Genomic DNA, 114,702 nt, shown 5'->3' with positions numbered 1-114,702 from the left:
GCGCCGCAAAGACAAACTGCCAGCCCAGCGAGGCAGCCAGCCGTGCACTCTCTTCGCTGGCCCCCAGCAGAAAACGGTTAGCCGGACGTGCAGGCAGCGGTGTCGCCGCCAGCCCCTCTCCATCCGGTTTCGGCTGATCCGGTTTCAGCCAGCTATCCAGCAGCTGAAGCTGTTCGGCAAAGCTGCCTTTGCTGGCGGTATCAACACCCCGCTGCAGTGCCTGGGTGGAGAGCGGTAATCCGCCTGGCGCTTTCCCGACGCCGAGATCGATGCGCCCCGGCGCCAGCGAGGCGAGCAGGTTGAAGTTTTCGGCCACTTTATAGGGGCTGTAGTGCTGCAACATCACACCGCCCGATCCGACCCGGATATGGCGGGTCTGCGCAATGATCCAGGCGATCAGAAGCTCCGGTGAAGGGCTGGCAAGCTGTGCAGTGTTGTGATGTTCCGCCAGCCAGAAGCGGTGATAGCCCCACGCCTCTGCCCGCTGCGCCAGTTGCAGCGTGCGCTGAAGCGCCGCCGTGGGCGTCTCGCCCTGCAGGATGGGCGCTTTGTCTAAAAGACTTAATTGATATGCCATTCACCTGGTCCTTATTGATTCCGGTTGCTGACCAGTGTGCTGCGCAGGCGATTATTGGTAAAACATCATATTGTTTTATGCTTTATTGAATTCGTCATATTGGCGGGGCGCGGCGAAATAAAAGACAAATAAGCGACGAAAGCCCAGAGATCGGGCCTGCTATCGCCTTATCAGGGCGGGTTCAGAATGAATATAACGTGCAGAGTGGCAAAGGATTGCACAAAATCGTCTTATGTGAAGCGCTGAATTGCCCGCTTTATTCAGGGGCGCTGAGAGTTCTGCTTCAGTGGAAAAAAGCGGGTGTTGATAATCGCCACATTAACCTCGCACGGAACGCCATCATCGAGAAAAACCGTCTCATTAATCTGGATAACCGCATCCCCTGCCCCTAATTTCAGTAATGCCAGCGTCTCAGCCTGCGTCAGGTTAATGGCCGTTAAATGCTGGTCGCGCAGCTGCACTTTTTTTCCGGTCACTTCCTCAATATAGGCATATTTCGACACTTCCAGCTTGCTGAACTCCATGCTGTTAAACATATTCACCGGCAGATGGATATGTTCCAGCGCCACCGGCGTCTCATCGAAGCACATCAGTCGTAATATTTTGTAGATCGGATCGCTGGTTTTAATGCGCAGCGCCTGCGCCATCTCTGCCGATGGCACCCGGATAATGCTGGCAGAGATAATTTTACGGACGCCTTTGTGTCCGTTTCTCTGGGCCTGATAATCAAACGGGGAAAGCACGTGATATCGGTGAGCCTGGCTACTGATCTCCGTCGCACCCACAAATATCCCCGATCCCTTCACCCGATAAATACGCTGCTGCTCCACCAGAATTCGGGTCGCTTCACGCACCGTTGTGCGGGTAATACCGAGGCACTTTGCGATAGCTATTTCCGTATCCAGCTTTTCGCCGGGTTGAAGGCCGTCATCTTTAATCCGCGTGAGGATATAATCGACCACCTCTTTCTGCTTTTCAGTCATGCCATCAGCCATCGACGTTCTTCCCATTTGCGTGAAGGAGAGACTCCCTGTATCCGTGCCACTCCCTTTCTGCCTGACATTGCCGGAGAAGTACTACTCCGGTCAGGTGAATATGTGACCAACCTATCAAATTGGCACAGATGTTAAGCCTGTGTAGCCATATTTTAATTTTAGCGGTTGTGTCCCTACACGTCGAAGGACATCATCAGGATGACTAGACATCTTTAACCTGTACAGATGTGTTGCCGGGTCACTTATCCACCGGCTGGCCCCCTCACAGCGGGAAGTCATCAGGGCGAATCTCTGGAAAGTGTCTGTACAGGTTCACGGAGAGTTAACGAACGCAGCCATGCCGAAGAGCGCGGCGACGCGCAAACGGCATCTGCGTGGCGTTAACTTTGAACGCGCAACGAGAGACAGGATTACAGCGATGTCACATCTGGCGGATTGGTTGAAAAGCGAGCGAATTCAGTACGTGGAGCGCGTGGCTGACTGGCAGGAAGCGATTGTGCTGGCAGGGCGTCCTCTGCTCAGCGAAGGCGTGATCTCACAGGCTTACATTGATGCCATCATCCAGCAAAAGAAGGCGATCGGCCCCTTTTTTGTTATCGCTCCGCAGATTGCCATGCCTCACGCTCGTCCGGAACAGGGCGCGCTCGGACTGGGGCTGTCGGTGCTGCTGCTGGGAACGGCGGTGAAATTTGATTCTGAAGAGAACGATCCGGTGAAAGTCCTTTTTATGTTTGCCGCACCGGACAGTAACAGCCATATCGAAATGATTTCCCAGCTGGCGGAAGTCCTCTCCGATGAGAACATTATGGCGCAGGTTTTTAATGCAGACAGCCATGAAGCGCTGCTGGCAATTTTGTCAGGCGTCTGATGTACCCGTTAACACGTTAATTTTGATCACCAGAGAATGAGGTCGGATATGAAGATGATGGCAGTGTGTGGTTCAGGTCTGGGCAGCAGTTTCATGATGGAAATGAACATCAAAAAAGTGCTGAAGACATTAGGGGTGGAGGCTGAGGTTGAACATTCCGATCTCGGCTCGGTAACGCCCGACGTGGCGGATATTTTTGTGATGGCAAAAGATATTGCCTACAGCGCCAATCTTCCGGAAGAGAAAATCATCATCATCAATAACATTATTGACCTGAAAGAGATTGAGCAAAAAATACGAGACTATTTTGAGAAAAACGGACAGTTATAACCCGATAAACACTTACCCTCGAGGTTAATATGTTTACTCAAAATCTTTTGCAGTTCGTCGTCGACGTGCTGAAAGTGCCCTCTATATTAGTCGGACTGGTGGCATTTTTCGGCCTGGTTGCGCAGAAGAAACCCTTCCCGGATGTGATTAAGGGCACGGTAAAAACGATTCTGGGCTTCCTGGTGCTGGCCGGTGGCGCGACCGTTCTGGTCGGTTCCCTGACGCCGCTTGGCGATATTTTTAAACATGCGTTCAATGTTCAGGGCATTATCCCGAATAATGAGGCGATGGTCTCTATCGCACTGGCAAAATATGGTGCGCCGACCACGATGATTATGGCCTTTGGTATGGTCGCCAATATCCTCGTCGCCAGGTTCACCCGGCTTAAATATATTTACCTGTCAGGGCATGTGACCTTTTATATGGCCTGCATGATCGCGATCATATTATCGGTCGCGGGTTTTGAAGGCATTCAGCTCATCTATACCGGTTCGCTGGCACTGGGGATGCTGATGGCCACGTTTCCGGCCATCGCTCAGCCCTATATGCGGAAGATCATTGGCGGTGACCAGGTGGCGCTGGCGCACACCGGCACCATCGGTTATGTCCTGTCGGGCTGGATCGGCTCTCTGGTGGGCAAAGGCTCGCGCTCGACCGAAGAGATGAACATGCCAAAAAACCTGAGTTTTTTGCGCGACAGTACCATCTCCATCTCACTGACGATGATGATTATCTACTTAATCCTGTCGATCTCGGCCGGTAAAGCCTATGTGGAATCCACCTTCAGCAATAGTCAGAACTACCTCGTTTACTCGTTTATTCAGGCCATTACCTTTGCCGCAGGCGTCTTCATCATTCTGCAGGGGGTTCGCTTAATCCTGGCTGAAATTGTCCCGGCCTTTACCGGCTTTTCAGAAAAACTGGTGCCGGAAGCCCGCCCGGCGCTGGATTGCCCGATTGTCTTCCCCTATGCCCCGAACGCGGTTCTGGTTGGCTTCATCTCCAGCTTTGCCGGGGGTCTGGTGGGGCTGTTTGTCCTCGGCCAGCTGCACTGGGTTTTGATTCTGCCAGGTGTGGTTCCTCATTTCTTCTGCGGTGCCACCGCGGGGGTGTTTGGTAATGCGACCGGCGGCAAACGCGGGGCGATTTGCGGTGCCTTTGCACATGGGCTGTTAATTACCTTCCTGCCGGTGGCGCTGCTGCCCGTGCTTGGACAGATTGGGCTGACCAACACCACCTTCTCGGACACCGACTTCGGCGTCACAGGCATTCTGCTGGGCAACATGGCTCACTTTATGGATAAGGGCACCATTACCCTGATCGTTACCGGTATTTTCGCTCTGTTAGTGCTCTATAACTTCACCGCCAGAAAGAAAATGCCTGCCGAAACCGATGCAGGTTAGTTTCCATTTTTGATCCCAACCAGAAAGGGCAGGCGTGACTTTCTGGTTGTTCCTTTTCAGGTGAGTGCCGCCCTTCTCAGACCCGTTAAACGCCCCTTTATCATCCCCTCTCCGTTCTCTTCTGCTCCGCCTGCAGCCGCTATTTTGACTGTTTCACTGCCTTCTACTGGCCCTGAAAGCCGCAAAAAAAGGACTATTCCGATTCAGAAAAGTGATCTGAGTCACACTTTCAACATTAGATGCGCTAATAAATAAAATTTAACAACAAAACATTTGAATGATAATGATTAACATTTACACTCTCATCCGCATATAACAACGCGATAAACGCGGCCTAATCCACAAAAAATATGCGGTATTTACCTGTTTCAGGATGAAAACCCTGGTCCCCAGGATTGTCAGGGCTTTTATCTGGTTAGTCATTTTTATGTTTACTGGAGTTTTGAGCGGATATCCCACGCTGCTGATTCAGGTCGGCAGGGTTATGGTTTTAACGCACAGGAACTGAACATGCTTTTACGCTCATCTATTCAATCGGCACAGGACTTCGAACCGGCCTCCACTGCCTGCACGGCCGAAACGGCGATTTTCAACGATCGGCAACTGGCTGCCTGGTCGCAGCAGACGCAGGAGGTGCTGGCGCTGATGACCCGCACCGTCACCGGTGTTGAGAAGCCGTTCAGCGGCATCCTGCCTCATGAACTGGCGGCGGAATTCAGCGATGTCGATCTTGACCGTCCTCTGGGTAACAACGATGACGCTCTGGCGGAGCTGAGTCAGCTCTATCTGCGTGACGCCGTCTGGTTCCATCACCCGAAATATCTGGCACACCTCAACTGCCCTGTTGTACTGCCTTCGCTGATGGCTGAACAGATCATGGCGGCGGTGAACAGCTCGGTGGATACCTGGGATCAGAGCGCAGGCGGCACCCTCATTGAGCAGAAGGTGATCGACTGGACGCTGGGCCGCATCGGCCTGCCCGCCGGATCAGACGGGATCTTCACCAGTGGCGGCACCCAGTCGAATCTGATGGCGATGCTGCTGGCGCGTGACAGCTGGTGCGCGGCGCATCATCCCGGTCACCTGATCAAGCAGCGCGGCCTGCCAGAGACCGCTCCGAAGTGGCGCGTCTTTACGTCGAAGCTCAGCCACTTCAGCATCCAGAAATCGATGGCGATTCTGGGGCTGGGTTACGATGCGGTGATCGCTATCGATCACGACGAACAGTTCCGCATGGACCCGGCCTTGCTGGCGCAGGAGATTGAGCGATGCCGCAGCGAAGGGCTGATCCCGATTGCGGTTGTCGCCACCAGCGGCACCACCGATTTTGGCAGCATCGATCCGCTGCCGGAAATCGCCCGTCTCTGTGACGATTACGGTTTATGGATGCACGTTGACGCCGCCTATGGCTGCGGGCTGCTGGTCTCTAAGCAGCATCGCTCACGTCTGAACGGCATTGAACTGGCGGATTCCGTCACCGTCGATTATCACAAATCTTTCTTCCAGACCGTCAGCTGCGGGGCCTTCTTCGTCCGGGATAGTCAGAACCTGAAGCATGTCACCCACCATGCCGACTACCTGAATCCGCTCAGCGCCCAGCAGGAAGGGACGCCAAATCTGGTCAACAAGAGCATTCAGACCACCCGCCGTTTTGATGCCCTGAAAATGTGGCTGACGCTGCGCGTCATGGGGCCGGCGGCGCTGGGTGAGGCCTTTGATACCCTGATCGCGCTGACGCAGACGGCGCATCAGCTGCTGAGCGATCACCCGTCTATCGAAGTGCTGCACGCCCCGGAGCTGACCACCCAGATTTTCCGCTACGTGCCGGGCAAACACGCCAGTGATGCGCAGATCGACGAAATCAACGCGGCGATCCGCAAAGCGCTGTTCCGCTCCGGAAATGCCGTGATTGCCGGCACCAAAGTTGACGGCCGCCAGTATCTGAAATTTACCCTGCTAAATCCGACTACGACCCCTGCCGACCTCGAAGATGTGCTGAGCCTGATTGCGCACTATGGCCGCGAGCAGGTCCGGGCGTCTGCGCTGCGCGCGGCGAACCAGGGAGAGATGTGAAATGAAGAGTCCTGTTTACGATTTTATTGGCATCGGCATCGGCCCTTTCAACCTGAGTCTCGCCTGCCTGAGTGAGCCGGTTGAGGGTCTGAACGGTCTTTTCCTGGATGAGAATCCGGGATTTGACTGGCACACCGGCATGATGCTGGAAAGCGCCCATCTGCAGACCCCGTTTATGGCTGACCTGGTGACGCTGGCCGATCCGACCAGCCCGTACAGCCTGCTTAATTACATGAAGGAGAAGGGGAAACTCTACTCGTTCTACATCCGGGAAGACTTCTTCCTGATGCGCAAGGAGTACAACCAGTATTGCCAGTGGGCCAGCTCAAAGCTGTCGAATCTGCGCTGGAACAGCCACGTCGAGTATGTCAGCTACGATGAGGCCTCCGGCCTCTATCAGCTGGAGGTCAGGGAGACCCGCAGCGGCGAGAAACAGCGTTATCAGGCGCGTCATCTGATTCTCGGCACCGGCCCGGTGGCCTGGATGCCGGAATGCAGTCAGCCGCATCGTCAGCGCCTGACCCACTCCAGTCACTATCTGGCGAACAAAGCCGCGTTGCAGCAGAAGCGGTCGATAACCGTGCTGGGCAGCGGTCAGAGTGCAGCGGAAATCTACTATGACCTGCTGACCGATATCGATCGCTTTGGTTATCAGCTCAACTGGATCACCCGTGCGCCGCGCTTTTACCCGCTGGAGTACACCAAGCTGACGCTGGAGATGACCTCGCCGGAGTGGGTGGACTACTTCCACGCCCTGCCTGCCAGCACCCGCGACGAACTCAATGCCCGTCATAAGAACCTCTACAAGGGGATCAACAGCAGCCTGATTAATGACATTTACGATCTGATGTACGTTAAACAGCTCGATGGCGATCTGAACGTCAATCTCTTCACCCACTCGGCCCTGACCGCGATGCGCTGGCTGCCGGAGGGGGAATTTGAGCTGACGCTGCATCAGGAGGAGCAGGACTGTACCTTTACCCGCCGTACCGAAGGGCTGGTGATGGCAACCGGCTATCACTATCGGCCACCGATGTTTCTGGAGGGGATCACCACGCGTCTGCGCTGGGATGAGAAAGGCCGCTACGACGTGCAGCGCAACTACAGCATTGACCATCACAATCAGGTCTTTGTCCAAAACGCCGAGCTACACACCCACGGCTTTGTCACCCCGGATCTGGGGATGGCCTGCTACCGCAATTCGGTGCTGCTGCGCGAACTGACCGGACGCGAGGTTTACCCGATCGAGCGTCAGATCGCCTTCCAGACCTTCCCGGCTAAAACGGAGCGCTGAAATGAGTTCATCTGTCCTGTTCAGCGCCCGCCGTCCCGCGGGTCTGTTCACCCTCCGGCCGATGCAGGCCAGCGATGCGCCGCTCATCCACAGCTGGGTCACCCGCGACTATGCGCGCTTCTGGGGCATGCAGCAGCAGAGCCTGGAGCAGGTTGCGGCGTTCTATCAGACACTGACGGCACAGGATCCCAAAGCGGCACTGATTGGCTGCTGCAACGATCAGCCGATCTGTCTGATTGAGTGCTATCGCGCCTGTGATGATGAGATTGGAAAATTTTACCCGGCTGCGCCCGATGACTACGGCATGCACATCCTGATTGCCCCGGCCAGCAAGCCGATCCGCGCGTTCAGCTGGCAGGTCTTTTCGCTGGTGATGGACTATATGTTCAGCCGTCCCGAAGTGAACCGCGTGGTGGTCGAGCCGGACGTGCGCAACGAGAAGATCCACGTTCTGAACAGGCGTGCCGGTTTCCGCTATCAGCATACCCTCGACCTGGGCCATAAAACCGCCTGGCTGGCCTTCTGCCAGCGGGAAGATTATCAACACGCGTTACTGCAGGAGTCGCAGACTATGACCACCCCCTCTTCACTGATGAACGGCACGCATCTGACGGGCGACCACTGGGCGCAGGCAAACCGCATGCTGATCCGCAAAGCGATTGCCGAGTTTGCGCATGAAAAAATCATCGCGCCGCAGGAATCCGGCAACGGCAGTTATCAGCTGGCGGTGCCAGGTGGCGAGGCGAGCTACCATTTCCGCGCGGCGCGGCTGGCGCTGGATCACTGGGAGATTGACGCGGGTTCACTGCGTAAGCAGGAGAATGGCCATGATCTGCCGCTGGATGCGCTGAAGTTTATCGTGGAGTTCAACGGGGAGATCGGCATTCCCCAGGCGCTGCTGGCTACCTACATGGAAGAGATCAGCAGCACCCTCTGCAGCGCTGTCTATAAGCTGCAGAAGCACAATCCGGACAGTCAGGCGCTGGTCTCCGCGGATTTCCAGACCGTTGAAGCGGCCATGACCGAAGGTCATCCCTGCTTTGTCGCGAACAACGGCCGCATCGGCTTTGATGCGCAGGACTACCTGGCCTATGCACCCGAAGCCGCCGCGCCGGTTCACCTTATCTGGGTCGCGGTCCACCGCCGCAATGCACATTTCGCCAGCCTGAGCGAGCTGAGTTACGAGCAGCTGCTGCGTGATGAGCTGGGCCAGAACACCGTTGAGCAGTTTAATGCGCAGCTGGAGCAAAAAGGGCTGGCGGTTGAGGAGTATATCCTGATGCCGGTGCACCCGTGGCAGTGGCAGAACAAACTGCTGACGGTTTTCGCCGCGGACATCGCGAATCACGATATTGTCTGGCTCGGCACGGGCGACGACGCCTATCAGGCGCAGCAGTCCATCCGCACCTTCTTTAACCGCAGTCAGCCGGAAAAGCGCTACGTGAAAACCGCGCTTTCGGTACTGAACATGGGCTTTATGCGCGGTCTGTCGCCCTACTACATGGCGACCACACCGGCCATCAACGGCTGGCTGGAGCAGCTGGTGACAGGCGATGCCTGGCTGAAGAAGTGCGATTTCCGCATCCTGCGCGAAGTTGCTTCGGTCGGCTATCACAACCGCTATTACGAGCAGGCGATTAAAGGCGACTCCGCTTACAAGAAGATGTTTGCCGCCCTGTGGCGCGACAATCCGGCGGCCAGCCTGCAACCCGGTCAGCGTCTGATGACCATGGCCTCGTTCCTGCACGTCGATCACCATCAGCAGGCGTTGCTGCCCGCGCTGATTGCCGATTCCGGTTTACCCGCGAAGCAGTGGATTGATCGCTATCTGACCTGCTACCTCAGTCCGCTGCTGCACTGCTTCTATCAGCATGACCTGGTCTTTATGCCGCACGGCGAAAACCTGATTATGCTGCTGGAGAACAACGTACCGGTCAGCGCCTATATGAAGGATATCGGCGAGGAGATCGCGGTGATGAACCCGGATGCCGTGCTGCCGGAAGGTGTGCAGCGACTGGCGGTGGATGTGCCGGAGGATCTCAAACTGCTGTCGATCTTCACCGACGTCTTTGACTGCATTTTCCGCTTTATCAGCGCGATCCTCGACCAGTCAGGCACACTGCCTGAGGAGCAGTTCTGGCAGTCGGTAGCGGAATGCGTGAAGGATTATCAGCAGGCGCATCCGCAGATGGCGACGAAGTTTGCGCGCTATGACATGTTTGCGCCAGAGTTCACCCGCTCCTGCCTCAACCGCCTGCAGCTGGCCAACAACCAGCAGATGATTAACCTCACCGACCCGGCGGAAAACCTGAAATTTGCCGGTACCCTGGTCAATCCGATCGCGCGCTGGCGCTAAGCGTTACCCTGTCACGTAATGGTCAGGCGGTCACCTGGGTGGCCGCCTTTTTTTAATGAGTTATCGCAGGAATCTGTAATGTCCTCTTTTATTCCGGTCGCAAAGCTGACCCGGCGGCATCTGATCTTTCCCCTGTCGCTGGTGCTGTTTGAGTTTGCGACCTATATCGCTCATGACATGATCCAGCCCGGGATGCTGCTGGTGACTCAGGAGTTTAAGGTGGGGCCGGAGTGGGTTTCTACTTCCCTGACTGCTTACCTGGCCGGTGGCATCCTGCTGCAGTGGCTGCTTGGCCCGCTCTCGGACCGCATCGGACGGCGTCCGGTGCTGATCGGTGGCGTGACCTTTTTTATGCTCTCCTGCATCGCAACGCACTGGGTACAAAGCATTGAGCAGTTCGTTCTGCTGCGCTTCCTGCAGGGGATCAGCCTCTGTTTCATCGGTGCAGTGGGTTATGCAGCGATCCAGGAGGCGTTCACCGAGTCGCTCAGCATCAAAATGATGGCGCTGATGGCCAACGTCGCCCTGCTGGCTCCGCTGGCCGGGCCGCTGGCGGGCGCGGCGTTTCTGACTGTGGGAGAATGGCGCACGCTGTTCTGGCTGATTGGCGCTGTTGCGGCGCTGGCGCTGGCCGGGCTCTGGTATGCCATGCCTGAAACGGCGGGCGATCGTCAAAAAGCGCTGTCGCTGCGATCGATTATCAGCGGTTACGCGGGGTTGCTGAAGGATCGTCAGGTGATGCGCGGTTCACTGGCTATCGGTCTGGTCAGCGTCCCCTGCATTGCCTGGGTGGCGCTTTCACCCGTCATCCTGATCCACGGCGCGCAACTGAGCCGCATCGACTATGCCCTGCTTCAGCTGCCGGTCTTTGCCGCGATGATTGCGGGCAACCTGACGCTGGGCCGTTTATCCAGCCGTCTGCCGATTGAACAGCCGGTAAAGCTGGGTGCCTGGCCAGTAGTCTGCGGACTGACCGTTGCGGTGGTCGCCACCCTGCTGAATCCGCAAAGCTATCTGTGGCTCACTGCCGGAATGAGTCTCTACGGCTTCGGCACCGGGCTGATTAACGCCGGACTTTACCGTATGACGCTCTTTTCCAGCAGCGCCGGAAAAGGCAGCGTCGCGGCACTGCTGGGCATGGTGAGCATCCTGATTATTGCGCTGGGCATTGAAGCCGCGAAAACGGCTTATTTCAGCTTTGGCACCGGCGGCTTTAGCCTGGTGAATCTGACCTGCGGTCTGCTATGGCTCGTTCTGGTCAGCGCGTTTCTGCGCGAAAGTCAGTGTCGCCAGCAGGCACTCTGTACTGAGTAGCGTCTCGTCAGGGTAAGGGGCCGGACGCAGGCCTCTTGCTCTGACGGCATCACAACGCAATCACTCAATCCTTATAATCTTTTGATTTGTTGTGCAATTCTGTTCACCTGTTCGACCGCAACAAACAGCGCATTCACCACCGGGACGGACAGATGCGTTGATATGCCTGCCAGCCAGACAGATTCAGGCGACACGCTGTGGGCCAGGTGCAGCTGTAAATGGTTATTCAGCCGGGGCGGTGCGGCTGAAGTGTCACGGGCATCCGCGAGGATCAGCCCATTATGGGTCATCGAATGTGTGGGCGGTGCGTAGCCGGTGGCACAGACAAGGGCGTCAAAGTGTGTGATTTCGCCCTGCGGGTTGCTGAGGGTCCAGCCCGAATCTGATTTCTGCAGAGAGTCAGCCCTCAGCTTTTCAACGCTTAATAACCCGCTATCAACATAACCAAGCAATTTTTCGGCATTCTTTAAGGGCATCGCGCTGATATAGCGTCCCGTTGCCCGCAGAAAGGCGCTCAGGGAATGCTTAACCGCCTCGGGGAGTGTGTGCGAATGCTGATTGATCGCGTTAATCATTCCGACAATCCTGTACTGCCATTCCGTTTTGTCCTGACGCGCCAGTTCACTCTCTTCCCGCAGTCGCTGGATACTCTCCGCCTCTGCGACAAACTGCTCTCTGAGCGAGATCGCCGAGGCGTGAGCCAGCAGCCGGATCACCCATTTTCTGATGTCCGGCCTGACCTGTTCACTGATTACCGCGCTGTCTGTAAGCCAGGCGAGTCGTGAAGCCTGAATGGGTCTGAGCATGACGGCAGAGCGCACCGCCGGCAGGTCGCCGGAGGGAGAAACCAGGCTGACGCGGCACCCCTGTCGGCAAAGAACTAATGCCGCATCTATCGCGGAGAGCCGTGTTCCCACGATGAGGACATGACTATCCGGCCGGATCTTTTCCAGCATCAGTTTTTCCGGATAGGGTGAAGCGAAAAACAGAGGATCGCCCTGATAGGATGCCAGGGCCTCAGGAATAGCGGGATGCGTGTAACCGGTGCAGACGATTACCGCATCCGCAGCAATGGTGCCGCTCTGCCGGGTTTCGATCAGATAATCACCGCCCGGCTGACGAATAATCTGTTTCCCCGCATCCCTGATAAAGGAGACGCTTATGCCCTGCTGATAAGCCAGAGAGAGATAACGGGTATATCGATCCTGAATATAATCTCCGATGATTTTACGGGAAACAAAATCTGCCAGCGTAATCTCGTTATTTGTATGCTCATGCAGGTAATGAAGTAAATCGTGATAGTGCGGCGGTAACAGAGACATTAATTCGACAGAGGTATTACAGAGGAGTTCCGGATGCTGACTGGCATAAACCTGCCCGATGGCAGGCCCCGACGCATCCAGCAGCGTAATGCGTTTGCAGGCCCCCTGTCGGACAAGGGCAATAAACGCGGCCACGCCGGTTGCGCCAGCACCAATGATAGCAACATGCAGATTATTCATAGAAACTCCATTGGGATAGGGTTATCTGTTAGCTACGAACAAAATATGCACAATTATAACCGCTATCATAGAGAGTGGCGGATGATTCGACTGGTATGAGAAGCTGACAGCAATCCGCATTTATTTTTTTCAGATAAGCTTTGACCAATTCGTTTCTTTATCTGCGCCCTGCGTCATTCGATGATGATTCCGCCTGCTGAGGCAATTAATAACAAAGGAATTTATCATGAAGACGTTATTTCACCCTGCGCCATGCTCTCCCTGCCCGCTCTGATTTGTGCCCAACCTTTTTTGCCTGGGCCAGCCGCCTGACGCTGACGCCGGGCGAGCCTTTTCTGCCGGAAACACAGGGATAACCATGACATTGCCTTTAACCGAACAGCTGGTGCAGTGGCGGCGTGAACTGCACCAGCATCCTGAACTCTCGAATCATGAATTTGCCACCACGGAACGCCTGAGCCGCTGGCTCACCGAGGCCGGGATACGGCTGTTGCCGCTGGGGCTGAAAACGGGCGTGGTGGCAGAAATGGGTCACGGTGAAGCGCTCATCGCCCTGCGTGCTGACATAGATGCGTTACCGATTGAGGAGATCACCGACAGCCCGTGGCGATCCCGTCAGCCGGGTGTGATGCACGCCTGCGGTCATGACGTTCACAGCGCCGTCATGCTGGGCGTTGCCCTGCAGCTGAAGCAGCAGGAAAGCACGCTGCCAGGCCGGGTGCGGATTCTGTTTCAGCCTGCTGAGGAGACCTTCGATGGCGCGCAGCAGCTGATCGCAGCGGGTGCGCTGGAGGGCGTGAAGGCGATATTTGGCCTGCATAATGCCCCCGACCTGCCGCTGGGCACCCTGCGCAGCCGCCCGGGCGCGTTTTATGCCAATGTGGATCGCTTTGTGATCCGCGTTGCGGGCAAAGGCGCGCATGCTGCCCGCCCCCAGGAGGGCATCGATTCCATTGTGGTGGCCAGCCATATTGTGACGGCCCTGCAGACCCTGCCGAGTCGGGTGTTCAGCTCGCTGGAAACCGTCGTGCTGAGCGTCACGCGCTTTACCGCCGGGAATACCTGGAATGTGCTGCCCCAGACCGTCGAACTGGAGGGAACCGTGCGCACCCACAACAGCGCGATCCGCGAGCAGATCCCGCATCGCATCCGGGCGCTGATTCAGGGTATTGCTGGCGGATTTGGCGCGACCGCGGAACTGGTGTGGACGGCTGGCCCGCCTGCGCTGATCAATACCCCGGCGTGGGTGGAGGTGGCGCTGGATGTCGCCCGCGAGAGCGGCTATCTCGCTGAACAGGCGGAGACGCCACAGATGGGTGGCGAAGATTTTGCTTTCTACCTGCAACAGGTGCCGGGCGCCTTTGTCAGCATCGGCAGTGCCAGCGAGTATGGTTTGCATCACGCCGCTTTCGATCCGGATGAGGCGCTGATAGGCCCGGCCGTGGCGTATTTTACCCGGCTGGTGCCGCGCGCGCTGCAGAGAGTGGTAGCGCAATGACGAAAAAAAAGCGTATGACGATCGCTGTTCCGGTGCCGCAACCGGTTCTCGACCACGCGGTTATTAATGTGGCCGACCAGCTGGATAACGCCAGCGCCCGCTTCCGGCGGCTCGGCTTTCAGCTCACCGCGCGGGGCCACCACTCGCTGGGTTCAAGCAATCATCTGGCTATTTTTGGCGAAAATTATCTGGAGCTGCTCGGCTATGAGCCCGGCAAAGGCAGCCAGCGTGCCGACCTGTGGAATCCACCGCTGGGACTAAGCGGACTGGTGTGGAAAAGCAGCGATGCAGAGAGTGAGTTTCTGCACCTGGAAAGACAGGATCTGGATGGCGACCCGCCTGCTGCCTTCTGGCGGCCGGTGACCCTGCCGGATGGCTCGGTCAGTGAAGCGCACTTCCGGACCGTGCGGCTGCGTGCCTCACTGATCCCCAATGGCCGATCCTTTTTCTGCCAGCATCTGACGCCGGACACGGTGTGGCAGCCCGCCTGGCAGCGCCATCCCAATGGGGTGCAGAATATCAGTGAGTTTGTCATCGTCGCGCAGGACCCGGCGCACGCGGCGCAGGTTTACAGCCGCCTTTTTGGTGCCGCAAAGGTTCTCGCCTGTCCGGAAGGCGCTTTCGTGCTGCGCGCCGGGGCTGCCACGGTGCGCTTTGCCTCCGCTGACTATGCGCAACAGCGCTTCGGCCCATTGCCGGAGGATTATGATGGCAGCGCCCGGATGGTGGCGCTGGGGTTTGCCACAACGGATCTCGCCCTGGTGAAAAACGCGTTGCTGGCAGGGAATATTCTGTTTCACGAGCAGGCTGAGGCGATTGTCGTGGCGTCCGGAGAGGGCTTTAATCTGGCGCTGCGTTTTGCCTGAAGGCGGTGTGATCCGAAAAAAAACGCCCCGGCTGAGGCGTTTTCATGGAGTGCGATCAGAAGGTGTAGCTGGCGGTGACCGAGAAATTACGCGGCTCGCCGTAGACCACCGAACTGGCGACGCTGGTGTCATACGCCTTGTCGAACAGGTTATTCAGGTTACCCTGCAGCGACAGATTTTTATTTACCTGATAGCGGGCAAAGAGGTCAACCAGCGCGTAGCTGCCCTGACGCGCCCGCCAGGTGCCATTGCCTTCCGGCGCACCGACATCGTTCCAGATGTGCGTCTGCCAGTTGACGCCGCCGCCCAGCGTCAGTGCCTGCAGGGCAGGCAGACGGTAGCTGGTGAAGAGGTTGAAGCTGGTCTGTGGCAGTTGCGGATTAAACGTCGTGCCATCGCGGTTTTCTGCGATGTAGCGCGTGCCGCCAAAGGTCATCTGCCAGTCATCGGTTAATGCGCCGTTGACCTCAAACTCCACGCCGCGACTCACCACCCCTTTGCGGCCAATATAGGCCACATCGCCGGAACCCTGAACGATCTGCGTGGTGGCTTCTCCGACATTATCCAGTTCGGTGCGGAACACGGAAAGTGAGGTAGTGAAGCGGCTGTTCATCCAGTCTGATTTCAGACCGGCCTCATAGTTTTTTCCGATCACCGGCGACAGGTACGCCCCGCTGACATCGCGATAATCCTGCGGCTGGAATACCGAGGTGTAGCTGGCGTAGGCAGACCAGTTTTCGGCGAAGTCATAAATCAGACCGCCATACGGCGTGGTGTTGTTCTTCTCCATCTCACCGCCGGGTGTTTCGCGATTCCAGTTGGTGTAACGGGCGCCGAGGATCAGATGCAGCGGATCGGCCAGCGACAGACGGGTTGCCATATAGGTCGACTTCTGGTGCACCAGCTGGGTATCGCTGGCCGGCAGGCGCGGTGTCCAGGCTGATTCCGGATACTGGCCGTTGAAATCGTTGAAGTTGCCCAGCGATTCAGGCGAGATGTTCTCAAACGTACTGAAATATTTATTATCCTGACGGCTGTAACTGACCCCCACCATCAGCTCATGCTGACGTCCCAGCAGCTCATACGGTCCGCTGGCAAAGGCATCGACTGCATCCACCTTACGTTTTCCGGTGTTGTAGCCGGTCCCGCCCACCACCGGGTAGTTGGCATAGGAGGAGACACCCGCGCCGCTGTTGCGATCGAAGAAGCCATCGAGATAGATCTGCTTACTGTCCAGACGCATCTCATTGTGCGTGCCGTTCAGCGTCAGGTTCCAGCCGTTAGCGAAGTCCTGTTTCAGGTTGACGAAGAGCTTGCGGTTCTCTTTGTCGTTGTAGGCCCAGTCAGGCGCGGTGTTATAGCCGCGACGGGCGTGGATCTGCGTTCCGTCGGTATACCAGCGCGGCGCGCCCCCCCACATCGTGGAATCGGTGTTAACCTGGCTGAACTCATACCCGACCGAGAGCGTGGCAGAGTCGGTCAGGTCGGCATCAACCACGCCATAGATAAACTGTTTTTTAGCGCCGTAGCGCTCAATGAAACTGTTGTTATCCTGCCAGCCCGCGATCAGGCGGCCACGGACATTGCCGCTGTCACTGAGCGGTGCCGAGAGATCGGCCACATAACGCTGTTTGTTCCAGCTGCCGTAGCTGGCGGAGACGGTGCCGCCGAACGTTTTGCTGTCCGCATGTTTACGCACCATGTTAATGGCGGCCGAGGGATTGCCCGGACCGGTCAGCAGACCGGTTGCCCCGCGCACCACTTCAACACGCTCATAGAGCGCCATGTCAGTCTGCGCGTCACCCAGATTCCAGCGCTCGGCAAACGCGGTAGGAATACCATCGACCATATAGTTGTCGATCAAAAAGCCGCGGGAGTAGTAGCTGGTGCGATCCATATCGACACTGACGCCGCGGATGCCGGTGGTGTTAGCCAGAACGTCATTCAGCGACTGCAGTTGCTGGTCAGCCATCCGTTGCGAACTGACGATGCTGACAGACTGTGGCACATCCCGCACGGTACCGAGCATTTTTGTGCCTGCACGGGTAACCGGTACGCTGTAATCGGTAGCTGGTGACGTTGTCACGCCGTCATCGGCAGAGGCGCTGACGGTGAGGGTCTGCTCATCGCTGACGGCGGGCGCCGCGCTTTCTGCGGCGCGGGCCACGTTCTGTCCCAGTGAGGTGGCGACCAGGGCAGCCAGCAGGGAGAGGCGGAACAGGCGGTGCGAAGCCGTCGCGCCCGTTTCCCCGGCACGCTGAAATTCAAATGCGTTCATTTATTCCTCAATTATCTTTATGATTTTTATCTGCCACTGTCACGACCGTGCATCCTGCGGACATCGCTGCCCTGCTTTTGGTTTGAGGAACCAGAAACGTTTTCCCTGTGCGCCTGAGGCGGGTGTGATAAACCTTTAAAGCAAATGAGAAATATACGCATTGCGATTTTCATTGCAAGATTTTGTTAACAGATGATGCCGGTTTTTTCAGGAAATGATCGGTGCCGGAGAAGCCGGGAAGAGGGAGATGAGAAAAGCTGCCCGATTAATCCCGGCGGCTTTATCAGAAAAATTCGGGTGCCGTTTCGCTTACCGTCACTATAATATCCCGTAAGGGCCGTTCATTGACCTGAAGTTGTCACTCTTCATGCCACAATACCCGCCTTAACCCTTTTATTACCTTATTAAACACCAGAGATTGCAGGAATTCGCACATGCGCAAAACTTCCCTTTTCAATGCGCTGATGACGACGACCGTTTTGAGTCTGTTTTCAGCCCCTTCTGCCTGGTCTGCCACGCTGGTGCAGAATGTCAGTGCTGGCTGGAACACCTTCAGCAATAACGTTGCCACGACCTGGCAGCAGCCACAGGGTATCGATTTTTACCTGCCCGCTATCACGTGGCACAACCGTGCGACCTACGACCGGGAACATATTGATAAATATAATGAAAGACCCTGGGGCGCCGGTGGCGGTATCTCCCGCTACGATGAGAAAGGCAACTGGAACGGTATCTACTTAATGGCGTTCAAGGACTCCTTTAATAAGTGGGAGCCCTTTGGCGGCTACGGCTGGGTGGCGACGTGGCGTCCGCTGGCCGATCAGAATTTCCACTGGGGCGCGGGTTATACCGCCGGTGTGACGGCCCGTCACAACTGGGATTACATCCCGGTGCCGGCGATACTGCCGCTTGCCGCCATCGGCTATGGCGATCTCGATTTCCAGATGACCTACATTCCCGGCACGCATAATAACGGTAACGTCTACTTTGCCTGGCTGCGTTACCACTTCTGACGGTCCGGTCAGCGCGCCATCGCCATGATGGCGCGCTCGTCGAGTAACAGGGTTTCACCCTCATAGCGGTGTTGCAGCTGATGATAACTTTCGCAGGCGATGATCTGTTCAACGGCAGCAGAAAAACGGTTCATGGCGATGCGCATCTGGCTCAGGTAGTCATGCGTGTCATAAACCCGATCGATCCCTTCCAGCGCATGGTTCATGATTTTGCGGGCAACGTCGTTGGGCGTGTCGAGCGCAGAGAGTTTGGATCGCGCGGTGCGGCGCAGGTCGCGCGGCGTGAAGGCTTCCAGTCCCAGCCCGCGCGGGGCGCGGATCATCCGGCGCAGCGCCTGATTGAGCGCGCCTTTAGAGAGCGGCTGCTGCGGATCGCGGGGTGCGGGCACCAGCCAGGGGGAGTCCGGATCGGCGGCCTGTAGCAGAGCCTCGATGCACTGACGCATCAGCGGTGAGATTGGCAGCACATGTTCCCGCTGTGATTTATTACGCGTGCCCTGCTTCCAGAGTTCCAGCTGCAGATCAAACTCCGCTTTCTGCGCCTGCACAATCTCATCCGGTCGCCGGGCGCTGACCAGACACAACCGCAGCGCCCAGCGCGCCTGTTCCGACAGTGCCCAGTTATCCAGCCCGTGCCAGAAAACCCAGATCTCCGCATCGCTCAGCTGGCGACTGCGCGGCGGTGATGCCCGGCCCGCCACATCGCGCTTTTTCATTGAGGCAATCGGGGAGTGATCGAGATAGCCCTGCATCTCGGCCCAGGCCAGAAACTGTTTCGTCAGTGCAAAGACCCGCCGCGCCTCCTCCTTTTTCCCTTCCGCAATCAGGATGTTATAGAGACGGTTGAGACGCAGACGCGTCAGATTTTTCAGCGGCTGAGAACCAATACCGGGCAGAACATGTTTCAGCAGAGAAGAAACGGCGATCTCCGGGCGGCGGCGGCTGATCAGCAGCGACAGTTTGACCCAGACCTTCATGACCTGCTCTACGGTTCCTTCATCCCCGAAGTTATCCAGCTCACCTAACGAGGCGGCCTTAACCTGCTCCAGCCAGATCATGACGTGCTGGCCGACATGCGCGGAGCGCACCGGGCTGGATGTCCGATCGATCACATTACTCTCCCGTTCACTCTACAGGCGGGCCATTCTACTGACTCAGTCGTTGTGACTCCAGACCTATTAAGTCTGGAGTCACAGAAACGCATTCTGATGAAATCTGAGAATCAAAACGGGCCACGACACAGAACCCGACGCCTCCCACCTGTACGCTTTCTGCACGAATTTGTCGATCTCTGAGGCGACAGCACGATCGCGAATGCGGGAATGTAAAGATTCCCTGCTGCGATATACAATGCGAACTATTATCATTATCATACGCATTTGCTTACATACATTAACGATTCAGGGAGAACTTCTAAGTGAATGTAACCATGCGTGTCTATAAACGCCCTGCTGCGCTGCTGCTGGCTGGCGTATTAAGTACTTCTGCCAATGGGGCGAGTCAGGAAGAGACGGAGAAGCTGGCCGACGATCAGACCATGCTGGTCACCGCCGAAGAGGAGTTAAAGCAGCAGCCGGGGGTATCGGTGATCACCGCGCAGGACATCAGAAAGAATCCGCCGGTCAATGACCTCTCCGATATTATCCGCAAAATGCCGGGTGTTAATCTTACCGGCAACAGTGCTAATGGTGTGCGCGGCAATAATCGCCAGATCGACATTCGCGGCATGGGGCCGGAAAACACCCTGATTCTGATCGATGGCGTTCCCACCACCTCGCGCAATTCGGTTCGATACAGCTGGCGCGGCGAGCGTGACTCCCGCGGTGACTCTAACTGGGTGCCACCTGAAATGGTCGAGCGGATTGAAGTCATTCGCGGACCGGCGGCAGCCCGCTATGGTTCCGGCGCGGCCGGCGGTGTGGTGAACATCATTACCAAACGTCCCACCGATCACTGGAGCGGTTCGCTGTCGCTCTACACCAACCAGCCGGAAGATAATAAAGAAGGCGCAACGCGCCGCGCCAACTTCAATCTGAGCGGGCCGCTGGCAGGCGATGCGCTGACCATGCGTCTCTACGGCAACATCAACAAAACCGACAGTGATGCCTTCGATATTAACCAGTCGCAGAATGGCTCGGCTGCCGCCGGTCGTGAAGGTGTACGCAACAAAGACATTAACAGCGTGCTCTCCTGGAAGATCACGCCGCTTCAGGTGCTGGATTTCAGTTACGGCTATAGCCGCCAGGGCAATATCTATGCCGGTGATACGCAGTACAGCAACGGGGCCGGTAATGCGCTGATCGAATCGCTCGATGGCGCGGAGACCAACCGGCTCTATCGTCAGACCTGGGGTCTTGCCCACAATGGGATCTGGGACTGGGGGCAGTCGAAACTCACCTTCAACTATGAAAAAACCAACAATACCCGCCTGAACGAAGGCACAGCCGGTTCAGGTGAAGGCCGGATCAACAGCAGAACCTTTTCGACCAGCCGTTTCGACAGTTATCGTGCTGGCGGAGAGATCAGTTTCCCGCTGGAACTGCTGCGTGAGCAGACCGTGACGCTGGGCGCCGAGTGGAACCGGGATGAGCTGAACGATCCCAACTCCATGAACGGCACCCGTGCGCCAGGCGTGTCGATCAATGGAGTCAGTGGTGACCCCGGCAGTCGTAACAGTAAAAACAGCGCCACGCTCAGCTCCCTCTACGTTGAAGATAACATCGCCCTGACGGACAGCACTGAAGTGATCCCCGGATTGCGCTTTGATTATCACGATACGTTCGGCGCTAACTGGAGTCCGTCGCTGAATATCTCGCAGGGACTGGGCGACAGTTTTACGCTGAAGGCGGGTATTGCCCGTGCTTTTAAAGCCCCCAACCTCTATCAGTCCAGTGAAGGGTATTTACTGGCGACCCGGGGCAACGGCTGTCCGGTCAATGTTGCGCGAGGCAGCTGCTTTCTGCTGGGTAATGAAAATCTTGATCCGGAAGTCAGCGTTAATAAAGAGCTGGGTATTGAGTACAGCCAGCAGGGATATATTGCGGGGATCACCTGGTTCCGCAATGACTATAAAAACAAAATCGTCTCCGGTACCGAGGTGCTGGGCTATGCCTCCAATGGCAATAATATTCTGCAATGGAGTAACGGCGGCAAAGCGGTGGTTGAGGGGCTGGAGGGTAACGTCACGATCCCACTGGTCCAGGACACACTGGAGTGGCGCACTAATGCCACCTATATGATCGAGTCTAAGGATAAGGAGACCGGTAACCCGCTGTCGATCATCCCCAAATATACCATTAATACCCTGCTCGACTGGCAGGTTACGCAGGATTTCTCGACTGACCTGAACTGGACGATGTATGGGCGTCAGAAACCGCGCCGCCATGCCGAGTCGCGGACGGAAAATGGATCGATGTCTGATCGTGAAGTAGGTGCTTATTCCGTCTTTGGCATTAACTTTAATTATGATATTACAAAAAACCTGCGCGCCAATGCCGGGATTAATAATCTGCTGGATAAACAGCTGTATCGCGAAGCAGACGGTGCCTCAACCTATAATGAACCGGGTCGCGCCTATTATGCCGGTCTGACGTTCACCTTCTGAAAATAACGCGCTTCCCTCCGGAAGCGCTTTTTCATTTTCACATCAACTCCTGAGCTCAATACCCCAGCCATCCACGCCCGGAATCTGCTATTTAAAGTCCACCTGCATCAGTTCTGCAATCGTGGAATTGCGCGTCGTCACCACACAGCGATCCAGATAATCGGTGAAGCGTGAAGGCCTGCTCATTCCCAGCTGCAGTAATTTTGAATTATCAAAGACCACATTCAGATTGGAAAAATGACCATATAAATTCATGGCACGCAGCATGATGCGTTCGTTACAGGGCCCGAACAGATCTTTAAAGGTTCTTCTGCTCTCCGCCAGGTGTTTATAGGAGACCTTCTGATAATCCGGTCCCAGGGCTTTTTCACCGGATGCTCTGGCCATCGCTTCGTCAATTTCCGCGAAGGTGACACTGCTCTGCGCCCCGGCAGAAATGTGAATGACCTCGTTGATCACCGCTTCCGCATCAAGCAGCAGTACCAGTGCCTCTGCGCAGTAATCAACCGGCACCACATCAATCCGATCGCCAAGTTCGCAGGTGAATTTACCCAGCGCCAGCACCATCCGGAACACCCAGAAAATGCTGGCTGAGGGCAGACAACCCTGATCGGAATGGCCCACGACAATCGAAGGACGCGCGATAACCAGCGGCAGCCCGGGCAGCTTTTCCGTCATCAGTTTTTCAATTGAGGCCTTACTCCAGGTGTACTCGACAACGTGCTGATCGCGGCTGGAGTCCAGCTCGCTCTCGGTCACCAGCGATCCCGGTTCCGGGGCGCAGGACATGGCCGTACCCACGTGGATAAACTTCTTCAGCCCCGCAACCCGGCTCATGCGCTCGGCAAACTGAAACGTGCCCTCAACATTCACTTTCCAGATAAAGGGGTTGTTGCCAAAGGATGCGACGGCGGCGCAGTTAATCACGTGCGTCACGTCGTCAAGGCGCGTGTCGTGGATAAAGTTTTCCGTGAAGGCGAGGTCGCCCAGAATGATATTTTCACTCTCTATCGTGCTGATTAATGACTCATCTAACCCAAAGTTTTTCAGGTTTGTTTTAACGCGGTTTACCCCCTCCTCAACATTTTCGCCTCTGACAAGGAGCAGCAGTCTGTCCCTGGGACTGTTCTGCAATAAACGGGCGACGACAGCGCCGCCTAAAAAACCTGTTGACCCGGTAATGAGTATATTTTTCATGATAGTGTCATTCGTTCTGGTTAATCACAGGAAAGCATTAAAGAATGTTTTCCAGAACAGGAGTGAAATTCAGTTCAGTGAACTCCCCTGCATGGCGTTAAATAATTTCACCGTGCTCATCTATTTAGATTTTGTTTATCTTTCAGCTGAGAAAGCTAAACAATAATTAAATAGCCGCCGGCTGAACCTGCCGCCTGATTTCAACAATCTTTGCCATATGGGATCAACTCATTTTTTAATTTTTTTTCGCTGAACTAATAAAAATTTTCAGGAATGAAAATAAAAACGGACTATTTATTTTTTTTGCTTCATTACAGCCTTCAATATTCTCATCGCCGGTTAAACAGAGAGAAAAGAGATGAACGCATTCTGCTTTCGTTTATCTGTCGTTTAATTTCGATCCAGTATGACACCCGCTGAAATAAATCACGCATTGAGGTGAAGAACGACAAAAGCGTAACGACCGGTAACTAACTTCGCGATAACTCTGACCGGGCCAGCCTGAAGTGAAAAAAAGCGGCTATGCTCTGTCGGCATGAACATACAACCACGAACACCAGGACAGGAAGAGATGAAAAAATTATCAGTTATCGTTATGGCTACCGGTCTGTTTTTGTCCGTCAACCTGCAGGCTAACGCCGCCGGATGTCTGAAGGGTGCCGTAGCAGGCGGCGTGGCAGGTCATCTTGCCCATCATGGTGTGGCTGGCGCCGCAGCCGGATGCGCAGTCGGTCATCATATGGCGAAGAAAAAACAGAAAGAGGCTGAGCAAAACACGCAGGCACAAAAATAAACTGACCGCACGCCGCGTAATCAGGACGTCGCGCACAACAAAAGTTAATGCGTTGAGATAGCGATTATTCTTAATCTTATCCTGATATTTCTCCTGTACGATGGCGGAAGCAGACAAATATCAGATTGTGTGCATACATTCTGCTGGAACGATTAGCCTGCCTCGTGCAGGCTTTTTATTAACCCAAATCCGCCCCCGCCAGGCCTCCTCTTTTCGCGCTTCGCTTTCTGGTAGTGCCAGCCAGAACTGGAATAAAAATCACGGACGTTACAGTATCCTTAGATATCTATATTTCTCATTAAAAAACAGTAACTTCTCCTCTGGTTACAGTTCACCTATGCTGGGGGCTCACACCGTTCCGCGTCAGAGGGATCTGTTATGTTTGATATGCCATTATCCTACAGTGCAAAGACAGTTCAGGGCCTTTATGAGGTGCTTCATACTTTCAACCTTAACGGCGCACGCTGCCATGTCATCTATGACGGAAAAGCCACCCGCGCAGCCGTGATAGAGGCTAAATCGAGCGTTAAAGGGGGAGAGATGCGGCATCAGGTGCTTGCCGTGCTGGAGATGGAGCGCGTCGCCAGGATCAACACCACACTGCGTATTAAATCGTTCTGGGCTGATCCCGACGGCGAGCAGTCGGAATGTGGCGTGGTGGAACCTGACCGTCTGGCTAAAGCGCTGTATGAAACGCTGACCGCCCGGAAACGCATTACGCTGGTCGGCCTGTAGGCGTATTCAGCCCGCCCGGTGCGGGCTTTATGATGAAACGTCTATGGCTTCAGGCTATGCCGCCTTCGTTGTAAACCTCTCCCAGACTTTCAGCGCAGCCGTCACGGCTGCATCCAGTTCCTCTCCCGTTGCCCCATCCCGCGCTTCCGTCGAAAGTCCTGTCTCAAAACTGTGAAAGGTCTGTGCCAGCGCGCGCGCATCGGTGTCGGCAGCCAGCTCGCCCGCCTCTTTGGCTCTGACGACACAGCGCAAAAACCCCGACCGGGTGCGCTGGCGTTGGATTGCCAGTAAGGTGCGGATGTGCTCGTTTGAAGGGGAACAGGTATTTACGGACAAGGCGATCAAACAGCCGCTGGGATGCCCCGGATCGGTCTGCATCTTTGCGGAAGCGCGTAATGCCTGTTCTATGGCATCAAACGGCCTGAGCTCGTCGTCCCAGAGACAGTCGTTAACCTGACCATATGAGGAGAGATAACAGTCGACAACCTCTTCAAACAGCGCCTCTTTTGAGCCAAATGCAGCGTAGAAACTCGGTGCGGTAATGCCGTTGCCGAGACTGGCCTTGAGCAGAGCAAGCGAGGTGGACTCGAAGCCATGCTGCCAGAAAAGAAACATTGCCTGACGAATCGCCTCGTCCCGGTCAAACGAACGTGGACGTCCCATCTGAGCCATAGCCCCTCCTGTTCATGCCTGTGAGACTTAAATACTAATCGATACATATGTGCTTGACAAGTGACGACCCGATCTCTAGTTTCGATAAATATACCAATCGATACATATGTCACGAAGTCCGCTGTCAGCGGCTTCTTTCCTTCAGTGAGATTAAAAGAGGTTAACGTGTCCGCCCATATCGAACCCCGTGAAGTCACCGCTCAGGCGGGTCTGCCGCTCGCCTCCCTGCTGGCCTTTGCCATGACCGGCTTTATCGCCATTCTGACCGAAACCCTGCCGGCCGGTCTGCTGCCGGACATCAGTCAGGGACTCGGCGTCTCTCAGGTGATGGCAGGACAATTAGTGAGTCTCTATGCTCTGGGGTCACTGCTGGCGGCGATCCCGCTGACCGTGCTGACCAGCGGCTGGCGCCGCAAAAAAGTCCTGCTGCTCGCTATCGGGATCTTTGTGATTTTCAACACCATCACCACCTTTTCTGCCAGCTACTGGCTCACGCTGGCGGCCCGTTTTATGTCCGGTGTGGCGGCCGGGCTGGCCTGGGGAATGCTGGCGGGCTATGCGCGGCGTCTTGTTGCGCCAGATTTACAGGGTCGCGCCCTGGCCATTGCGATGGTCGGCATTCCGGTTGCGTTATCCCTGGGCACACCCGCAGGCTCCTGGCTGGGAAACATGCTGGGATGGCGGGTCGCCTTTGGCGTGATGGCTGCCCTGGCGATTGTGCTGTTTATCTGGGCATGGGTTGCCGTTCCTGATCTGCCGGGACAAAAGGCAGACCGCCGTCTGCCCGTCTGGCAGGTTTTCAGTATGCCGGGTGTTCGCCCGGTGCTGGCGGTCATCTTTCTCTGGATGACGGCCCATAACATTCTTTATACCTTTATCGGGCCCTTTCTGGCGCTGTCGGACATGAGCAACGCTGTCGGTCTTATCCTGCTGGTGTTCGGACTGGCCGCATTAACCGGGATCGGGACGACCGGCATCTGGGTCGATCGCCACCTGCGCAGGCTGGTGCTGCTCAGCCTGGCGGCACTGGCTGCGGTCTCTGTGGTGCTGGCTATGGGCATGCGGGAACAGGTTGTTATCTTCCTGGCGGTTATCGTCTGGGGATGGTCATTCGGTGGGGCATCAACCCAGATGCAGACGGCCGCCGCTGATTCGGCAGGCAACCATGTGGATGTGGTTCAGGCGATGGTGACGACCGCCTGGAATCTGGCGATCGCCAGTGGCGGCATTCTCGGCGGACTGTTGCTCAATCGTGCCGGTGCCGCTTCATTTCCGTGGGCGCTGATGGCGCTGATGGCAGTGGCGTTTATGATCGCCTTGCTGGCTAAACAGCAGGCTTTCCGCCCTGGTGCCAGACATCACTGACCGGTTGCAGCGTTCACGCAGGCATAATCATGGCGCAGAGAACAAAACAGATGCGGTCTGCGCAACACGCAGCGGTGAACCGAAAGACTAAAGCAGATAAACGAATGACGATGCGGGCCTGACTATTTCCGTCCTCTTCCCGCACTTATTAGCGCCCTCGCCTCAGCCCGCGACGATCGTTTACAGGATATTTCCCTTTTCTGTCGGGTCACTATTCAGGACGCCGTTTCGGGTTTTCTGATTATCCTGGCGGGCAATAAGAGGTGCTGACTTCTGTTATTTCACTCATCGCTGACCTGAATCCTGATGTCGTCACGGGATTGACTTAGTACAGCGTGTTCATTTTTCCAGATAAAAATATTTTTCTTGTACTTTCTCTTTTTTGGGTGAAACAGAAACTCCGTTTCTAAACGCATTCAGGTGATTGAATTTTAAGAATAAAATAACCAGTAAGCCTGACGGCAACCCGACAGCCGATCGGAAAACGAAACGCTAAGAAACAGAACGTAACATCACCGTTCTTTTTTAAATCAGATAACGAAGGCTTTTCACCCTCTTTATTTTAATCCGCAGGCGGAAATCGTCCTGACAATGAGCAGGCTGCTGAAATCGCCATATACTGAATGCATATTCTTTTCGGAATATAAACGCATTCAATTTATGGCAACGCAGCAGGCGGGATTTCCGCGCTACTGCTCAGGAGAGATTAACATGGATCAAACCGCATTTTTGATCGGGTTTTCGGTCATGGCAATTGCGTCACTGGTTATTTACGCCACCGGCGGCAAAACATTTCCTTCCCGTCATCATACCCTCATGCATGCATCCGTCCCTTTTATCGCCGCCACCGCCTATCTGGCCATGGCATTCGGGTTCGGTAATCTGACGCTGGACAGCGGCAGCACCGTCTATCTGGCGCGTTACGCTGACTGGTCGATTACGACGCCGATTTTACTGGCAGGACTGGTTATGCTCGCCTTCCATGAACACGGTAAACCCGGTGAAATGGGCGGTTTTCTCACTGCCATCATCGTGCTGGATGTCATGATGATTATCACCGGTCTGGTTTCGTCACTGGCTGAAACGGCGGCGGCGAAATGGGTCTGGTACCTCTGGTCCTGTGCCGCGTTTCTGGGTGTGGTTTACCTGCTGTGGGGACCGCTTCGCACCATGGCGGCCAATCGCGGCAGTGCACTGGCAGGTGCCTACAATAAAAATGTCGCGCTGCTGACCGTCGTCTGGTTCATCTATCCGATTGTGTTCCTCGTCGGTCCGGAAGGCCTGAAAATCATTACCGATCCCTCATCGGTCTGGGCATTTTTAGTACTGGATATCATCGCGAAGGTCTTCTATGCCTTTTACGCGGCGGCTAACCTGGAAAAAGCGCTCGACCATACCCGCCGCACGGGTACCGTGAAGTGATAACACGATCAGGGGCCGGATGGATGGCTCTGTGGGGGGCAGCCCTGGCGGCCTCCTTCTGCCCGCTGTCCGTACAGGTGCTGTTTGCGGTTATCGCTATCGGGATTATCGGCATGGCGCACGGCGCCAGCGATCTGGACGTGGTTCAGCGTCGCCGCCGGCTGCCGTTTCTTGCCCTGTATGGCGCAGTGATTGCGCTCTGTCTGCTCTGGTGGCACCGCGCGCCAGGGCTGGCGTTGCCCGGTTTTCTGGTCGCCTCAGCTGTCCATTTTGCCCTTGAGGATGCACCGCACGGCGGACTGACAGAACGTCTGGCGCGGGGGATCACGATGATAGCGGCCCCGGCCACCCTTCATCTGCCCGCGTTCAGATCTATCCTGCATCAGGCCGGGCTGGCATCCGTGATGCCGGGGTCTGTGACGGCGGCCCTTGCGATCCTCGGTGGCATTGGTGCGCTGGGGCTGACCCTCACCGGGCTTCTCCGGCGGGATGGACATCTTATCGCGGGCATACTGGCGCTGCTGCTGCTGCCGCCTTTCGTCGGCTTTTCGATGGGATTTTTGATTCTGCACGCGCTGCCACAAACCCGACTGCGCCGTGACCAGCTGGGCTTTACCACGTACGCGGGCTATCTCCATCTGACCTGGCCGATATTCACCGCGGCCATAGTGCTGGCCTCGCTGATCATTTATATGATGTTACCCGGTGACGCTGCGGGCATCCGGTCGCTGTTTGCCGCCCTTGCCGCGCTCGCACTGCCGCATATGCTGGTGACACCCTGGTTTGAACCGTCGCAGCAGGCGTGACGCGGTCTTAAAGGGCCAGTCCCGATTCAGCAATAAAATCGATAAAGCAGCGGACCCGGGCGGAGAGGTAGCGGCCGGAGGGCCACACGGCGGAGAAGTGCCCCTGCTGTGTACAGCAACCCTGCATTACTTCTTTTAGCTGTCCCTCAGCCAGCGCGTCGCGAACGGCGAAGTCGGGCAGATAGCTGATACCCATTCCCGATAAGCTCAGGCCAATCGCCGCTTCAATGTTATTTACCGTCAACACCGATGCCGCTCTGGGTTCAGCCCCGGGCCGCAGCCCCTGAAGCTCCCACGTCTGTAGCAAGCCGGTGGCGGGCAGGCGGAAAAAAATGCACCTGTGCTCAGCCAGATCATCCGCTGACGCCGGAACCCCGGAATTGTTCAGATAAGCGGGACTGGCGCAGAGGAGGAAGCGGAAATGACCCAGCCTCTTTGCCGTCAGCCTGGAATCAGCTAACTCGCCGCTGCGGATCGCCACGTCAAACCCTTCGTCGATGATATTCACCAGCCGATCGCTGAAATCCAGATCCAGTTCGATCTGAGGATAACGGCGGGTAAATGCGGGGAGCGCAGGAAGCAGTAATCTGTAGCCCGCGGCGGGCAGTGAGACCCGGAGTCTGCCTGCGGGTTCTGCGGCACTGCTCGCCAGTGCTGACTCGGCTTCCTGAAGCTGCTCCAGGATCGCTTTGCATCGGGTCAGGAGTGCCGCCCCTTCCGTCGTCAGGCTCACATTTCTTGTGCTGCGGTTAAAAAGCCGCACGCCCAGTTTTTGCTCAAGTCTGGCGACGTTTTTACCGACTGCTGACGCTGAAATCCCCAGCAGTCGCGCAGCCTGAACAAAGCTCAGCGTCTCGGCTGTCCGCACAAAAGAGGTAAGAGAAGTCAGGCTATCCATCGATTATCAACTTTATGTCCATTGAGACCGTCCATCCAGTCTATTTATCCACTCAGATGTCCGCAATAACATCGCAGCAGTTTTCACTCATTCGCTGTCAGGATAAAAGGTCTTGTTATGTCATACAGAGCCCGCGCGATTTTTCGCCACACCAGAACCCCAGCCGCCCTTACCGTTTTTATGGCGGCGCTGCTTTTGCCCTTGAGTTTCACCGGCGGTGTGGTTACCACGCCTGCCATCCAGCACATGCTGGGCGGTTCCCCTGGCGAGCTGTCATGGCTGACGAATGGATTTATGCTGACGTTTGGCAGTTTTCTGCTGACAGCAGGCATTGCTGCAGACGCCCTCGGCAGAAAACCTGTTTTTATCGCTGGCGCAGCGCTGTTCTGTCTCTGCAGTCTCATCATCGGCGTGATGAACAACCTGATAATGCAGGGCCTGCTCAGGTCCCTGCAGGGGCTGGCCGCGGCCATGCTCTTAGCCAGCGGCAGCGCGCTGCTGGCCGGGATCTATGAGGGCGCAGACCGGACGCGGATGTTCAGCCTGCTCGGCATCCTCTTCGGCGCTGGCTTAGCGTTTGGACCGCTGGCGGTGGGCTTTATTACCGATACCCTCGGCTGGCGCTGGGTCTATACCCTGTTTGCGCTGCTTTCAGGCGGCGTGCTGCTCGCTGGCAGAGCATACCTGCCGCTATCGGCGCTGAACGCCTCTCATCCGGCAGACAAGGCCGGGCTGACGCTGTTTACCGCGGCGCTGATTCTGTTTACCACTGCGATGATGCTGTTACCCACGGTCGGGTTTTTATCCCCTCTGCCGCTGGTGCTGTTCCTCTGCTCCATACTGTTTCTGGGTGCATTTATTGTGCGTTGCCAGCACATTGCCCATCCTGTGCTCGATATTTCTCTGCTGCGCAGCCCGCGCTTCGCCGGGATTCTGCTGCTGCCGGTGGCAACCTGCTACTGCTACGTTGTGCTATTAATCATCGTCCCGCTGCACTTTATGGGGGGAAATGGATTCAGCGAGTCGCGAAGTGCGCTTTTTCTTATGGCCCTGACTGCACCGATGCTGGTTCTTCCCGCCTGCGCCGCCGTGCTGACGCGCTGGTTTTCACCATCCGTGGTGTCAGCATCCGGGCTGATGATCGCGGCAACCGGGTTACTTTTCCTCGGGCAGGCGTTACAGGGTCACAGCACCCTGCTGCTTATCGTCGCATTGCTGATAACCGGTGCAGGCGCGGCGCTGCCGTGGGGGCTGACGGATGGACTTGCCCTCTCTGCGGTTCCGGTTGAAAAAGCCGGGATGGCGGCCGGCCTGTTCAACACCGTTCGTGTAGCGGGAGAAGGCATCGCGCTGGCGATGGTTTCCGCCTTTATTACCAGAATGAACGCTATGAACCTCAGCAAAAGCGTTCAGGGGCTGACATCAGCGGAGATTCACCAGGCGGCAGCCTGGCTGGGAGGCGGCAATCTTAAGCAGGCACTAACACTTTTACCCGGCGTTTCCCGCGCAGTGGTCCAGAATAGTTATGACAGCGCCTATCTGTGCCTTTTCCGGGTGCTGGCAGGCATCACACTGTGTTGCGCGCTGGCCGTCCTGGCCCTGTCGGGCCAGCCGCGCCGGGAAAACACCTTTTTTGAGGAGAGTGAATAACCTATGCGAATCCCTGACTATCCCTCGACAGATTCAGATAAGTGGGCACAGGTGGATGCCTGGTTTTCTGAAAAGCTTGCGCCCGAAGATGCTGAATTAAATTTCGCGCTCTCTAACAACGCAAAGCAGGGCTTACCTGCTCATGATGTGTCTGCTTTGCAGGGAAAAATGTTGTCACTGTTCATCCGGATGTCGCAGGCCGTCCGGGTTCTTGAAATCGGTACGCTTGGTGGTTACAGCACGATCTGGATGGCCAGAGCGCTTCCTCAGCATGGAAGCGTGACCACTATCGAATACAGTGCGCATCATGCAGAGGTCGCCCGCCAGAATATCCATCAAGCCGGGCTGACGCACTGCGTTACGCTGCACACTGGCGCAGCGCTTGATATCCTGCCTGACCTGGAGGCGCCCTTTGATCTGATTTTTATTGATGCCGACAAGGTGAACAATCCACGTTATCTGGAATGGGCCATCAGACTCTCTCGCCCGGGCACGGTTATCGTCGGTGATAACACGGTGCGTGGCGGACAGGTGCTTGATGCGGAGAGTCACGATCCTAATGTCCGGGGCCTGCGGGAGTTTGTCCGGATGATTGCTGAGGATGAGCGGCTTGACGCTACCGCCATTCAGACGGTGGGTGAGAAGGGATGGGATGGTTTTGTGCTGGCCCTGGTTAAGGCCGGGCGCGCTGTCAGTCCAGGCTGATAACAATCTTCCCGAATGCGCCCCGGTCAAGATGCGCCAGTGCCGCAGGCAGTTCATCGAACCGGTAGGCTTTATCGATGACCGGCTTCATGTTTATGACATCCACCGCCCGGACCAGATCTTCCAGCGCCCGCCGATGCCCCACGCCGATGCCCTGAACCGTCGGAGATTTGAGCAGCAGCAGTCCGCCAGAGGCTGACGTATCGTGCGTGTCCATCATCCCGATCAGAGAGATGCGGCCATGAGAGGCGACAGCGCGGACACAATCGGCGAAGTTACGCCCGCCGACGGTGTCTATCACATGGTCAATACCCCGATCGTGCGTCAGGCGGTAAACGGCTTCGACCCACTCTTCCTTTTGACGGTTAATGCCATGGGTTGCCCCCAGCGCGGTTGCTGCCGCCAGCTTCTCATCGCTGGAGGAGGTGATAAAGACCTCTGCACCCATCGCACGGGCGATCTGAAGTGCAAACAGAGCCACCCCGCCGGTTCCCTGCACCAGAACGCTGTCGCCCGCTTTAAGGCCGCCGCGTTCAATCAGTGCAAACCAGGCGGTCAGCCCCGCACAGACCAGGGTGCAGGCTTCCGCATCGCTCAGCGTTTGCGGGGCGTTGACCAGTCACGCTTCGTTCATCACCACATATTCTGCCAGCACGCCCTGCAAGGCGTAGCCGAGGGTGTTGTAGTGCGGATTTCTGGCGTTGTTAACCGCCTTTCCCTCGATCCACTCTGCGTTGAACGAGGAGATGACGCGATCACCCTGTTTAAAACGAGACGTGCCCGAACCGACAGCCTCAACCACGCCGGCCATATCGGAACCCGGCGTAAAAGGCATCGGCATTCCTTTTCCCATCCCACCTTCAATAATGACCTTATCCCGGAAGTTAAGGGCAACGGCACTTACCCGGACCAGCACTTCGCCCGGACCCGGCTGCGGGATGGCTGTCTCGGTGAGTGTCAGATGCTGACGGCCAATCTCATTCAGTGTCCAGCGTTTCATGGTGTGATTCATCGCGATTCCTGTAGGGGTTAAGAGCAGAGATCAGAATCGTAGCATTGCCTTTTAAGATACGACGGCGATACTATTTCTCTTCATTGATTCCGCTGAGGCGACAATATGAAAAGCGAAATGAACACCATTCCGGTATTTGTGGCCGTGGCTGAATCCATGAGTTTCTCTCAGGCAGCTGAGCGGCTGCACGTTACGCGCTCTGCCGTCGCAAAAACCATCGCCCGTCTCGAAGAGAGACTTGGCGTCACGCTATTTAACCGCACCACCCGCAAACAGAGTCTTACCGATGAAGGCGCGCTCTATTATGAATATTGTCGCCGGGCGATGAACGAACTCAAGGCTGCCGAAGATCTGCTGGAGAGCGGCAAACTGCAGGCCAGCGGTAAACTCCGCGTATCGGTGCCGGTGCTGCTGGGGCACCTCTGTGTCTCGCCTGTCTTCTCCGCGCTGGCGAAAGCGCACCCGAAGCTGGAACTGGAGATATCTTTCAGCGATCGTCAGGTCGATTTGTCCGGGGAGGGTTTCGATCTGGCAGTCAGGATTGGCGCGCTGGCTGACAGTAGCAGCCTGATAGCCCGACGGCTGGCTTATCACACGATGGTCTTTTGCGCGTCACCGGACTATCTCAGCCAGGCTGGCGAGCCGGCTTCCCCGGATGAACTCCGGCACCATGCGGCAGTGGCCTACATCCGTGGCGGACAGGTGCTGAAGTGGCAGGTCAAAAATGAACGGGGTGACGCGGTGGAGATTTCGCCGCCTGCCCGATTCACCCTGGATGATATGCAGGCGGTAAAAGATATGACGCTGACGGGGGCCGGTATCGCCTGGTTACCTTACTGGCTGGTGCGGGACGACCTCATCAGCGGCAGCATGAAACAGATACTGAAAGAACATACCTCCGGAAGCTGGCCGGTTTCTGTCGTCTGGCTGCGCACGCCGCATCAGTCGCTGAAAGTCAGGCTGGCTATTCAGGCGCTGTTCAGCGCCCTGCCAGCGATGATGGACGCCGCCGAAGCACAAGTCTGATGGCGTGCCATAAACATCAGACACAAACCTGATGCGTGATGACAGCGCCGGGGCTGTAGCGCTGTAGGTTAGGGGCTTTATGTCCTGGCGAGTCATTGAGATGAGCAGACCGAAGAGATCCAGCCCAAAAAAAAGCCCTGACAGGATTGCCAGGGCTGAATAAAAAATCTCTCGAGGGTCATCTACCCATCGTTAAAGCCAATCTACCACAAAAAATGCCAAAGTAAATAGCAAGCGATAAAATCGCTGATTTATTTATAGCTTGCTATTCACATAGCCGCATAACCGCTTTTATCAGATACGACGCTGACGTTTCTTCATGCTGTTTAAGCCGCCTTCCCATCCCCCCCTCCCCCGCCGTCAGGAGAAAAAAATCAAATTCCGCCAGGAACTGCCGATAACAGCAGATAGCGACATTGCCTACGCAGGAGAAAGCACCCATGTCATTACCCGATACCCATAGTGAGCAACAGGAAATCACCGAGATCACGGCGCGTGCGGGCGCTATCCTGCGGACGCTTCGGGACAGTCTGCAACAGCTGGGACTGGATAAAACCATTGCCGAGGTTGCGGGAAGCATCCCCAACGCGCGTGAAAGACTGGGCTACGTGGTCACACTGACCCGTGAAGCCGCAGATGAGGTTATTAACAGCGTTGAAATCACTCAACCGGTGCAGACTCAGCTGACAGAAAAGGCGGATCGATTACTGCAGCGCTGGAATGCCACGTCAGCAGAATCCATGACGAAAGAGCAAACACATCTGTTAGCGGCAGATACCGTTGCCCTGCTGGATGATGTCCCTCATGCCACGAATCTGACACGTCAGCATCTGCACGCCATTATGATGGCGCAGGGATTCCAGGATATTACCGGGCAGATCGTGCAGGCGATGATGGCGGTGCTGAATCAGGCAGAGCAGCAGTTAATCCAGGTGATCCGCGATAAATCAGCCTCACCATCCAGCGCCGCGCGCGCTACGCCGCCGGCACCTGCGTTCTCCGCTGAACCAGCCGCCAGTCAGGATGATGTGGATGATCTGCTGGCCAGTCTGGGGATATAGACCGGCTGCGTGAAGACGTATGGCGGCCATCAACGCCGCCAGAAGATCCTTCCTGTCAGTGATTGTGATCCCGCAGAAAAACGGTCAGCACATCTTTGGGCGGAACACCACCGCACTCCGAGATTAACCAGCCTGTTGCGCCGCGGTGGTAGCTTCCATGCAAAAGCATGTGATTCAGCATATCAACGGCCCTCATCCTGCCCTCGCCTCCATCGACAAAACGGAATGTAATCGTTTCGTCTAAATCGGCGGGAGAGAGTGCGCTGACATATTCAATATATCCGTTGGTACAGACGGCCATTTTAACTTCAAGTTCTTCTGCTGAGGGTGTTTCAGGCGTGTTCAGGGCCGTATAGCCGTGTGGCTTCCCCGAAATATTGGCGCTGAAAATCATGTCTGTCACATAGATGTGGTTCATCAGCCTTAACATCAGGTGACGTTTATGTGCATCAGCATTGTCGCTGAGGCCTTTAATCGTTTTAAGGGTTTCGGCATCAATCCAGCGTTTGAATTTTAAAAGTGTAACCAGCGTGTCCCAGTCCATGCTTTTTCCTGATTAACCTGTTCTGATAGCCTGACAATAATACACAACTTATCGCAGCGTTTAATCTTTCAGGTATTACCTGCCCTCACCCGTTTTTCAACCTGACGATGAACCTGGCTGATAAGACTCCGCCAGCGTTGAGCGGAGTCTCTGTTACAGGGTTAATCAAATACACCGTTGATGACGGCGGTCACGATTGCCGTACTCAGGGCAATCAGCACTAAATCGTCGCCCACGGCTCGCCACTCGTAGCCCGGATAGTAAGGCAGATCGTTTAGCATGGAAGCGGGCAACGCTTTTTTCGCAATGCCGGGCGGCAACGGTTTACCGCGTGCCACTTTCTTTGCGATGCCCGGCGGCAGGGACTGATAGCCAACCAGGCCATAGTTGACGGCAAGGCTCCGTGCACGAGAGAAGTTGATGTCGGCGTCTACGCGATCGGGTTTCCCGGCATTTTTACGATGTCCATGTTCGTTTTTTGATTTTGCGTTACCCGGCCCTTTATTGCCGTGCGCGCCATTGTTCCCGTGATTCCCGTTACCCTGACCACCGCCGTGACCGTTGCCATTGCCATTGCCATTGCCAGGATTTGCATAAACCGGTGCAGCACAGACGGCAAAACCTATAACCAGCGCAACGGCTGCTTTAAGAGTACGTTGCTTAAGCATGATGGAATTCCTTAATATCGATTGCGTCTCTGAAATATTAGCTAACGCGGCAAAGTTAACAATCTCACGATCTCTCAAAGCAGCGTTTCCTGCTTTAAGAAAAAGATTATTTTAATGTTCGGACAGACAATGAAGAAATGGTGTTTTAACGCAAACTGGCCGCATAAAATAGTCATTCTGATTCTGTCTGAGGATTTAATTCACCGGCACTTCATGGTGACAGATGCCGGTATTAAGGCAGCAAGTCGAATGGCCTTTTTCAGCGCTTATTAACGCATGCAGACTTATTCAGAGAAGAATGATTCCAAATCGCTTCAGTAATATTGCCCAGAGGGCAAAGAGCACGACGGTTATCGCGCAGGCGATGAGCAGTGTCAGCCAGAAGCCAGCACGCGGGTAAATAAAGGGGAACAGGATAAACATCGGCAGTGTCGGCACCACGTACCAGAAGGTATACCAGGCGTGAGCGGCTATTTTTTCCTGTGCCTGCCCTTCCAGCTTCATCCAGATAAGCACCAGCAGGGTCACCAGCGGCAGGGCCGCGAGCAGGCCGCCGAGCCGGTCGCTGCGCTTTGCCACTTCTGAGATCAGTACAACCATAAAGGCCGTTATCGCATATTTTGTCACGAGCCAGATCATCACACTCTCCTGAATCTTAAACCCACAAGTCAGCCCTGCGGGTTTAATAAAGCACCAGCAACGGCAGCAAGACTCTCTGGCGGTAACGTTGTGAAGATCATCACGTGAATGCGCTTCACGCCATCGCAGCCATTATTTCTGCAGCCATTTTTCCAGCTGTTCGATTTCACCCTTCTGCGCTTTGATGATCTCCTGCGCCATCTTTCTCATTTCAGGATCTTTACCATATTTCAGCTCCGTTTCAGCCATGGCAATCGCTCCTTTGTGATGCTCGGCCATGCCGCTGGCAAAGGCCCTGTCAGGATCCTGCTCTTTCATTGCCGCCATCATGTTGTGATGCATCTTCTGCATGCCCGCCATGTACTCTTTTGATGCGGCGGAGTCAGGCATATCGTGCGTCATGTTCATCTCTGCTTTCTGCGCCATGGCCGTCACCGGCAGAACCACCAGCAGTGATAGCAGGGCCATCTGTGACTTTTTCATGTTCTCTTCCTTTTACGGGTTAAGAATGCTGAGTGTAGCTGACGGCAACCTGCATTTGCGCTAACCTGGTGATTAAGCCGGTCTGAGCGGATTTGACCTCTGAGCAGAGATCGGGATGCAGAACAGACCTGAATCACTAAGCTCATCAGCGTGAGAGATCATGAAAAAACCCATCGTCCCTGAAGACTTCAAACACTATTACCATGACTGGCACTTCTCTCCGGTTATCGAATCCGATGGCACATTCTATCTCTCAGGGGTTACCGCTGCGCGTAAGGACAAACCGATAAGCAAAGATCCTGGCGAGCAATTTCATGATGCGTTTTATAAGCTGGGCGTCTACCTGAACGCTGCCGGTCTAACCTATGACAACATTGTGGAGATGACCACTTTTCATATCGACCTGAAAAAACATATCGCCCTGTTTTCCAGCGTGAAAGATGCCTATATCAAGGCCCCCTATCCGGCATGGTCTGCGATCGGCGTGTCGGAATTCATTCCGGAGAATGCGCTGGTGGAAATGCGGATTGTGGCCAGAAAATAGTGTCAGCCCGGCGTCAGTGTGAAGAAACGAAAACTGAGGCGTCCTGCGCAGGCGGAACAGCAAAGTGTTTCTGCATGCGTTTGATCTCCTCTGCCGGAGGCAGGCCAAACAAACGTTTAAATTCACGATTGAACTGCGAAGGGCTCTCATAGCCCACGGCGAAACTGGCAGAGGCCGCGGTCATCTGCTGACGAACCATCAGCATTCGCGCCTGGTGGAGGCGTACCGATTTCACATACTGCATCGGTGGCAAGCGGGTGATCGCTTTAAAATGAAGATGAAAGGTCGGCACGCTCATGCCCGCTTCATGAGCCAGCTCAGTCAGCGTCACGGATTCTGCATAGGTGGCATGGATGCGCTGCAATACTTTTCCTATCCTGCTGAACTGCCCCTGTAACGCCAGCGCGGCTCGCATGGCATTACCCTGCGCACCGGTCAGTACGCGAAAATAGAGCTCCCGCAATCGCGCCTGGCCAAGAATCTCAGCTTCAAGCGGATTGTTCAGGACCTTAAGCAACCCCTCCACAGCTGACCTCACCGGCTCATCCATCGGGCTGGAGATCATGCTCTGTGGCGCGGTTGCAGGGTGCAGCGCCTCATGCTGATTGATCTGCAACATAAGCTCAGCGGCCAGCTGAAAATCCAGATGCAGATAAATGGCCAGCAGGGGATGTGCTGCTGACGCGTCGGTTTCCATCGTAAACGGAACCGGCACGGACACCGCCAGATAGTGCTGTTCATCATAGATGTAGGTCTGCTGGCCAAAATAACCGCGTTTGCTGCCCTGACAGACAATCACAATCCCGGGGTCATACAGCACCGGCGTTCTGGCCAGCGGGCGATCGGACCGCAAAATGCGCACACCCGATAAGGCGGTCAGGTTATAGCCCTCCTGCGGGGCAAGGGCTTTTATCAGGGTGATCATGTCGGACATCGCTGCACCTCATAAGATCAGGCAAGAAAACGAGAAGAAAGGGCCTGAAAATCCGGCTCCACAGAGAATACCATGCAATTCCGACAATTCATGGAGGTTCTGATTATGACAACGGCAAAAACAATCCTGATCACAGGCGTCAGCAGCGGCTTTGGTCTTGCTCTGGCACAGGAGGCACTCAGGGCCGGGCATCGTGTCATCGGCACGGTGCGTAACCGTGCCGCGCTGGAGGCATTTGAGGCACTGGATCCTGCGCGTGCGGCAGGCCGTCTGCTGGATGTGACAGAGGTTGAGCGTATTGATGAGGTGGTCAGGGAGATTGAATCTACCCTCGGTAAAGTTGATGTGCTGGTAAACAACGCCGGTTACGGCCACGAAGGCATCATGGAGGAGTCTTCTCTGGAAGAGATGCGCCACCAGTTTGACGTTAATGTCTTTGGCGCGGTCGCGATGATCAAGGCTCTGCTGCCGGGCATGCGTCAGCGCCGTCGCGGCCATATCATTAACATCACCTCGATGGGCGGATTTATCACCCTGCCCGGCATCAGCTACTACTGCGGCAGCAAGTTTGCATTAGAGGGCATTTCAGAAACCTTAGGCAAGGAGCTGGCACCCTTTAATATCGCGGTTACCGCTGTGGCCCCCGGCTCATTCCGCACAGACTGGGCGGGGCGTTCGATGGTAAGAAGCGCGCGCGCGATCCCGGACTATGACGCATTATTCGACCCCATCCGTCAGGCCCGTGAAGAAAAGAGCGGAAAGCAACGCGGCAACCCCGCAAAGGCTGCCCGGGCCATACTGGCGCTGATTGAAAGCCACAATCCACCCGCTCATCTGTTGCTGGGCAGTGATGCCCTGGACTTAGTGCGCCAGAAGCTGACGGCACTCAGTGAGGAGATCGATCGCTGGGAAACGGTTACGCGCTCGACGGATGACTAACCGGTTCCGCGACGGCGAGATGAAAGGGAAACGCTGGCTGAGACGTCCGTGCGCCCGGAGGTGCGCCGGATTAAGCGGATACTCAGCCCTGCCCCCACCGCCAGGCAGCCGGCCATCGTCAAAAGCGCAACGATAAACGCCTGCGAAATCCCGGCTGCACTTTTATCACTGCCGAGCAGGCTGTAGAAAAGTCCACCGATGACGGCCACGCTGAGCGCCGTGCTGATTTGTAAAGCGGCGCTGGTGACGCCCGCAATCATCCCTGAAAACGGCGCCGCAACCTGGCCTGTCACCATCCGCACCAGCGTTGGCATGGCCAGCCCCTGACCCAGCCCCGTCAGGAAAAGGAGCGCCGCGAGCGGCAGCATGGCGGGAGAGTGGCCTGTCTGCGTCGTGGCGATCAGCCATGCCAGCCCCGCCAGTCCCGCGGTCTCGCATGCCATCCCGATGGCGCTGAGCAGGTTGCCGACAAAGCGTCTCAGGTAAGGGGTGAGCAGTGGCCCGATCAGAAATCCCAGACCAAAGGGCAGAAAAAGCGTGCCTGCTGTCAGCGCGTTCAGATGCAGCGCGCCCTGCAGATAAACTGAAAACAACAGAAAGAAGGTACCAATCGAATAGAAGAGTAAAACGATGACCAGTCCCTGCCCCAGGCCCGGCGCGCGCAACACAGTCGGATTCAGCAGTGGCGTTCCGCCCTTCAGGCTAAGGCGATGCTCATAACGCCATAATGCCGAGGCCAGCAGCGGGACCGTCACAAAGAGCAGCCACGTCCACCAGGGCCACCCTGCCTCCCGGCCTTCGATCAGCGGAACAATCAGCGCGCTCAGCGTCAGCGTTGCCAGCAGTGTGCCAACAGGATCGAGTCGCTGAGCGGAGGATGCCCGCGTTTCCTTCAGCAGCGGCAGGCCAAAAAGAACAACCAGCAGCGCTACCGGCAGGTTAACCAGAAAAATTGCCCGCCATCCGAGATGAAACAGATCGGCCTGAATCAGGATGCCCCCCAGCACCTGCCCGATAACAGAAGCCAGCCCAAACACGGCACCATAGATACTCAGCGCCAGCGGTCTCTCCGCTTCAGGAAAAATAGCCTGAACGGAAGCCAGCGCCTGCGGGGCCATAATGGCGGCTGTCACCCCCTGCAGTAGGCGTCCGGCAATCAGAACCCAGGGTGACCAGGCAAAACCACACAGCACAGAGGCAGCGGCAAAACCGATCAGCCCCAGAAAGAACATTTTTCCACGACCATAAATATCACCCAGACGCCCTCCGGTAATCAGCGTCACCGCATACATCGCTGCATAAGAGGAGATCACCAGCTGCTCTGCCGAGGATGACGTACCCAGTTCATGCTGAATCGCGGGCAGTGCCACGTTGACGATAAAGAAATCGAGCGGCGGCAGGAAAGCGCCGACCAGTAAAATGATAAACATGGCCCAGCGACGTGGCTCGGCCTGCGGGATGTGATGTATGGACATTAATCACTCCTTAGAAAATGGCAACGTCCCCCATCAGGGACATGAGGCAAGGGATCGGAAGGGGCGTGTCGCCCCTGTCAGCCCAGCGGCGCGACAATCAGCGCATACCGCCGGAGGCCAGTATCACTTCACCGTTTATCCAGCCCGCTTCCTCTGAAGCGAGAAAAGAGACGATCGGTGCAACATCCTCTACCTGACCGATACGGCCGAGCGGCGTCTGCGCTTCATTCCACGTCCGGAACGCCGAATTCATCGCGCCAGCGCTGTGACTTCCTTCTGTTTCGATCAGACCGGGATTGACCGCATTTACCCGGATGCCGCGCGGACCAAGCTCTTTCGAAAGTACGCCCGTGATGGCATCTATCGCGCCTTTAGCCCCGCTGTAGATGGCGCTTTCGGCGATGAAGACGCGGGTGACAAACGAACTGATGTTGATGATGCTGCCTCCCCTGCCCATGTAAGGGACGGCCGCCGCGGTGACTAACAATGGCCCCAGAACATTGATGTCGAACTGGCGGCGATAGAGCGCTTCGGTGCTCTCCTCAATGGCGGCGAACTGATAAACACCGGCGTTATTCACCACGATATCCAGCTGTCCGAAATGCGTGAGCGTGGTGCTGACCAGAGCTTCAACCCCGGCCTGGCTGGTGACATCGGCTGCTACAGCCAGCGCCTCACCCGCGGCCGCGTCGATAGCGGCGACCACCTGCTCAGCCCCCTCTCTGTCTGAGAGGTAACTGACAACCACTTTTGCCCCCTCGGCGGCCAGCTGACGGGCTATTGCGGCTCCGATACCTTTTGAACCACCGGTAACAAGAGCGACTTTGTCTTTTAATCTCTTCATAGTTAGCTTCCTGATAAAGACGCCTGCGGCGACCCAATGGAAGCTATGTTGATACCTTCAAAGTTGTTTGAGAACTGACACTTTTGTATATTCAATGTTCATTTTTGTACGGAGGTGCGGCTGTGGAGTGGAGTGATGTTCAGGTATTTCTTGCCGTCATGCGTAACGGCTCTTACGGGAAAGCGGCCCTGAGTCTGGGCGTGAGTCATCCGACGGTAGGACGCCGCATAAAGGCTCTGGAGGATGAGGCGCAGCAGGCACTGTTTCGCCGGACACAGGATGGCCTGGTGCTGACAGATGCCGGTGACGGCGTGATGAAGCTGGCCGAAGCGATGGAAAATTCGGCGCTGGCGATGGAGCGACGCCTGGCCGGAAATCATGAACGCCTTGAAGGGATTTTACGTATCTCAGCGGCAGAGTGGTTTACTAACTACGTGCTGGCACCGGTTCTGAGCGAACTGACGCGCCGTCATCCGGCGATCGTGCCGGAGGTGATCGCCAGCTTTCGCCTGCTCGATCTGTCGCGCCGCGATGCCGACGTCGCATTTCGAATTGTGCCTTTTACCGATCCCGACATCGTTCAGCGACGTCTGATGAGCGTGCCTTATGCCCTCTACGGGACGCCAGAGAAGGCGGAGGCGCTGTTAAGCGACCCCTCTTCGGTGGGGCTGATCCTGATGAACAGCGCACAGTCACACTTTCCTGACGTTTCCTGGCTTCTGGAACGGTTTCCGCAGTCGGCCCCGGCATTCAAAAGCACCAGCCGGGCTGTTCAGGCGCAGATGTGCCTGCGCGGGATGGGCGTCGCCGTTCTGCCTCAGCCACTGGGCGACGCCACGCCGGGCCTGCAGCGCATTGCCACGCCAGATATGCCGCCTTCAAGGGATATCTGGGCAGGTTATCATCAGGACCTCCGTCATATGGACCGGCTGCGTGCCCTGCTTGATCTTGCAGAAACGATGCTGGCCCCGGAACCCGACTGACAGTGCATGACGGCGTCAGGTAGCTACACCGTCACTTTACGCCTGCGACCATTTTTAAGGGTCAGCGTGATGGCGGAAATCAGGAAATAGAAGACGCCAAACGCCGCGTAGGGGGCAACCGTGGTGACATCCAGATGCATATCACTGCTCGCCTGCCTGAACATAAAAATGCCCGCCAGCGCAGATTGCGCACCACTTAAAATCATCGCCCACTGCCCATTGGAAGATTTCCAGCGGCGGAGGGACGCCGAAAGCTGAAGCAGGCCCGAAAATATTGCCCAGATGCCAAAGACTTTAATGGTCGCATTTATGCTGAAGTAGAGTGACCAGATAATCGCCGCCGCGACAATCAGGCTCACAATCAGGTTAAATTTCTGCGGTGGATTTACCGCTAATCCGCCTGATTTACTGGCATCTAAATAATTTGCCAGGGCATCCCAGGCCGGATAGAGAATAAAGAGAACGGCTCCGATGCCGGGATGATCTTTACCAATCAACACCGCGAGTAAAATCCATATAACAGATGCGGTCGCACGGATATAGTAATAAGACTGAAGCCATTGGTTCTGGGCGTGCGTAATAGATGATTGAGGGGTCTGCATAATAACTCTCCGGTTTGATCTGAAGGTAAATACTTTCACAGGCGCTGACTGACTCAGTGCCCGGCGTTTCAGTGAGACGGGGCAATATCATTCAGGTCGTTTTCGCTGATTCCCCTCCGGCGATAACCGGCTTTGTTTATCAGACGAACACTGCGTATTCGCAATAGCCCTCCTCTGGGGCTCAAAGCAGGGAACCGGACGATCTCAGGCGCAGTCCAGATAACAATCGGCGTTAGCGGGCTCACACTCCCTGGCGGATAAGGTGGCGGGCAGACAAACGGCACGTCCGGGATCAGTGAATAAACGTCAGCGTCACATCTCAACGCGAGTTCATTTTTATTCATCAGCTGGCACGGCAATGAAGCAGATTCACGATGCTCATCCGCATGACAGACGGCCTCTGAGACTCGCTTTCTGTCCGCCAGCAGTTGCGCAAGTAGTGCATCAATGTGCGTCCGCTGAGGAGTGGCAGCGACCGCTATTTTTTGCCCGGCGGGCAGCGGGACCTTATGAGCCAGTGAAAGCCGGACCTGATTCTGCAACTGCGTCTGAAAACCGGCTGCAATGGCGTCAGGCTGGTTACTCATTCTAAAACAGAATGAAGAGAGAACAGGTAATGATGGCAGAGCACGAACTGTCGTCATAAATAACTTCCTCGTGTTTGCTGAGACAAAAGCGATCTGTTCCGCCAGCGGATGCATGGCAGTGATTCCGGATAATGTAATTACCGGGAATAATTAACCGTTCTTCTGGATAGCCCGCAATAAAATTCAGCAGCAGCGCGCTGAATTTAAATGAAAGCGGGAAAATAGTAACAGGTGCCGCAAAGGCGGCTATTTACCCGGACTCGATTAGTGCCTTTTCAGTAATCGTTTTATTACCGGTTCGACAATTTGCAAAAATATGTCGGGATTATTAAAAGCGCGTGCAGCAATAATCGCACCATGTACCGTCGCCATAACCGATTTCGCTTCTGCTGCTGCACTTTCCTGCAGGTTAAACACGTGGCTCTTATTTCCCCTGTCCAGCACAGCGGTCAGCCATTCCGTGAGATCGCTAAAATGTCCGGTCACTTCCTGAGCGACCTCTTCAGGTAAAACCGGTAACTCCACAGCCAGCATCACACAGATACAGAAAGGCGAGTTGTTCTCTTTTATGCAGGTGGCCCAGAAGTTCACATAGCTGTTAATCTCCCCCAGGGCATCTCCGGCGAAGTGCTGACTGATTGCCGCCATGCCTGTCTGTGCCTGCTGACGATAATCACTCACCACCGCCTGCACCAGATCCGCTTTGGCGGGGAAATGGTGATGAATACTGGATTTGCGGATTTTTACCCGCTCAGCCAGATCGGCATAGCTGAAGCTGTTATATCCGCCGGAGGTGAGCAGCATTCGGGTATGGTGCATTATTTCTTCGGCTTTCTGTGAACGTTCGGTACTCATGCATGCTCCGGCAGTTGAGATCAATTAACAGCAAATCGGTAAACGGCCCTGAACCTACTGACCGCCATGCGGGTTGTCAAGCGAGCCTGGCGCGCCTCCTTTACGCTTACTCAGGCCAGCCATACTGCTGAACACCCCATCACGCAGTATCAACCCATGGAACAGGGCAGCGGCAAGGTGCAACATCACCGTCAGGAAAAGGGCCAAAGCAACCCAGCTGTGAAGCGGCCGCAGCACAGCATAGGCGTCGTTGCTGACAGGAAAAATGGCCGGCAGCACCCGGTTACCCAGGGTAATGGGATAACCAGCGGCCGACTGCATCGCCCAGCCGATGAGAGGCTGAGCCAGCATCATGGCATACAGCGCCCAGTGGGACAGATGCGCTAACCCCTTCTGCCAGCCCGGTAGCGTGGCCGGCAGCGCAGGTTTAGCGGTAGTGAAGCGCAGCCAGAGCCGCACAATCACCAGCAACAGAATCATCAGGCCCAGCGGTTTATGTATGGCCACCAGCAGGCTGTGCCATGACGACACCGTGGAGACCATGGCGACACCCATAAACAGCATTGCCATGATGGCCGCGGCCATCAGCCAGTGGATGATGCGCAGTGCCGGGTGAAAAGTGTTTTTCTGTTTCATCAGTGAGCCCCGGCCTGTTCGTGGGTGCGAGCATTATAAGATTTGGCATACGCAGATGAACGCGCATTCAGAAGCGGGTCATCCGAGGCTGCAATGCCATCCGGTAAAATCAGCGGATCGTAATTGATGTCGTTACACGCGCCATCCTGCTGAGCCGTCATCGTATGGATGGTGAGGGTTCCGGCAGTGATCTTCTTGCGGTCTTCTGGCCACGCCACCGACGCATCATTGCCTTTATCCCCTGCATCCGCTTCGGTGATGATCAGGTCCCACTGCTGCGGCCCCTGTGCCAGTCGCTGCTGCAAATCGTTTCGTAAGAAGTCAGCGTCCCCCTTCTCTTTTACCGCTATCGGCTGATAGTCAGCGTGCGGCACCATACTCCAGCGCACCAGATGGGAATGGCCTGCGGCATCGATAAAATTAAAGGCGTTCAGGCTGTTAAAGCGATCGCTAATCCAGCTGGAAGAAGGCACTGCCTGCTTTGCCCAGCCAAAAAAGCGTTTGATCTCCGGGTGCTGCTGCACAAAAGCCTGAACTTTAGCGGGATCGGGTTTACCCGTTCGGGCATCCGGCAGCGTCGCGACCTGCAGATCGTAAAAACCCTCCACGCTCTGGACCGGAAAGAACGGCATCGCATTCATGCCGGTTCGCCACTGTTCACCATTTTTCTGATAAAAGGCCAGCGCCATGCTGCGCACCGGCACCGTATAGTCAGGCGCATGGGGATTGCCGCCTGCAATTGCCAGACGACCCACCACAGGCGTCACCCCTGGCGCGAACAGCGCGGCGCGCGACAGGGCACTGGCGTTACCGTTTGACGAAAAGTCGCCCAGAATACAGACGCCTTTAGCATGATTGCGGCGAAAGCCTGGATGCCTGCCGCCCGACTTTTCTAAAGCCGTGACCAGCTTATCCGATGTCAGCCGCGACCTGTCCAGCCAGCCACCCGCCCACAGTAAGAGCGCAAGCAGCAGTAACGGTATGACAGCGATTATCGCCAGACGCGCTAATTTCTGACGGTCAGAAAGAGAAGATTTATTCATTAACACACTCAACATTGCAGAAATTAACGTCAACGCTCATTCGCGCGTCATCCTTCACGTTTTGCCTCTGACAGAACGATGACCCCGTAAATCGCGCCGGGCCTGCAATGAATCTACTAGTAGGTAGGCTAAGGTGTCAAACGACTTTGCGTCTTTCTTTTAATCATCTGTGCTTCAGAGAGGAAGCTGGATGAGGGGCGTATCAGGAGTTACAGACAGCGTCTTTTCCGGCCGGTACATCGCGACAAATGGCGTCCACCCTTCCGGACGCCCTGCCCACCCGGCACGCTGTTTACTCAGTAAACCCTGAGCCGGTTACTGCGACATCTGTTGGGCAGATTTCAGGTGCTGCTCGACAACCGGGGTATGCGCGTCGGCCAGCGCTTTTACATCCGGATCTTTTATCGTCTTAGCATCACTTTCCAGCGTTGACAGCACCATTTTATGGTCTTTCAGGCCGGCATTTTCCATATACATTTTGTCAAATGCCCCGCCGCTCTGCTTTTCCAGTTCCAGGGCCATCGCCTTATGCGTGGCATCCGGCTCAGTGGGTAGCGCGACCCCTTTTTGCTGAGCGACCGTCTGCACTTTGGTCAGGGCAGCGCCGTGATCGGCAACCATCTTCTGAGCGAAGGCCTTAACGTCAGCGCTTTGCGACTTACTGAGCGCGATTTTTGCGGCGGCAATTTCATTGATATTGGCCTGCGCCATCTCTTTAACCGCTTTCTGGTCGCCGGCGCTGAGTTTTCCGTTCGATGCGGAGGAGGCGGGATTACCGCTTTGCGGTGTGTTCGTCTGCGTCTGAGCCTGCACGCTGGCAGTAGAGAACAGGGTCACCACTGCTGAGACAGCCAGCAGCCCTTTCACCGTTTTTGTATATTGCATTGTGTACTCCTGAATAGGGCGGGAGAAAATGAACTCTGCACGGCACAAAGTTCCGGACAAAATAGATCTGAATACCGTGCAGCAATAGCGGAGTCAGGCACGGGTTTCCTGCGTTTTACCGCGACGGCTCACTGAACCCCTTTACGTCCCGCTTCAACGGCCCGTTCAGGGTTATTTTTAAAATTCCCACTACTGGCTTTTCCGCCAATCCGTCCCGCTTCTGAAGCCCGCTGGGGATTTTCTGCGAAATTACCCGATCCGCCTCTGTGCTTGTTCATATTCATCTCACTTTAAATGTTAAGGACTTAACAAGCGTGGTTTGAATGGTGTTTAAACACAAACTTTTAGCATTATTTCCACTGAGAAAATCATCGCGTTAAATATTCCCGCTTCGCTCAGAAAAAAATATATCGTCTTTATAAGCAACAGGTTCACTCTGAAATCTGTACCAAAGCGAAAATCATTGCATCGCTTTCCTGATGCGTTTTTAAGACGATTCTTAGCTGTAACCCGGGCAGAGATAACCTGCTGCCTGATCAGGATTTTAAATAATCTTACGAGCCTGATGCCACGGGTAAAATCAGCAGGACTGGCGCTAAAAGAAGAAAATCACAGACTGCTTTTACGAAATAAAGCGTAAGCGGCAAAAAATAAAAAGCAGGAATGAGACAAAATCGTGAAGCTGGAATTTTCAGTAAATGTTTCCTGTTTCCGGTCCAGCCGTTGTCATGGATGGCAGATAAATGAACTGCGCCAGTAAAGTACCGCTTCCCTTAAAATGTGGCAATCTGTCAGAGGGCCAGGAGCAATCCGGAATCGATGAAAATAAATTTACCGAATTTCTGCCAGCGGCGCGGGACGCAATCCGGAAAACAATTCAATCTGCGTTTCCGACTGAGTCAGGTTCAATAGCCTCAATCAGAGATTTACCCTGATTATGAATGTTGCCGACTTTGCGGGTAACAGGATGCCAGGTAAAGGCTGTCTCAGTTAAGGCTGCGTCACGTGCGATCTCCTGTGCACGTTCTGGCGTGGTTTCTGCACTCAGCCATTCGCGTACTGCATCGGCACGCAAAACCAGCGGGCGACGGTCATGAATATCAACCATGCCTTGATTGCTCGCGGCCGTTACGATGACAAACCCCTCGCGCCCGTGATCCCTGCCGTAAGGCGCCCTGCCAATCGCAGCAAAGAACAGCGGCTCCTGCTTTTTGTGGCAGATAAAATAGGGCTGTTTTGCTTTGCCGTCCCGCTTCCATTCAAACCAGCCATCTGCCGGAACAATGGCGCGTCCATGCTCCCAGAGAGGTTTAAACATACGCCCTGTGGCAGCCGTCTCACCCCGCGCATTGATGAGTGGCTGCTTGTGCCACCACTCCGGACCATAACCCCAGTTGACCGGGTCAAAGTGGATCTCCTCCTCCCGCTCATTGAGCAGCAGGACGTTTGTTCCAGGCGCAACGTTGTAGCGCCCTATCGGTTCCGGATCGTAAATGACCTCATCGGGCGTCAGCCCCAGTGCGTCAAAGTATTCATCTCTGCTGCTGTACTGCGCAAACCGTCCACACATAGTCACCTCCTCTGCAAAGGATAGTGTGTTACGGGCAGGCCGCTCAGGCTATTTTCAGGATGCGCTACTCTTATTCTGGTCAGCGTCAGCGAATACTGAGGTCACGACGCAGCTCATCAGACAGAGGACGCGAAAATGAAAATTACGGTGGTTTTTGAAGATACAGGCGTGGAAGAAGAGCATGACTTTGACGCGAAGCCCCGCGCAGGCGATTTAATTACGTTGCCGCGCGACGGAAAAGGAGAGGATTTTATCGTGCTGATTGAGCCCAATCCTGATCACACGCATGACGATGGCCGCGACGGACATCCCACTAAGGCCAGAGTCCGGCCTGCGTAGTGCTAAGCGCGAGGCAGGAGTTCAACATGTTGAAGCCCGTTGCGAAAAATTCACCAGAATATAATGTTGGTGACGCAGTCAAATGCTAAATCTGCTTAGCAGGGGACCGCCGAGCTGCTGGCTTTAAGAACATCGCTATCAACTCAGGTAAGCATAAAGCCGGTGAATAACGAGCAATATTTACAGTAAATGAGTTCCGGGCATTATGCGACAAACGTCTAAGGTCAAGCGTTTGTCGCCAATGCCCTCATCAACTCTGCATGCGTTTTCAGGACAGTGCCGTTCTCCGTAATGCCAAGGTCTATAGTGAAACTATTCTGGCCGCCAGAATTGAGCCGCAGGTTAATCGCTTGCCATAATCAGAGCTATTCAGACCAGATACGAACATATTCTGTCACGTCCAGTACTCCTTTACATGTGAGTAATCTCAGAAAAACGCTATCTCCGCAGCGCTAAAGACGCCTGCTATACCAGTAATGTAACCCCAGCGTTCAAAATTAGTATTCTGAAACCTTAAAGTTCACATGCTTTATGCCGATATTATCAGCGATATTGGATGAGTTTAAAGCAAATCAAATATTCAGTAACTTAATGGGAGTAATATTTGTCGATAGATTTCTTCATGACAACACTTCCAGTTTCATTTCTATTGCTCTTAGGGAATTTTTAAAGTGAAAACGCTTAAAAGGATTGCGGTTAGAGAAAATGAGCAGGACCTTGAAATACTCTTAGGCTCCTGGATAAAGGCAATTGTACGTTACACCTCTGCTAACCCATATGATAACCCCTGGTGGTACAATGAAAGGGCATCATTGAGTGTATTAGCGGGAGCAGCATGGACTCTAAAAAAATGGCATGCATTAGAGGAATTTTCAACATTCAAACGCCATCGCACACTCGAGCCTGGAGTTGATAGTGGCTCATTGCGGCATGGCCGATGCGATCTCTATATCCAGTCTCCAGGCACGAGCTTTGCCATTGAGGCCAAACAAACCGTGCAGTCAATTGGTTTTCGTTCAGATGGCTCTACTTTTGCCGAACGGGCTATGCGAAAAGCCTGGCAGGACTCTGGTGACCTTAATAAACAGGAAGCACATCGTCGGTTTGCTGTAACATTTATCGTTCCTTCAATACCAAAGAGTGAAGTATCAGTTAAAGAAAATGGCGAAGATAAAATTTGCGAAAAAAAGGTTGAAACAGCAATTAATGCCTGGCTGGATAATCAAAAAAATTTAATTGAGCAGTCTGCCAGACCTAAGGATTTTGCTTACGTCTTCCCGCGACTTGGCACGCCGAATTACTTATACGGTAACAGATATTATCCTGGGGTAGTGATGATTTTTGAAGAGCGCTATCGTGCTTATCGCCGTGAAAACACCAATGAATAGAATTTGAACATTCAAACCTTTCAGAACCATGAAGTTCTTCATGACCCTAATGTAGATTAGGGTGATCTTTATCGACAATCAATTGCACAGCTTCTTACCAAGTCAGGAAGAAGCTGTGCCGCGAAATATAATTTCGAAACTCTTTATTCATGAAAGAGCTATGACTATCTTTGCGATATAACACCAATAATAGATGTCGCTTCAAGGTTATCTCTTAAGCCTTTAGTAGGTGGCTTTTATAAACTTGTTCGTATCACCTTCCTCCCACTACCATTTGATGAGCGCGAATGTTTCAGAGGATGATGGAGACTATCACAATAAAAGTGGTTGTCCGGTCCCGAATAAACCTCAAAAAAAATTCTTAACTTCACGTTTTCGGTTTATCTCATTGCGATTTAACCGATCCTGGCCGCCCGGCTTATGCCACACCGGGCGGCCCTTTCATGACAACGCAATAATTATCAGGTGCGCACGCGCAGTGCGGCCTCAATCCTGTCGGCAATTTTCGTGACCACATAGGCAATCACCATGTAGAACGCTGCCGCAATCAGGAAGGCTTCGAGATAGTAGAAGTTCAGGGCTGCCGTTAACTGGGCCTGAGCAAAAATATCCACCACTTCGATGGCAAACGCCAGCGACAGGGCTTTCATGATCACCATAAATGCATTTGCCAGGTCGGGGATTGCCGCCACGATGATCTGTGGAAACATCACCCGACGGAACAGCTGTCCGCCGCTGTAGCCGAGCGATAAGGCGGCATCCGACTGACCGCTGTCGAACGAATTCAGCGCGCCTTTCCACACTTCAGCCTGGAACGCCGCTACGCAGGCACTCAGCGCCACAATGATGATGACCCAGTTCGGTAGCGAGTGAGCATTAACCGCTATTCCGGACAGCGTGGCGACAAAGTGCAGCGCCGGGGGCAGACCGTAGTAGGCGAGGAAAATCACCACCACCATCGGCACACCTTTGAAGGCAATTTTGTAGGCGATGACCAGCTGCCGCAGCACCGGGATGCGCTGATGCTCAATAAAGGCAAACAGTCCGCCCAGCAGCGTCGAACAGATGAATATCGTCACTGCCATCAGCAGCGTTACCGGCACCGCATCCAGAATGCTCCAGAAGTCCGGCAGTAACACCTCAGCATCAAACATAGTTTTTCTCCCCTGCTCAGACGCTGGTGGTGAACTTCACGCGCGGTGCAGACTTAGCGCTGTACTTCGCATGACGTTGTTCGAAGAAGCGGATAACCAGCCACGCCACACCGCACAGCAGTGAATAGAGCACGGCCAGCACCAGATAGGTGCCGAACTGATACTGGTTGTAATCGCGTTCCATAATCAGGTGCGCGGTCGCCATCACATCAGCTGCACCGATGTACATCACCAGCGCCACATTATGAATCAGATAGATAATGGCATTTCCGTAGCCCGGCAGCGCAAAGTGCACCGCCTGTGGGCCGATGACACGCAGCATTTTCTGGCGGAAGCTGTAGCCCAGGCTGTCGGTGGCATCGTGCTGACCACGCTCAACCGCAAGATAGGCCGGGCGCATCACTTCCGACAGGTAACCTCCGTGATAGAGGCTCAGGCCGATCATCGCCGCCACGTTGGCGGTGAAAAAGTCGCGAAAACCGAAGTTATCGGTAATCAGTGGCATGCCGTAGAAGGCGACAAACAGCTGCAGCACCACGGGCACGCTGCGCGCGTAGGAGACATAGAGATCGGCCAGCTGGCTGATCACGGGAAGACGGCGCACGCGGAAAAACGTGGCGATAAGCGCCAGAAAGAACCCGATAATCATCGCCACAAACATGATGCCGAGCGTCAGAGGCAGCGCCGACAGCAGTTCTGGGATCATGGAGGATAGATTCACGGTGAAACACTCCTGCTAAAAAGGACAGCCTGCGCCCGATCTGACACCGGGCGCAGTGAATCTGTTACTTCATGTACTTCGTCACGTCTTCGCCAAACCACTTCTGCGCCAGCTTATCCAGCGTGCCATCCGCTTTCAGCGCCTTTAACGATTGAGCGATGTCATCACTCAGCGCCTGATTCTCAGCGGAGCGGTGGATCAGCACATAGGTGTTGTTAATCACCACCGGCTCACTGGCTTTGATCGCCAGCTTCTGGTTGTCGATGACCGTCTGCTCACCCAGATTTGACGGCAGGATCAGCGCGTCATATTTCCCGTTCTGCACCTCTTTCAGGCGATCCGGGTAAGGCACACCCGCGCTGGACGCTTTGATGGTGATTTTGTCGTTCGGATTTTCCTGCTGCCACTGGGTGACAAACTTATAGACACCACCGCCTGCGGTCACCGGCACGATATTCTTACCGACCAGATCTTTCATGCTGTTGATGTTGCTGTCGCTGCGACTGTAAATCTTCATCAGGCTGGCACCGATCGGTGCATCGGGGATCAGGAACTGTTTACTGCGGGCAGGCGCTTTATAATATCCGCCCGTCGCCATGTCATATTTGCCGGTCACCAGACCGGTTTCCTGAGCGATATCCGCCGCGCCTTCCATCACAAATTTATACTGTGGCAGTTTCGCGTTGATCGCTCTCAGTACGTCCGGCTCGTAGCCCTGTGGCTCATGGCCGATTGCGCCCCATGACAGGGGTTTGGACTCTGCTGCGGTAGCGATCTTAATGGTGCGAACGGCATCCGCAAAGCTGTTACCGCTAATCAGGGCCAGTGCGATGATGCCAGGCGCGGCCAGGCGATGTAATGTGGTTTTGATTGCAGGCATGTCTCTGACTCCTGTGATTATTAGAATACTTTTTCTGAGTTGAGGAACTGGGCAAGGCGCGGCAGCGTGGGGTTATCAAACATCTCTGCTGGCGTCCCCTGCGCAGCCACCACACCCTGATCCATAAACACGATGCGGTTCGAAATGCTCTTCGCAAACTGCATTTCGTGCGTCACCAGCAGCGAGGTAATGCCGGATGACGCCACATCTTTGATCACTTTAAGCACTTCCCCCACCAGCTCGGGATCGAGCGATGAGGTCGGTTCATCAAACAGCATCACGTCGGGACGGACTGCCAGCGCCCGGGCGATACCGGTACGCTGTAACTGCCCGCCAGACAGCTGTGACGGATAGTGATGGTGCTTCGCCCCCAGGCCTACGCGCTCCAGCTCCTGCACGGCGATGTCGCGCGCCTGCTGTCGGGTTTTACGCTGGATAACGATCAGCGGGTCCATCACGTTCTCCAGCACCGTCATGTTCTTGAAGACGTTAAACTGCTGAAACACCATGGCGGTACGCAGACGGATCGCCTGAATCGCCGCTTTGTCGGGTGACTGATAATCCATGCGGATCTGATCGAGCTGAATCGTCCCCGCGGACGGCTTCGCCAGATAGTTGATGCAGCGCAACAGCGTGGTTTTCCCGGTGCCGCTTGGCCCGATGATCGACACCACATCGCCACGTTTGACCGACAGGTCGACGCCTTTAAGAATCGGGTTGCTGCCGTAAGCGAGCGTAATATTGTTGAGTTCTAACATCCGGTGCAGCCCTTATTTGTTCAGGTCAGCATGGCCGAGCACATGCATCAGACGGTTGGCCCAGCCAAAGATGGCGATGGCGTGGATGAGATCGAGGATCTCCTGATCGTTCATGCCGACAGCGCGCAGAGCGGCCACATCGTCCGGCGTCGCCTCAGAGGGCGTGACCGATAAACGACGGGCAAAGTGATAGATCGCCGCGTCGCGTTCACCTAATACATCGGCCCTGTCGAAGTAGACCGCACTGACCACCGCGTCATTCCCGGCCAGCTGGGCATGACGGCGCGCATGCACCACCGCACAGTAACGACAACCGTTGACGATGGATGCACCGAGCGCGCCCAGCTCTCGATCCGCGCGGTCCAGTCCCCCTTCAACATACATAATGGCGTTGAACAGGCCGGTGCGGGCGGTGTAGCTTTCGGGATCGTGTACCAGCGTGCGCACGTACTCTGAGATTTTCTTGTTGGAGGGCGTCACCTTCATCGCATCAAGCTGCGCCGGTGTCGCCTGTTCAACCTCGACCGGCGTGATATAGGGATGCCAGTGCAGTGGTTTGAGGTTAACTGACGGAATCATGCGGACCTCATCAGGCGTAAGCCAGCCGCCACGCGCGTCTGGAAGTTAACAAAGGCGATCAGTTCCGAGAGCGCGACGATTTGCGGATTGCTTAACCCGGCCTGCTCAAGCAGCCGGATATGCTGTTCGGTCGCCTGAATGGGTTGCTGGGTCACCAGATCGGCATGGCGCACAATCGTTGCCAGCGGCTCTTCACTCACCCCACCGCCCGCAGCCAGGGTCAGCAGCACGTCAGACGGATTTAACGCCGCCAGCTGAGCCTGGTAATCCCGTTGCAGCGCGGCATCGTCGTTCTGGTATGCCATGCGCTGGGCCAGCGCCAGACGCAGATCCGCCGGTAAACCCTGTTCATCTTCGGGCGCCAGCACGGACAGACGGCACGCTTCTGCACCCTCAACAAATTCGGGGCGCAGGCGGCGCGTCTGATACAACGCCTCATCGGGTGTTAATCCGGCTGCCTGATCAATAACGTCGATCACAACGCGTTCTCCTGTTTTAGTTGCGGGGTTGAATCCACCCATTCATCGCCCTGCAATTCAGGGGTGTCATAAGCCTGTAAACTGGCGAAGTGCTGTTCGACATCCTCGGCAAACAGCGAGGCCGTTATGCCGCGCACCAGACGATCGGCCCCCGCACTCACGGCCGGGATATCGCCGGAGACTTTGCCGTGCGTCAGCATCGCGGCATCGTTAAAGCAGTGGATGTGTGCCAGCATCGGGCAGGCCCCCGGCGTCACTTCGCGAAACTCAAAGGAAGGCCCCAGATCCGGCGCGTCCAGCAGGTTCTGACGTGCTGGCCCCATCTCTGGCTGATAACGGCCGTCGGCCCAGCTGCGGATATGCGGCTCGATGGCAGCAAACTCCGGCCGGCCGTTGAAATCGTTGGTGAAGCCGGTGGCGGCGATCAGGAAGTCGTAGCGCAGTGCGCCCTGGGTGGTTTCAATCACCAGGCCCTCTGCTTCCTGCCTGACGGCGTTAATGGCACAGTCGAGAAAGAAACGCGCATTGTCATGGCGGGAGACGCGCAGGGTTGACGCGCGAGGCGGCGGCGTTTGTGTCGCGGCGGTGTAGTCGACAAACTTCCATTTCCACGCATCCGGCAGAGAGTGCATGCCGTGTATCACCCCCTGGCTGCCGATGCCGGTCATCTTGTTGATACGCGGCATCGCTTTGCGCCGGATCAGCAGATCGACCGCTGCGGCACCCTGCTCCAGTGCGGTGGCGGCGTTATCCATCGACGACGCGCCTGCTCCAATCACCGCCACGCGTTTGCCCTGTAACGCCGCAAAATCGATCTCATCGGCGGAGTGTGCCCAGAACCGGCGATCAATACCCTGCAGGAAATCCGGAACGGCAAACCCGCCCAGTCCTGAACGTCCGGTAGCCAGCACCAGACGGCGTGTGTAAACACGGCCGGTTTCGGCGCCGTCCAGATCCAGCGCAATGACATCTCCGGCCTGTGCGATAGTGCAGACCCGCACGTTGTTCTGCACCGGCAGGTTCAGCACCCTGCGATACCAGATCAGATAATCCATCCACTGCGCTTTAGGGATTTTATCCAGCGCCTGCCAGGCTTCCTTGCCCCACTGCGCCGTAAACCATGCGCGGAAGGTCAGCGGTGCAAGACCCAGTGCCGGGCCCTGCAGCGTTTTCGGCGAGCGCAGGGTTTCCATGCGTGCAAAGGTCACCCAGGGGCCTTCCCGCCCTGCCGGTGCGGCGTCATACGCCACCACATTGCTGATGCCGGTGAGCTGTAATTTAGCGAGCGCAGCCAGACCGCACATACCGGCACCGATGACCACAACATCGCGAACCGGCGCCCCCTGCCAGGTGCGCTCCGGCACCCAGGATTTGGCGGGCAGTTCCAGACATTCCAGATCCTGCTGCAGCTGAGCTTCAAGCGCGGCAAGGCCTTTGGCGGCATACGTCATATAAAGATTTCCCTGGTGTCAGCGATCGCCGGATAGCGGGCGAAAACGATTAAAACGCGCCAATGACCCTGCTTTTTTATTATCTTAAAAACACATAGTAAGCGGATAAGAATCATCATAACGCATAGTAAGAACTCAGCTTTCGCATATTCCTCTTGCCCCAAATCGGAGTCAAGAAGCACGCTCACCCATTGACCAATGGATTTCTTATATCTTATGCCGCATAAGTTATAAGCATTGAAATCACAGGGATTATTCAGAAGGCTGCGTCTGGTTAACCCTGACGGGTATCTGTTGATTTTGGCAGGACGAGAGGTCACCCTGCCGGGTGACCGTGAGAGGCGGTGTTAATTCTGGTTGATAATACGCATGATGCGGGGATGTTCACTGGCTGTCAGACGTTCAAACCCCGGCAACAGGTGTGCGGCAGCATCGGCCAGGGCCTCCACCAGCGCCTGGGCCGCACTGGAAATCTGGCGGCCCTGCGGGGTGATGACGCCAAAGAAGTAAGGAATATCTTCCTGAATCGGGCGGATTGCCACACCGGCCAGCGGCATGCCCCAGCCCGTTACCGGTTCGAGGATCGCCACACCTAATCCAGCCCGCACGCAGCCCAGGATATTGGCCGAGGAGTTGGTTTCAATGGTTTCCAGCAGCGGGGCTCTGACCTTTTTCAGCGCTTTTTCATAGCGTCCGCGTAAGCGCTGCGGGCTGAAGGGAGCGATCAGCCGGCGGCCTGCCAGCTGGTTCAGTGAAAGCTCACTGTTCGCCGCCAGCTCATCCTCTTCCGGCAGCGCCACGACGCACTGCGACTGTCCAATCCAGTGCAGTTCAACCGCGTGATGTTCCAGCGGCAGACTGCATAAACCGATGTCAGCCTCTGCGGTGATCACCGCGTGCGCCGTCTGGACGGCAGATTCACTGATGATCTGGACTTTGTTCTGCAGGTTCAGTGCCGCCAGCGCCTGCGGCAGTAATCCGGCCGCCAGCGCAGGCGTAGCAGCAATACTGAGCGGGCGATGCTGCTGATGCGCAATCTCCTGGGCGCGTAAGCGGATCTGCTGCAAAGAGAGCAGTGCTTTTTGCACATACTGATGCAGCTGTAACGCCTCTTCAGAGGGATGAATACGTGGGCCGTTGCGGATAAACAGGGGGTAGCCCAGCGACTGCTCCAGCTCCTGAATCAGACGGGAAACAGCGGGCTGCGAGCGGTTCAGTGCTTTGGCTGCCGCCGTGACGCTGCCCGCAGAAATTACCGCCGAGAAGGCCTCCAGCTGACGCAGATCGAGGTCATTTAACATGGTCATCGCGAAGATACTTCCCTGAGTCGTTGATCGTTCCCGACAGAGAGTCGGAAAAAAGTCATCATAGAGAGAGTGTGCCGAATTAGCCACCACGAGCAATCTGCGGGGCAGCGCAGTCTTCATCCGCCATCACCCTGCTGCGTGTGAACTCTGGTAAAGAGATAACGGAAATGTCACCCTTCCATGATGCTGATTACTCAGGAAGGTCCGGGGATCCGGAAAAAGAATTAAGGAAAGGAGACGCTGGCGTGACGGTTTCTATAGGTGTACTTGCAGGTATGGGACCCCGTTCTACGGCCCCGTTCATTGATATGCTGGTGACAGAGTGCCAGCTGGGCTATGGTGCAAAATATGATCTGGATTTTCCTAAAATGCATATCATCTCTTTGCCGACCCCGTTCTGGCCCGGCAGGGACATTGACGATCACGCTATGGTTACCGCCCTGCAGGAGGGCATTGCCGACCTTGTTAAGGCCAGAGTCAGCCTGATAGCCGTTCCCTGTAATCTTGCACACTGCTATTTCGCCGAAATGAAAAAGGCCTGTGGAGATATTCCCCTTCTTCATATTGCAGAGAGTGCCCTGGCGTCGCTACCCGCAGAAGCCAGCAGAATCGCAGTACTGGCGACAGAACCTACCCTCGAGGCCGGTTTCTATCAGGCACGCATAAAAGCGTCTGGCCGCGAGATGATTGATTCACAGCGGCTTCGTGAAATGACCACAGCTTTAATCGGGCAAGTGAAAGCAAAAGGCTTCCACGACGCTGAGGTGCAGGCAGGATGGAAGGCGTTAGTCGCTGAAGTGGAAAGGCTTGAGGCAGAGGCGCTTCTGATTGCCTGTACCGATCTCAGCCCCCTGATAAAGGATCACTCTTACCGCTTTACCATTGCCGATACTGCAGCAACGCTGTCCAGGGCAACTATCCAGACCTTCAGGCTGCTAAGTGGTTACAAACCAATGCCGTGGTGATCGCCACGGCATTGCGCTTTCAACTGATGACACGGCTGGAAGCCGATCCTGTATCACCATAAATCATCAATGAATTAGTGGCCGCTCATCAGCTTTTTTACCTCTTCAGGTTTGTCATGCACGCCGAACCGGTCAACCAGCGTCCGGGTCGCGTCGTTCATTCCCCTGATGTCGACATCGGTGCCCTCACGGCGAAACTTAATCACAATGCGGTCCAGCGCATTGACTGCGGTGATATCCCAGAAATGGGCGTGCGTCACGTCGATCACCACACGATCCAGCTTCTCGCGAAAATCGAAATGGCGGGTAAACCGGTCAGCTGAGGCAAAGAAGAGTTGTCCGCTCACGGTATAGGTGCGGGTATTGCCCTCTACGGCAGAGGAAACGGCCATAAAGTGGGCCACCTTAGTGGCAAAGTTCAGTGATGCAATCAGTACCCCGGTCAGCACACCAAAGGCCAGATTATGGGTGGCGACCACCACGGCCACGGTCGCCAGCATCACAATGCTGCTTGAAAGCGGGTGGGTGCGCAGGTTCGCAAGGGATTGCCATGAAAAGGTGCCGATGGAAACCATAATCATCACCGCAACCAGCGCCGCCATGGGTATCTGCGACACCCAGTCGCGCAGGAACACCACCATCAACAGCAGCACCACGCCCGCCGTAAGCGTGGAAAGCCGTCCCCGCCCACCCGATTTAACATTGATTACCGACTGGCCAATCATGGCACAGCCCGCCATCCCGCCAATAAACGAAGTGCAGATATTGGCAATACCCTGTGCCTTGCACTCGCGGTTCTTGTCACTCGCTGTGTCGGTCATGTCATCCACAATCGTGGCGGTCATCATGGATTCCAGCAGCCCTACCACGGCCAGCCCCGCCGAGTACGGCAGAATGATCAGCAGGGTCTCAAGGTTAAGCGGGATATCCGGAATGAGAAACACCGGCAGGCTGTCAGGCAGTTTACCCATATCGCCCACCGTGCGAACGTCCAGGTGCAGCCAGACAGAGATAGCGGTCAGCACGATGATGCAGACCAGGGGGGAAGGAATCGTTTTATTCAGGTACGGGAAGAGATAAATAATGCCGAGCCCGGCAGCCGTGAGCGCATAGACGTGCCAGGTGACATGCGTCAGCTCCGGTAACTGCGCCATAAATATCAGTATCGCCAGTGCGTTCACGAAGCCGGTCACCACCGAGCGCGAAACGTAGCGCATCAGGCTGCCGAGCTTGAGGTATCCGGCTATCAGCTGGAACACGCCCGTCAGCACAGAGGCCGCAAGCAGATATTCCAGTCCGTGGTCTTTAACCAGCGTGACCATCAGCAGTGCCATCGCACCAGTTGAGGAGGAGATCATCGCCGGGCGGCCGCCAAAGAAGGCCATGACGATGGGAATACAGAAGGCGGAATAGAGGCCGACCTGGGGATCGACACCAGCAATGATGGAAAAAGCGATCGCTTCCGGAATAAGCGCGAGCGCGACAACAATACCGGCAAGGACGTCACCACGGACGTTACCCAGCCAGTCCTTACGCGTCGAGGACAGCAGCATAATAATTTCTCAGATTTTGAATAAAGTCAGCCCGCAGGGGCAATAATTTTCAGATACGAAAAGTTCCATCCGCAGACGGGATGTTCAGGGCGCGCAGCTGAGCGGGCTCAGTGCGACAGAGGAGGGGTAAGACTCAGGGTGGCGTAAGACGCATGATTCTGGATTCTCCTTTACGGCAACAAAGTGCCTTCAGGACGGAAGTCATCCCGCGCAATGCTGTTCTGAACGCGGGCCGTGATATCTGATCAGAGCGAAAAGCTGACCAGACAGACCCGTTACTATAAACGAATGCCATGACAGATCAATCCCGCTTGCAACAGGTCAGCGCCTTTCCGCGCAGGGCGAGCGGGTGTCAATGCGCCAATCCGTGGCTATTCTTACCTTGCAACCAGCCAGCTCTGTAAATGAAGGTTTCTGCCCAGGCCGATGGTCAGGAAAGAGAGGTGACAGAGTGGCTTTATAAGGACAGCGGACGAAGGCCTGATGCGAAGCCGCGACGATAAACTGATTAAAAAGGTGACATGATGTCTAAAACGCGGTGGCTTCTTCTCCGGCTGACCCGACAGCTCTGGTTTCGCAGTTCATTATTCGCGCTGCTGGCGATTATCACTGCCCTTGTCGCTATCGCCATTAAACCCTTTATACCGGTTTCGGTATCAGGGATTGTGGGCAGTGACGCAGTCGATAAGATCCTGACGATACTCGCCTCAAGTATGCTGGCCGTCACCACTTTCTCGCTCAATATCGTGGTTACCGCTTATAACTCTGCCAGCAGCAGCGTGACGCCACGCGCTACGGTGCTGCTGCTTGAAGATGGCACGACGCAGAATGTGCTGGCGACCTTTATTGGCTCCTTTCTTTACAGCCTGGTGGGCATCATCGCTCTCGGTATGGGCGCCTATGGCACCCAGGGGCGGGTGATTCTCTTTTTTGTCACCCTGGTGGTCATTGCCACGATTGTCGTGACGCTGCTGCGCTGGATACAGCATCTGGCCCAGTTTGGCTGCATGTCTGACACATCACATCGCGTCGAAGAAGCCACCACGGCAGCCCTCCACGATCGCCTCCGGCAACCCTGTATGGGCTGCTCTGCCTGGAACGGTGTTCTGCCAGAGAATCGCGCCCCGCAGAGCATCTTTCATCCGCAGACCGGCTACCTGCAACATGTAGACCTGCAACATCTTTCCGACTTCGCTCAGGAGAACGACTGTCATCTTTATCTTGCCGCTCAGCCGGGCAGTTTTATTCATCAAGGCGCCCCGCTGCTCTGGTGCGATCGGCCACTGGAGGAGGATGAGATGCAGAGAGTGTGTCATGCCTTCACCCTGGGTGAGCAGCGTTCCTTTGAACAGGACCCCCGCTTTGGGCTGTGTGTCCTGTCCGAAATCGCCTCACGCGCGCTATCTCCGGCGGTTAACGATCCGGGCACTGCGATCGATATTATCGGCCGGGCGGTCAGGTTGTTCACCCTGCCCGCCTCTGCAGACTCTGCAGACTCTGCCACCACGCACTACCCGCGGCTCTTTATGCAGCCCGCACAAATCTGCGACATGTTTGACGATATTTTCACAGGGATTGCACGCGATGGTGCCGCGATGGTCGAAGTTCAGTTGCGCCTGCAGAAAGCGCTGCACTCGCTGGCGGTGATTTCCCCTCAACGTTATGCCGCAGAGGCGCAGCGCCATGCCCTGCTTGCGCTGACGCGTGCCAGTCACGCGATGCATTGTGAGGCAGATAAAGAGGCAGTTAAACGTGCTTATGGCTGGCACTATTTAAACGGGACGGGAATAAGTAAAGAAGAGAGCCTGATATGAAACAATATCGACTGGCAGAGAAAGGATTTAATTAAAGTTGCCAGTAACACTGCGGCAGCGCTTATTTATTGATAATTGGTTTCGTAAATTAAACCTCATCTCTCAATGAATTAAAAATGAAAGCCCCGGCAGGAATGCCGGGGCCTGAGGCTAAATCAGCATTAACATCTCTGATTATTCAGACTTACGTCCGCCCCCGTGGCTATTCTGGCCACCTTTTTTGCCCGCTTCTGAAGCTTTTTCACGGTCATTGGCGAAGTTACCGCCGCTGTTTTGCCCGCCTTTTTTACCCGCTTCAGATGCTTTCTCAGGGTTTTCTGCAAAATTACCTGAACCACCACGATGTTCGGCCATATTATCCTCCTGGATAACTTTTCTAAAAATAGATGGTAACCGGCATGATAAATATCGCCAGCCGTATTCGTGTTGCACTGTTTATTCTAGAGGGGGCAAGGATGTTTGCAAGCGGACCCGTTTAAACTCTGCGGGGAAAACGCATAAGCGAGACGCACGCCAGACGAAATAAGCCAGACGACAGGGCTGAATATTTTAAAATTAAAACAGATTGTTATGACGCCGAGTTGAAAGTTTTATTTTTCGCGACCCGTTAATAAAATATTACCTTTATTAAAATTTATAAAAACAGAGTGCTGTGACGCCGTGCTAAAGCATGCATGTTCAATCGAAAAGAGTGGAGGCAGGCTCTGACTCACTCATGCTGCAGAAAGAGTGGCAGATAAGCGTAACCGGGTCTGTAAAAGCCCGTATGATTTTACTCAGTTCCAGGTTCAGAAAAACACCAGGTGCAGTTTGTTAGCAGCCTGATGGATCTGCAGCGCGGCTTGGGGCGCCTGGCCATCCGCCGGAAACACACCTTAAGGATTCAGCCCTTTCAGGGGCTATCTCACAATAATTTACGCTGGCAAACAGTCTGTTTTAGTCAGAATCAGCAGGCGTTTTGACTCCTTTCTGATGTGCGATCCGCTTAACCCAGCTCCTCTGGATTCGTAGTGTATCTTCAGCGCGCCTGTTGAAGAGCCCTCCAGCCTCGCCGTGCCAGTTTGTCCTGAATGCAACATATCTGCTCTTAAACAGTTTCTGCATTAATCATTAAATAATCAGAATTAAAGAGGTTACAACCTTCTGAAATGCAATTTTTTCATTACCTATCCAATTTTTTAGATAAACATAAAATTAATGCTTAATAAAAATGTAATACGTTTCAGCCTGTAAAAGCTGTTACCGTGAACTGTATCTCACTTTCAGAGTTGGCCTGACAAAACAGCACCCGCCAGAAAGATACATTCAAGATCTAACAAACCTACCTGCTACTTTACACACAACAGTTAATCACCAGACACTTCTTATTACATCTGCATCCCTTCTCTTTTCATGCTTTTTTTAATTTACTTCAGGCAACCCCACGGCGGGGTTATCAGCAATGTGTTTTTTACTCATGTATTTCTTAATTTAAGGATGGACTATGAGACTCAATAAAATCACTTTTGCGTTAGGAGTTTTGCTAATTATGTCATCCCGGCTATCAGTCGCAGCGCTGTTGGACAGTGAGGCTGTTAAATCCGACTCTGCGAAGCCCTATGTGTTAATCGGCGATGCGAATGGCGCTGCAGGTGCTGCAGGAGGTAATGGGGGGAATGGTGGAAATGATAATTCACCGGGAGCGCCAGGCGGGGATGGCGGCAATGGCGGTAATGGTGGTAATGCCGATAGTGGGAATGGCAGCAGCAATGGTAATGACAGTGGAGATAATAACGGAACCGGTAATGGTGACGGAAGCGATAATGGCGGAGGAGATAATGGTGGTGAGGGTGGTTCATAACAGGCAGCTTTAATTTTAATGCGCGGCGAATGATTTCTCCGCGTTTAATTTATGGAGATATAAAATGAAAGTTCGCTCATTAACCATCAATATAGTTATCCTTTCAACTATTTTAGTCAGTGCTTTGAATGCTCAGGCCTCAAACAGGCATCATCATAAACATAATGACTGCTCATATCTGAATGGGAAAGATGGCGGCACGACTAAAAGCGGTGACGCTAATGGTGAGAATGGCAGGCAAGGTGTGTCGGGAACCCCATGTATCAATGGCGGCAATGGCGGTAATGGCGGTAACACGCCTGATGGAAACGCAAATGGCGGAAACGGTGCGCCCGGAGCTAATGGAGCTAATGGAGCTAATGGAGCTAATGGATGAATAACAAAATAAATACATTTTTCTCGTTAAGCCTGTTTAGCGTAGTAATTCTCAACTCAATGACCAATGCCTGGGCAAACAAGGAGAAAAAATTGTAATACCGGCTTCTCATTTCTTTCATCTGACAGCTGATAGCGGCAATGGTAGGGATGAGCGGTGCCAGAGCGTCTAAGTAGACAGACTTTTCGTAATGAATCTCTTTCAGTCAGGTTGATGTAGTTCAGGTATTAAAACCTGATATCGCTCTGACTGAACGTCTGACTTTTCACAAGGTCCGCTTTGTACCAGAAGCGGCCTCTTCGCTTAAATCTGTAAAGAACAGAGCGTTTGCTTTTTTGACTGGAGACCTTAAATGAATCATTTCATCTAAAGTTTTATGTCGCTCTGTCGTTACTTAAAAAAACCATCGATATTTATCACGGACTGAGTGTTGTTCAGGATGGAGAGGCATTGGCAATGAACATCAATACGTTAAACAATATTTACAGGCAGAATCCATCTGTATCAGTTAAAACCCCTGAAAGCTCCAGCCTCTACTCTGCCAGCGAGAGCAACGCTACAGTCGTGCAGCCTGTCTCGTCAGGCCAGTCTACGATAAGTGGACGAGGACTGATGATGTCTCGTCTTTTTGGTAAGGTAAGCACCTTACCTGAAATGCAGACTCAGCTTACCAAAAATAACCAGGGAATGGATGCCTCTGTTTTTCTGACGAAGAGCGATTTGGGCGCACTTTCACATCTCTATGAACAGGCACAAGCACAGGGAAATGACTTACGATATGTTGATGATATAGCACGCGATTTAGGTAATTACCGTAAGTTCGGAAGCGTGTCAGGTAGTTATAATACAGGGAATAGTTACGATACGACTGGTCGGGTTCAGACGGTATCATTCACAGATAAAGATGCTGCAACAGCATCCCGTATTCTGAATGGTGATAACCTTGCAAACTCTGGCCTCGACCCTGCTTTTATCAGATATGAACTCGACCCTGGGTATTCTTTCAGTCATACCGCGAGTTTTGACTATCTGGAATCCATCATGAACACTACCGTTTCTGATGCGACATCGAAAAACCAATTCATGGCATCTCCGTTCACAACTTATGTAAGTCAGGGACAGAATAACTACATAATAAAAACGGCCAGCGAAGCCACGCTGAAAATTGAAGAACCTGATGTCATCAGCAAAGATGGTGTATTTACTGTCACCGAAGCCGGCAAGAAGCATGGATTCAGATTAGAAGGCAATGATGTCATACAGGATAAAAACACAGGCATAAATGACACTCAGTATGGAAAGCGCTGGGACAAAACGTTAATGGACTACTTTCTGAACCTGAAGAATACATAAGATATTAATCCTGAAAATTCAGAAGCCAGAACTGTTTGATCTGCTTAGTCAGTAACTTTTATCAATAACGCCTTTCAGTTCTATCTGCAGTCGACGGCTCTCAGACTGGGCATGAGATTGCTTTTAGAAGAATGATCATTTGCTCAGAATCACAAAGAAAATGGGGCCTCAGGGCCCCATACATTCTCCACGGAATCTTCAGCATCCGCTATTCAGGTAAAGCGTAAACCACCACCTGGTCGCCCACCTGATCCTTGAGGATGGTATTACCGCCGGCGACAAACGCCACGTACTGGCGGCCTTTATACTCATAGACCGAGGGATTGGCTACCGCAGGGGCTTCTGCCTGATCGGACCACAGCTCCTCGCCACTCTCCACGGAATAGGCACGAACCTTAGCATCCATTGACGCACCAATAAATATCACGCCGCCCGCAGTGACTGCCGGGCCGCCGATGGTCGGTGAGCCCCAGCTTTCTGGCATAAAGAAGCCATACTGCTGAGATGCGCCAACAGGACGACGCCATTTGACGTCACCGGTGTGCATATCAATCGCCACGATTTCACCAAAGGGTGGCTGCCAGCACGGCATGCCCAGCCAGTTATTGGCAACCATGAGACGCATGCCGTAAGGCGCGCCTTCCTGTGGTGCAAAACCACTCTCATTGCCCGCGCCATTATCCGCTTTTTCATAATCTTCGCGGCTGTAGAGCTTAACGTACTGCACGATATGGGAGGTGTTAACGATCGCGATCTGTTTTTGAGGATCGAACGCGACGCCGCCCCACTGCACGCCACCCGCACTGTCCGGATACGTCAGTGTGCCTTCGCCTTTGGTGACAGGCGGCGTGTACATGCCTTCGTAGGTCAGCTTATCCCACAGCCTTGAACACTGACCTGCCCCCACCATATCCGCCAGTTTCCAGATCGCTGGCTTTTTCGACTGGTCAAGCAGCGGTGCAGGTTTCGTCGGGAATGGCTGCGTGGGTGAAAGAACTTCACCCTGAACCGAGCCATCACCCTGCGGCACAGGTCGCTCTTCAATCGGCCAGACATCCTCACCGGTCAGCCGATTCACTACAAACAAAAAGCCCTGCTTGGTTGCCTGAATCAGTGCCGGGATCGGTTTGCCATTGACCGTGATATCCATCAGTGTCGGCGCCGAGTTGATGTCGTAGTCCCACACATCGTGGTGCACCCACTGACGGGACCAGACGACTTTACCTGTGTTCACATCCAGTGCAGTGGTTGAGGTAGCCAGTGGGATAGGTGCAGTGCGGTTACCTCCCCAGTAGTTGGGAGACGGCGATGAGACCGGCAGATACACCAGTCCATGCGCCTCATCAGCTGACATATGTGTCCAGACGTTAGCCGTACCGGTCCGTTTGCGGACCGCTTCCGGAATAGCGTCAAACGTCCACTCGCGTTTGCCGGTCTGCGCATTCACAGCGAAAACTGTGCCCGGAGGCGCTTCAGCATAGGCCCAGTCCTTGCCCGCCCAGCCAATCAGCAGGTGGTTACCCACGACCGTTGGCGGCTGCAGAACTGAAAGCGGGTATTTGGCGTTAATCGTGTTCCACTGATTCAGATCGAGAACGCCATTATCAGCAAAGTCGCTGCATGGCTTTCCGGAATCGGCATCCAGCGCAAAGAGCTTGCCATCAACCGTACCCATATAGACGATTTTCTGACACGCCTGTCCGGCGACGGGGGTTTTTGCCTGCCAGTAAGAGACGCCCCGGTTTTTCAGAACGGGCTGGGTCAGGGCTTTACGCGGGGATTTGGTGTCGTAGTGCCATTTCTCTTTGCCCGTACCGGGATCGAGGGCAATCAGGCGATCGAATGGCGTACCGATATACAGGGTCTGATTGGCAAAAATAGGGGTGGCTGACCAGACGGTCGCGGGCGTGTCACCCTTGCCGTCCGAGACATCACCGGTATGAAATTCCCAGATCTTCTTTAACTGGCTGACGTTGTCTGTATTGATCTGCTTCAGCGGGCTGTATTTCTGCGCGTTAAGCTGACCATGAAAGCTGTCCCAGGTCGCACCCGATGGCACCAGAGAAGTCGGGGGATTGTCTGCCGTTGCGACCTTATCTCCATCACGCTTGCCGGTTGAGGCATCGTCTGTGGTGTTAGTGGTACCGGGAGATTGGTGATCAGCCGCATCCGGACTGACCTTCTCCCGCGCGCCCATAGAGGCCTCCGCAGCTTTATCCTGCGCATGGAGTGCCAGTGGGGTAAGCAGCAGCGCCAGCGCCGTCATGCCGACTTTCATTACCGGAGTCGTTTTATTGTTGTTCACGAAGGTTTCCTCAGGCTTTAACGCGATGGTCAGGACGGGCGGGGTTTCTGCAGAGCGTAATCAGACCAATAAGGCCTGCAACCATCGCTGCCGTAATGATGTACTGATGCAGCAAGGCGGCGGCAAAAGCAGTGCCGAATAACACGACCAGGGTCAGAACAATTACTGTCGCACGTGCACCGCGACCGGATGCACTACGCAGAATAAATGTCAGTATCGCCAGAATGACGCTGGCGATAGCCACACCTAACGCGCCGATTGTACCGGTCACACCGGTCAGTGGCGTCAGCCACGCATACAAAGCCACCGCGAAACCGATCGCTGCCGCGATCAGCAGCAGTAAGCCGCCCAGACGTGAAGATTGAGGTTGTAACATAACAGGAAGTCCCATGGTGTTTGATTAATCATTAAATATGGCGCACTGGCAGGTTTATGCGGCTGTTTTTCACCGGAAAATGATAAAAAAACCTGCCATCTGTAGCAGACTGGATACCCAACGTATTCAGATTACCGGTTAATGCGTGAGTTTCATCAGGCCTGGAAGGAAAATGGAATTCCGCAAGCCGGGATGTTTTGCGGGCAAAAAGTATTTTTAAATAGAAGAGGCGATTTTATGAAGTGTGTGAAACCCCGGAAAGGTTATTAACTCATTCCAGAATTGCATAATCAGTTATCTCATCCATGCTTAATCTGTAACTTTAGCTGAGGAGATATCATGTCAGACGAATATAAAAAATGCATCGAATCCTGTTACCTGTGCGCAGCTGCGTGTGATAACTGCGCGGCTTCATGTCTCGAAGAAGAGAATCTTGAAATGATGCGCGAATGCATAAAGCTGGATATGCAATGTGCAAATATCTGCCGTCTCGCAGCTCAATTCATGACACTAAATAGCGACTCAGCACAGGCGCTCTGCCGTCTTTGCGCTGACGTTTGTCAGAAGTGCGGTGATGAGTGTGGAAAGCATGAACATGACCATTGTCAGGAGTGCTCCAGAGCTTGTCATCACTGTGCTGAACAATGCCGAAAGATGGCAGCCTGAGAATGAATTAACTTTGCTAAACCCGCTTCGGCGGGTTTTTTATTCCTGGTGGTAAGCCCGCTTATGCCAGAAGCGGACGCTAAATGCAGGCCTGGATATTTAAATTTTAAACCGCGCAGGCGTCGTACCAAATACTCTGCGAAACAGGGCGATGAAGGCACTCACATTGTTGTACCCAAGTTCCAGTGCAACTGTTGTCACTTGCTTGCCTGAAGCCAAAAGCTCAAGAGCCTTGAGTAGCCGTATGCGCTGTCGCCATTCATTAAAGGTAAAACCAGTTTCAGCGTTAAACCGACGAGACAGTGTGCGCGAAGATATTCCTGCCCAGACTGCCCATTCCTTAAGTCCGCGATCGTCGTTCGGGTTGTCAGATAGTGCCTGAGCAATTCTGACGAGCCGAACATCCTGCGGCATGGGCAGCCCAAGATCGACCTCAGGAAGGGAGCCTATTTCATCCAGAATAACGCCAGCTAAACGTTTTTGAGGCGCATTTAACTCTGCATTTTCCCATGAGGCAGCCCGTGTTATTGCCTCACGCAACAAATTTGTAATTGAGAGAACAGCAGGTTTATCAGTTAGTTCACTGCATAGGGTGGCAGACACATAGATACTCCAGCCAGAATAAGGGCCGTGCGAGCGTAGTCCATGCGAAACATCTGGAGGTATCCATACGGCATGCGTTGCCGGTACGACCCACCGATAATCTCCGGCATCGACCGTAAGCAGCCCATCCTCAGCTCCGAGTAATTGTCCACAGGAGTGATGGTGGCGAGCCGTTTCCCTTATTGCATCAGACTGGCTGACTGTGACAATCAATGGGGGGCCATCTGGAGCTAAAGTCCGGGTGAACGAAATCAATGGTTCAGTCATATTGGCGCGTCTGAGGTATTTGATGTCTTTTATACCGTACCGAAGCCATCGAGTCGATTGTAAAGTACGCCTGACTTTTACTGAGGGCAGACCATGAAAATGATTTCTATTACTGACGTACTGGATGAGATTCTTAACCAACAGCAGATGCCACTCGATGTGATAATTAATCGCTATTTTAGTCCCGGTTATCGGCAGCGTACTGATAACGCGTGGGAGGACTTAGATGGATTTACTCAACATGCACGTAAACTTCGCGAGATCATTGCTTCCGGCATAATTGAGATGCACGACGAGTTACGGGATGGAAATCGCTATGCTTCAAGGCATCGTGTTTTGTGTTTTAAGCGTGATGGTGAAGAGGCAGATATGGAAGTGTATATGTTCGCTGAAACAGATGATTCTGGACGATTTATTCGTATCGAAGAAGCCACGCTAATGATTAAAGGTCTGGAAAGTGACCGAGACTTAGGAAGCGCCAGATAATCAGGTTTTTATATCTGCTGTTCGCTCACAGGCGGCAACCCGAATCACATCTACTGACCCGATTGAGATTGAACATGACAACATCATCCTGCAATAAAAGCCACATTCCTGGTCAGAAGCGGTCATTTTCAGCGCCCAAAAAGACAGAGGAAGTGGTTGTGGCCTGATGTACAAATCTGCTTGAGCAGATTACACACAGGATGACACCCAGCGTTATCATAATCATTACCGGGCTTACCGTTTCAGACAGCAGCGTTGCCGAAATTCCGAGACCCAGCAACGGCTTCAGCAACTGTAACTGTCCTTAGGAGGCGATACCGCCAGCGGCCAGCCCTCTGGCCATGTCTCCATAGAGGCACTCAACATCAGCGGCAGCGAAATAAGCATTGCCCGGCAGATCACCGGTTACTGAGACAGAACCCGCCTGACACATAGCAAACCCCTCTACCAGAAGGCTACCGGGTACAGAGAAAATTCAGAATGTCAGTCTGGGTCTTTTGCCTGCCCCCGCTCAGCTGAGCCTGTACGATCTTCTGCCTGTCATAATTGGCAACCTGCCTGGGCACTTCAAACTCATAAACCGAAGTCGCCCAGCATCAGCCGGGTAATGGACGTATCAATACCCTGTGCGAACCGGCTGACATGATGCAGAAGTGTCATATTCATGTGCCTTTGTCAGAAGTATCTGTGCGCGAAAAAGCAGAAAGACAGCAACACAAGTAAAGTTGGGGCCTGGGATAATAACAGGATTAACTGATAACAAAGTAGCGGGAAGTATTTGTTCGTATGCGCGGCTATTCGTTTTAGTCAGTTATTGAAGATAGTGTCACATCAAACGGGCCAGCAAGAGATTGGGATTGATGTTTCATCATCAATCAAATCAGCAAGCTGACCATATATATTAATGATAATGAACTGCCGGAAAAGATGGTTTATGCAGCATGACTGCTACGCCATTCATCAACCATTTCTTTCGTCACTTCCTTTTTATAGCAAATGGGTGCATATCCGCCCTGCTTACTCCAGGCACTGCGCCTGCCGCAGCTGCTGCCATTGCGTGCAGAGTTGAACGGGCATGCACATACGCCCGGATAAGCCGAAATGGAGTCTTCAATTATGAGCTGGCGAATCTGATCGTCAGTTTGCTTCGATGTTTTCGCCTCAGAAAGACCAGCCCAGAACATACTCATAACAATGGCCAGAGAAATAACCGTTTTGTTTTTTATCATAATCCCCTCCAGAAGTGAGAGGAACACATTAGCGCGACAGAACAGGTTCCAATCGAGCAAAAAAGACACAATACACCACCTATTCAATTCGCCTCAATTATTCCAGTTATACCGAAATAATTCCGTACTGGCTTACCACTTAGGCTTATTTTCTAATTAAAACAGATGATTATAAGGTGGCCACAACGATGAAAGATGGTTTATTGCCCTGAAATTATTCGGCGCAGCTGACTGACTATCAGTAGCTCCCAAGTGGCATTCACTGAGACGCATAAATCAAGACCTGCACCAACAGCTTACTGAGCCTGCAAGCCTTAATGTCTTCAAAGATCAGCGGGCTTCGTCCTGCAGCCGGTGGCGATAATGTTTCAGGACAACGTGTGTCACGATCTGACCGTAAATAAAGCCGCCCAGCCCGCCACATATTACGGCGCCGGTTATGCCGCCACAGTACGCTCCCACGCCACCGAGGCCCCCGCAGAGCATGAGTCCCACCCAGGTCTGCCAGTGCCGGAAGGCCGATTTGTATGCTCTACGCCAACGACTTCCCCGCTCCCGAAAAGATAGGTCTTTTAGTTCGGGAATACTCTTTTGGGTCCAGTAGATTTTCACGATAGTGTCCTTGTTACGATTGCTAAACGAAGAAAAACATAAAGTGCTGGCCCAGAAAAGGTTTATCCGCCCGGCGCTTGTCGATCATCACGGAAGCTGGCCTGACGTCAGTCCGCTTTGTGTCAGAAGCAAACGTTGAAGCCGTAATACCATTTTTGCAACATTACAGGTATGAGGCATTTGTATTTTTATGGCAGCCTTCGGATAAGGCTATTCTTCCCTGAAACCTCTTTAATCCAGACAGGTTCTCGCGATCTGCCTTCGCATCATCCGGTGAAATTATTTTATTCCCGGAATATCTTTCAGCCGCGTTGTATAGCGTGGCGACAACCTTTCACGCTTCATCTGCCATGAGCTGTCGCGCGCTCCCTGCCCCGCAAACCAGACCTTGCCTTTCCCTGAACGATTAATGCCGTCCAGTGCCGCCATTAAAGCATCTGCGTTTGCACGGGGCTGCTGCTCACTGAACAGGTCAAACTGCGTCATGCCGGACGGGTAAAAATCTCCCAACATCACCCCAGCTTTGGCATAGCGGAAGCCCTCCCGCCAGATAGTGCCAAGACCGCGAAGCGCTGATTCTATAATGTCCCGCGTATCACTGGTCGGATAATCGCACATGCAGGATGCCGTGTTGGAATATCGCGGCTCATCGCCATGTCTGCCGGTGGCAACTGAGACACTGATATGTCTGCAGCGTGAATTCTGCTCCCTGAGCTTTTCTGCCGCACGCGTGGCATACAGCACGATTGCCTGCTGCATCTCTTCCAGTTTTGTGACTCTTTCACCAAACGACCGCGAGTTCAGTATGTGCTCTTTCGGTGGCGGTGCATCCTCAAGCGCGATGCAGGACTCACCATTCAGCTCACGGGTGATACGCTCAACGATGACGTCAAAATTTTTCCGTATCATGCTGATGTTGCTGTCTGCCAGCTGCAGGGCCGTTGTTATTCCCAGCTGATTCATGCGTTTGCTGATGCGCTGACCGATGCCCCAGATATCACTGACGTCGGTCAGATGAAGGAGCTTTCGCTGCCGGTGTCTGTCAGACAGGTCCACGACGCCGTTAGTCTGTGTCCATTTCTTTGCCGCATGGTTGGCCAGTTTCGCCAGCGTTTTTGTCGGCGCAAACCCCACGCCGATAATGAGTCCCGTTTCCCTGCGGATACGCTCGCGCATCTGCTGTCCGAAGGTCTCAAGCGGGATGAGGCTGTTAATCCCTGTAACGTCCAGAAAACACTCATCAATTGAGTAAACTTCCTGCCCCGCAGCCATCTCCCCCAGTATCGCCATCATGCGTGCCGACATGTCGCCATACAGCTCGTAGTTGGAGCTGAATACGTATACCCCGTTCTCCCTGAAGAAACGCTCATTTTTAAACAGCGGGGCCGCCATTTTTATGCCCATTCGCTTTGCTTCAGCCGAGCGGGCAATAACGCAGCCATCGTTATTCGACACGACCACAATGGGTTTTCCGCGCAGGTCGGGCCGGAATACCGTTTCACAGGAGGCGTAAAAATTATTGGCATCGGCCAGCGCAAACATCCCTACTCTCCTGCCGGCCCGTTGAATCCCACCCCGGCCACATCAGTGAGCGCATAGGCAACCACACCCCAGACGGGCAGCGTCTGGTTCACATCCAGCACTGTTACCGTTTCGTCCTCATCTAGCGCCTGCAGGGCGGGAACCGGATTGAGCAGCAGTCGTCTCAGCGTCAGTTCCCCATCAACCTCAGCAACGATTAGCTGGCGGTGTACAGGCGTCAGTGCACGATCGATAGCCAGCACGGATCCTTTCACAATACCGGCATCGGGTCAGTCGCTTTCGCTGCGCATCAGATAGGTTGAGTAAGGGGAAAGGTGAACGAGATCGCCCAGGTTAAGGCGCGTTTCGGTGTAGTTCTGAGCGGGATTCTGAAAGGCCATTAAAATGCTCCATTCTGACCAGCATTGCTGCCTGTCTGCATCCAACAGGCATACACATTTATGACTCCTGTGATGAGTATAAGTCGTTACAGCCGGCAATGCGCATGTGTGTACGCCGGTGTCTGCTACAGGGGAAAAGCGGAAGTTTGGGCATGGTATTACTACATAAATAACTTAAGGTGTGTGTTAAACCCCAGGTAATTGATTTGCTCTCGAAGATATAGACATTCTTAAGGCCGAGTTCTTTTGATAGGGATCGCGGCCGCTATAGAATTTACTTTCTTGAGGAGCCAGGTTCTAATTGGCTTATAACAAATGAGATAATACCCTTCCAGAAGATAGATAAGCAGGAGAAAATCTATGATAGCTCTAATAAAGGATCTTTTAAGTAATCCGGTGGTTTCCGCAGTAGTTCTTAGCATCATCGGAGCTGTTACAAAAAAGTATATTCAATTTCATCGCAGAGATTTTTTTTCACGCTCATCCTCCGAGCAGATAAATGCAGTCGAGTGGCTTAGGAACTCATCTGTACCAATGTCCGATCCGTTAGCTAAGGCGGAACAGCAGTTCCGTCTACAGTCGTTCGGACTACACAGAGACCGGGATTTATCTTACAAAATCATATGTTTTTACTCAGAACATACGCAGTCATTGATTCCGTCCCTGAGGGCAGTCTTACGTTACCAAGGGATGTACACAATTGCTGATGGAAACATATACCCTCATAAATTCCACAAGTGGTTAGTATCTTTAGTATTTGTATGGTTACTATCGATTAGCGTTACTGAAATATATAGGGGTTATTTACACAGTTATAGCGTAAAGGCTTTACTATCTCTGTTTGTCTTTTTTATGGCTTTTATAGTATGGTGTTGGGTTGCTGCTTGTGCTGTGAAAGTTTCAAGCATCAGTAAAAAACTCAATTCTTATACCCCACCTGCAAAAGACTATAAATCCAGCACAAACAATTTCTGTTCAATACTCAATAATAAATATCCTTAGTGTGGCTGATTTGCTCCTCATTAATACTTGTATACCGTTGTTAGTGACGTCCGCTTCTGACACAAAGTGCACTGATACGCAGGCCTGTGTCTGTTAAGCGCGAGAAACGGATGCGGTTCATTCATATCGTGACGATTGTTACGTTGACCCGCCCAGACGTATATCATTCATTCAGCGACTCATGGGTATGCCCGGAGGTTGCATCTGTTGATCCATAACGTTTTTGAGCGGCATTTTAGTGCTCAGCGTGAGGATGATCGGTGACTGGTATTTCGTGCAGACCTGTCAGAGATAAAGTTTTCTCGGCTCTATGACGTCTCGATCCTGGACGATATGACAGATGATGAGATTACTGGCTGGTCAATGCAACCGCAGATGGAAAAGGAGAGTGTCCTGAACGCATTGCTGATAGCTGTAAGGCGGCATACCACCCAAAAACAGGCGCGGGTTCTCTGATCAGGGCAGTCATTACACATGTCATGAGTGGCAGTCGTTCCTGAAATCACATGGACTGGAGGGCGCCATAATACCCCCTCCCTGCACCATTCAATGAACTCATCCGGTAACGGCCAGAACGGTGAAACGCTGTCGCTGTACGTTCTGTCCTCATTGCCCGACTGCGTCTGATAACACCCTGCCTGCCCGTTAATTTGCATCAGAGACTGACATTTCTGAGGCACCACTGGATCTCCGGAAGTTATCGATGTCCTCACAATCCGCGCTTTTTCGTGCCCGAAGCAGACAGGGCAAATACCGGGGAACGGGCGGCTCTCCTCTGACCAGCTAAATAAACTGGACATTTTCTGAACATCCGCAGGCGCCTGCCGATAATCAATAAGGGGTATATCACCAGGTTGCTTTCCACAGAAAGCTCGTCACATAAAGAAAATAATTTCCTGATAAATAAGGATAAATATGTTTCCTGCACGTATTGCTACAAAAATGACATTGGGTGGCGTCCTGCTGTTAGGCGTGACGACCGCAATTGTCTGTTTTGTACTGTTGTTACGTGGTCAGCCACGCATTATTGAAGCCAGCGATAAATTAATTGAGCAAGCCGGTGGAAACCTGGTCAGCAGGCTGGACCAGCAGCTGGCGGGCATTCAGGGAGAGGCAGTCAGCATGGCGCGTCTGGCAGAGGTGCTGCCACACGATGTTTCGCTGTGGCAGAACAGTTTTCCGCAAATGATCGACAGTAATGGTAATCATACTATCGCCGGTGGAGGCATCTGGCCTGAGCCGGATGCGTTTGTTGCAGGCACTGCACTGCGCAGCTTCTTCTGGGCGCGTGAAGAGAGTGGCAAACTCGCTTACTCTGACGGATATAATCAGCCTGCTACCGGCGATTATCACAAGGAAAGCTGGTATACACAGGCACGCAATGCGCCACGCGATCGCTGTACCTGGTCCGATGTTTATCAGGATCAGGTTTCAGGCGTCAAAATGGTGACCTGCAGCGTGCCCTACTATGCCGGTGACCGTTTCGCGGGTGTCGCTACACTGGATGTGATGCTGGATAACCTGGCACAGTTTGTGAAAACTCAGGGTAATGTGACGGGGGGTTATGCCCTTGCGGCAGACAAGACCGGTACGCTGCTCTACTACCCTGGCGTGGATACCAAAGTGCTGAATACCTTATCCACTGTTGCTCAGAAAGAGATCTGGCTGCAGCCCGTTGTGTCAAAATTAAAAAGCCTCGGGCCTGATGCAACCCTGACCAGAGTCGATCGTATTAATGATGCACACCTGAATCAATCCGCACAGGTTACCCTGTTCCGCATGCCGGGAACTGGCTGGATCATAGGTCTGGTTACGCCGGAGAAAGTGGTCAGTGGCATGGCCCGCACGATCATGTGGGATATTTTCATATTCCTTGTGCCTGCCATGATTATTCTGCTTATTCTCACCTGGTGGTTTACACAGCGTATTGGTCAGCGCCTGCGTCATACCTATGATGCTCTGAACGAGATTGCGACAGGAGATGGCGATCTGACGCGCCGTCTTGACCGTAATGGGCACGACGAACTTGCCGACATTGCCGGAGCCTTCAACATTTTCGTTGATAAGATTGCGGGTGTAATCACGCGTGTTCAAGGCAGCAGCGAAACGGTAGCGATCAATGCATCGGGGCTGGCTCAAAGCAATCAGTCATTTTCAGACAAGATTGCGGAGCAGGCCGCTGCGCTTGAGCAGAGTGCTGCTGCGATGGAACAACTTAACGCAACAGTACAGCAGAACGCTGAAAACACCCGGCTGGCTGATACGGTCGCGGAAAAAACTTCACAGATTGCGCAGACCAGTTCAGGAACAATGGAGGAAATGGTGCACACTATGGCAGCCATTCAGAACTCCTCACAACGCGTCGCTGAAATCCTGGGACTGATTGACAGCATTGCCTTCCAGACCAATATACTGGCGCTGAATGCGGCAGTAGAAGCAGCGCGCGCCGGTGAGCAGGGAAAAGGATTTGCCGTTGTCGCAGCAGAAGTCCGTGCGCTGGCGCAGCGTAGCGCAAACGCAGCACAGGAAATCAAACTCCTCATTTCCGATTCCGACAGCACGGTCATTGCTGGCAGCAAGCTGGTGAAAGGTGCTGGTGAGCAACTGAAACAACTGGTTAACGACGTACATCGCGTCAGACAGGTTGTTGGGGAGATGCGGGTCGCCGGTGATGAGCAGAGCAAAGGCATTTCTGAAATGACGCTGGCGGTTACACAGATGGAGCGCGGTATTCAGCAAAACCTGTCACTGATCAACCAGACTGCAGAAAACACTCAGGTTCTGCGTGACGAGGCAGCACAGCTCGCACAGGAAATATCCGTATTCAAAGTGGTTAACGGATAGTGCAAATCAGGGTTTGGCTGCGATGAGCCCTAAAACTGATCCAGCATTACTGCCCGGGCCAGCTATCTGGCGCCGGGCGACTCAGTAACCTGCAAGCATGGCTGCAGCTGAAATCAATGTGTTCCGGTTGCACGCAGCGATTTCACACTCCCTCAGAAGCACCTCGCTTCACATGGCGATACGTATCTACTCGTATGATGTCTCTGTAATTACGGACATTTTCCTGCGCGCATAAATTTACCCTTGCAACCCATGCCATAACAGATATGCTATATACGAAACATATTTGTCCTAAAGCCAACGATTAGTTAAGCTATTTCAACGAGATACGCGTATATTGCCCGCTCATTGTTGATAGCAATGCTTACCAATGCATCCCTTTATAATCAAAGAGTTAGCATTTTTCTCGACTCTGTTCGGACAGGTTTCGGATTAAAATGTTTTTGCCTGAAGCCTCTTTACTCCTCACCGACTCTCGCGATCTGCCTTGCATCATCAGGTTAAATCCTTTTATTCCCGGAATATCTTTCAGACTCGTTTATAGCGTGGAGACAATTTTTCGCGCTTCATCCGCCATGAGCTGTCGCGCGCTCACTGCCCCGCAAACCAGACCTTGCCCTTACCTGAGCGATTAATACCGTCCAGCGCTGCCATTAATGCATCGGCGTTAGCACGCGGCTGCTGCTCACTGAACATGTCAAACTGCGTAATACCTGACTGGTAGAAATCACCCAGCATCACCCCTGCTTTGGCATACCGAAAGCCCTCACGCCATATAGTGCTAAGCGCGCGAAGTGCTGATTCGATAATGTCCCGCGTATCACTGGTCGGATACTCGCATATGCATGATGCACTATTTGAATAGCGTGGCTCATCGCCATGCCTGCCGGTGGCAACGGACACGCTGATATGGCGGCAACGCGAGTTTTGCTGCCTGAGTTTCTCTGCCGCACGTTTAGCATGCATCACGATAGCCTGCTGCATGTCTTCAAGTTGCGTAACTCGCTCACCAAATGACCGCGAGTTCAGGATATGTTGCTTCGGCGGCGGCGCATCCTCAAGCGCGATACAGGACTCACCGTTGAGCTCACGCGCGATGCGCTCAACGATTACGTCAAAATTTTTCCTAATCATGCTGATGTTGCTATCCGCCAGCTGCAGCGCTGTGGTAATGCCCAGCTGGTTAAGCCGCTTACTGATGCGCTCACCAATTCCCCAGATATCACTGACGTCTGTCAGATGCAGAAGTTTTCGCTGCCTGTTTCTGTCAGACAGGTCGACGACGCCGTTCGTCTGTGTCCACTTCTTCGCCGCATGGTTGGCAAGTTTGGCCAGCGTTTTAGTCGGAGCAAATCCCACGCCGATTATCAGTCCGGTTTCTCGCCGGATACGCTCACGCATCTGCTGGCCGTATGTCTCAAGTGGTGTAAGGCTGCTGATTTCGGTGACATCCAGAAAACACTCATCAATAGAGTAAACTTCCTGTCCTGCAGCCATTTCGCCCAGTATGGCCATCATGCGTGCCGACATGTCGCCGTTTATATGGAATGGAAAATCTACATAAATTATTGGTGCTTTAAGGTCCGCTATGAGCGAAAAGCGGCCCCTAACTGTCTTTGTAAAAATCCGGTTTGTGTTGGGATGCATTAGTTTAGGGACGAAAAATATTGCGTCGGTGATTTACCCAGCGCTTTCCTGAACATTGTAATAAACGCGCTGACCGAATCATATCCCAGCGTTCCGGCTACGTGCTGCACGGATTGGCCTTCTGCCAGATGGCTCAGCGCAATCATTAAATGCAGTTGCTGACGCCAGCGACCAAAGCTCATTCCTGTCGCATCTTTTATCAGCCTGGCCAGAGATCGTTCGCTGGTAGCCAGATGCGCAGCCCACTGCTTTAGCGTTCTCCGGTCATCAGGATCATTAAAAAGTGCCTCAGCCATATTCCGGATTTTAGGATGGTCGGATACAGGCAGGTAGAGCGCTTTAACCGGCACATCCGGTATATGTTCCAGCAGCACCGCTGCCAGTCTCGCGGTTTTACTGTCAGGCGAATAAGCATGTTCCTGCTCTGCCAGAAACAGAACCAGTTCACGGATCAGAGGAGTAATAGCAAGGGTACAGCAGGTTTCCGGCATCGTTGCCGCGCCGGGCTCGATAAATAAAAAGCAGGTGTCTGCATTCTTCGTGACCCGGCAACTGTGGGGGATTTTTCCCGGAACCCAGACAGCATGTCCCGGTGGAACAAGCCACAGCGCATCCTGAACCTTACAGCTAACTGCACCGCGCAAAGAGAGAATAATTTGTCCCTTACGGTGAGCGTGCAGACTCTGACCTGCATACTCGCCTGACGATGATACATGCAGCGCGATAGCAGCCTGACTGAAAGCATCGGCATTAAACTCATCCGGTGAGGTCACCGGTTTTTTATTAACTGGCATGATTTAGTTATATGTTGTCAGGTTATCTATATTCTGTAACTCATGCGTCCTATAAAGTCTTTCTTTTTACCAGAGAAAGCAAAATTTATGTCCCACACTACGAACAAGTGGTCTTCAGTCATACTTGTGACCGGCATCCTTTTTATCGCCATTAACCTGCGTGTTCCTTTTACCGCTATCGCACCCGTTTTAGAGTCCATTCGCCATGATTTTGGGCTAAGTATTACTGCCGTTGGGTCGCTTAACTCACTGCCTTTACTGGCCTTTGCCGCCTTTTCACCCCTGAGCGCATCCATCTCCAAAAAGTACGGTCTGGAGCGCACCCTTTTTGGTGCCCTGGCCGTGATTTCAGCGGGTATCCTGCTTCGCTCCACAGGCAGTGTCTGGGCGCTTTATGGCGGAACCATATTGATAGGTACCGGGATTGCCCTAGGCAATGTCCTGCTGCCTGGCCTTATAAAGCGCGACTTTTCCGGCAACGTGGCTTCCGTGACGGGGGCATATTCCATCACCATGGGCGCGGCTGGTGCTATTGGTTCAGCCATTGTCATTCCTCTAACCCAGAGCTGGGGCTGGAACATCGCGTTAGCCATGCTGGTGATTGCACCGCTGCTTGCGCTGCTTTTATGGCTGCCCCAGCTGAAGAAAAAGCATCAACTGCCAGCAGCGGGCAAGAAAAAAGCACCGGCCGTCGCGGTCTGGCACTCGCCTCTGGCATGGCAGGTCACCTTATTTATGGGCCTGAATGCGATGCCGTTTTATGCTGCGGTCGGCTGGCTGCCAGCCATTCTTACGGACAGTGGACTCTCCTCAGCTCAGGCTGGTGAGGTACACGGCATCCTTCAGCTGACCACCGCCATTCCCGGCCTGATTCTGGCCGCCACCCTGAGTCGTCTTAACGATCAGAAAATAGCTGCTGCTGGCGTCAGCCTGTTAACCGCTGTGTCCGTTACCGGCATCCTGTATTTGCCGAATCTGGCGATGCTGTGGGCGGCGCTTCTCGGCTTCGGCTCAGGTGCCAGCATGATGCTGGGTCTGACCTTCATCGGGCTGCGTACTAAAAACGCAGGTGATGCTGCGGCGCTGTCAGGCATGGCACAGAGTGTCGGTTATCTGATGGCGGCATTGGGGCCGCTGTTGCTGGGTAAAGTACAGGAGCTGTCCGGAGGCTGGACGGTGCCGTTACTGATGACCGCAGCAATCGCGGTCGCAGGTGCCTGCACCGGAATGGCTGCCGGACGAAACGCTCACCTGGAACCTTCACAGCAGCCTGGCTGAAATTGCTGACACCGCGGGGGACAATGGGTTCCTCTGCTGTGGATGCTATTAATTATCGTTCTGCAGCGTCTTCCTGCTACCGGAGCTGTCTTTTACCGTGAAGACTTATTCTCCCTCGCGCCATCTTTGAAAAGCCCGGCGACCCAGTCAGCAAAAGCACGCACGGCGGGAGAGAGAAAGCGCTGATGCGGATAGAGCATCGTCACCGGCACTGAAGCTGGCTGCCAGTCCGCCAGAACCTCGACCAGCTTCCCTTGCTGCAGATTCTCCGAGATGACATTCTCAGCAAGCTGCGCCAGTCCAAAACCCTCAAGACACATTTTAATATAGAGTCCCGTTTCGTTAACGGCTGCATCGCCCGCGACCGGGATGGAGAGTACCTCCGTGCCTCGTGTAAAACGCAGTTCATTAGTGCGTCTTCCCGAACCGGAAAAGTAATGAATCGCCCGATGCTGCGACAACGCCTCCGGCGTCTCAGGAATACCGTACTCTCTGAGATAGTCCGGCGAGGCGCAGGTCACCCAGCGAAACCGGCCAAGCGGACGGGCAACCAGTGTGGAGTCAGTCAATTCTCCGGTTCGGATGACGCAATCCACGCCTTCCTGAACAAGATCGACCTGCCGGTCACTGACGCCAATCATCAGGTAAATACCCGGGTAGAGCCGGTAAAAATCTTTCAGGTTGGGCATAACGATGAAATGGGCAATCCCGCCAGGCATATCAACCCGCAGCCGTCCCTGGGGGCGTCTGACTGAATCAGTCAGGCTGGATTCACTATGTTCAATTAACGACAGGATCTCGCGGCACTGTGCCAGATACTGCAGGCCTTCAGGCGTGAGGCTGACCCGCCTTGTCGTGCGGTTCAGCAGACGCACCTGCAGGTATTCCTCCAGTTTTTTAATCGTGCTGGTGACGGTGGAAGAAGGCAGCGACAGTGTTTCTGCCGCGCGTACAAAACTCCCCGCTTCTGCAACCCGCGTGAAAACCTGCATAGCCTGAATCCGATCCATCGTTCTGCTCCGGGGTAAAAGTGCGTCCGATTATTCGCAAATTATGAATTATGAAAACGTTTTAAGCATCTTTTTCAGGTTAATGACGTGGCGTATCGTTTCCCCATTAATCAGGAAAGAGGCAGGTTTAATGACCGAATACATCAGAAATATTGTTAACAATCAGAATGTCACTTCACAGGCTACGTTGATTCGTGGCGCGACGATACTGAGCATGGACGAGAACGTCGGTAACATCGAGCGCGGTGATATTCTCATCAACGGTTCAACGATTACCGCCGTAGGCCAGAACATTGATGCGCCGGGTGCGCATGTCATTAATGCCACCAACATGATCGCCATGCCGGGCATGGTCGATTCACATCGTCACGCATGGGAAGGACAGCTGCGCCGCATTAACCCAAACGCGACCTGCCTGGACGACTACAGCAACGCCACGCACTTCTCGTTCGCTAAATATTACCGTCCTGCCGATATCTACGTTGGCAACCTGCTGACGGCGCTGGGCGCTATTGATGCGGGTATCAACACGATGATTGATAATTCGCACAACAGCCGAACCGCAGCGCATTCCGATGCCGCCGTCGAGGCCCTGCTTGATGCCGGCATTCGTGCCATTCATGCTTCTGGCGCACCAGTGGCCGGTGAATGGGATAAAGCGCACTGGCCGGGAAACTGGCAGCGTCTGCAGGAGAAGTATTTCACTAACAACCCTGAAAGCCTGGTTTCTCTCGCGGTCATGGCCCAGCTGGAGCCAGAGTTGTGGGCCGAGGCCCGCAGGCTGGGACTGTCGATTGTCACTGAGTTCTTTGGGGCTGAGATGGGGGCACAACTTGAGTCGCTGCATCAGCAGGGGCTGCTGGGGCCGGACAATATCTTCAATCACTGCACGGCGCTGCCTGACGAGGGATGGAAAATTCTGTGCGAAGCCGGTGTCCGGGTGAACGTCTGCCCACGCTCAGATTCGCACTATGGGATTGAAAGCGGGATGTTCGCTATTGAGGCCGCGCAGCGTCATGGCATCAATCCTGGCCTGAGCGTAGACAATGAAACGTCGTACAGCACCGACATGTTTATGGAGATGCGCGTCGCCTTTTACCTGCAGCGTGTGATGGGCATGCATCAGCAGCAGTGCTGCGATTCTGAACATGCGCTGAAAACGCTTCCGGCGGCGCAACTCCTTAAAGCCGCGACTCTTGATGGCGCGGCCTGTGCAGGGATGCAGGACAATGTGGGCAGCCTGACACCAGGCAAACAGGCTGACCTGGTGCTGATTAATACAAGTGATATCAATCTTTACCCGTCAGGAAATGCTTTTGGCACGGTAGTTCATGCCGCCGAGCGCAGCAACATCGATACCGTGATGATCGGCGGACGCATCGTTAAACAGAACGGCAAGGTGCTGGGCGTGGACAGCACGCGACTGCGTGCGGCGATTGATGAGTCGCGTGAGCACCTGTTTGCCGCCTCCGGCTACCAGCCTGACATGTTTGCGGACACCTTCCTGCCACTGGAGCAGGCCGACTGACCGGGATGAAAAGCATGATCTATTACCTAATCGCTTTTGCCGCAGGTCTGGGGATCACCCTGCAGACGACCCTGAACAGCCAGCTGGCCAGAGGAATAGGCGGCGACCCGGTCACTGCGGCGCTGTTTTCCTTTACGGCGGGCGCATTCAGTCTGGGGATTTTCGCGCTGCTGCGGGGTGGGGTGATGACATCGTTAGCGGCGATCCCGTCGCAACCCCTCTGGAGTCTTACGGGTGGACTGATAGGCGCATGTGCCCTGTTCAGCTATGTGGTGCTTGCACCGAAAATCGGGTTTTCGGCTCTGCTCGGGCTGGCGATTGTCGGACAGTTACTCTCCTCGCAGATGATTGACCATTATGGCTTGCTGGGCGCTGTGCGGCGTCCGGTTTCGTTGCTCAGGCTGGGGGGAATGGTTGTCATGCTGATCGGACTTGCCGTCATGCTTTTCGGCGATCGGCTCTCAGCACGTTTTCTGCAGTAACTACGTTACCCACTTCTGCTGACGCGCATTAAAACCTTTATTAATCCGGAGGATTAACATGTTATCAATCGCAGCAGATGTCAGGAATACGCTTGGAGAGTGCCCTCTGTGGTGTGAAAGAACCCGCAGGCTCTACTGGACTGACATCGAAGCCAGTGAACTGCTCGCACTGGAAGAAGGCACTGGCGCTGTGATGCGCTGGTCGCTGCCTGAACGCCTCGGCTCCTTTGCCCTGACTGAACAAAGCAACGTTCTGCTGATGGGATTCGCGTCCAGGCTGGCTTTCTATGATCTCAACAGCGGGTTGCTTACCCCGGTGGCCGCTTCACCGGGGTATACCGGCACCCGCATAGGTGATGGACGGTGTGACCGTGCCGGAAATTTTGTCTTCAGTACGATGGATGACGGTTATCCCGTTAAAGTCATTGGTAAATTTCACCGGCTCAACGCGGCGACGCTGACCGTCGAGACGCTCGCACTGTCTGACGTCGCTATCCCCAACAGCATCTGTTTCAGCCCCGATGGTGGCACGCTCTATTACTGTGACTCAATGCAGAGTCGGATAATGTGCTGTGATTATCCCTTGCTGCAGAACCAGCGCGTGTTCGCTAAAACTGAAGGCAACGGCGCGCCCGACGGCTCCTGCGTGGATGAGATGGGCTATCTATGGAATGCTGAATGGGGAGGGAACCGTATTGTCCGATACCGCCCGGATGGGTCCACAGACACTCTTCTGACGTCACCTGGAGTCCAGAGCACCTGCCCGACACTCGCCGGTGAGGGTTTTACCCGTCTCTATTGCACCACGGCTTCTGTGGGACTCACTGCGTTGTCTGAATATGACGGTGCACTGCTCAAAGCTGAATCCGATGTCAGCCCCGGAGTACCTGAAAACCGCTTTGCGGCACACACAGTTTAAGGGTTTTGATACTGATAGAACCTTGGCAGTTCAGGCTCAAAGAAAATGTCCGCTTCTGGCACGAAGCAGACTGATGTCGGACCAACCTCTGCGAAGAGCGAAAAGCAGATTTCCTTGATGTCAGTAAAGCTTTTTTCGTCATGTAAGGAGTAACATTCAACGAGGTACTAAAGGAGTAAATTAATGAAAGTAGAACTTAAGGATGTTAACGGAGAATACCAGTCTCAGGAAGTCGCATCTTTAGTTATAACGCTGAGTAATGGTGAAACAGTAGAAATCAGTGAAGAGAAACAGAGTCGGCCTGCTCATCTTGCGGAAGGAATAACCATATGGGGTGGGCGTATACCCCGGGAGGATGGCAGTGTGGAGGAATGGAAGGCCTCAACCCGTATGCTGGGAATATACCCTCTGGCTGCCAACACCCTGCATCTTTTTCCTTTGAAGAAATAATCGGGTGATGTTGCAAAAATCAGTCCTGTTGTATGAAAAAGACAATCAGAACTCAAAGTCCGGTTTTGGCATACAGCGGCCGTCATAAACGACCCGCCAGAAATGAACGGAAATCGAGAGGCCACGCAACGGCACTGAATATTATAGCCGGCCCGGGAGTGTAACCGGGCCAGGCTATCAGACGTTCTGCCGCGAGGAAGACTTTGTGACACCAGTTTCATCAGCGAGCTGCCACACAGAAAAAGCCTGCCAGTTAAGACTGATTATACGCCCGTTCATTCCAGCCTGGCTAAATTTTCAAAGAGATAATGGCAAATAACTATACTGGTACGAATATTTCAGAAAAAAGTGTCATTTTACAACGGCCTTAAACTCATCCTGATGAGTAACACTCATTGCAATTATGATAAGTTTAGCAATTTGCTGTGGTGTATAATAATCTGAAATATTCTGGAAAATGATTTTCTCGAAATCTGTCTTGCTGTCATTGGTATCAACAAATGCTGGCGTACCGTCCGGAAAGTAACGAAACTCTATACGACGGCGCTTCATTTCTGTCTGCATATTGTAAAAAAATACGTTTATTTTCGCTTTCACTGCCTTCCAGCCTGGCCCAGGTCAGGAAATCATAAAATGGCCTGAGCCTCTGATTGATATTTTCTTTAGTGATATTCCCTGTGCCAGCAACCAGAAGAAATACGGTGCCACCATCTGTTATAAAGTTATGACTACCATCAAAGTTTTCAGACAGTAAAACGATGTCAGTATATTCCGTAAAAGCATGACGAGTGTCATTATATCTCTTAGGGTCGATATCGACATTGTAAAATTTACTCCCCAGTAAAGTACCACAGCCGGACAGGGCAAGTGTCATAATGAGAAGCAGTATTGATCTAAACAAAAAAATGCTCACCTGTATGCGCCATTTAAATGAAAATTTTATCGGTAAACCCCGTTAAAACTTCAGGGCACAGATCGCAAGCCACCCACCCAGGGATGAGACTGCTCTGACGACACGCGGCGGATACGAACGACAGCCCCGGCGGCAACACTATCCCCTTTTGCTCTCCTGCGTTAATGCTACTCCCGCACTTCTCTGAAGTTACCCATTAAATGACGCTAATGCCATCAGCAGGCTCAAATCTAACAACCTGAAAATCTTGCAGAGTTTTCACTTTTCTGAACTGCAGTCTGGCTATAAATGGGTCTCCCTTAACGGGTATGCACGCCGAAATTTGCAACCCACTTCTAAAAGGAGTTCAGATGTTATTAAGAAAAGCGTCACTGGCTTTGCTGACTTCCACAATTCTGTGTACCTGTGCAATGGCTGATGACACAGATGTTACGCCAACCATGTCTTTTGGTTACCAGCGTGGTCATATTAATGATTTTGGTGAAATTCAGGGTGGGAACTTCCGGTTTCAGTATGAGACATCATCACCATGGGGTTTCATGGGCACCGTGTCGGCGATGCAGAAGAAATGGCGGGAAGCTGATAATGAGTGCAGAAAGAATGATAAACAATGCAGAGAAAATTATAATGCTAAACACCGGTTAGACAGAAATGCAGTATATTACTCAGCATTGATGGGGCCAACTTACCGCATCTCCGATAAACTCAGTGTATTTGCATTAGGCGGTATCTCGCATACGAAAGTGGACAACCCGTTAAGTTATGAAGATATTAACAGAATGTCTTCCAGTAGTGGTTCATCTTCCTCCAACCATTTTGCGTACAGTACTGGTCTGACATTTGATGCAACCAGACATCTGGCATTAACTGCAGCTTTTGAAGGCTCGCAGGCCGCTTTCACATCAAAAAAACATGATGTGAAGAGCGCTATCATCAATGTCGGTTATCGCTTTTAAGTATTAACTCAGAGGCTCGTTCCGGACGAGCCTCTTCAGCCAGCTTCTGGCATATTTGGCCAGTCCATTTTCTTATTTACTCTCGCGTTCAGCCTGTATACTTCAGCTAAATATTTTTTCCAGGCAATGAGTTTCTGTTTTTCTTCTTCATTTAGTCCATAAATTTCCTGCACTACTGTCAGCATGCGTATTTCCGTATCCGCCCTTTCCAGTAACGCATTCTTTATCGACTCGTTTTCCTCAATGGTTGGGCCTTCCTGGTCAGGGATATCAACCCAGGCTGGCAGGCCATCTTTTCCTGGTCCGCGTTCTTTACCTTCCGGCGGTTTGCCAATAAATCTGATCCACATATCATTCGGCACCGGAAGAATATCATTCTGCCACGCACCACTTTCCCTGTATGCCTCCTCATCTTCAAGCAAGAAAAATGCATTCATTTTTGCGCTATAGCCAATATTCATGATCAAAATCCTACAGCCAGCCAGTAGAAATTAGGTTCACCCTTTCCTGCGCGCAGTTTAAATTGATTCCGGTCAACGTTATAAACATGAGAGTTATATGTGCTCTTTCCGTCATGTCCAGATTGCGTTATCAGTACGATAAAACACGTGTTAGGGAAAGAAATATGATACCTAACAGGCTGATCGTCTGGGCGTTCAATGAATCCACCCTGAATAATGAGCCTGCTGACCGGATCTTTCCAGACTAAATAAGACCATTGTTTATCTAAGAATCCTGCTGAACGCTGAATTAACCATTTTTGTAGACTTCCATTCCACACTTTTCCAAGAACGTCACCTTGTGGCGTGACTTTCGCTTCCCCGATACTGAGCTCCCCGTCCGTACTCAGTAAACCTTCAACCGATAATGGCCCTTTTACTTCGCCACCGCTGACAGGAATGTAGTGTCGGTCCAGCTCTTCCCAGTCAGTTCTCTGCTGGCTATTACACAGGATCCACGCATTCAGGGTCGCGTTCCACTCAACTTCATTTTGCTGACAGAGGCTGAGGCTGCCCTTTTTGAGTTCCTGGGATGTGTGGTCATAGATGGGGTAAGGAGGAAGAGCGCCAACACAAAGTTTGCAGGCTCCGGTGTTCGCTGAGGGTATGCGGAAAAAAATACGCATGCCATCTGTCAGTTTTGTGACCGGCGGCTGACAGACCAGATGGTAGGTATCCCCCTCACGATTCGCTTTGCCACGGTTCATACACCCCTGCTGAACAGCAGTGATGATGCCGTCCTCAGGAAGAAAAGGCGCATGCTCAGCTATGCTTACCGCTGAAGCCTCAATGAATAAATCCCCGTTATTTACGGTAATTATCCATGCTGCTGTATAACCAGGATCCGGTGTCGGGGACTTCTGGGTACCCGTTCTGGCGGCAATACCCGCTTTGACTGCAAGATGGCATTTACCGGCTCTTACCGTGCTTTGTGCAGTGCCGCTGTTAGCCGGGCCGCTAAAGGCTATCGCCGGGTCAGCCGCATTGTAATAAGGCAGCACAGTGGGACCCGTATCAGTATCTGCGTAAGTCACCTGGATCAGATAGTTGATGCTATGTCCCTGTAATGCGGGTGCTTCGAGTCTGAAAAGGCACGCAGACGTATTCAGACCCTGCTTCAGAATGGTATTTGTGTTATCAGCAGCCAGTGACGAATAAGCCGTATCATCAACATGCTGCAGCGTATAAATCTGCCCTTCCCCGACCTCCACACTCATTGATGCAGGTGCAGTCGGCTTACATGCCAGCCCGTGAAGCCATGTGCTTTCGCCCATAATGGCTGATGCCAGTTTTGCCATTCCTGTCATGGCAAACTTATTAGTGTTAAGCAGGTCGGTTTCGAGCGGAATGGCGCCCGGATAAACAATCTGTCGATCCATAGTGTTATCCATATAAAAAGGCCATCCTCAGGATGGCCATCGTGTGACTGTTAACGGAGAAAATGAGATTAATGAATTCTTACCCAGACGAGTGTGCCTTCCGGTTTAACTGCCGCAATGGCTGCGTAAATCTGCGCATCCGTAATACAGCCAGTGATCATCTGCCTGGAAACATACTGGGCACGCGAAGGGTTACTGTACCCGGCCGTTGATATTCCGTATCCCGCCACCCAGGGAATGCCCTGACTGCGCGGCCGGCTGACGCTTACAAATGCCTGGTAAGGCAGACAGCGGGATCCATATCCGCCAGCCGCACCATAGCCGATGGCCGGACCACCGTAAGCACCTGTATCGGCAGGGCGCGACGGCTCAAACACAACGGGCTTATTCCCGGTCAGCATCTCAAGAATGTCGATGGCCGCCTGTCGCGTACCCCGCTCTCGAAGCAGATTCGTTTTTATCCGGATCCGGAAGCGGTCATCATCCATACCATCAGGTCTGCTGAGGCTATTGCCAAAGAAGTCACAGGCTGTGATGTCCAGCCAGCCATCTGTGGCGGTGGAGAGGCGTGTCTGCTGACGGGCGTAGCGATAAAGGGTGTAACACCAGGCTAACGATGAGGCACAGGCAGACAGCGTCCCTTCAAGAATCGGGCTGTTATCATTAAACCAGCCGGGCGGCAGCAGTGCATGAAGCCGGTTAAGAAAGTCATTCTTATCACCTTTAGCCATTCAGCTCACCGTGATCTGACCTTTGCGAATAACCTGTTTTGGCGAGGCCGCGAGATCGGCTTTTCCGCCATTGAGGGTAATGAATGTCACGTTCGAGACCAATGGACTGGCCGCATAGGCCGCTCTGATGATGCGGGTGTAGGCCATTAGCTGGCCAGGCTTAAGGCTGGCAATGTAATGTGTTATCGCCTCCTCAACCAGCATGGCTACCCCTGTGTGGTCTGCCTGATTATCTGTCGTAAATGAAAGCACGACACTGGCATAGATAACCTCCGGCGCAAAAACCCCAAAGGTAATAGTGAAGCCGCGCACAGCATCAATAGCCTTATAGGCATGATCAAGGAGTTCGCGTGGCGGCATGCCGCTGCCATCATCAATTACCGCATAAAAATAGCCCGGCTGCGGCGCACCGTCCCAGGCGACATTCTCGTTCAGCGTGAAGCTGACGCCATGCTGAATAGTGCTGAGCGCAAACGTAATCGCCGCTTTGGTTGCTCTGGATAACGACGAAATCCACATTCTGAATCGTACGCGAAACTCGTCATCGGACTCAGCATCCTTTCCGCCGGTAAAAGCTTCCGGATTGGTGACCTGATCGACATATAACACTGAACCTGTGATGACGGTGATGGTACCTGGCTGAGCATTACCCGCAGCGCCTGCGGTGTCTGCCCGTACCGGTACACCCAGAGAGATAACGCCGGCCGCGATGATATAGCCCGACCGCCCGGGCTGATCTGCAATAACAGTGTAGGTCTGGCTGCCATCAAGGGTGGTTATCTTGGTCCCGACCGGGATAAGGGCCTGGCAGGTGGGCGTGAGACGGGAGAACGTCACGTTGCCAGTGGCCTGCACGGCAGAGCGGCGAAAAAAACCAAAGTCCGCCATCCAGCTATCCAGATCGTCACCTGAGCAGGTGGCGGCGCGCGTCGTCACCAGAAGCTTCACAATCAACTGCTGGATCCACATTGCCACACCGGCATTGGATTCAGCCAGCGAACGCAGAATGCTGCCGATGGAGAAGTCCAGCAGTTTTGCCGCCCGCGACTGTATAGCAGTGACCTGTTCGCTGACGAGTTCAGAGAAAGATTTAACGTTGAGCGATGACATCTGCTTACCTTGTGACGTCAAAGTTGAGCGTTTCGGGCATGCCTGTCAGGTTATCGCTGTAAGCAATCGATACGCTGACGCCCCCTTCAATCAGGGTCAGGTTCACAACTGGCGGTGGATGGGCAGCTACAGCGTCTTCAAGCAACATCTGGCCACTGATGAGTGATTTCCATTCCCCCGATCTGACTGCCTCGCCAATTTTCTTCCCCAGCCCGGCACCGTATTCCGGATGAAACAGGTAGTCGCCAGAGTTTGTCAGCAGCCGTCGCAGAATGCGTTGTTTCGTGCGGTCGCTGCCTGATGCCGTGCGTAAATCGCCAGTAGAAGAGGAGTTGAGGTCTCCGCCTGCGAAGTGATAGAGGTCGTGCATAGATTAATCCTGCAGAAGAGTTTTGATTTGCTGTTTCGGCGGGGCAGTGAAATTGCCCTGACCTTTTTCGAGATGGGTGTGACCGCCATAAACGGTACGGATACGATCTACAGGGCCATAACGGCCATTGTGGTCGCTGATGTTTTTCCCGACTGTCAGGTTCTTATCTATCAGCACGTCGCCGCCGGTAAAATGATGTGCCGGTGCGTCATAAGTGAGTTTTCCCTTCGCAGACAGGAGGACTTCCCCGCTGTTGAGAAACTTCAGCAGCGAACCGCTCTGATGCACCAGCCAGAATTCACCAGAGGGTGGCCCCGGGCAGCGGTCAGCGTCGTTGTAAAACTGCCCTTCCGCCATCCCCACGCCCCTCAGGCCGGAATCAAATCCCACTTCCGCCACAGCGCCGATCATCGGACCTGCAGCAAATCCCCAGCCGTTACCCGCCCAAGGCGTACTGAGGGGGATCCAGCCGGTTTCCTCACCCGTCGGCTGTAGCTGGACTTTTACCGCATAACTGTCCGGATCGTAGGCGGTGATGATGCCCTGACGTGTGCCGTTTTTGTCAGCCATGTTCTGAAGCGTCGTCGCAGCCACGGCATTGAGCAGCACCCTCACCGTTCAGACTCCAGAGCAGGACTGTGATTTTTACCGGAAATCTGCATTCTGTAGCCCGTCTCCCAGCTCAGGGTTCGCCGCACGCTATCGCAGTAATAAATCTGGTCAAAAGGACTCTGGGTGCCCTCAATACGGATCAGCGTATCCGGCATGAGCAGGTTGTCGCCGGCCACTGAACCGCTGAATGCCATCTCATGCTGAACGATCTGCCGGTATAATGACCTAGCCAGCGCGCGGGCAGCATCGGGTGTAAGTCCGTTACGCATCACCCGATAGACCTGTGTGTCCGCAGTCGATTTACCCGGCTCAGGCCCCCTGGGCTGCGCTGGATAAGTGGCGGTAAATTGCCTGTTTTTCAGCTTTGCATTCCAGCTCAGCACTTCAACCGTCACCCCTTTCGAAATCGTTAATGCACGTGAAAATGTCAGGTCATCAGAGACATTGCTCCGGGGATACGCCAGCTCACCGGGGGGCTGCCAGCGGATAACATAATTATCCACACCAGCATGAACGCCTTTAGGTTCGAAATGCAGGCTGTCACCCTTCACACAGACCGAAAAGTTTTCGATAGCTGCCAGGCTGGTGATCAAGTCCCATTCCGTCTGTTCACCTGTAAGATGCGCAGTATCAATCTGGTAATATTCGCCGACGCGTTGTGTCGTTGCAGTGACAACCGGTGTAAGCCCGTGACGCTGCGCCAGTGCAGTGGCTATCTGGGAACTGGTCAGGTTTTTAAAGCTTTCACCGGTTGTCTTCGCATCAATCAGTTTTGCGGTAAAGTCGCGCCCTTCTGCTGAAATCTCAAATCGTGCCGGTTCGTAATGCCAGGTATCGATGTTTCCTGTGATGTGCTTTTTTTCGTTAACACCCGCCTGGGTGATGACTGAAATGAACAGCTCTGCTCTGATGGTAGTCTGCACCGCCCACCAGTTCAGCAGCCTCATGGCCGGAGGCATGGCAGAGATAGCCAGCGTAAGCTCGAACGTCCCCGCGCCGCGGTACGTATTGTTCTCAATGCTGAACGATACAAAAGGCACCTCTGTGCCATTTAAAAGACAACGCCCGCTAACATGGCGGGCGCTTGATGCCGTTACGGGATTATTGACGTTCATCGCTAACTCGCCGGGCTGGTGGGTATTTTCAGGGTATGAATACCGCTCAGTTGCGGATCGGAAAGGTCATTGGCATCGGCGATGCTGGTCCATAGAGATACGTCCCCATACTGCTCTGACGCCACCTGATAAAGATTGCCCCCTGACAGCGTGACCGCTTTCAGGCCACTGGCGGCCTGCCCTGAATTCACGTTTTTGTTCAGTCTGCCCAGCACGTCCTGAAGGCGATACAGGGCCGGAATGCGGGTTGCGTGGTCTGACTGAGTGAGCAGATTACTGACGGTTTTTGAGATGGGGTTACCTGGCACCAGCCCGCCCAGCGTCGTGATATCAGCGGCTGCGGCTTCCAGCAGTGCGAGCTCATGCTGAATGATGTTGCGGGCAGCAATAATGGGCCTGACAACGGCCTGAATCTGCACGACGGTAGCATGCGCAAAATCTGTCACCTGTCTGACAGCCTGATGCAGATTTCTGACGGCCTGCGTGACGGCATCAACGTTGATGATTTTTGCAAGGCCCAGCGCACGGCCCAGGTAACTGTCAATCAGTGCCCGCAGTGCGCCGGTCAGGGCATCCACTTTTTCCGGCGAACCCTCATTACAGACAACCGCCACTTCAATGGAATAAGGGCGACGCCAGATATACTCGTAGACCGGAGTAAACGCCGTGATCACAACAGTGAAGCGGTAATCGTCCAGCGTCAGCACCATCGGCTGCCCGGCATCCCGCATTCGCTCAAGGGCACTGACCCGCTCACCCGCCTGCAGGCCCGTTATTATGCCAGACCAGGCTAATGGCTCGTATTCCGTGCCCAGCACGTCGATAACACGCCGGCCACCAATCAGCTGGTGCTGTACTGTTTTCTGCCTGCCTCGAATGGACACCTGTTCAGGCACTTCGAATTCCATAAACTCGAAGTCGCCCAGCATCAGGCGGGTGACTGTCGGATCAATACCCTGTGCAAATTGCGACAGGGAATTCAGAAATGACATGCTGCGTTTACCTGATTCAGGAGGAGACTGACTATGAGAGAAGGAAGGACCCCGCGGGTATCAGCCCTGCGCTCTGACTGTGACGGGCCGGCAGGTGAGCAGATAAACCTGTACCCGGACATCGGATTAAGGGCAAAACGATGTGCTTCATGCGGAATTTATCCGGTCCTGAAGGTCTTCTTTTTCGTTACAGCTAAACGTTTCCCGTCTTTTGTCTCGGCCAGTGCCGCTTTAACGGCCTCTTCCAGCGCGTCATAAGTCACTGCACCCAGTAATACTTTGTCTCCGATGAGGGTTGCTGGTGTACCTGGCAGATGCATAACTTTTAAAAATTCTTTGTTCACATCGATGATGTGCTGTGTGTCTGGCCTGAACGTGCTCAGTTTCATTCCGGCAGCGCTGTAAGCCGAATAGATACGCACATCGTCAGCCATCCCACTATAGGACATCAGCGCATGATGAAACACGTGGAATTTGTCTGGCTGCTCAATCCACACTGATAGTGCTCTGCGGGTAACAGCGGTTGATGACGCCGGACCCCAGGAAAGCAGTTTGTAGGTGACCGCGATCCGGGGATAAGCGTTGAGCAGCTTCTCCAGATGTCTGTCGACCTGTTTGCAGTCTGTGCAATCGTAGTTGGTAAAACTGACCACAATCAGATCGGGGTCCTCTGCACCCACCCTTGGTGACAAAGGATCGTTCAGCAATTTATTGTGAATCAGGGCGTCTGTCTGCGGCGAACGGTGAGCTGTTCCGGCAGGCAGGTTTGCTTCGGGCAACTCATTGCGTGCAGCCTGGGAAGCCGATGGCCGATGCCGCACCTACCGAGATGGGACCGTCGCCCAGCTTCTTACCGAACAGCACCGGTACGCGGGCGACATGCAGAATGGTCTGTTGATCGCTGCGCGACTGCCAGTGTTCGACGTTGAGCCACGCGAGTTCCGCCAGCGGCGGCCGGCCATTCATAAAGCCACGCTTGTCGCCGTAGACCGGAACAAAAGTGATTTTGTTAAGGCTGGTGGTGCCTTCATCATGCAGCTGCCACTCCAGTACCCCGCTCGTTTCATTGAGTTTTTCGCGATAAATCCGCCAGCGGCCGGGATTCAGTACCCTGACCTGCTCAATGTCTTTCACGGCAAATTCATTATCCGGATCACGCTCACTCACCGTCTCTACAAAGCGCAGCATGGTAAACGTTTCCTGTCCGTTCACGCGCTCTGAGTCATAATCAAGCAGGCTGTTCGCGTTTACCTTGACGAAATAAGGCCTCAGCCCGCGCTGTCGTTCTTCGGCCAGGGAGAGTTGCTTCTCTGCAGGCGGATGCTCGACCAGGATGCCACAGAGCCCGTACGCCATCGCCTCCTCACAAATGTCTGCCAGAAAGGAATGCAGATTGGTGCCCTGCAGGTCTACATCCGCGAACATCTCGCGGATACGTTGAGGCACGACTTTCTCATCCCATGTCACCGGACGGGAAAAGGGTTTGCCGCTCAGGACCTCGACCGTACGGGAAAAGGCCGGGAAAAGCGTGGCCGTTGCCAGCCGGTTTTTATAAAACGCCTCTTCTTCATTGGGCCATTTAGGCAGGTACGTTTTACCCGCCTGCCGCATGGCTGCTGTGCCGCCCAGCAATGCGGTGATCATTGGCCAGCATCCGGCAATCGACTCGATTTTTGGCGATCGCTTGCGGACGTCGTTGCTCATATTTCTGTTCTGTCAGGCTGAGAATGGACGGACTGTTGTACCTTTCGGCTGGAACAGTTCGGTGATGGCCCAGACCAGCGCATCCAGGCGGTCGGGGGATTTCTTCGCGGTGGCCGGCACATATTCCAGCAGCTGGTTCTCAAGCTGGTAGAGGTTGCCGCGGTGCGCCACCCGCCCCTGCTCGTATAGGGCTGAAATGGGTTCCGCACGGGCAAATTTGCCCTTACTGGCGTGCACACGAATGATGCGACCGCGGAAACCCGCATTACGCAGGGTGTCCTCCGCCATGTCACCGCCCTGATTGGTTTCAATAACGATGGCTTCAGCGTGGTGCTCTTCATACGCCCTGATGGCACGCTTCGCCCAGCCGTTCGGCGAGTACTTCCCGGAGTAATCTGCGTCAGCAGAGAACAGCCGGTCATTACCGCGCCCGTAACTGCTCGCCACGACAATACCGGTTTCGTCACTCTCTTCGCTGTTGGTGGCCTGCGGGTCGATGGCGACCACCGTTCGCGACGGCTGAAGGGTAATCTCCAGCGCACGTGCACCGGACACCATAGCTTCTGTCCAGAGCGCGCCTTCGGCATTGAACCGCCGGGGCCGCTGCATGTACTGGGCCTCAGCGGTGCGCCGGTGTGAAAACAGTGAGGTGCGATGCGACTCGTTATGCTTGTATGGCCACAGCCAGCCGTCAGGCAGACCATGTTCAACGGGTATTGCATACGAGTTTTCAGGATACAGCACTGAATACTGCTCGCTGTTATCAATCAGTACCGGCAGGTTCAGGTGATGCCACTGTTCGCCACTGCCACCGCGCAGCAGGTATCCGCTCAGGTCGTGGTAGTGAATGCGCTGCATGATGACCACGATGGGCGTGGTCTCGATGGCCAGACGGGAACGGATAGTTTCGTTGAAGCGGGTGTTGACGCCGTTGCGTATCGTTTCGCTGTAGGCATCGTCAGGTTTAACCGGGTCATCAATTAAAAGACTTCCCTGCCAGCCCGGCTCCATGTGTCCGGCGCGAAAGCCGGTAACCTGCCCTGCAGCGGAAGAGGCATACACCCCGCCGCCGTATTCAGTCCACCACATCGCTTTACTGTCGGCATCATCGCGCAGCGCCATCGGCCACATGGCCTGAAAAGCGGCAGACTTCACGATGCTTCGCGTGGTTGACGAGTTCAGTAAGGCCAGGTTGTGGGAATAGGACAAGTGCATGAAGCGGGCACGGCGGTTCAGCGCCAGCCCGCGGCCCATCATGTTGATGGTGGCCAATTCCGTCTTGGTGTAGCCCGGGGGCACATTGATGATGAGTCGCCGGATATCGCCATCAATCACCCGGTCCAGCGTCCGCTGTATCACCTGATGATGAGGCGCAACAATCATTCTGCTGCCAGTGCGCTGCTTAAAGAAGTACCGGGTGAAATAGAGCCCGTCTTCTTCACACTCTATACGGCGTGCAGCGTTTTTGAAGTCAGCAGTCGTCATCCTCCAGCATTTCCCGGCGGGCCTGCCGGTATTCCTCGCGTGAAAGCAGCGCAACCTCAAGCGGGCCGCCGTCTTTACCTGTCAGTGATGTTGTAGCCTGCTCGCGGAACGCCTGCACCGAAATGTGTTTGCCTAGCAGCTCCAGATTTCTGACTTTATCCGGCCATTTAATCTTTTTCAGGATGCCGACCATCTCGCGCTCTTCACCCCGGCCTTCAAACATCTCAGCCAGATCGAAGCCGCTCAGATACCGACGCCATGATGCAGGCCATTGCGATACAGATTTTATGCTCATGTCATCGGCCATGATGTCGAGCACGTCCATTTCGTCAATTTCAACCAGGCGGCGCAACACATAGTCTGAATTTACCTCTACCCTTTCATTGCGCTCTGATTTAAGGTCAATGATGCGCTGCGCAATATCAGGTTTTGACAGGTTTTCAGATCCGGTTCGGTTTGCAGTCTTTTCACTGTACCCCGCCCTAATGGCCGCTTGCGTGGCGTTCAAATCGATGAGGTACTCGCGACAGAACATTTCTTGTTTGTCGGTGAGTGCCATTTTAATTCCAGGAAATGAATATGTCAGAAGTTACCAAGCGCACCGCCAAGAATGCCGGTGATGCAGGAGAATATTACGTTGCCTATATGCTTTCTCGCCTTGGCATAAGCGCAGCTTTAACAACGAGCGGTTCAAGCAGGGTCGATATCATTGCGACAATCGACGGTTCTAAAAGCATAAGCATTCAGGTAAAAGGCTCTTGGGCTAGATCTTCCCCTAGGCAATGGACTGTTGGCAATCACAGACCAATAGTGTCACCTGACTTGTTTTATGTCTTCTGTAATATGTCTGAGGATATGAACAATACTTCCGTCCCTGTAGTATATGTTGTTCCAAGCTGCGACGTAGATGCTTTATCGACATGGCATCATCAGGTGCCTCTCTTTAAAATATCTAAAACAGACGACGATAATTATCTTAATCGTTGGGACTTTATTCAGCTTGCTCTGGCACGTACTCCATCTTGAGCACGTCACCACGCGCCAGATATACCCAGCCAACATCTTCGCGTGCGATGCCGATGAAGCCGTTAACCACTTTAGGCTGTGAACGGTTCACCAGACCCTCATGAGTCTCACCGGATTTGGTGGTGACTGTGATGCAGTCGGTTTCTGGCATACTGGCTCCAATAAAAAACCCCCATCCGGAGGTTTAATTTTTTTGCTTGCGTCTTAGCTTCAATGTTAGTGCTTTGGCATCAAAATCTATTTCTTCATAGTCTTTAAATAAAGCGATTAAAAAGCCTGCACCTAAAAAACAGACTGCTGCTAATGCAGCAATCTCAATGCCCGTCATTGCAGCAATCGGCATCAAAGCAAAAGATGATAGCCCTCCTGTAGCAGGCATGGCTGCAACTGATACTCCCACCAAAGCAATTGTTGCGGCGCTAGCATGAGCTATCGTTTTGCCTTTCATAACTTTTTTGGCAAGCTCACCTTCAACAATAATCAGGTCAATATTATTTTCTTTCGCCTGCTTAAGTTCGCCTTTTGTCCTTACAACAACTCCCTGCATGCGATTCACCTCCATAATAATTGTTTACATGGTATCGGCGAATTAGCACAAAAGTTGAATAATTTTCGCAATCACACTACTTCAAATACTGCTCTCTGATGTACTGCTGCATCATCCATGCCGGCGGCGGAGGTAGATTGCTTCGTGCATGTGGCGTTGAGCTTTAACCGGCGCCTGCCAGCAGCAACATCATGCAGCCGATCGATAGTCGTTTTTTATTCAGCTATCGCCACTGCAATGAAGCGAACGAACAAATGCTACTTATTGTGCTTACTAACCGGTCGTGGAAAATCACTTTTTGCCGAACTCAACACTGCCTGTGGTGCAATCCAGCATGCCAAAGTATTCACCGGTTGCTGACTGACCGCTACGCTGAGTGAAAGGAACTAACCAGATATCGTTCCCGAATGTCATCTGGCCATAGTCGATCAGAATTCCGTTCTTTTCAGCTGCGTCCTGAACGTCAGAGAAATTTTTCCACTCTTCCTTAGTTCCGGTTTTAGCCCGTATCACTTTAGCCATGATTGTCTGGTTATCATAGTGCCGACAGGCTTCAGCCTGTGCAGCATCAACTTTTGAAGGCCTCATTGATACTATTAAAAGAATCATTACAGCCAGTGCGAGCACTGCCAGAAGTGTAATTGTGATGGCTGAAATTTTGACTAACCGTTTCATGTGATCCTCATCCATAAAGCTCAGGTCAGGAGCATACCCGATGAGCCATGTGCTGATCACGCTGCTTTGCCTTACAGCAACCGGAGTATGTTCACTTTTGCCGTTCCCGTTCGATTTGTCGGATGGCGGCCTTGTCACGGTTACACTGTTCAACAACGCTAAGCAATCGTTCATTCAACTCCAGACTCTCTCCCCAGGTAAGCGGCTCTGGAATAGGCGGCACTTCGCAGTCAGCCAGCAGACTTGCCGGTATCGGCACGGGCGGAACCGGAACGTACTGTGTCTCTGTGCGCGCGCAGCTGGTCAGCAGCGTGACGAGGAACAGGTTCAGAGGCACAGCTGTTACCTTTGACCAGCTTCCGGATGACCACCACTCTGCGTTCGCTTTCTGCATTAGTGGCCTGATTATCATTGTGCGTTGCCCGGGCGATGTCGTTGAAGAGTGCTGTAGCCTTCAGGACGTTAATCGTCATCACTTCAGCTGAGGTCTTTTCCTGCACCAGTTGCCTGTTCTGTCTGTTGAGCCGGGCATTAGAAATGGACTGAAGCTTAATCGTGACACCCAGTCCAGTAGCCAGGACAAGCAGCAGCCCTATCACAACGGCATCCCACTTAATTCTGTTTAAGGTCATCACCGTTCTCCGCCAGACATAGTGCACGCTCAGTTTCGCGGCGGTTCATCAGCCCTTTCCATTTCCTGCCGCCCGCAAAGACCCAGCGGCGCAGTTCATTGCACGCGCCTGTTTTATCGCCTGCGTTGAGTTTTTTCAAAAGTGAAGATCGGGAAAAAGCGTCAGTACCGGTGTTATAGGCAAAGCTGTAAAGTGCGGCGCGCTGGTAATCGCTGAGGGAGACCGTGACAACATTGTCAACGACGGCCTGAACGGGTTTCAGGTCTGCGCGCAGCAGAGTGTCGCACTCCCTGTCGGTATAGGTTTTGTTACTGACAATATCGGTGCCCGTATGACCATCACATACCGTGAGCACACCGGCTACATCCCGATAAGGTACATAACGACGACCTTCCAGACCATCCGGACCGCCCAGCAGCGTAATAGCCAGAGCCAGGGCGCCCGCACCACCTGCAGCCAGAAGTCTGTTACGCATCGCAGCGGAGATAGCCATGATTCAGCGCGGCTCTTCCTTGCAGGTGCAGCGCAGCGCCCTGATCTCTGCCAGTGTTGCTTTACGCCTGTAATACCAGTTGGTGATACAGGTAACGGTCGCAATGCTGATACCGACCAGCACGCCTACAGCACTCCACTCATCGGGACTGAAGTAAGTAAGGACACCATGGAGTACAGATCCCGCTGATGCGCTGTAAGCAACACCGGTTGTGAATTTGCTCATCGTGGTTTGCCGCGCAGAGTAAGGAGAAATGAAACCTGAGCTGGAGAGTGAACGGGGTGCAGTGACGGCACATCCGGCCATAAAAAAAGCCCTGACAAAGATGACAGGGCTGAATAAAAATCTCTCGAGGGTCATTTACCCATCGTTGGAGCCAAAATAACACAAAAAATGGAAATGTAAATAGTGCGCGATAACATCGTAATGTAAATTATCGTTCGCTATTTAGTAATGCACGATAACGCTTTCTCTGCCCAGGATTCTTCCCGGTGCAACTCGGCAATCAAAAACTCGTGCAGTTGCTTCACGCTTTTGTGCCAGGTATCCAGCGTAATAGCGTCCGTGACCTGACACACTGCCCTGTATACAACAGTTGAAGAGATACGTTCAAAGCCCCGTCCGGAACACCGCTTACAGGGCTGATAAACCGTCACGCCCTGAAAACGTGTCCTCGTCCGGTTAACTGACTGACCGCGCCCTTTACAGTCTTTGCAGGCAGCGCGCACGACACCTTTCCCTCCGCATTTGCTGCAGCATTTTCCTTTACGCAGGCCTGTGCCGTTACAGGCGTGACATGACGATATTGCATCCGGGCTGCGCGCATAATCGAGAAAGGCATAGCCTGCAATAACCGTGATGATGGCCATACGCTCATCTTCAGGCAGTTTTGTGAGGGCCGGATAACGCACAGATGCACGCAGACCAACGAATGCCAGTAATCGTATGGCGCGGTCTCGGTCATAACGACTGAGATGCATTTTTCCGAAGAAGGCAGAATAACCGAGGGGAGCGTGCTTCTGCACCATCCCCAGTGCGGCCATAACATCACTGCCGGTCATGGCATCAGGTGACAGAGGTGACTGGCCAGCAAGGGGCGTGACAGAACGCGGGGAGTGATACTTAACAACACTTTCAAGCTTCATCATGATGACTCTGTGCCGGTAAGACAGTGACCGGCACTATGAGTCCGTTCAGATTCATTTTTCTGAATGACGGCAGAGGCGTTCCGCAGAGTGAAAAACGAATTTCTGAACAAACTTTTCCTTTGGCAGTTCATGTCTGCCCTTCTCTGTCACCCGACACCATAATTCAATGAGCGCTTCACCCGTATGATGCCGGGGGCTGGCCCCTTTCTTCCAGCCGATTAGTGTGGAGGCAACCACATCCAGTTCATCCGCAATGTCCTGCAGTGAGTAACCAAAACGGCTCAGGTCTGTGAGTATCCGGAACCAGTCGATTTTATGAATATTGATGACGGGCACGCGACTTCCCCCGGTTATCAAAGTCTGAGTAAATCTTTGAGATTTCTCACGCCAAGTTTGTTGGCGCAGTTTTTACGGTGCTGATAGAGCGTTGTGGTTTCAATTCCCAGCTTTGAAGAGTGGTGCACGGCATCAACACCATTCAGAAAACCATCAATTACGGCAAGCTCCCGCACAGATATTTTGCAGTTTACTCTCATAGAGCGCTTCCTGTTCAGATAGTGCTCGAGCACAAAAGAGATGTAGGTGACGGGTAACGATATATCCAGTATGTACTCCATATCACAAACGCGATTCATAAGACTTCTTTTCCGCATGGTAAGCAGAGCATGGCTGTCTGTGAACACCAGTACATTGCCATTCGTTTTACGTAATAACGTCAGAAAGGTGCTGAACCAGTGGGGAAAAAAGTCATTATATCCGAGACAAAGAACAGCGAGCTGATAACACCCTGAATACCTGGTCGGTATCTGAACACGAAATTGCTGAAAATCACTGCACGATAATACAGATAAATGCCTTTTGCTGCATTCGGCGTCAATAAGACTTAATAAACCCTGATGTAAAATGTTATTTTCTCCGATAACAATAACACGACAATCTTTACTTTTCATATCCTGTTTCCGTCTCTAGCAGCTCAGGTAAAAAGAAATAAACCACGCGCTTCCTGTAAGGTGCATTATTACTACTCATATCCTGAGAGATATTCAATGCAATCGTTTGCCATGAAAAATATGTAAAGCGGAAAAAATTCAAATAACAACCTGAATTTAAAGGTAAAAAATGAACGCTTTATAATATTTAGGACTAACTTTCAGAATCCCATTAGCACCTGTTCCTAACCGACAACACGCCAGACAAACAGTATTACTAACCTGAGACATTTATTTTAAACATTAAGAAATTACATGTAATACTTTAAAGCGCAGACGGTTGATGAAATAGATGGCATGTTAACATCAGCCCTCATTGTAAATGAGGCAGTCAATAAAAAGGGAATCAGCTAAGCGTCTCAGTAAACGACTCACCTCACACTGTTAATTGATATTATGTGCTGAATGAATTTCTGCACATTCAAAGTATTTCCGGCACGGACCTTCCGGACAGAACTTCAGGCTGTTAATCTCATCGCGTACTGTATATATCCGGCTATGTTTTTCAGCTTTTTAACCTGCAATTATGAACATTCATCCGTGATTAAGTACTGCCTCAGGATCACGTTAACTCCCCACCTGTGCGTCAATAAGATATTCATCAGAATATTTTCAGCTTTCTTGTGCACCTTCTTCATATCATTTTAATGTTGCATCTGTTTAGCCCACGCTGATAACGAAAATAGTCATCAGGCATGCAGGACGTCAGTCGCTGACGTCAAACGTTACTTAGCCATGGGAAGATCTGAAAATCTGGTCGTGTATGCCGGCGACAACATTTCTCTCTTCATTTCCCAGGATTTCTGAATACCCTGTCCCGCAAAAAACAGACTTGCCTTACCGCTCTGATTAAGCCCGTCGACAACACGCATCAGGGCCTCGCTGTTTGCCTGCGGCTGGTATTCGTCAAACAGACTAAGCTGAGCCACGCCCTGACTATAAAAGTCGCCCAGCATGATGCCCGCTTTCATATAGCGATGTCCGTCCACCCAGATCCTGTCCAGCGCGTCCATAGCGACCCGGATGATATCGCGGGTATCATTTGACGGTGTCAGCAGTTTACCGGTTGCCTGATTACCGTAAAACACCTCACTGTCCGCGTGCGGGCTGGTGCGTACAAAAACGGCTATCTGCCTGCAGTACTGCCTTTCTTTTCTCAGCTTTTCAGCGGCGCGTTCGGCAAAGGCACACACCGCCTGGCGCATATCCATGTATACGGTGATACGGGAACCGAACGAACGTGAACAGACAATCTGCTGTTTGGTGGGTGCAAATTCCTCGAGCGCAAGACATGACTCGCCGCGCAGCTCCCTGACGGTACGCTCGAGTACAACATTGAAGTGTTTACGGATGATCCAGGTACTCTGTTCTGCGAGATCTCTGGCCGTGGTGATGCCCATTGCATTGAGCTTTTTACTGATTCACCTCCCTACTCCCCATACATCCTCAACAGGCACAAGCGACATCAGCTTTCGCTGCCGGTCGATATTCGACAGATCGACGACGCCGCCAGTCTGCTTCCACTTCTTGGCGGCATGGTTTGCCAGCTTGGCCAGCGTCTTGGTCTGGGCAATGCCCACGCCCACGGTCAGGTGTGTGTTGCGTTTGATCGTCTCACGCACTTCCCGTCCAAAGTTTTCCAGTACCATGCAGTTGCGCACACCGGTCAGGTCCAGGAACGCTTCATCAATTGAATAGACTTCCACACTGGGGGCCATCTGCTCCAGCGTTGTCATTACCCGGCTGCTCATGTCGGCATACAGCGCATAATTACTGCTGAATACATGGATCCTGTGCCGCCTGATGTCCTCCCTGAGTTTGAAATAGGGTGCACCCATAGGAATGGCCAGCGCTTTAGCTTCCGCACTCCTGGCGATCACGCAGCCATCATTATTGCTCAGAACCAGAACCGGCTTGCCGCGTAGGTCAGGACGGAACACCGTCTCACAGCTGGCGTAAAAAGAGTTCACATCCACCAGCGCAAACATCACATGCCGCCATTCGGGTTAAAGACCTGGAAGGTGCGTTCCTCTCCTTCCGATGCTGAGATATCCCGGAAATCTGACTTGTGCGCTTCTATCCATCTGTTTGCTTCCCTGGCGCTGAAGTGCCAGTTGAGCTGCTGGAGTTCTTTTACAAAGTCGAGTGTGCTCACGGTGTAACGCCCGCGCGCGTCGCGTTTAATGGCAAGCCTGAAGGCATCTTTAATCTCGTAATCGCGTGGCATGCTAAAACCCTGTCAAATAACTGTATGTATAAACAGTAATTATAATCAGTGGTTTTGAGCAAGTTGATGAGGTGTGGAGTTTTGTAAATGAAGTCTGAAACGTAGCGTTTGCGTTATAATGGATTTTAATGCCGCGAAAAATAGATATTATAACTTAATCTGCTATCAGAATTTAATCATCAAACGCAAATTCCATCCCAGACATCATAGTTTTTTACCTGGTAATGAAGACAAATACTGAACGGTAGTCAGAATTGTGCCTGATGAAGTCTCACTCATCCGACATTTTGGCAAGCAGGATTGAGGTGCTATGAAAGACTTGTGATATGCGCTAAAGACGTTTGATGGTCATCCAGGGATATGCTGGTATTTTTACTGTCGAACATAACAAAAAATGGGGCCCCGGGGCCCCATATATTTTCTACTGAATCTTCACTAATCGCTATTCAGGTAAAGCGTAAACCACCACCTGGTCGCCCACCTGACCCTTGAGGATGGTATTACCGCCGGCGACAAACGCCACGTACTGACGGCCTTTATACTCATAGAAAGAATGGTTTGCTCCCGCCGGGGCTTCCGCCTGAGCGGACTATAGCTCTTCACCCTTCTCCACGGAATAGGCGCGAACCTTAGCATCCATTGACGCATCAATGAATTTCACGCCGCCCGCAGTTACTGCCGGTACCGGTGAAGCATGCATCCGTCATATGCATACTCTATAGGCGAATAACGATAGCGCTTCACCTGGTTATCGTTATCATGCGGCGTTAGTGCGGAAAACGCTGACAGCATCCCTGAGATTAGCAGCACGACTTGCCAGTTCATCAGCGGACGATGCAGACTCTTCGACCAGCACGGCATTCTGCTGCGTCACCTGATCCATCTGCGTTACTGCAATATTGATCTGTGATACGCCTGCACTCTGCTCCTCTGAAGAAGATGAAATTTCTCTCACCAGCTGTGCTGTCTGTTCAATCGCATCCATACTTTCCTTAACTTTTTCACCGGCATCCCGGGCCATCGAAATGCCCTGCTCAGCATTCTCCACAGACTGTTCGATCAGCCCTTTAATTTCCTTCGCCGCGCCAGCAGAGCGCTGTGCCAGCGCCCTGACTTCCGCCGCAACAACGGCAAAGCCTTTACCGTGCTCACCGGCCCGGGCGGCTTCAACGGCTGCGTTTAACGCGAGAATATTCGTCTGAAATGCAATCCCATCAATGACAGAGATAATGTCCTTAATCTGCCCTGCACTGCTGCTTATTTTCTCCATGGAACCCAGCACCGATTCCATTGCATGCCCTCCACGCAATGCAGCGCTGGTAGCCGAGCTGGCCATTTCGGCAGCATGGCGGGTGTTTTCAGCATTGTTGCCGATGATCGATGAGAGCTGTTCCATACTGGCGGCCGTTTCAGCCAGCGATGCAGCCTGTTCTTCCGTCCTCGCAGAAAGATCGCCGTTACCGCGGGCAATCTCCTCAGATGAGGTGGCAATGGTGACAGCATTACTTTTAATGTTTTCTACCGTCACCGTCAGTCGCTGACTCATCTGCAGTAATGCCTTAAGCAGTGCGGCTGTTTCATTGCGTCCTGTCACGGAAAAGGATGTCGTCAAATCGCCTTCTGCCACTTCAAGCGCAAGCTTTGACGCGGCACCGATAGGTCGTGTAACAGAACGGATAATGATCAATGCAAAAACGACAGAAAGCAGGACCATAAAGAGAAGAACGCTCAGCAAACCATACTGTGCATGCCGGTGGTCCGTAATCTGCTGGTTGAGCATGTCATTCAGTTCATTACCGCCCGCAATTGCGTAGGTGCTGAATCTGTTAATCGCGCTGGTAAAAAGCGCCGCATAGTCCTGCGGACTCTGATTCGTCATACTGCGGCTGATAAATAACGCCCCTGCAGTTTTCAGGGCATTATTTGCTTCCTGTACGGCCGCGTCTGCATTGGCACTGAATTTCTGCTTCAGCCCCGCATCAGACGAAAAAAGCTTTTCTGAATCCTGCTCAAACAGATCCAGGTTATAAGCTCCCGTACTGAGTAAAGATTCCATACGGACAGAGTCCGCCTCACTTATGGTTTCATTTCTGGCAAGCAGTGAAGTGCCGAATGCGCGAATTTTTCCAAGACTTTCGGTCAGTTCAGGCAATGATGAAAAATTACTGGTGATCAGACGATAGGTGCTGATATCGGAATCAAGTGACAATCCGTAAAAATCCAGCACATCACGGTTTGCATTCAGTAGCTTGCGGATGAGCAGCGCATGTGCGTCAAGGCTGGCTGCATGGTCCAGTTTCGACGCATCGATCTCCTGCTGCAGTGCGTCCCATTGCGCGCGTACACCATTAAATTTCTCAATGACACCCGCACTGCCTTCTGTCTGTGCCATATCATTCACCAGGGCATCAGAGATACTGCCAATTTCGTCCCGGACCTTAAGACGCGATGAGGTGGCAGGATTTTTTTGTGCAATGGCAAGGGCTGTTTCAGCACGATGGCGCTGTATCAGGTTCAGCAGGGCCAGAATCCTGTTTTCCACAGGCACACCGGTCACTTCCCGCTCCTTGTCATGAATATATTTATTGCCTTCTGATACAAAAAGCACTGTAGGAACTGAGAAAAGAACAAGACAAAACAAGCCCAGAATAGCAAACTTGGCGGTAAGATTAATATTGTTAAGCATTTTATTCATTTATTATTCCTGCTGCACCAATTCATTATTATTTCAGTTATAAAAAAGTGTATCTGAAAACACATTCACCATCGTTATCGGTTATTTTTCATTTATCTTTACAGAGAGATAAAAAAGGAGAAAAGCGACATATATGTCACAAAAAAATGAAGTGCATCTAAAGCAACTTTTAAAGCACCATGCAAACGGTTGCGTTTCCGCCGATTCCCTTCTCATTTATATACTTGCATCAATACAGCTTTACCTGACTTTGTCCTGACTCTTGATCAGGGTAATGGATCAAAGGGTTGATGTTGATATCAGGTTTGGTTCAGAAACCTATGCATGGGTGTGACTAAGAAGCCACACAGCTATCCCGACATCTCAGTAAGCACAAATCTGGTTTTCGCAGTAAGACGGAATCAATCAGAAGACCAGCGGTCAGTGAAGATGCCAGACATAATCAGGATCAGGCGATAAATCCTTTTTGCAGAAATTAGGGTGTAAGTATGCAGGGCTAAAGTCAGGTAAAAAAAGGTGAAAAATTTCTATTAGTGCATTTGACGTAACTGATGCACGTAATGAACTATTGAGCCTGCCCGGTGAAGCACAGCATGAGAACCCTTGATTTCTCTCATGCTGATAAGTGTGAAGCCCTGAAGGAACGTAGATAAGCACCAGCCGGGAAAGTGATGCATAGATTTAAGGCAGGGACTTTTTTGGTCGGGTGAACTTCGTTTCATCGGGATTCCCCTTTACCGGTTAAAGTCACTGCAAGACAAGATGTTTTTATCACTTCAACTAACGAGGTTTAAGATGAGTATTAATCCCTACGGTGCCGATCTTTTTACAGCGTTTTATAACTCAAACGATGCAGAGATTGCTTCACAATTAGTTAACGAGCGTCTGTCTGATTCATTTCAGGATCATTCGCCTGTATTTGGCGCAAAACCCGATAAAACAGGGTTTGAGAACAGCGTGCGCTTCATTAATAAAGCTTTCCGACAGGTTTATCATGTTGACCGAATGATTGAACAGGGTGATACCGTTGTCGCAATCTGGCATGCAGAGGTAGAGCATACAGGGCAATTTCTTCATTTGCCGGCGACAGGCCGTCTTTTTTCTCTGAACGGCATTACTGCCTATTCTCTTGAGAATGGAAAAATCACTGGTCACTGGGAGCAGTTTGATCAGCTTTCAATGCTCCAGGCGCTCGACATCATCCCGAAACTGGAAAGTTGATCAGCTGAGACTGCAGACATTCAGGGGCAATCTCAGACATGAGTGAAGAGTCATGTCATCCAAAACTCCATCACTGTGTGATAGTTTATGATTCAGGTGCTGGCTCCACAAACTTAAGGTCAGATACACATGTTGAGATGTAACCTGCCATCATGCGGTGTGGCGAGATTCCTCATTTTACTTGATGGTCCCTGGGCAACTTTGATTGTCAGAGAATTGCTGCGTGGTCCTCAGCGTTTTAGCGAATTACGTACATCACTATCTGGCATCAGCGCGCATACACTTACCCACCGTTTGCGACGCTTTGAAAAGAGCGGATTGGTCATGCGTACCGCTTATGCTGAAACACCGCCAAGGGTGATTTATGAATTGACGGAATTAGGTAAATCATTGGAACCTATTCTGCTGACCATGAATAACTGGGGACAGAACATTCCAGACGACGTACTCAGGTCTGCAATAGTTAATAATAACGAGGTATGAGCCAGGGCTTTTAATACTGACACACCGAAAGAACCAGGTTAATCAGAGACACCTGCAACTGGCTGCTGAATAAAAATCAGTAACGGCCTGCTTTTGCAGGATAGAATTTATGAGGCAATGCCTGAGATTAATGGTGAATCATAGATAGATTTATGGAGGTACAGGCGCCTGAAGAGCGAAAAAATTACGTGCCGTTTTAATCGCAAGAATTATTTATTTAAACACGTCCTGATTATAAGCAATCGTTTTGATGTGCCGTTATTCCCACGCGCATGTTTTTTATATGTGCCCGATAAGTCACGCCACAACTCGCTTTTTGAAAGAGAGATCAGAAATGAAAATTGCACTAATAGCACCAACAGGAAAAATCGGATTTGAGATTGCCAGGGTAGCACTGCGCCACGGACATACTGTTACAGGCATTATCAGAACAGGTCGCCCTGTTCCCGAAGAGCTGCAAGGTATCAAATTTGAAGTCGCTGATATTTATGATAAGGTTTCGTTTGCGAAGGTCATTCGCGGGGCTGATGTTCTGGCCAGTGCGTTTGGAGTCCATGGCGAGCACATTGGTGAGCTGGTGGGTGCCGCACAATCCATAATCAGTGCAGCCCGTGCTGCAGATATCAAACGTGTCATCGTTGTGGGTGGCGCTGCAAGTCTTGAAGTCGCACCGGGTGAAAAGCTGCTCAATGCGCCTTACTTTCCATCAGATTACTATCCTTATGGCCTTGCTCATGATGAGGCTTATAAAATTTATCAGACTGCAAGTGACTTAGAATGGACGTTTTTCTCCCCTGCCGCGGAGATTGGTCCATCGGACAAAACAGGTGACTACCAGACTGGCGGTGGTAGCCTTTTGAAAGGCGCTGATGGTCAAAGTCGGATCTCCTATGCAGACTATGCTGAAGCGTTCGTAAATGAAATTTCACAAAGAAACCACATCAGAAGTATCATGACTGTCGCGCATCGCTGACGTAATTAAGGGAGCCAGGGATTTACGTCCTCCCTGCTCCCTCACACATTGATCGCCTGTATACATCAATAAGTATAATTACACTTCGCTACCGGCAATTTCTGATAAAACGATCGGTGATAATTTTCCAGCCCACCAGCCTGTCTTTAACAGTGCGCAATCATCTGCAGCAGCGAATAAATTGCTATAATTTTCAGGCAATTCAAGCTGACGACCCGGCAGATAATGGCATTACTTAGCTCTCATGATGCTTTTTTACAACCACCTCATTATTAATAGCGTAAACATCACATTTTCCTTTGCCTTTATCGTGTTCTCTGCAGCTTTTAAGAGCATTAAACGCGGCATCCTCAGCCGTCCTGTTTCTGTAAGAGACACCCCATGCGCCATCATCACTGACTGCAAAAGCCTTTTCATATTGCATCGCAGCAAGATAATCCTTAAACCCCTTTACTCCCTCTTCATTATTGAGGTAGGCAGGTTGTGATAATTGAGCCTGAGCAATATCCAGTATTTCTTTATAAGGAAGCCCTCGATCTTTGAGGAAAAACGACACTTCAGGCCACCAGAAATATTCAGGTGCTGAATCCATCACGACATGTCCGTTATCTGAAAAAGGTGGAAAGATATGTAACCTGGCCAGATTATTATTTTGTGAGTAGGCCGCAAAAAAGGCTTTAGCAAAATTGGGTGGAAAGAAATGGTCATTCTTTGCATAAAGCCAAAGAGATGGAATTTTAGCGCTCTTTCCATATTCTGAAAATGCTTTGAGCAATCCGGGTTCATCACAGACAGATTTTCCATCCTTAGCACCCCGGCCTCCGGCAAAGTTGATCACAGCTTTCACACCGTCAGTATTGGCAGAACCCGCTGAGATTACTGCGAATCCACCAGCCGACATTCCAACCAAAATAGCCTCATCAGGCGATGCCCATGTGTATTCTTTAATTCTGCCAAGCGCAGCCAGAATGTCTTTCTTGTCCCGCATACCTGCGATTTCATGATTTGGCACTTCACAGGAGTCCCCCCGGTATTCGGCCGCACCACTGGAATATCCATACCCTTCCCGGAGCACAGCTACTGCTGCATAACCGTGCCTTGCGAAAACAATCGCCGTTGATGAAAGATAATTCGGATTCATTGTCCAGCGATCAAACTCAGCCGTTCCGACTGTGCCGTGTGTGATTAATGCAACGGGCAGATGCTCCTGACCTGCGGGACGGGTCACAAACGCATCCAGTATTGCAGGTTGACCATTACTGAGGGTTACATCGAGATATAATGGCTCCCTTATAAGCCCCTCCATTTGCTGGTTGTACGAGCCTGGCTCAGAAAAACTGTAAGATGGAAAAAGGAGAAAAGTCGTAAAACTGATACTTTTTTGATGGTATCTAAAGACATTGAGATCATTTAAAAACGGCCCCTGTGAAGAGTCTGAATTGCACGTTTAATTTTATAAATAACGCAGGCTGTCATACCGGTGTCACATTTACAATTTTTTGAAATATGAGTACTCAATCTGAATATTAATGCCTGTGTATACCCGACAGTGATTCGACAACAAACACATAACTATTTATAAATTTATAAGGATAATTTCAGCCATGCATGGTAATCAATTTTTCAAGCAACATAATTTCATTTCTTAATATTTCCACATCCTCATCAAACTTATACTCTGCCTCGACGGCGTTCACTCCCTGAATACAACTACTCAGGGTTAGCTGAGTATTGTACAGCTGTACAAGCCATGTTACCGGCACATCCTCTGCAAACTGCATTGATAATATGCCAGCAATTTTCTCAATGTCAGTCCGCAGCAGTTGAAGCCGAAGAGCACTATAGTCATAAACTTCTAAATCCTGAGGCTGTGAGAGCATGTCTTCAAAATGCGTCAGTGCGGTCTGAAAACTCACTAGCGCTTTATATAAAAGCTGGTTTACTTCAGTTTCTTTACACATTCCACCTCCCACACAGGCCGAATGAGATATTCAACGCTTTCTGAAAGACCCCTGTATCAGACAGATAAACCCAGAGATCCTGCATTTGTGAATTTTTTATTACACATATCCCGATGAGTTAACTTTGTAGGAACAGGTAGTAACTAATGGTCTACTTCTGATCAGTCAGAAACTTTTAGCATGAAAGCTAATTTAAGTATACTGGTTTTATGCGCAGTGTTAATCACACAAATTTTTATTATTTACAGGGAAGCCCTTTCCGCTGTCATGAATGTTTTTATGCGTTTAATGGATAGTTACTTAGCTATCATTTTCAATAACATGTGAGCACTGGCATGTTGGGCTGTCACAAACATCCTGTTTTATTAAAGTTAAAATCAGCTTATCAGGAGACTTATTATGTTCAGCGGTCAAGTGTTGAGACCTATCAGAAAGAAAGCATTCCTAAAATACTGAAATTTTGCACAGCAAATCTAACAAATTATCAGCGCTTTAAAAATCATACGCAGTGAGGATGGCTGCCTCGTTGAGGCTGAGGAGCAGTGTTAAGGATTTCATTAACAGCAAACAATCGTGAACTTTGGGTTTAAGACTTTGATTAAAACCGGCGCACAGCACTAAGCCATAGCCACAAAGATTTCGCACTTACAAATGTCACATAACTTATTAATTTTTACACTTTTCAAATGACTGACATAAAATTTTTTGTTAAGTATAAGGCAAGAATGATCAATTACCTTATCAACTTTCACTTGTCATGTTATTGAAATTAAGTTGTCAGATCGGAGTTTCTGCGACAAGAATTCAGAATCTACTGTTTTGATATTAAACTCATCAGCAGAAA

At 52.9% G+C, this 114,702-nt stretch carries 111 protein-coding genes and 6 pseudogenes (1 of these 117 cut by a window edge); 44 read left to right on the top strand and 73 right to left on the bottom strand.

All coding sequences use genetic code 11. The features are described from left to right. A protein-coding gene (locus HFD97_RS07165) for an MsnO8 family LLM class oxidoreductase (RefSeq protein WP_167431650.1) crosses the window boundary here: on the bottom strand, positions 1–577 show its 5' portion. 422 nt of this gene lie to the left of the window's left edge; 577 of the gene's 999 nt are visible here — the first part of the coding sequence; its start codon is at positions 575–577; its stop codon lies beyond the left edge, outside the window. A 260-nt stretch (positions 578–837) separates the two neighbouring features. Next, a complete protein-coding gene (locus HFD97_RS07160; protein WP_009092935.1) occupies positions 838–1,572 on the bottom strand; it encodes a GntR family transcriptional regulator in 735 nt (244 codons plus the stop codon). Between the two features lie 418 nt (positions 1,573–1,990). Between HFD97_RS07160 and HFD97_RS07155 the strand changes: the two genes are divergently transcribed. The 7 genes from HFD97_RS07155 (at position 1,991) to HFD97_RS07125 (ending at position 11,210) form a co-directional block, all read left to right on the top strand. Further along, the gene (locus tag HFD97_RS07155; RefSeq protein ID WP_150029081.1) at positions 1,991–2,440 is read left to right on the top strand and encodes a PTS sugar transporter subunit IIA; all 450 of its coding nucleotides are present in this window, start codon (positions 1,991–1,993) and stop codon (positions 2,438–2,440) included. Between the two features lie 48 nt (positions 2,441–2,488). Next, a complete protein-coding gene (locus HFD97_RS07150; RefSeq protein ID WP_009092933.1) occupies positions 2,489–2,770 on the top strand; it encodes a PTS sugar transporter subunit IIB in 282 nt (93 codons plus the stop codon). A gap of 29 nt (positions 2,771–2,799) precedes the next feature. Beyond that, positions 2,800–4,173, top strand: a complete 1,374-nt coding sequence (locus tag HFD97_RS07145) for a PTS ascorbate transporter subunit IIC (RefSeq protein WP_167431649.1) — start codon at positions 2,800–2,802, stop codon at positions 4,171–4,173. Between the two features lie 510 nt (positions 4,174–4,683). After that, a complete protein-coding gene (locus HFD97_RS07140) occupies positions 4,684–6,246 on the top strand; it encodes an aspartate aminotransferase family protein (RefSeq protein WP_167431648.1) in 1,563 nt (520 codons plus the stop codon). Between the two features lies 1 nt (position 6,247). Continuing rightward, positions 6,248–7,540 (top strand): lysine N(6)-hydroxylase/L-ornithine N(5)-oxygenase family protein, encoded by a 1,293-nt coding sequence (locus tag HFD97_RS07135; RefSeq protein ID WP_009092930.1) that lies wholly within the window; start codon positions 6,248–6,250, stop codon positions 7,538–7,540. A gap of 1 nt (position 7,541) precedes the next feature. Further along, the gene (locus HFD97_RS07130; protein ID WP_167431647.1) at positions 7,542–9,896 is read left to right on the top strand and encodes a GNAT family N-acetyltransferase; all 2,355 of its coding nucleotides are present in this window, start codon (positions 7,542–7,544) and stop codon (positions 9,894–9,896) included. A gap of 78 nt (positions 9,897–9,974) precedes the next feature. Continuing rightward, positions 9,975–11,210, top strand: a complete 1,236-nt coding sequence (locus HFD97_RS07125) for an MFS transporter (protein ID WP_154928803.1) — start codon at positions 9,975–9,977, stop codon at positions 11,208–11,210. A 71-nt stretch (positions 11,211–11,281) separates the two neighbouring features. On the opposite strand, the gene HFD97_RS07120 is transcribed toward HFD97_RS07125, so the two are convergent. Then, on the bottom strand, positions 11,282–12,712 hold the full coding sequence (locus HFD97_RS07120; protein ID WP_167431646.1) for an FAD/NAD(P)-binding protein: 1,431 nt from the start codon (positions 12,710–12,712) through the stop codon (positions 11,282–11,284). A gap of 358 nt (positions 12,713–13,070) precedes the next feature. On the opposite strand from HFD97_RS07120, the gene HFD97_RS07115 reads away from it, so the two are divergent. Both HFD97_RS07115 and HFD97_RS07110 read left to right on the top strand, forming a co-directional pair. Then, positions 13,071–14,210 (top strand): amidohydrolase, encoded by a 1,140-nt coding sequence (locus tag HFD97_RS07115; RefSeq protein ID WP_167431645.1) that lies wholly within the window; start codon positions 13,071–13,073, stop codon positions 14,208–14,210. Between the two features lie 20 nt (positions 14,211–14,230). After that, the gene (locus HFD97_RS07110; RefSeq protein WP_167431865.1) at positions 14,231–15,076 is read left to right on the top strand and encodes a VOC family protein; all 846 of its coding nucleotides are present in this window, start codon (positions 14,231–14,233) and stop codon (positions 15,074–15,076) included. Positions 15,077–15,131: 55 nt separating this feature from the next. Here the strand turns inward: HFD97_RS07110 and fhuE are convergent, their stop codons facing one another. Further along, positions 15,132–17,354 carry a ferric-rhodotorulic acid/ferric-coprogen receptor FhuE gene (fhuE, locus tag HFD97_RS07105; protein ID WP_167431644.1) on the bottom strand — a complete coding sequence of 741 codons (2,223 nt, stop codon included), beginning with the start codon at positions 17,352–17,354 and terminating at the stop codon, positions 15,132–15,134. Between the two features lie 434 nt (positions 17,355–17,788). Here fhuE and pagP point away from each other — a divergent pair, with 434 nt between their 5' ends. Further along, complete coding sequence (gene pagP, locus HFD97_RS07100; RefSeq protein ID WP_276047261.1) at positions 17,789–18,367, top strand: lipid IV(A) palmitoyltransferase PagP; 579 nt, start codon at positions 17,789–17,791, stop codon at positions 18,365–18,367. Positions 18,368–18,375: 8 nt separating this feature from the next. On the opposite strand, the gene HFD97_RS07095 is transcribed toward pagP, so the two are convergent. Then, positions 18,376–19,425, bottom strand: a complete 1,050-nt coding sequence (locus HFD97_RS07095; RefSeq protein WP_046102962.1) for a site-specific integrase — start codon at positions 19,423–19,425, stop codon at positions 18,376–18,378. Between the two features lie 371 nt (positions 19,426–19,796). Here HFD97_RS07095 and HFD97_RS07090 point away from each other — a divergent pair, with 371 nt between their 5' ends. Then, positions 19,797–21,971, top strand: coding sequence for a TonB-dependent siderophore receptor (locus tag HFD97_RS07090; RefSeq protein ID WP_185155341.1), 2,175 nt, complete (start codon positions 19,797–19,799; stop codon positions 21,969–21,971). Positions 21,972–22,058: 87 nt separating this feature from the next. On the opposite strand, the gene HFD97_RS07085 is transcribed toward HFD97_RS07090, so the two are convergent. Next, a complete protein-coding gene (locus HFD97_RS07085; RefSeq protein WP_140029146.1) occupies positions 22,059–23,168 on the bottom strand; it encodes an SDR family oxidoreductase in 1,110 nt (369 codons plus the stop codon). A 571-nt stretch (positions 23,169–23,739) separates the two neighbouring features. Between HFD97_RS07085 and HFD97_RS07080 the strand changes: the two genes are divergently transcribed. Together HFD97_RS07080 and HFD97_RS07075 are read left to right on the top strand one after the other, a co-directional pair. After that, a complete protein-coding gene (locus tag HFD97_RS07080; RefSeq protein WP_009092919.1) occupies positions 23,740–23,961 on the top strand; it encodes a hypothetical protein in 222 nt (73 codons plus the stop codon). A gap of 378 nt (positions 23,962–24,339) precedes the next feature. Then, positions 24,340–24,696, top strand: a complete 357-nt coding sequence (locus HFD97_RS07075; RefSeq protein WP_009092918.1) for a hypothetical protein — start codon at positions 24,340–24,342, stop codon at positions 24,694–24,696. 54 nt (positions 24,697–24,750) lie between these two features. Here the strand turns inward: HFD97_RS07075 and HFD97_RS07070 are convergent, their stop codons facing one another. Continuing rightward, positions 24,751–25,368, bottom strand: coding sequence for a TetR/AcrR family transcriptional regulator (locus HFD97_RS07070; protein WP_167431642.1), 618 nt, complete (start codon positions 25,366–25,368; stop codon positions 24,751–24,753). Positions 25,369–25,533: 165 nt separating this feature from the next. Between HFD97_RS07070 and HFD97_RS07065 the strand changes: the two genes are divergently transcribed. The 3 genes from HFD97_RS07065 (at position 25,534) to HFD97_RS07055 (ending at position 28,961) form a co-directional block, all read left to right on the top strand. Next, on the top strand, positions 25,534–26,733 hold the full coding sequence (locus HFD97_RS07065; RefSeq protein ID WP_167431641.1) for an MFS transporter: 1,200 nt from the start codon (positions 25,534–25,536) through the stop codon (positions 26,731–26,733). 711 nt (positions 26,734–27,444) lie between these two features. After that, positions 27,445–28,155, top strand: a complete 711-nt coding sequence (locus HFD97_RS07060; protein WP_058957156.1) for a bacteriorhodopsin — start codon at positions 27,445–27,447, stop codon at positions 28,153–28,155. Positions 28,156–28,178: 23 nt separating this feature from the next. Next, positions 28,179–28,961: a Brp/Blh family beta-carotene 15,15'-dioxygenase gene (locus HFD97_RS07055; protein ID WP_167431640.1), complete on the top strand. Its 783-nt coding sequence runs from the start codon at positions 28,179–28,181 to the stop codon at positions 28,959–28,961. Between the two features lie 7 nt (positions 28,962–28,968). Here HFD97_RS07055 and HFD97_RS07050 read toward each other — a convergent pair whose 3' ends face one another. Next, entirely contained in the window at positions 28,969–29,859 is an 891-nt protein-coding gene (locus HFD97_RS07050) for a LysR substrate-binding domain-containing protein (protein ID WP_150029091.1), read from the bottom strand. Positions 29,860–29,976: 117 nt separating this feature from the next. Here HFD97_RS07050 and HFD97_RS07045 point away from each other — a divergent pair, with 117 nt between their 5' ends. Next, positions 29,977–31,509, top strand: coding sequence for an MFS transporter (locus tag HFD97_RS07045; RefSeq protein ID WP_167431639.1), 1,533 nt, complete (start codon positions 29,977–29,979; stop codon positions 31,507–31,509). Between the two features lie 3 nt (positions 31,510–31,512). After that, positions 31,513–32,214 (top strand): O-methyltransferase, encoded by a 702-nt coding sequence (locus HFD97_RS07040; protein ID WP_167431638.1) that lies wholly within the window; start codon positions 31,513–31,515, stop codon positions 32,212–32,214. On the opposite strand, the pseudogene HFD97_RS07035 reads toward HFD97_RS07040, so the two are convergent. Continuing rightward, positions 32,201–33,226: pseudogene (locus HFD97_RS07035) on the bottom strand (NAD(P)-dependent alcohol dehydrogenase). The gene HFD97_RS07040 and the pseudogene HFD97_RS07035 sit on opposite strands and share 14 nt — an antisense overlap. A 105-nt stretch (positions 33,227–33,331) precedes the next feature. Here HFD97_RS07035 and HFD97_RS07030 point away from each other — a divergent pair. Together HFD97_RS07030 and HFD97_RS07025 are read left to right on the top strand one after the other, a co-directional pair. Then, positions 33,332–34,252: a LysR family transcriptional regulator gene (locus HFD97_RS07030; protein WP_167431637.1), complete on the top strand. Its 921-nt coding sequence runs from the start codon at positions 33,332–33,334 to the stop codon at positions 34,250–34,252. Positions 34,253–34,692: 440 nt separating this feature from the next. Further along, complete coding sequence (locus tag HFD97_RS07025) at positions 34,693–35,313, top strand: protein phosphatase CheZ (RefSeq protein ID WP_167431636.1); 621 nt, start codon at positions 34,693–34,695, stop codon at positions 35,311–35,313. A 55-nt stretch (positions 35,314–35,368) separates the two neighbouring features. Here HFD97_RS07025 and HFD97_RS07020 read toward each other — a convergent pair whose 3' ends face one another. The 4 genes from HFD97_RS07020 to HFD97_RS07005 all read right to left on the bottom strand — a co-directional run bounded on the left by HFD97_RS07020 (position 35,369) and on the right by HFD97_RS07005 (position 37,632). After that, a complete protein-coding gene (locus tag HFD97_RS07020) occupies positions 35,369–35,857 on the bottom strand; it encodes a DinB family protein (RefSeq protein WP_150029095.1) in 489 nt (162 codons plus the stop codon). Between the two features lie 161 nt (positions 35,858–36,018). Beyond that, positions 36,019–36,525 (bottom strand): anti-virulence regulator CigR family protein, encoded by a 507-nt coding sequence (locus HFD97_RS07015; protein WP_140029136.1) that lies wholly within the window; start codon positions 36,523–36,525, stop codon positions 36,019–36,021. 288 nt (positions 36,526–36,813) lie between these two features. Continuing rightward, positions 36,814–37,164, bottom strand: a complete 351-nt coding sequence (locus HFD97_RS07010) for a DUF3147 family protein (protein ID WP_009092904.1) — start codon at positions 37,162–37,164, stop codon at positions 36,814–36,816. A gap of 132 nt (positions 37,165–37,296) precedes the next feature. After that, positions 37,297–37,632, bottom strand: a complete 336-nt coding sequence (locus HFD97_RS07005) for a DUF305 domain-containing protein (RefSeq protein ID WP_370528408.1) — start codon at positions 37,630–37,632, stop codon at positions 37,297–37,299. A 175-nt stretch (positions 37,633–37,807) separates the two neighbouring features. On the opposite strand from HFD97_RS07005, the gene HFD97_RS07000 reads away from it, so the two are divergent. Then, the gene (locus HFD97_RS07000; protein ID WP_140029134.1) at positions 37,808–38,191 is read left to right on the top strand and encodes a Rid family hydrolase; all 384 of its coding nucleotides are present in this window, start codon (positions 37,808–37,810) and stop codon (positions 38,189–38,191) included. Positions 38,192–38,204: 13 nt separating this feature from the next. Here HFD97_RS07000 and HFD97_RS06995 read toward each other — a convergent pair whose 3' ends face one another. Beyond that, positions 38,205–39,125: an AraC family transcriptional regulator gene (locus HFD97_RS06995; protein ID WP_058957129.1), complete on the bottom strand. Its 921-nt coding sequence runs from the start codon at positions 39,123–39,125 to the stop codon at positions 38,205–38,207. Positions 39,126–39,230: 105 nt separating this feature from the next. Here HFD97_RS06995 and HFD97_RS06990 point away from each other — a divergent pair, with 105 nt between their 5' ends. Next, entirely contained in the window at positions 39,231–40,064 is an 834-nt protein-coding gene (locus tag HFD97_RS06990) for an oxidoreductase (protein WP_167431634.1), read from the top strand. Here the strand turns inward: HFD97_RS06990 and HFD97_RS06985 are convergent. Together HFD97_RS06985 and HFD97_RS06980 are read right to left on the bottom strand one after the other, a co-directional pair. Continuing rightward, entirely contained in the window at positions 40,061–41,539 is a 1,479-nt protein-coding gene (locus HFD97_RS06985; protein ID WP_167431633.1) for an MFS transporter, read from the bottom strand. The genes HFD97_RS06990 and HFD97_RS06985 overlap by 4 nt on opposite strands. Positions 41,540–41,636: 97 nt before the next feature. Beyond that, positions 41,637–42,383, bottom strand: a complete 747-nt coding sequence (locus tag HFD97_RS06980; RefSeq protein WP_167431632.1) for an SDR family NAD(P)-dependent oxidoreductase — start codon at positions 42,381–42,383, stop codon at positions 41,637–41,639. 122 nt (positions 42,384–42,505) lie between these two features. Here HFD97_RS06980 and HFD97_RS06975 point away from each other — a divergent pair, with 122 nt between their 5' ends. Next, entirely contained in the window at positions 42,506–43,366 is an 861-nt protein-coding gene (locus tag HFD97_RS06975) for a LysR family transcriptional regulator (protein ID WP_167431631.1), read from the top strand. 23 nt (positions 43,367–43,389) lie between these two features. Here the strand turns inward: HFD97_RS06975 and HFD97_RS06970 are convergent, their stop codons facing one another. From HFD97_RS06970 to HFD97_RS06935, 8 genes are all read right to left on the bottom strand, one after another. Next, the gene (locus HFD97_RS06970) at positions 43,390–44,007 is read right to left on the bottom strand and encodes a DUF308 domain-containing protein (RefSeq protein WP_244319757.1); all 618 of its coding nucleotides are present in this window, start codon (positions 44,005–44,007) and stop codon (positions 43,390–43,392) included. A 29-nt stretch (positions 44,008–44,036) separates the two neighbouring features. Then, positions 44,037–44,612, bottom strand: a complete 576-nt coding sequence (locus tag HFD97_RS06965) for a hypothetical protein (RefSeq protein ID WP_167431630.1) — start codon at positions 44,610–44,612, stop codon at positions 44,037–44,039. A 207-nt stretch (positions 44,613–44,819) separates the two neighbouring features. Next, positions 44,820–45,410, bottom strand: coding sequence for a TetR/AcrR family transcriptional regulator (locus tag HFD97_RS06960; protein ID WP_167431629.1), 591 nt, complete (start codon positions 45,408–45,410; stop codon positions 44,820–44,822). A gap of 54 nt (positions 45,411–45,464) precedes the next feature. After that, positions 45,465–46,046, bottom strand: coding sequence for a cytochrome b (locus HFD97_RS06955; protein WP_150029103.1), 582 nt, complete (start codon positions 46,044–46,046; stop codon positions 45,465–45,467). After that, entirely contained in the window at positions 46,046–47,089 is a 1,044-nt protein-coding gene (locus HFD97_RS06950) for a catalase family peroxidase (RefSeq protein ID WP_167431628.1), read from the bottom strand. The genes HFD97_RS06955 and HFD97_RS06950 overlap by 1 nt, the downstream gene beginning before the upstream one ends. Positions 47,090–47,404: 315 nt before the next feature. Continuing rightward, on the bottom strand, positions 47,405–47,974 hold the full coding sequence (locus tag HFD97_RS06945) for a DUF4142 domain-containing protein (protein WP_150029105.1): 570 nt from the start codon (positions 47,972–47,974) through the stop codon (positions 47,405–47,407). Between the two features lie 128 nt (positions 47,975–48,102). Beyond that, a complete protein-coding gene (locus HFD97_RS06940) occupies positions 48,103–48,252 on the bottom strand; it encodes a general stress protein (RefSeq protein ID WP_167431627.1) in 150 nt (49 codons plus the stop codon). 599 nt (positions 48,253–48,851) lie between these two features. Next, entirely contained in the window at positions 48,852–49,544 is a 693-nt protein-coding gene (locus HFD97_RS06935; protein WP_167431626.1) for an SOS response-associated peptidase family protein, read from the bottom strand. Positions 49,545–49,679: 135 nt separating this feature from the next. On the opposite strand from HFD97_RS06935, the gene HFD97_RS06930 reads away from it, so the two are divergent. Both HFD97_RS06930 and HFD97_RS06925 read left to right on the top strand, forming a co-directional pair. Next, positions 49,680–49,883, top strand: coding sequence for a hypothetical protein (locus HFD97_RS06930; RefSeq protein ID WP_167431625.1), 204 nt, complete (start codon positions 49,680–49,682; stop codon positions 49,881–49,883). A 671-nt stretch (positions 49,884–50,554) separates the two neighbouring features. Beyond that, on the top strand, positions 50,555–51,271 hold the full coding sequence (locus HFD97_RS06925; RefSeq protein WP_208971006.1) for a hypothetical protein: 717 nt from the start codon (positions 50,555–50,557) through the stop codon (positions 51,269–51,271). 461 nt (positions 51,272–51,732) lie between these two features. Here the strand turns inward: HFD97_RS06925 and HFD97_RS06920 are convergent, their stop codons facing one another. The 8 genes from HFD97_RS06920 to HFD97_RS06885 all read right to left on the bottom strand — a co-directional run bounded on the left by HFD97_RS06920 (position 51,733) and on the right by HFD97_RS06885 (position 58,600). Then, on the bottom strand, positions 51,733–52,425 hold the full coding sequence (locus HFD97_RS06920; RefSeq protein ID WP_140923388.1) for an amino acid ABC transporter permease: 693 nt from the start codon (positions 52,423–52,425) through the stop codon (positions 51,733–51,735). A 16-nt stretch (positions 52,426–52,441) separates the two neighbouring features. Continuing rightward, the gene (locus HFD97_RS06915) at positions 52,442–53,131 is read right to left on the bottom strand and encodes an amino acid ABC transporter permease (protein WP_009092884.1); all 690 of its coding nucleotides are present in this window, start codon (positions 53,129–53,131) and stop codon (positions 52,442–52,444) included. A 79-nt stretch (positions 53,132–53,210) separates the two neighbouring features. Further along, complete coding sequence (locus HFD97_RS06910) at positions 53,211–54,026, bottom strand: transporter substrate-binding domain-containing protein (protein WP_167431624.1); 816 nt, start codon at positions 54,024–54,026, stop codon at positions 53,211–53,213. Between the two features lie 20 nt (positions 54,027–54,046). Further along, complete coding sequence (locus tag HFD97_RS06905) at positions 54,047–54,784, bottom strand: amino acid ABC transporter ATP-binding protein (RefSeq protein WP_009092882.1); 738 nt, start codon at positions 54,782–54,784, stop codon at positions 54,047–54,049. A gap of 12 nt (positions 54,785–54,796) precedes the next feature. Beyond that, entirely contained in the window at positions 54,797–55,363 is a 567-nt protein-coding gene (locus tag HFD97_RS06900; RefSeq protein WP_140029120.1) for a peroxidase-related enzyme, read from the bottom strand. Further along, positions 55,360–55,842 carry a CMD domain-containing protein gene (locus HFD97_RS06895; protein WP_167431623.1) on the bottom strand — a complete coding sequence of 161 codons (483 nt, stop codon included), beginning with the start codon at positions 55,840–55,842 and terminating at the stop codon, positions 55,360–55,362. The genes HFD97_RS06900 and HFD97_RS06895 overlap by 4 nt, the downstream gene beginning before the upstream one ends. Further along, positions 55,839–57,293, bottom strand: a complete 1,455-nt coding sequence (locus HFD97_RS06890; RefSeq protein WP_167431622.1) for an NAD(P)-binding domain-containing protein — start codon at positions 57,291–57,293, stop codon at positions 55,839–55,841. Before HFD97_RS06890 ends, HFD97_RS06895 begins: the two co-directional genes overlap by 4 nt. A gap of 347 nt (positions 57,294–57,640) precedes the next feature. After that, entirely contained in the window at positions 57,641–58,600 is a 960-nt protein-coding gene (locus HFD97_RS06885) for a LysR family transcriptional regulator (RefSeq protein ID WP_167431621.1), read from the bottom strand. A 245-nt stretch (positions 58,601–58,845) separates the two neighbouring features. Here HFD97_RS06885 and HFD97_RS06880 point away from each other — a divergent pair, with 245 nt between their 5' ends. Continuing rightward, positions 58,846–59,565, top strand: a complete 720-nt coding sequence (locus tag HFD97_RS06880; protein WP_167431620.1) for an aspartate/glutamate racemase family protein — start codon at positions 58,846–58,848, stop codon at positions 59,563–59,565. Positions 59,566–59,639: 74 nt separating this feature from the next. On the opposite strand, the gene HFD97_RS06875 is transcribed toward HFD97_RS06880, so the two are convergent. Then, a complete protein-coding gene (locus HFD97_RS06875) occupies positions 59,640–61,118 on the bottom strand; it encodes a SulP family inorganic anion transporter (RefSeq protein WP_167431619.1) in 1,479 nt (492 codons plus the stop codon). 521 nt (positions 61,119–61,639) lie between these two features. Between HFD97_RS06875 and HFD97_RS06870 the strand changes: the two genes are divergently transcribed. Next, a complete protein-coding gene (locus HFD97_RS06870) occupies positions 61,640–62,932 on the top strand; it encodes a DUF2254 domain-containing protein (protein WP_370528405.1) in 1,293 nt (430 codons plus the stop codon). Positions 62,933–63,106: 174 nt separating this feature from the next. On the opposite strand, the gene HFD97_RS06865 is transcribed toward HFD97_RS06870, so the two are convergent. Next, positions 63,107–63,286, bottom strand: coding sequence for a general stress protein (locus tag HFD97_RS06865; RefSeq protein ID WP_009092874.1), 180 nt, complete (start codon positions 63,284–63,286; stop codon positions 63,107–63,109). Between the two features lie 1,129 nt (positions 63,287–64,415). Between HFD97_RS06865 and HFD97_RS06860 the strand changes: the two genes are divergently transcribed. From HFD97_RS06860 to HFD97_RS06850, 3 genes are all read left to right on the top strand, one after another. Continuing rightward, positions 64,416–64,772 (top strand): hypothetical protein, encoded by a 357-nt coding sequence (locus HFD97_RS06860; protein WP_167431617.1) that lies wholly within the window; start codon positions 64,416–64,418, stop codon positions 64,770–64,772. A gap of 64 nt (positions 64,773–64,836) precedes the next feature. Beyond that, positions 64,837–65,148, top strand: coding sequence for a hypothetical protein (locus HFD97_RS06855; RefSeq protein WP_167431616.1), 312 nt, complete (start codon positions 64,837–64,839; stop codon positions 65,146–65,148). Between the two features lie 456 nt (positions 65,149–65,604). After that, positions 65,605–66,501, top strand: a complete 897-nt coding sequence (locus HFD97_RS06850) for a hypothetical protein (RefSeq protein ID WP_167431615.1) — start codon at positions 65,605–65,607, stop codon at positions 66,499–66,501. Positions 66,502–66,709: 208 nt separating this feature from the next. Here the strand turns inward: HFD97_RS06850 and HFD97_RS06845 are convergent, their stop codons facing one another. Then, positions 66,710–68,767, bottom strand: coding sequence for a pyrroloquinoline quinone-dependent dehydrogenase (locus HFD97_RS06845; RefSeq protein WP_370462010.1), 2,058 nt, complete (start codon positions 68,765–68,767; stop codon positions 66,710–66,712). A gap of 49 nt (positions 68,768–68,816) precedes the next feature. Continuing rightward, the gene (locus HFD97_RS06840) at positions 68,817–69,182 is read right to left on the bottom strand and encodes a hypothetical protein (protein WP_009092868.1); all 366 of its coding nucleotides are present in this window, start codon (positions 69,180–69,182) and stop codon (positions 68,817–68,819) included. Positions 69,183–69,521: 339 nt separating this feature from the next. Here HFD97_RS06840 and HFD97_RS06835 point away from each other — a divergent pair, with 339 nt between their 5' ends. Next, positions 69,522–69,848 carry a four-helix bundle copper-binding protein gene (locus tag HFD97_RS06835; RefSeq protein ID WP_140029438.1) on the top strand — a complete coding sequence of 109 codons (327 nt, stop codon included), beginning with the start codon at positions 69,522–69,524 and terminating at the stop codon, positions 69,846–69,848. Positions 69,849–69,947: 99 nt separating this feature from the next. Here the strand turns inward: HFD97_RS06835 and HFD97_RS22330 are convergent, their stop codons facing one another. Beyond that, the gene (locus HFD97_RS22330; protein ID WP_258317021.1) at positions 69,948–70,718 is read right to left on the bottom strand and encodes a helix-turn-helix domain-containing protein; all 771 of its coding nucleotides are present in this window, start codon (positions 70,716–70,718) and stop codon (positions 69,948–69,950) included. A gap of 99 nt (positions 70,719–70,817) precedes the next feature. Here HFD97_RS22330 and HFD97_RS06825 point away from each other — a divergent pair, with 99 nt between their 5' ends. Further along, positions 70,818–71,204 (top strand): nuclear transport factor 2 family protein, encoded by a 387-nt coding sequence (locus tag HFD97_RS06825; RefSeq protein ID WP_167428710.1) that lies wholly within the window; start codon positions 70,818–70,820, stop codon positions 71,202–71,204. A 112-nt stretch (positions 71,205–71,316) separates the two neighbouring features. On the opposite strand, the pseudogene HFD97_RS22320 reads toward HFD97_RS06825, so the two are convergent. From HFD97_RS22320 to HFD97_RS06810, 4 genes and pseudogenes are all read right to left on the bottom strand, one after another. Then, positions 71,317–71,706, bottom strand: a pseudogene (locus HFD97_RS22320) (hypothetical protein); the annotation flags it as partial. Positions 71,707–72,136: 430 nt separating this feature from the next. Beyond that, positions 72,137–72,394, bottom strand: a complete 258-nt coding sequence (locus HFD97_RS06820; protein ID WP_370528407.1) for a hypothetical protein — start codon at positions 72,392–72,394, stop codon at positions 72,137–72,139. A gap of 930 nt (positions 72,395–73,324) precedes the next feature. Next, positions 73,325–74,587 (bottom strand): translesion error-prone DNA polymerase V subunit UmuC, encoded by a 1,263-nt coding sequence (gene umuC / locus HFD97_RS06815; RefSeq protein ID WP_140029434.1) that lies wholly within the window; start codon positions 74,585–74,587, stop codon positions 73,325–73,327. A 2-nt stretch (positions 74,588–74,589) separates the two neighbouring features. Further along, complete coding sequence (locus HFD97_RS06810) at positions 74,590–74,841, bottom strand: hypothetical protein (RefSeq protein WP_235334834.1); 252 nt, start codon at positions 74,839–74,841, stop codon at positions 74,590–74,592. 1,476 nt (positions 74,842–76,317) lie between these two features. Here HFD97_RS06810 and HFD97_RS22315 point away from each other — a divergent pair. Then, positions 76,318–76,495, top strand: a pseudogene (locus tag HFD97_RS22315) (DDE-type integrase/transposase/recombinase); the annotation flags it as partial. 389 nt (positions 76,496–76,884) lie between these two features. Then, positions 76,885–78,813, top strand: a complete 1,929-nt coding sequence (locus HFD97_RS06805; RefSeq protein WP_244319756.1) for a methyl-accepting chemotaxis protein — start codon at positions 76,885–76,887, stop codon at positions 78,811–78,813. A gap of 591 nt (positions 78,814–79,404) precedes the next feature. Here HFD97_RS06805 and HFD97_RS06800 read toward each other — a convergent pair. Together HFD97_RS06800 and HFD97_RS06795 are read right to left on the bottom strand one after the other, a co-directional pair. After that, the gene (locus HFD97_RS06800) at positions 79,405–80,331 is read right to left on the bottom strand and encodes a DNA polymerase V subunit UmuC (RefSeq protein ID WP_244319755.1); all 927 of its coding nucleotides are present in this window, start codon (positions 80,329–80,331) and stop codon (positions 79,405–79,407) included. A gap of 128 nt (positions 80,332–80,459) precedes the next feature. Next, positions 80,460–81,254, bottom strand: a complete 795-nt coding sequence (locus HFD97_RS06795; protein WP_167431612.1) for a helix-turn-helix domain-containing protein — start codon at positions 81,252–81,254, stop codon at positions 80,460–80,462. Positions 81,255–81,341: 87 nt separating this feature from the next. On the opposite strand from HFD97_RS06795, the gene HFD97_RS06790 reads away from it, so the two are divergent. Then, positions 81,342–82,532: an MFS transporter gene (locus tag HFD97_RS06790; protein WP_167431611.1), complete on the top strand. Its 1,191-nt coding sequence runs from the start codon at positions 81,342–81,344 to the stop codon at positions 82,530–82,532. Positions 82,533–82,624: 92 nt separating this feature from the next. On the opposite strand, the gene HFD97_RS06785 is transcribed toward HFD97_RS06790, so the two are convergent. Continuing rightward, the gene (locus tag HFD97_RS06785) at positions 82,625–83,542 is read right to left on the bottom strand and encodes a LysR family transcriptional regulator (RefSeq protein ID WP_167431610.1); all 918 of its coding nucleotides are present in this window, start codon (positions 83,540–83,542) and stop codon (positions 82,625–82,627) included. Positions 83,543–83,672: 130 nt separating this feature from the next. Between HFD97_RS06785 and HFD97_RS06780 the strand changes: the two genes are divergently transcribed. From HFD97_RS06780 to HFD97_RS06765, 4 genes are all read left to right on the top strand, one after another. Next, a complete protein-coding gene (locus HFD97_RS06780; protein WP_167431609.1) occupies positions 83,673–85,070 on the top strand; it encodes an amidohydrolase family protein in 1,398 nt (465 codons plus the stop codon). A 14-nt stretch (positions 85,071–85,084) separates the two neighbouring features. Next, complete coding sequence (locus HFD97_RS06775) at positions 85,085–85,552, top strand: DMT family transporter (RefSeq protein WP_208971005.1); 468 nt, start codon at positions 85,085–85,087, stop codon at positions 85,550–85,552. A gap of 58 nt (positions 85,553–85,610) precedes the next feature. Continuing rightward, positions 85,611–86,471 carry an SMP-30/gluconolactonase/LRE family protein gene (locus HFD97_RS06770; protein WP_167431607.1) on the top strand — a complete coding sequence of 287 codons (861 nt, stop codon included), beginning with the start codon at positions 85,611–85,613 and terminating at the stop codon, positions 86,469–86,471. 183 nt (positions 86,472–86,654) lie between these two features. Then, positions 86,655–86,921 carry a hypothetical protein gene (locus HFD97_RS06765; RefSeq protein ID WP_167431606.1) on the top strand — a complete coding sequence of 89 codons (267 nt, stop codon included), beginning with the start codon at positions 86,655–86,657 and terminating at the stop codon, positions 86,919–86,921. A 493-nt stretch (positions 86,922–87,414) separates the two neighbouring features. On the opposite strand, the gene HFD97_RS06760 is transcribed toward HFD97_RS06765, so the two are convergent. Continuing rightward, positions 87,415–87,795, bottom strand: a complete 381-nt coding sequence (locus HFD97_RS06760; RefSeq protein ID WP_167431605.1) for a hypothetical protein — start codon at positions 87,793–87,795, stop codon at positions 87,415–87,417. Positions 87,796–88,184: 389 nt separating this feature from the next. On the opposite strand from HFD97_RS06760, the gene HFD97_RS06755 reads away from it, so the two are divergent. After that, positions 88,185–88,790: an Ail/Lom family outer membrane beta-barrel protein gene (locus HFD97_RS06755; protein WP_167431604.1), complete on the top strand. Its 606-nt coding sequence runs from the start codon at positions 88,185–88,187 to the stop codon at positions 88,788–88,790. Between the two features lie 35 nt (positions 88,791–88,825). Here the strand turns inward: HFD97_RS06755 and HFD97_RS06750 are convergent, their stop codons facing one another. The 12 genes from HFD97_RS06750 to HFD97_RS06695 all read right to left on the bottom strand — a co-directional run bounded on the left by HFD97_RS06750 (position 88,826) and on the right by HFD97_RS06695 (position 99,347). After that, entirely contained in the window at positions 88,826–89,251 is a 426-nt protein-coding gene (locus HFD97_RS06750) for a tail fiber assembly protein (RefSeq protein ID WP_140033934.1), read from the bottom strand. 2 nt (positions 89,252–89,253) lie between these two features. After that, complete coding sequence (locus HFD97_RS06745) at positions 89,254–90,669, bottom strand: hypothetical protein (protein ID WP_140033935.1); 1,416 nt, start codon at positions 90,667–90,669, stop codon at positions 89,254–89,256. 68 nt (positions 90,670–90,737) lie between these two features. Then, positions 90,738–91,400: a hypothetical protein gene (locus HFD97_RS06740; protein ID WP_167431603.1), complete on the bottom strand. Its 663-nt coding sequence runs from the start codon at positions 91,398–91,400 to the stop codon at positions 90,738–90,740. Further along, positions 91,401–92,510 carry a baseplate J/gp47 family protein gene (locus tag HFD97_RS06735; protein WP_167431602.1) on the bottom strand — a complete coding sequence of 370 codons (1,110 nt, stop codon included), beginning with the start codon at positions 92,508–92,510 and terminating at the stop codon, positions 91,401–91,403. It abuts the gene before it with no gap. A gap of 4 nt (positions 92,511–92,514) precedes the next feature. Further along, positions 92,515–92,880, bottom strand: a complete 366-nt coding sequence (locus tag HFD97_RS06730; RefSeq protein WP_140033938.1) for a phage tail protein — start codon at positions 92,878–92,880, stop codon at positions 92,515–92,517. A gap of 3 nt (positions 92,881–92,883) precedes the next feature. Beyond that, entirely contained in the window at positions 92,884–93,495 is a 612-nt protein-coding gene (locus tag HFD97_RS06725) for a phage baseplate assembly protein V (protein WP_140033939.1), read from the bottom strand. Then, positions 93,492–94,607, bottom strand: a complete 1,116-nt coding sequence (locus HFD97_RS06720; RefSeq protein ID WP_167431601.1) for a phage late control D family protein — start codon at positions 94,605–94,607, stop codon at positions 93,492–93,494. The genes HFD97_RS06725 and HFD97_RS06720 overlap by 4 nt, the downstream gene beginning before the upstream one ends. A gap of 2 nt (positions 94,608–94,609) precedes the next feature. After that, positions 94,610–95,599, bottom strand: coding sequence for a hypothetical protein (locus HFD97_RS06715; protein WP_167431600.1), 990 nt, complete (start codon positions 95,597–95,599; stop codon positions 94,610–94,612). A gap of 158 nt (positions 95,600–95,757) precedes the next feature. Then, on the bottom strand, positions 95,758–96,378 hold the full coding sequence (locus HFD97_RS06710) for a thioredoxin domain-containing protein (protein ID WP_167431599.1): 621 nt from the start codon (positions 96,376–96,378) through the stop codon (positions 95,758–95,760). A gap of 1 nt (position 96,379) precedes the next feature. Further along, a complete protein-coding gene (locus tag HFD97_RS06705) occupies positions 96,380–97,303 on the bottom strand; it encodes a DUF4055 domain-containing protein (RefSeq protein ID WP_244319754.1) in 924 nt (307 codons plus the stop codon). 12 nt (positions 97,304–97,315) lie between these two features. After that, positions 97,316–98,788: a DNA-packaging protein gene (locus HFD97_RS06700; RefSeq protein ID WP_167431598.1), complete on the bottom strand. Its 1,473-nt coding sequence runs from the start codon at positions 98,786–98,788 to the stop codon at positions 97,316–97,318. Next, positions 98,775–99,347: a terminase small subunit gene (locus HFD97_RS06695; RefSeq protein ID WP_167431597.1), complete on the bottom strand. Its 573-nt coding sequence runs from the start codon at positions 99,345–99,347 to the stop codon at positions 98,775–98,777. The genes HFD97_RS06700 and HFD97_RS06695 overlap by 14 nt, the downstream gene beginning before the upstream one ends. Positions 99,348–99,367: 20 nt before the next feature. Between HFD97_RS06695 and HFD97_RS06690 the strand changes: the two genes are divergently transcribed. After that, positions 99,368–99,814 (top strand): hypothetical protein, encoded by a 447-nt coding sequence (locus tag HFD97_RS06690; RefSeq protein ID WP_167431596.1) that lies wholly within the window; start codon positions 99,368–99,370, stop codon positions 99,812–99,814. Here the strand turns inward: HFD97_RS06690 and HFD97_RS06685 are convergent. From HFD97_RS06685 to HFD97_RS06620, 14 genes and pseudogenes are all read right to left on the bottom strand, one after another. Then, entirely contained in the window at positions 99,780–99,965 is a 186-nt protein-coding gene (locus tag HFD97_RS06685; RefSeq protein WP_167431595.1) for a hypothetical protein, read from the bottom strand. The genes HFD97_RS06690 and HFD97_RS06685 overlap by 35 nt on opposite strands. A gap of 33 nt (positions 99,966–99,998) precedes the next feature. Further along, entirely contained in the window at positions 99,999–100,361 is a 363-nt protein-coding gene (locus tag HFD97_RS06680; protein WP_010670490.1) for a hypothetical protein, read from the bottom strand. Positions 100,362–100,465: 104 nt separating this feature from the next. Next, positions 100,466–100,570 (bottom strand): annotated as a pseudogene (locus tag HFD97_RS22310) (lysis system i-spanin subunit Rz); the annotation flags it as partial. Between the two features lie 82 nt (positions 100,571–100,652). Continuing rightward, positions 100,653–101,210: a hypothetical protein gene (locus HFD97_RS06670; protein ID WP_167431594.1), complete on the bottom strand. Its 558-nt coding sequence runs from the start codon at positions 101,208–101,210 to the stop codon at positions 100,653–100,655. 56 nt (positions 101,211–101,266) lie between these two features. Then, entirely contained in the window at positions 101,267–101,671 is a 405-nt protein-coding gene (locus tag HFD97_RS06665) for a hypothetical protein (protein ID WP_167431593.1), read from the bottom strand. After that, positions 101,649–102,161: a lysozyme gene (locus HFD97_RS06660; RefSeq protein WP_280117049.1), complete on the bottom strand. Its 513-nt coding sequence runs from the start codon at positions 102,159–102,161 to the stop codon at positions 101,649–101,651. The genes HFD97_RS06665 and HFD97_RS06660 overlap by 23 nt, the downstream gene beginning before the upstream one ends. Before the next feature lie 3 nt (positions 102,162–102,164). Next, positions 102,165–102,386, bottom strand: a complete 222-nt coding sequence (locus HFD97_RS06655; protein WP_167431592.1) for a class II holin family protein — start codon at positions 102,384–102,386, stop codon at positions 102,165–102,167. Between the two features lie 218 nt (positions 102,387–102,604). Then, positions 102,605–103,309: an antitermination protein gene (locus HFD97_RS06650; protein WP_244319753.1), complete on the bottom strand. Its 705-nt coding sequence runs from the start codon at positions 103,307–103,309 to the stop codon at positions 102,605–102,607. Positions 103,310–103,360: 51 nt separating this feature from the next. Further along, positions 103,361–103,645, bottom strand: coding sequence for a hypothetical protein (locus HFD97_RS06645; RefSeq protein ID WP_167431591.1), 285 nt, complete (start codon positions 103,643–103,645; stop codon positions 103,361–103,363). Positions 103,646–103,662: 17 nt separating this feature from the next. Then, on the bottom strand, positions 103,663–104,259 hold the full coding sequence (locus HFD97_RS06640; protein WP_167431590.1) for a hypothetical protein: 597 nt from the start codon (positions 104,257–104,259) through the stop codon (positions 103,663–103,665). 764 nt (positions 104,260–105,023) lie between these two features. Then, a pseudogene (umuC, locus tag HFD97_RS06635) lies at positions 105,024–106,286 on the bottom strand (translesion error-prone DNA polymerase V subunit UmuC). Beyond that, positions 106,286–106,525, bottom strand: a complete 240-nt coding sequence (locus HFD97_RS06630) for a DNA polymerase V (protein ID WP_140033967.1) — start codon at positions 106,523–106,525, stop codon at positions 106,286–106,288. Before HFD97_RS06630 ends, umuC (HFD97_RS06635) begins: the two are co-directional and overlap by 1 nt. A gap of 442 nt (positions 106,526–106,967) precedes the next feature. Beyond that, a pseudogene (locus HFD97_RS22475) lies at positions 106,968–107,207 on the bottom strand (pyrroloquinoline quinone-dependent dehydrogenase); the annotation flags it as partial. A gap of 75 nt (positions 107,208–107,282) precedes the next feature. Then, complete coding sequence (locus tag HFD97_RS06620; RefSeq protein WP_167431589.1) at positions 107,283–109,220, bottom strand: methyl-accepting chemotaxis protein; 1,938 nt, start codon at positions 109,218–109,220, stop codon at positions 107,283–107,285. Positions 109,221–110,015: 795 nt separating this feature from the next. Between HFD97_RS06620 and HFD97_RS06615 the strand changes: the two genes are divergently transcribed. The 3 genes from HFD97_RS06615 (at position 110,016) to HFD97_RS06605 (ending at position 111,897) form a co-directional block, all read left to right on the top strand. Beyond that, positions 110,016–110,441, top strand: a complete 426-nt coding sequence (locus HFD97_RS06615) for an ester cyclase (protein ID WP_167431588.1) — start codon at positions 110,016–110,018, stop codon at positions 110,439–110,441. 129 nt (positions 110,442–110,570) lie between these two features. Continuing rightward, entirely contained in the window at positions 110,571–110,924 is a 354-nt protein-coding gene (locus HFD97_RS06610; protein ID WP_167431587.1) for a helix-turn-helix domain-containing protein, read from the top strand. Between the two features lie 334 nt (positions 110,925–111,258). After that, on the top strand, positions 111,259–111,897 hold the full coding sequence (locus tag HFD97_RS06605) for an NAD(P)-dependent oxidoreductase (protein WP_167431586.1): 639 nt from the start codon (positions 111,259–111,261) through the stop codon (positions 111,895–111,897). 235 nt (positions 111,898–112,132) lie between these two features. Here HFD97_RS06605 and HFD97_RS06600 read toward each other — a convergent pair whose 3' ends face one another. Further along, a complete protein-coding gene (locus HFD97_RS06600; protein WP_244319752.1) occupies positions 112,133–113,125 on the bottom strand; it encodes a S9 family peptidase in 993 nt (330 codons plus the stop codon). 370 nt (positions 113,126–113,495) lie between these two features. After that, positions 113,496–113,858, bottom strand: a complete 363-nt coding sequence (locus tag HFD97_RS06595; protein ID WP_167431584.1) for a hypothetical protein — start codon at positions 113,856–113,858, stop codon at positions 113,496–113,498. Positions 113,859–114,702: the final 844 nt, after the last annotated feature.

It is taken from the genome of Pantoea sp. EKM103V (assembly GCF_011800365.1).
GTDB classification, from domain to species: domain Bacteria; phylum Pseudomonadota; class Gammaproteobacteria; order Enterobacterales; family Enterobacteriaceae; genus Pantoea; species Pantoea anthophila.
This window is presented reverse-complemented; position numbering and strand designations above follow the sequence as displayed.

Bases quoted from the DNA above. Each gene is read 5' to 3' on its own strand.
- HFD97_RS06805 (WP_244319756.1), top strand. From the start codon at position 76,885: ATGTTTCCTGCACGTATTGCTACAAAAATGACATTGGGTGGCGTCCTG.
- HFD97_RS07125 (WP_154928803.1), top strand. From the start codon at position 9,975: ATGTCCTCTTTTATTCCGGTCGCAAAGCTGACCCGGCGGCATCTGATC.
- HFD97_RS06990 (WP_167431634.1), top strand. From the start codon at position 39,231: ATGACAACGGCAAAAACAATCCTGATCACAGGCGTCAGCAGCGGCTTT.
- HFD97_RS06985 (WP_167431633.1), bottom strand. From the start codon at position 41,539: ATGTCCATACATCACATCCCGCAGGCCGAGCCACGTCGCTGGGCCATG.
- HFD97_RS07060 (WP_058957156.1), top strand. From the start codon at position 27,445: ATGGATCAAACCGCATTTTTGATCGGGTTTTCGGTCATGGCAATTGCG.
- HFD97_RS06730 (WP_140033938.1), bottom strand. From the start codon at position 92,880: ATGCACGACCTCTATCACTTCGCAGGCGGAGACCTCAACTCCTCTTCT.
- HFD97_RS06765 (WP_167431606.1), top strand. From the start codon at position 86,655: ATGAAAGTAGAACTTAAGGATGTTAACGGAGAATACCAGTCTCAGGAA.
- HFD97_RS07115 (WP_167431645.1), top strand. From the start codon at position 13,071: ATGACATTGCCTTTAACCGAACAGCTGGTGCAGTGGCGGCGTGAACTG.
- HFD97_RS06885 (WP_167431621.1), bottom strand. From the start codon at position 58,600: ATGACCATGTTAAATGACCTCGATCTGCGTCAGCTGGAGGCCTTCTCG.
- HFD97_RS06930 (WP_167431625.1), top strand. From the start codon at position 49,680: ATGAAAATTACGGTGGTTTTTGAAGATACAGGCGTGGAAGAAGAGCAT.
- HFD97_RS07140 (WP_167431648.1), top strand. From the start codon at position 4,684: ATGCTTTTACGCTCATCTATTCAATCGGCACAGGACTTCGAACCGGCC.
- HFD97_RS06630 (WP_140033967.1), bottom strand. From the start codon at position 106,525: ATGCCACGCGATTACGAGATTAAAGATGCCTTCAGGCTTGCCATTAAA.
- HFD97_RS07055 (WP_167431640.1), top strand. From the start codon at position 28,179: ATGGCTCTGTGGGGGGCAGCCCTGGCGGCCTCCTTCTGCCCGCTGTCC.
- HFD97_RS07160 (WP_009092935.1), bottom strand. From the start codon at position 1,572: ATGGCTGATGGCATGACTGAAAAGCAGAAAGAGGTGGTCGATTATATC.
- HFD97_RS06995 (WP_058957129.1), bottom strand. From the start codon at position 39,125: ATGTCCGACATGATCACCCTGATAAAAGCCCTTGCCCCGCAGGAGGGC.
- HFD97_RS07155 (WP_150029081.1), top strand. From the start codon at position 1,991: ATGTCACATCTGGCGGATTGGTTGAAAAGCGAGCGAATTCAGTACGTG.
- HFD97_RS06950 (WP_167431628.1), bottom strand. From the start codon at position 47,089: ATGAATAAATCTTCTCTTTCTGACCGTCAGAAATTAGCGCGTCTGGCG.
- HFD97_RS06755 (WP_167431604.1), top strand. From the start codon at position 88,185: ATGTTATTAAGAAAAGCGTCACTGGCTTTGCTGACTTCCACAATTCTG.
- HFD97_RS06610 (WP_167431587.1), top strand. From the start codon at position 110,571: ATGTTGAGATGTAACCTGCCATCATGCGGTGTGGCGAGATTCCTCATT.
- HFD97_RS06605 (WP_167431586.1), top strand. From the start codon at position 111,259: ATGAAAATTGCACTAATAGCACCAACAGGAAAAATCGGATTTGAGATT.
- HFD97_RS06685 (WP_167431595.1), bottom strand. From the start codon at position 99,965: ATGCCAGAAACCGACTGCATCACAGTCACCACCAAATCCGGTGAGACT.
- HFD97_RS06860 (WP_167431617.1), top strand. From the start codon at position 64,416: ATGAGACTCAATAAAATCACTTTTGCGTTAGGAGTTTTGCTAATTATG.
- HFD97_RS06695 (WP_167431597.1), bottom strand. From the start codon at position 99,347: ATGGCACTCACCGACAAACAAGAAATGTTCTGTCGCGAGTACCTCATC.
- HFD97_RS06915 (WP_009092884.1), bottom strand. From the start codon at position 53,131: ATGATCCCAGAACTGCTGTCGGCGCTGCCTCTGACGCTCGGCATCATG.
- HFD97_RS06875 (WP_167431619.1), bottom strand. From the start codon at position 61,118: ATGCTGCTGTCCTCGACGCGTAAGGACTGGCTGGGTAACGTCCGTGGT.
- HFD97_RS07040 (WP_167431638.1), top strand. From the start codon at position 31,513: ATGCGAATCCCTGACTATCCCTCGACAGATTCAGATAAGTGGGCACAG.
- HFD97_RS07075 (WP_009092918.1), top strand. From the start codon at position 24,340: ATGTTTGATATGCCATTATCCTACAGTGCAAAGACAGTTCAGGGCCTT.
- HFD97_RS06680 (WP_010670490.1), bottom strand. From the start codon at position 100,361: ATGCAGGGAGTTGTTGTAAGGACAAAAGGCGAACTTAAGCAGGCGAAA.
- HFD97_RS06850 (WP_167431615.1), top strand. From the start codon at position 65,605: ATGAACATCAATACGTTAAACAATATTTACAGGCAGAATCCATCTGTA.
- HFD97_RS07145 (WP_167431649.1), top strand. From the start codon at position 2,800: ATGTTTACTCAAAATCTTTTGCAGTTCGTCGTCGACGTGCTGAAAGTG.
- HFD97_RS06935 (WP_167431626.1), bottom strand. From the start codon at position 49,544: ATGTGTGGACGGTTTGCGCAGTACAGCAGCAGAGATGAATACTTTGAC.
- HFD97_RS06785 (WP_167431610.1), bottom strand. From the start codon at position 83,542: ATGGATCGGATTCAGGCTATGCAGGTTTTCACGCGGGTTGCAGAAGCG.
- HFD97_RS07130 (WP_167431647.1), top strand. From the start codon at position 7,542: ATGAGTTCATCTGTCCTGTTCAGCGCCCGCCGTCCCGCGGGTCTGTTC.
- HFD97_RS06715 (WP_167431600.1), bottom strand. From the start codon at position 95,599: ATGTCATTTCTGAATTCCCTGTCGCAATTTGCACAGGGTATTGATCCG.
- HFD97_RS06780 (WP_167431609.1), top strand. From the start codon at position 83,673: ATGACCGAATACATCAGAAATATTGTTAACAATCAGAATGTCACTTCA.
- HFD97_RS07085 (WP_140029146.1), bottom strand. From the start codon at position 23,168: ATGAAAAATATACTCATTACCGGGTCAACAGGTTTTTTAGGCGGCGCT.
- HFD97_RS07095 (WP_046102962.1), bottom strand. From the start codon at position 19,425: ATGATCTGGCTGGAGCAGGTTAAGGCCGCCTCGTTAGGTGAGCTGGAT.
- HFD97_RS06905 (WP_009092882.1), bottom strand. From the start codon at position 54,784: ATGTTAGAACTCAACAATATTACGCTCGCTTACGGCAGCAACCCGATT.
- HFD97_RS07010 (WP_009092904.1), bottom strand. From the start codon at position 37,164: ATGATCTGGCTCGTGACAAAATATGCGATAACGGCCTTTATGGTTGTA.
- HFD97_RS07150 (WP_009092933.1), top strand. From the start codon at position 2,489: ATGAAGATGATGGCAGTGTGTGGTTCAGGTCTGGGCAGCAGTTTCATG.
- HFD97_RS07020 (WP_150029095.1), bottom strand. From the start codon at position 35,857: ATGGACTGGGACACGCTGGTTACACTTTTAAAATTCAAACGCTGGATT.
- HFD97_RS06870 (WP_370528405.1), top strand. From the start codon at position 61,640: ATGATGTCTAAAACGCGGTGGCTTCTTCTCCGGCTGACCCGACAGCTC.
- HFD97_RS07005 (WP_370528408.1), bottom strand. From the start codon at position 37,632: ATGGCCCTGCTATCACTGCTGGTGGTTCTGCCGGTGACGGCCATGGCG.
- HFD97_RS07000 (WP_140029134.1), top strand. From the start codon at position 37,808: ATGAAAAAACCCATCGTCCCTGAAGACTTCAAACACTATTACCATGAC.
- HFD97_RS06735 (WP_167431602.1), bottom strand. From the start codon at position 92,510: ATGTCATCGCTCAACGTTAAATCTTTCTCTGAACTCGTCAGCGAACAG.
- HFD97_RS07135 (WP_009092930.1), top strand. From the start codon at position 6,248: ATGAAGAGTCCTGTTTACGATTTTATTGGCATCGGCATCGGCCCTTTC.
- HFD97_RS06595 (WP_167431584.1), bottom strand. From the start codon at position 113,858: ATGTGTAAAGAAACTGAAGTAAACCAGCTTTTATATAAAGCGCTAGTG.
- HFD97_RS06795 (WP_167431612.1), bottom strand. From the start codon at position 81,254: ATGCCAGTTAATAAAAAACCGGTGACCTCACCGGATGAGTTTAATGCC.
- HFD97_RS07070 (WP_167431642.1), bottom strand. From the start codon at position 25,368: ATGGCTCAGATGGGACGTCCACGTTCGTTTGACCGGGACGAGGCGATT.
- HFD97_RS06615 (WP_167431588.1), top strand. From the start codon at position 110,016: ATGAGTATTAATCCCTACGGTGCCGATCTTTTTACAGCGTTTTATAAC.
- HFD97_RS06965 (WP_167431630.1), bottom strand. From the start codon at position 44,612: ATGACGACAGTTCGTGCTCTGCCATCATTACCTGTTCTCTCTTCATTC.
- HFD97_RS06890 (WP_167431622.1), bottom strand. From the start codon at position 57,293: ATGACGTATGCCGCCAAAGGCCTTGCCGCGCTTGAAGCTCAGCTGCAG.
- HFD97_RS06940 (WP_167431627.1), bottom strand. From the start codon at position 48,252: ATGAACAAGCACAGAGGCGGATCGGGTAATTTCGCAGAAAATCCCCAG.
- HFD97_RS07045 (WP_167431639.1), top strand. From the start codon at position 29,977: ATGTCATACAGAGCCCGCGCGATTTTTCGCCACACCAGAACCCCAGCC.
- HFD97_RS06775 (WP_208971005.1), top strand. From the start codon at position 85,085: ATGATCTATTACCTAATCGCTTTTGCCGCAGGTCTGGGGATCACCCTG.
- HFD97_RS07080 (WP_009092919.1), top strand. From the start codon at position 23,740: ATGAAAAAATTATCAGTTATCGTTATGGCTACCGGTCTGTTTTTGTCC.
- HFD97_RS07050 (WP_150029091.1), bottom strand. From the start codon at position 29,859: ATGGATAGCCTGACTTCTCTTACCTCTTTTGTGCGGACAGCCGAGACG.
- HFD97_RS06640 (WP_167431590.1), bottom strand. From the start codon at position 104,259: ATGAAAAGTAAAGATTGTCGTGTTATTGTTATCGGAGAAAATAACATT.
- HFD97_RS06920 (WP_140923388.1), bottom strand. From the start codon at position 52,425: ATGTTTGATGCTGAGGTGTTACTGCCGGACTTCTGGAGCATTCTGGAT.
- HFD97_RS06690 (WP_167431596.1), top strand. From the start codon at position 99,368: ATGTCAGAAGTTACCAAGCGCACCGCCAAGAATGCCGGTGATGCAGGA.
- HFD97_RS06745 (WP_140033935.1), bottom strand. From the start codon at position 90,669: ATGGATCGACAGATTGTTTATCCGGGCGCCATTCCGCTCGAAACCGAC.
- HFD97_RS06770 (WP_167431607.1), top strand. From the start codon at position 85,611: ATGTTATCAATCGCAGCAGATGTCAGGAATACGCTTGGAGAGTGCCCT.
- HFD97_RS06620 (WP_167431589.1), bottom strand. From the start codon at position 109,220: ATGAATAAAATGCTTAACAATATTAATCTTACCGCCAAGTTTGCTATT.
- HFD97_RS06650 (WP_244319753.1), bottom strand. From the start codon at position 103,309: ATGATGAAGCTTGAAAGTGTTGTTAAGTATCACTCCCCGCGTTCTGTC.
- HFD97_RS06855 (WP_167431616.1), top strand. From the start codon at position 64,837: ATGAAAGTTCGCTCATTAACCATCAATATAGTTATCCTTTCAACTATT.
- HFD97_RS06825 (WP_167428710.1), top strand. From the start codon at position 70,818: ATGATTTCTATTACTGACGTACTGGATGAGATTCTTAACCAACAGCAG.
- HFD97_RS06900 (WP_140029120.1), bottom strand. From the start codon at position 55,363: ATGATTCCGTCAGTTAACCTCAAACCACTGCACTGGCATCCCTATATC.
- HFD97_RS06945 (WP_150029105.1), bottom strand. From the start codon at position 47,974: ATGCAATATACAAAAACGGTGAAAGGGCTGCTGGCTGTCTCAGCAGTG.
- HFD97_RS06910 (WP_167431624.1), bottom strand. From the start codon at position 54,026: ATGCCTGCAATCAAAACCACATTACATCGCCTGGCCGCGCCTGGCATC.
- HFD97_RS06750 (WP_140033934.1), bottom strand. From the start codon at position 89,251: ATGAATATTGGCTATAGCGCAAAAATGAATGCATTTTTCTTGCTTGAA.
- HFD97_RS06700 (WP_167431598.1), bottom strand. From the start codon at position 98,788: ATGACGACTGCTGACTTCAAAAACGCTGCACGCCGTATAGAGTGTGAA.
- umuC (WP_140029434.1), bottom strand. From the start codon at position 74,587: ATGTTTGCGCTGGCCGATGCCAATAATTTTTACGCCTCCTGTGAAACG.
- HFD97_RS06955 (WP_150029103.1), bottom strand. From the start codon at position 46,046: ATGAAACAGAAAAACACTTTTCACCCGGCACTGCGCATCATCCACTGG.
- HFD97_RS06760 (WP_167431605.1), bottom strand. From the start codon at position 87,795: ATGACACTTGCCCTGTCCGGCTGTGGTACTTTACTGGGGAGTAAATTT.
- HFD97_RS06865 (WP_009092874.1), bottom strand. From the start codon at position 63,286: ATGGCCGAACATCGTGGTGGTTCAGGTAATTTTGCAGAAAACCCTGAG.
- HFD97_RS06670 (WP_167431594.1), bottom strand. From the start codon at position 101,210: ATGAACGATTGCTTAGCGTTGTTGAACAGTGTAACCGTGACAAGGCCG.
- HFD97_RS06720 (WP_167431601.1), bottom strand. From the start codon at position 94,607: ATGAACGTCAATAATCCCGTAACGGCATCAAGCGCCCGCCATGTTAGC.
- HFD97_RS06660 (WP_280117049.1), bottom strand. From the start codon at position 102,161: ATGGCTATCTCCGCTGCGATGCGTAACAGACTTCTGGCTGCAGGTGGT.
- HFD97_RS06705 (WP_244319754.1), bottom strand. From the start codon at position 97,303: ATGAGCAACGACGTCCGCAAGCGATCGCCAAAAATCGAGTCGATTGCC.
- HFD97_RS06980 (WP_167431632.1), bottom strand. From the start codon at position 42,383: ATGAAGAGATTAAAAGACAAAGTCGCTCTTGTTACCGGTGGTTCAAAA.
- fhuE (WP_167431644.1), bottom strand. From the start codon at position 17,354: ATGAACGCATTTGAATTTCAGCGTGCCGGGGAAACGGGCGCGACGGCT.
- HFD97_RS07090 (WP_185155341.1), top strand. From the start codon at position 19,797: ATGCGTGTCTATAAACGCCCTGCTGCGCTGCTGCTGGCTGGCGTATTA.
- HFD97_RS06800 (WP_244319755.1), bottom strand. From the start codon at position 80,331: ATGATGGCCATACTGGGCGAAATGGCTGCAGGACAGGAAGTTTACTCT.
- HFD97_RS06960 (WP_167431629.1), bottom strand. From the start codon at position 45,410: ATGAGTACCGAACGTTCACAGAAAGCCGAAGAAATAATGCACCATACC.
- HFD97_RS22330 (WP_258317021.1), bottom strand. From the start codon at position 70,718: ATGACTGAACCATTGATTTCGTTCACCCGGACTTTAGCTCCAGATGGC.
- HFD97_RS07120 (WP_167431646.1), bottom strand. From the start codon at position 12,712: ATGAATAATCTGCATGTTGCTATCATTGGTGCTGGCGCAACCGGCGTG.
- HFD97_RS06820 (WP_370528407.1), bottom strand. From the start codon at position 72,394: ATGAGTATGTTCTGGGCTGGTCTTTCTGAGGCGAAAACATCGAAGCAA.
- HFD97_RS06740 (WP_167431603.1), bottom strand. From the start codon at position 91,400: ATGGCTAAAGGTGATAAGAATGACTTTCTTAACCGGCTTCATGCACTG.
- HFD97_RS06655 (WP_167431592.1), bottom strand. From the start codon at position 102,386: ATGAGCAAATTCACAACCGGTGTTGCTTACAGCGCATCAGCGGGATCT.
- HFD97_RS06790 (WP_167431611.1), top strand. From the start codon at position 81,342: ATGTCCCACACTACGAACAAGTGGTCTTCAGTCATACTTGTGACCGGC.
- HFD97_RS07030 (WP_167431637.1), top strand. From the start codon at position 33,332: ATGAAAAGCGAAATGAACACCATTCCGGTATTTGTGGCCGTGGCTGAA.
- HFD97_RS07015 (WP_140029136.1), bottom strand. From the start codon at position 36,525: ATGCTTAAGCAACGTACTCTTAAAGCAGCCGTTGCGCTGGTTATAGGT.
- HFD97_RS07025 (WP_167431636.1), top strand. From the start codon at position 34,693: ATGTCATTACCCGATACCCATAGTGAGCAACAGGAAATCACCGAGATC.
- HFD97_RS06840 (WP_009092868.1), bottom strand. From the start codon at position 69,182: ATGTTACAACCTCAATCTTCACGTCTGGGCGGCTTACTGCTGCTGATC.
- pagP (WP_276047261.1), top strand. From the start codon at position 17,789: ATGCGCAAAACTTCCCTTTTCAATGCGCTGATGACGACGACCGTTTTG.
- HFD97_RS06845 (WP_370462010.1), bottom strand. From the start codon at position 68,767: ATGACGGCGCTGGCGCTGCTGCTTACCCCACTGGCACTCCATGCGCAG.
- HFD97_RS06835 (WP_140029438.1), top strand. From the start codon at position 69,522: ATGTCAGACGAATATAAAAAATGCATCGAATCCTGTTACCTGTGCGCA.